Annotated in this window: 105 protein-coding genes, 3 tRNA genes and 1 pseudogene (2 of these 109 only partly in view); 65 read left to right on the top strand and 44 right to left on the bottom strand. The window is 33.0% G+C overall.

Going from position 1 to position 115,343, the window contains the following annotated elements; translation table 11 throughout:
* Together BM053_RS06185 and BM053_RS06190 are read left to right on the top strand one after the other, a co-directional pair.
* Nucleotides 1–291: the 3' end of a PhnA domain-containing protein gene (locus BM053_RS06185; protein WP_091475222.1), read on the top strand. It extends 291 nt beyond the left edge of the window; 291 of the gene's 582 nt are visible here — the last part of the coding sequence; its start codon lies off the left edge, out of view; it ends in the stop codon at nucleotides 289–291.
* An 8-nt stretch (nucleotides 292–299) separates the two neighbouring features.
* A complete protein-coding gene (locus BM053_RS06190) occupies nucleotides 300–1,100 on the top strand; it encodes an energy transducer TonB (RefSeq protein WP_091475224.1) in 801 nt (266 codons plus the stop codon).
* Nucleotides 1,101–1,177: 77 nt separating this feature from the next.
* Here BM053_RS06190 and amaB read toward each other — a convergent pair whose 3' ends face one another.
* The 7 genes from amaB to BM053_RS06225 all read right to left on the bottom strand — a co-directional run bounded on the left by amaB (nucleotide 1,178) and on the right by BM053_RS06225 (nucleotide 7,964).
* On the bottom strand, nucleotides 1,178–2,731 hold the full coding sequence (amaB, locus tag BM053_RS06195) for an L-piperidine-6-carboxylate dehydrogenase (protein ID WP_091475225.1): 1,554 nt from the start codon (nucleotides 2,729–2,731) through the stop codon (nucleotides 1,178–1,180).
* A 149-nt stretch (nucleotides 2,732–2,880) separates the two neighbouring features.
* A complete protein-coding gene (locus tag BM053_RS06200; RefSeq protein WP_091475228.1) occupies nucleotides 2,881–3,354 on the bottom strand; it encodes a hypothetical protein in 474 nt (157 codons plus the stop codon).
* A gap of 127 nt (nucleotides 3,355–3,481) precedes the next feature.
* Nucleotides 3,482–3,566: transfer RNA gene (locus tag BM053_RS06205), tRNA-Ser, on the bottom strand.
* A 55-nt stretch (nucleotides 3,567–3,621) separates the two neighbouring features.
* Complete coding sequence (locus tag BM053_RS06210) at nucleotides 3,622–4,650, bottom strand: asparaginase (RefSeq protein ID WP_091475609.1); 1,029 nt, start codon at nucleotides 4,648–4,650, stop codon at nucleotides 3,622–3,624.
* Complete coding sequence (locus BM053_RS06215; protein ID WP_091475230.1) at nucleotides 4,640–5,773, bottom strand: 1-acyl-sn-glycerol-3-phosphate acyltransferase; 1,134 nt, start codon at nucleotides 5,771–5,773, stop codon at nucleotides 4,640–4,642. Before BM053_RS06215 ends, BM053_RS06210 begins: the two co-directional genes overlap by 11 nt.
* 51 nt (nucleotides 5,774–5,824) lie before the next feature.
* On the bottom strand, nucleotides 5,825–6,595 hold the full coding sequence (locus tag BM053_RS06220; protein WP_091475611.1) for a TatD family hydrolase: 771 nt from the start codon (nucleotides 6,593–6,595) through the stop codon (nucleotides 5,825–5,827).
* Nucleotides 6,596–6,704: 109 nt separating this feature from the next.
* On the bottom strand, nucleotides 6,705–7,964 hold the full coding sequence (locus BM053_RS06225) for an NAD(P)/FAD-dependent oxidoreductase (protein WP_091475232.1): 1,260 nt from the start codon (nucleotides 7,962–7,964) through the stop codon (nucleotides 6,705–6,707).
* A gap of 99 nt (nucleotides 7,965–8,063) precedes the next feature.
* On the opposite strand from BM053_RS06225, the gene BM053_RS06230 reads away from it, so the two are divergent.
* From BM053_RS06230 to BM053_RS06410, 37 genes are all read left to right on the top strand, one after another.
* Nucleotides 8,064–9,584 carry a flexirubin biosynthesis tyrosine ammonia-lyase FlxA gene (locus BM053_RS06230; RefSeq protein WP_091475235.1) on the top strand — a complete coding sequence of 507 codons (1,521 nt, stop codon included), beginning with the start codon at nucleotides 8,064–8,066 and terminating at the stop codon, nucleotides 9,582–9,584.
* A 38-nt stretch (nucleotides 9,585–9,622) separates the two neighbouring features.
* Entirely contained in the window at nucleotides 9,623–10,732 is a 1,110-nt protein-coding gene (locus BM053_RS06235) for a WG repeat-containing protein (protein ID WP_091475237.1), read from the top strand.
* Between the two features lie 11 nt (nucleotides 10,733–10,743).
* Nucleotides 10,744–11,475, top strand: a complete 732-nt coding sequence (fabG, locus tag BM053_RS06240) for a flexirubin biosynthesis SDR family reductase FlxB (RefSeq protein WP_091475240.1) — start codon at nucleotides 10,744–10,746, stop codon at nucleotides 11,473–11,475.
* A 10-nt stretch (nucleotides 11,476–11,485) separates the two neighbouring features.
* Nucleotides 11,486–12,721, top strand: a complete 1,236-nt coding sequence (locus BM053_RS06245) for a beta-ketoacyl-[acyl-carrier-protein] synthase family protein (RefSeq protein WP_091475613.1) — start codon at nucleotides 11,486–11,488, stop codon at nucleotides 12,719–12,721.
* Nucleotides 12,714–12,965, top strand: a complete 252-nt coding sequence (locus BM053_RS06250) for an acyl carrier protein (protein WP_091475242.1) — start codon at nucleotides 12,714–12,716, stop codon at nucleotides 12,963–12,965. Before BM053_RS06245 ends, BM053_RS06250 begins: the two co-directional genes overlap by 8 nt.
* Before the next feature lie 111 nt (nucleotides 12,966–13,076).
* Nucleotides 13,077–13,970 carry an LpxL/LpxP family acyltransferase gene (locus BM053_RS06255; RefSeq protein WP_091475244.1) on the top strand — a complete coding sequence of 298 codons (894 nt, stop codon included), beginning with the start codon at nucleotides 13,077–13,079 and terminating at the stop codon, nucleotides 13,968–13,970.
* On the top strand, nucleotides 13,937–15,658 hold the full coding sequence (locus BM053_RS06260; protein ID WP_244148508.1) for a phytoene desaturase family protein: 1,722 nt from the start codon (nucleotides 13,937–13,939) through the stop codon (nucleotides 15,656–15,658). The genes BM053_RS06255 and BM053_RS06260 overlap by 34 nt, the downstream gene beginning before the upstream one ends.
* A gap of 10 nt (nucleotides 15,659–15,668) precedes the next feature.
* Complete coding sequence (locus BM053_RS06265) at nucleotides 15,669–16,571, top strand: hypothetical protein (protein WP_091475246.1); 903 nt, start codon at nucleotides 15,669–15,671, stop codon at nucleotides 16,569–16,571.
* Nucleotides 16,572–16,588: 17 nt separating this feature from the next.
* A complete protein-coding gene (locus BM053_RS06270) occupies nucleotides 16,589–17,722 on the top strand; it encodes a dialkylresorcinol biosynthesis protein DarB (protein WP_091475248.1) in 1,134 nt (377 codons plus the stop codon).
* A 6-nt stretch (nucleotides 17,723–17,728) separates the two neighbouring features.
* Nucleotides 17,729–18,163, top strand: a complete 435-nt coding sequence (locus BM053_RS06275) for a hotdog family protein (RefSeq protein ID WP_091475250.1) — start codon at nucleotides 17,729–17,731, stop codon at nucleotides 18,161–18,163.
* Between the two features lie 11 nt (nucleotides 18,164–18,174).
* Nucleotides 18,175–18,636: a hotdog family protein gene (locus tag BM053_RS06280; protein WP_091475252.1), complete on the top strand. Its 462-nt coding sequence runs from the start codon at nucleotides 18,175–18,177 to the stop codon at nucleotides 18,634–18,636.
* A gap of 3 nt (nucleotides 18,637–18,639) precedes the next feature.
* Nucleotides 18,640–19,044, top strand: a complete 405-nt coding sequence (locus BM053_RS06285; RefSeq protein WP_091475254.1) for a flexirubin biosynthesis protein DarG — start codon at nucleotides 18,640–18,642, stop codon at nucleotides 19,042–19,044.
* Entirely contained in the window at nucleotides 19,044–20,042 is a 999-nt protein-coding gene (locus tag BM053_RS06290; RefSeq protein ID WP_091475257.1) for a BtrH-related acyltransferase DarH, read from the top strand. The genes BM053_RS06285 and BM053_RS06290 overlap by 1 nt, the downstream gene beginning before the upstream one ends.
* 61 nt (nucleotides 20,043–20,103) lie before the next feature.
* The gene (locus BM053_RS06295; protein ID WP_167357317.1) at nucleotides 20,104–20,802 is read left to right on the top strand and encodes an ABC transporter ATP-binding protein; all 699 of its coding nucleotides are present in this window, start codon (nucleotides 20,104–20,106) and stop codon (nucleotides 20,800–20,802) included.
* A complete protein-coding gene (locus tag BM053_RS06300) occupies nucleotides 20,792–22,075 on the top strand; it encodes an ABC transporter permease (RefSeq protein ID WP_167357309.1) in 1,284 nt (427 codons plus the stop codon). Before BM053_RS06295 ends, BM053_RS06300 begins: the two co-directional genes overlap by 11 nt.
* Nucleotides 22,050–22,499 carry an acyl-CoA thioesterase gene (locus BM053_RS06305; RefSeq protein ID WP_091475261.1) on the top strand — a complete coding sequence of 150 codons (450 nt, stop codon included), beginning with the start codon at nucleotides 22,050–22,052 and terminating at the stop codon, nucleotides 22,497–22,499. The genes BM053_RS06300 and BM053_RS06305 overlap by 26 nt, the downstream gene beginning before the upstream one ends.
* A 2-nt stretch (nucleotides 22,500–22,501) precedes the next feature.
* Nucleotides 22,502–23,638 carry a beta-ketoacyl-[acyl-carrier-protein] synthase family protein gene (locus tag BM053_RS06310; RefSeq protein WP_091475263.1) on the top strand — a complete coding sequence of 379 codons (1,137 nt, stop codon included), beginning with the start codon at nucleotides 22,502–22,504 and terminating at the stop codon, nucleotides 23,636–23,638.
* Nucleotides 23,638–24,255 carry a 3-oxoacyl-ACP synthase gene (locus BM053_RS06315; protein WP_091475265.1) on the top strand — a complete coding sequence of 206 codons (618 nt, stop codon included), beginning with the start codon at nucleotides 23,638–23,640 and terminating at the stop codon, nucleotides 24,253–24,255. The genes BM053_RS06310 and BM053_RS06315 overlap by 1 nt, the downstream gene beginning before the upstream one ends.
* 1 nt (nucleotide 24,256) lies before the next feature.
* Nucleotides 24,257–24,514 (top strand): phosphopantetheine-binding protein, encoded by a 258-nt coding sequence (locus tag BM053_RS06320; RefSeq protein ID WP_091475267.1) that lies wholly within the window; start codon nucleotides 24,257–24,259, stop codon nucleotides 24,512–24,514.
* Between the two features lie 148 nt (nucleotides 24,515–24,662).
* A complete protein-coding gene (locus BM053_RS06325; RefSeq protein ID WP_091475269.1) occupies nucleotides 24,663–25,862 on the top strand; it encodes a beta-ketoacyl-[acyl-carrier-protein] synthase family protein in 1,200 nt (399 codons plus the stop codon).
* Nucleotides 25,859–26,923, top strand: a complete 1,065-nt coding sequence (locus tag BM053_RS06330; RefSeq protein WP_091475271.1) for a beta-ketoacyl synthase N-terminal-like domain-containing protein — start codon at nucleotides 25,859–25,861, stop codon at nucleotides 26,921–26,923. The genes BM053_RS06325 and BM053_RS06330 overlap by 4 nt, the downstream gene beginning before the upstream one ends.
* Nucleotides 26,917–27,693, top strand: a complete 777-nt coding sequence (locus BM053_RS06335; protein WP_091475273.1) for a polysaccharide deacetylase family protein — start codon at nucleotides 26,917–26,919, stop codon at nucleotides 27,691–27,693. The genes BM053_RS06330 and BM053_RS06335 overlap by 7 nt, the downstream gene beginning before the upstream one ends.
* On the top strand, nucleotides 27,683–28,315 hold the full coding sequence (locus tag BM053_RS06340; RefSeq protein WP_091475276.1) for a flexirubin biosynthesis/transport protein LolA2: 633 nt from the start codon (nucleotides 27,683–27,685) through the stop codon (nucleotides 28,313–28,315). The genes BM053_RS06335 and BM053_RS06340 overlap by 11 nt, the downstream gene beginning before the upstream one ends.
* Nucleotides 28,284–28,916 carry a flexirubin biosynthesis protein LolB2 gene (locus BM053_RS06345; protein WP_167357310.1) on the top strand — a complete coding sequence of 211 codons (633 nt, stop codon included), beginning with the start codon at nucleotides 28,284–28,286 and terminating at the stop codon, nucleotides 28,914–28,916. The genes BM053_RS06340 and BM053_RS06345 overlap by 32 nt, the downstream gene beginning before the upstream one ends.
* Nucleotides 28,917–28,918: 2 nt before the next feature.
* Nucleotides 28,919–29,575 carry a porin family protein gene (locus tag BM053_RS06350; RefSeq protein ID WP_091475278.1) on the top strand — a complete coding sequence of 219 codons (657 nt, stop codon included), beginning with the start codon at nucleotides 28,919–28,921 and terminating at the stop codon, nucleotides 29,573–29,575.
* Nucleotides 29,576–29,581: 6 nt separating this feature from the next.
* On the top strand, nucleotides 29,582–29,953 hold the full coding sequence (locus BM053_RS06355) for an ApeI family dehydratase (RefSeq protein ID WP_091475280.1): 372 nt from the start codon (nucleotides 29,582–29,584) through the stop codon (nucleotides 29,951–29,953).
* A 3-nt stretch (nucleotides 29,954–29,956) separates the two neighbouring features.
* A complete protein-coding gene (locus tag BM053_RS06360; RefSeq protein ID WP_091475282.1) occupies nucleotides 29,957–30,442 on the top strand; it encodes a hypothetical protein in 486 nt (161 codons plus the stop codon).
* Nucleotides 30,443–30,454: 12 nt separating this feature from the next.
* Entirely contained in the window at nucleotides 30,455–31,636 is a 1,182-nt protein-coding gene (locus BM053_RS06365) for a DUF2062 domain-containing protein (RefSeq protein WP_091475285.1), read from the top strand.
* Nucleotides 31,637–31,639: 3 nt separating this feature from the next.
* Complete coding sequence (locus BM053_RS06370; protein ID WP_091475287.1) at nucleotides 31,640–35,320, top strand: 1-acyl-sn-glycerol-3-phosphate acyltransferase; 3,681 nt, start codon at nucleotides 31,640–31,642, stop codon at nucleotides 35,318–35,320.
* Entirely contained in the window at nucleotides 35,320–36,837 is a 1,518-nt protein-coding gene (locus BM053_RS06375) for a phytoene desaturase family protein (protein ID WP_091475289.1), read from the top strand. Before BM053_RS06370 ends, BM053_RS06375 begins: the two co-directional genes overlap by 1 nt.
* A gap of 6 nt (nucleotides 36,838–36,843) precedes the next feature.
* The gene (locus BM053_RS06380) at nucleotides 36,844–38,514 is read left to right on the top strand and encodes a C45 family autoproteolytic acyltransferase/hydrolase (RefSeq protein WP_091475626.1); all 1,671 of its coding nucleotides are present in this window, start codon (nucleotides 36,844–36,846) and stop codon (nucleotides 38,512–38,514) included.
* Nucleotides 38,511–39,809: a flexirubin biosynthesis putative acyl-CoA ligase FlxY gene (locus tag BM053_RS06385; protein WP_091475292.1), complete on the top strand. Its 1,299-nt coding sequence runs from the start codon at nucleotides 38,511–38,513 to the stop codon at nucleotides 39,807–39,809. The genes BM053_RS06380 and BM053_RS06385 overlap by 4 nt, the downstream gene beginning before the upstream one ends.
* A 74-nt stretch (nucleotides 39,810–39,883) precedes the next feature.
* Complete coding sequence (gene dusB / locus BM053_RS06390; RefSeq protein WP_091475294.1) at nucleotides 39,884–40,876, top strand: tRNA dihydrouridine synthase DusB; 993 nt, start codon at nucleotides 39,884–39,886, stop codon at nucleotides 40,874–40,876.
* A gap of 27 nt (nucleotides 40,877–40,903) precedes the next feature.
* Complete coding sequence (locus tag BM053_RS06395) at nucleotides 40,904–41,338, top strand: hypothetical protein (protein ID WP_091475296.1); 435 nt, start codon at nucleotides 40,904–40,906, stop codon at nucleotides 41,336–41,338.
* Between the two features lie 33 nt (nucleotides 41,339–41,371).
* Nucleotides 41,372–41,554: a hypothetical protein gene (locus tag BM053_RS06400; RefSeq protein WP_091475298.1), complete on the top strand. Its 183-nt coding sequence runs from the start codon at nucleotides 41,372–41,374 to the stop codon at nucleotides 41,552–41,554.
* Nucleotides 41,547–41,756, top strand: coding sequence for a hypothetical protein (locus BM053_RS12155; RefSeq protein WP_091475301.1), 210 nt, complete (start codon nucleotides 41,547–41,549; stop codon nucleotides 41,754–41,756). Before BM053_RS06400 ends, BM053_RS12155 begins: the two co-directional genes overlap by 8 nt.
* A gap of 100 nt (nucleotides 41,757–41,856) precedes the next feature.
* Nucleotides 41,857–42,270: a hypothetical protein gene (locus tag BM053_RS06410; protein ID WP_143076468.1), complete on the top strand. Its 414-nt coding sequence runs from the start codon at nucleotides 41,857–41,859 to the stop codon at nucleotides 42,268–42,270.
* A 14-nt stretch (nucleotides 42,271–42,284) separates the two neighbouring features.
* Here the strand turns inward: BM053_RS06410 and BM053_RS06415 are convergent, their stop codons facing one another.
* Together BM053_RS06415 and rbfA are read right to left on the bottom strand one after the other, a co-directional pair.
* Nucleotides 42,285–43,484 (bottom strand): ABC transporter permease, encoded by a 1,200-nt coding sequence (locus BM053_RS06415; protein ID WP_091475305.1) that lies wholly within the window; start codon nucleotides 43,482–43,484, stop codon nucleotides 42,285–42,287.
* 1 nt (nucleotide 43,485) lies between these two features.
* Nucleotides 43,486–43,878 (bottom strand): 30S ribosome-binding factor RbfA, encoded by a 393-nt coding sequence (gene rbfA, locus BM053_RS06420; RefSeq protein WP_091475307.1) that lies wholly within the window; start codon nucleotides 43,876–43,878, stop codon nucleotides 43,486–43,488.
* A gap of 224 nt (nucleotides 43,879–44,102) precedes the next feature.
* Between rbfA and mce the strand changes: the two genes are divergently transcribed.
* The 3 genes from mce to BM053_RS06435 all read left to right on the top strand — a co-directional run bounded on the left by mce (nucleotide 44,103) and on the right by BM053_RS06435 (nucleotide 45,032).
* Entirely contained in the window at nucleotides 44,103–44,507 is a 405-nt protein-coding gene (gene mce / locus BM053_RS06425) for a methylmalonyl-CoA epimerase (RefSeq protein ID WP_091475309.1), read from the top strand.
* Nucleotides 44,508–44,552: 45 nt separating this feature from the next.
* Nucleotides 44,553–44,626: transfer RNA gene (locus BM053_RS06430), tRNA-Ile, on the top strand.
* A gap of 193 nt (nucleotides 44,627–44,819) precedes the next feature.
* Entirely contained in the window at nucleotides 44,820–45,032 is a 213-nt protein-coding gene (locus BM053_RS06435; RefSeq protein ID WP_091475311.1) for a PID-CTERM protein-sorting domain-containing protein, read from the top strand.
* A gap of 48 nt (nucleotides 45,033–45,080) precedes the next feature.
* On the opposite strand, the gene bioB is transcribed toward BM053_RS06435, so the two are convergent.
* The 4 genes from bioB to BM053_RS06455 all read right to left on the bottom strand — a co-directional run bounded on the left by bioB (nucleotide 45,081) and on the right by BM053_RS06455 (nucleotide 49,892).
* Nucleotides 45,081–46,169 carry a biotin synthase BioB gene (bioB, locus tag BM053_RS06440; protein WP_091475313.1) on the bottom strand — a complete coding sequence of 363 codons (1,089 nt, stop codon included), beginning with the start codon at nucleotides 46,167–46,169 and terminating at the stop codon, nucleotides 45,081–45,083.
* 138 nt (nucleotides 46,170–46,307) lie between these two features.
* Nucleotides 46,308–46,751, bottom strand: coding sequence for a hypothetical protein (locus tag BM053_RS06445; protein WP_091475315.1), 444 nt, complete (start codon nucleotides 46,749–46,751; stop codon nucleotides 46,308–46,310).
* A 105-nt stretch (nucleotides 46,752–46,856) separates the two neighbouring features.
* Nucleotides 46,857–47,777, bottom strand: coding sequence for a bifunctional riboflavin kinase/FAD synthetase (locus BM053_RS06450; RefSeq protein ID WP_091475317.1), 921 nt, complete (start codon nucleotides 47,775–47,777; stop codon nucleotides 46,857–46,859).
* 75 nt (nucleotides 47,778–47,852) lie between these two features.
* Nucleotides 47,853–49,892, bottom strand: coding sequence for a T9SS type A sorting domain-containing protein (locus tag BM053_RS06455; RefSeq protein WP_091475319.1), 2,040 nt, complete (start codon nucleotides 49,890–49,892; stop codon nucleotides 47,853–47,855).
* 487 nt (nucleotides 49,893–50,379) lie between these two features.
* On the opposite strand from BM053_RS06455, the gene BM053_RS12210 reads away from it, so the two are divergent.
* Complete coding sequence (locus BM053_RS12210) at nucleotides 50,380–52,725, top strand: zinc-dependent metalloprotease (RefSeq protein ID WP_091475321.1); 2,346 nt, start codon at nucleotides 50,380–50,382, stop codon at nucleotides 52,723–52,725.
* Nucleotides 52,726–52,773: 48 nt separating this feature from the next.
* Here BM053_RS12210 and pth read toward each other — a convergent pair whose 3' ends face one another.
* From pth to uvrC, 9 genes are all read right to left on the bottom strand, one after another.
* Complete coding sequence (gene pth, locus BM053_RS06465; protein ID WP_167357320.1) at nucleotides 52,774–53,340, bottom strand: aminoacyl-tRNA hydrolase; 567 nt, start codon at nucleotides 53,338–53,340, stop codon at nucleotides 52,774–52,776.
* Nucleotides 53,341–53,417: 77 nt separating this feature from the next.
* Nucleotides 53,418–54,650, bottom strand: coding sequence for a M23 family metallopeptidase (locus BM053_RS06470; RefSeq protein WP_091475325.1), 1,233 nt, complete (start codon nucleotides 54,648–54,650; stop codon nucleotides 53,418–53,420).
* Nucleotides 54,651–54,663: 13 nt separating this feature from the next.
* Complete coding sequence (locus tag BM053_RS06475) at nucleotides 54,664–55,590, bottom strand: tryptophan 2,3-dioxygenase family protein (RefSeq protein ID WP_091475326.1); 927 nt, start codon at nucleotides 55,588–55,590, stop codon at nucleotides 54,664–54,666.
* A gap of 5 nt (nucleotides 55,591–55,595) precedes the next feature.
* Nucleotides 55,596–56,366, bottom strand: coding sequence for a DUF3108 domain-containing protein (locus tag BM053_RS06480; protein WP_091475329.1), 771 nt, complete (start codon nucleotides 56,364–56,366; stop codon nucleotides 55,596–55,598).
* Nucleotides 56,367–56,662: 296 nt separating this feature from the next.
* Nucleotides 56,663–57,823 carry a 4-hydroxyphenylpyruvate dioxygenase gene (hppD, locus tag BM053_RS06485; RefSeq protein ID WP_091475332.1) on the bottom strand — a complete coding sequence of 387 codons (1,161 nt, stop codon included), beginning with the start codon at nucleotides 57,821–57,823 and terminating at the stop codon, nucleotides 56,663–56,665.
* Between the two features lie 65 nt (nucleotides 57,824–57,888).
* Nucleotides 57,889–59,046 (bottom strand): homogentisate 1,2-dioxygenase, encoded by a 1,158-nt coding sequence (locus BM053_RS06490; RefSeq protein WP_091475334.1) that lies wholly within the window; start codon nucleotides 59,044–59,046, stop codon nucleotides 57,889–57,891.
* Between the two features lie 296 nt (nucleotides 59,047–59,342).
* Nucleotides 59,343–60,980, bottom strand: a complete 1,638-nt coding sequence (locus BM053_RS06495) for an amino acid permease (protein WP_091475336.1) — start codon at nucleotides 60,978–60,980, stop codon at nucleotides 59,343–59,345.
* Between the two features lie 100 nt (nucleotides 60,981–61,080).
* Nucleotides 61,081–63,384, bottom strand: a complete 2,304-nt coding sequence (locus BM053_RS06500) for a patatin-like phospholipase family protein (protein ID WP_091475338.1) — start codon at nucleotides 63,382–63,384, stop codon at nucleotides 61,081–61,083.
* A 12-nt stretch (nucleotides 63,385–63,396) separates the two neighbouring features.
* Nucleotides 63,397–65,196, bottom strand: a complete 1,800-nt coding sequence (gene uvrC / locus BM053_RS06505; RefSeq protein WP_091475628.1) for an excinuclease ABC subunit UvrC — start codon at nucleotides 65,194–65,196, stop codon at nucleotides 63,397–63,399.
* Nucleotides 65,197–65,283: 87 nt separating this feature from the next.
* On the opposite strand from uvrC, the gene BM053_RS06510 reads away from it, so the two are divergent.
* The 3 genes from BM053_RS06510 to BM053_RS12215 all read left to right on the top strand — a co-directional run bounded on the left by BM053_RS06510 (nucleotide 65,284) and on the right by BM053_RS12215 (nucleotide 67,089).
* Complete coding sequence (locus tag BM053_RS06510) at nucleotides 65,284–66,261, top strand: succinylglutamate desuccinylase/aspartoacylase family protein (RefSeq protein ID WP_091475340.1); 978 nt, start codon at nucleotides 65,284–65,286, stop codon at nucleotides 66,259–66,261.
* 17 nt (nucleotides 66,262–66,278) lie between these two features.
* A complete protein-coding gene (locus BM053_RS06515; protein WP_091475631.1) occupies nucleotides 66,279–66,842 on the top strand; it encodes a 5-formyltetrahydrofolate cyclo-ligase in 564 nt (187 codons plus the stop codon).
* Between the two features lie 79 nt (nucleotides 66,843–66,921).
* Nucleotides 66,922–67,089: a quinol oxidase subunit 4 gene (locus BM053_RS12215; protein WP_244148513.1), complete on the top strand. Its 168-nt coding sequence runs from the start codon at nucleotides 66,922–66,924 to the stop codon at nucleotides 67,087–67,089.
* Nucleotides 67,090–67,146: 57 nt separating this feature from the next.
* Here the strand turns inward: BM053_RS12215 and BM053_RS06525 are convergent, their stop codons facing one another.
* From BM053_RS06525 to gdhA, 6 genes are all read right to left on the bottom strand, one after another.
* Nucleotides 67,147–67,740, bottom strand: coding sequence for a lipoprotein signal peptidase (locus BM053_RS06525; protein ID WP_091475342.1), 594 nt, complete (start codon nucleotides 67,738–67,740; stop codon nucleotides 67,147–67,149).
* A gap of 86 nt (nucleotides 67,741–67,826) precedes the next feature.
* Nucleotides 67,827–68,207 (bottom strand): TraR/DksA family transcriptional regulator, encoded by a 381-nt coding sequence (locus BM053_RS06530; RefSeq protein WP_091475345.1) that lies wholly within the window; start codon nucleotides 68,205–68,207, stop codon nucleotides 67,827–67,829.
* Nucleotides 68,208–68,214: 7 nt separating this feature from the next.
* A complete protein-coding gene (gene ileS, locus BM053_RS06535; protein WP_091475348.1) occupies nucleotides 68,215–71,673 on the bottom strand; it encodes an isoleucine--tRNA ligase in 3,459 nt (1,152 codons plus the stop codon).
* A gap of 190 nt (nucleotides 71,674–71,863) precedes the next feature.
* Nucleotides 71,864–72,577 carry a DNA repair protein RecO gene (gene recO / locus BM053_RS06540; protein WP_091475350.1) on the bottom strand — a complete coding sequence of 238 codons (714 nt, stop codon included), beginning with the start codon at nucleotides 72,575–72,577 and terminating at the stop codon, nucleotides 71,864–71,866.
* A 5-nt stretch (nucleotides 72,578–72,582) separates the two neighbouring features.
* Complete coding sequence (porZ, locus tag BM053_RS06545) at nucleotides 72,583–74,859, bottom strand: type IX secretion system anionic LPS delivery protein PorZ (protein WP_091475352.1); 2,277 nt, start codon at nucleotides 74,857–74,859, stop codon at nucleotides 72,583–72,585.
* A 125-nt stretch (nucleotides 74,860–74,984) separates the two neighbouring features.
* The gene (gdhA, locus tag BM053_RS06550) at nucleotides 74,985–76,328 is read right to left on the bottom strand and encodes an NADP-specific glutamate dehydrogenase (RefSeq protein ID WP_091475355.1); all 1,344 of its coding nucleotides are present in this window, start codon (nucleotides 76,326–76,328) and stop codon (nucleotides 74,985–74,987) included.
* A gap of 191 nt (nucleotides 76,329–76,519) precedes the next feature.
* Between gdhA and BM053_RS06555 the strand changes: the two genes are divergently transcribed.
* Nucleotides 76,520–77,335, top strand: coding sequence for a THC0290_0291 family protein (locus BM053_RS06555; RefSeq protein ID WP_091475633.1), 816 nt, complete (start codon nucleotides 76,520–76,522; stop codon nucleotides 77,333–77,335).
* Nucleotides 77,336–77,399: 64 nt separating this feature from the next.
* On the opposite strand, the gene BM053_RS06560 is transcribed toward BM053_RS06555, so the two are convergent.
* Both BM053_RS06560 and BM053_RS06565 read right to left on the bottom strand, forming a co-directional pair.
* Nucleotides 77,400–78,185: a DUF3050 domain-containing protein gene (locus BM053_RS06560; protein ID WP_091475357.1), complete on the bottom strand. Its 786-nt coding sequence runs from the start codon at nucleotides 78,183–78,185 to the stop codon at nucleotides 77,400–77,402.
* Nucleotides 78,186–78,286: 101 nt separating this feature from the next.
* Nucleotides 78,287–78,697, bottom strand: a pseudogene (locus BM053_RS06565) (TlpA family protein disulfide reductase); the annotation flags it as partial.
* 199 nt (nucleotides 78,698–78,896) lie between these two features.
* On the opposite strand from BM053_RS06565, the gene aspS reads away from it, so the two are divergent.
* Together aspS and BM053_RS06575 are read left to right on the top strand one after the other, a co-directional pair.
* On the top strand, nucleotides 78,897–80,648 hold the full coding sequence (gene aspS, locus BM053_RS06570; RefSeq protein ID WP_091475359.1) for an aspartate--tRNA ligase: 1,752 nt from the start codon (nucleotides 78,897–78,899) through the stop codon (nucleotides 80,646–80,648).
* 104 nt (nucleotides 80,649–80,752) lie between these two features.
* Nucleotides 80,753–80,953 carry a cold-shock protein gene (locus BM053_RS06575; RefSeq protein ID WP_011962450.1) on the top strand — a complete coding sequence of 67 codons (201 nt, stop codon included), beginning with the start codon at nucleotides 80,753–80,755 and terminating at the stop codon, nucleotides 80,951–80,953.
* A 363-nt stretch (nucleotides 80,954–81,316) separates the two neighbouring features.
* Here BM053_RS06575 and BM053_RS06580 read toward each other — a convergent pair whose 3' ends face one another.
* Nucleotides 81,317–81,757 carry a nucleoside deaminase gene (locus BM053_RS06580; protein ID WP_091475636.1) on the bottom strand — a complete coding sequence of 147 codons (441 nt, stop codon included), beginning with the start codon at nucleotides 81,755–81,757 and terminating at the stop codon, nucleotides 81,317–81,319.
* Nucleotides 81,758–81,794: 37 nt separating this feature from the next.
* Here BM053_RS06580 and BM053_RS06585 point away from each other — a divergent pair, with 37 nt between their 5' ends.
* Entirely contained in the window at nucleotides 81,795–83,567 is a 1,773-nt protein-coding gene (locus BM053_RS06585) for a 1-deoxy-D-xylulose-5-phosphate synthase (protein WP_091475361.1), read from the top strand.
* A 49-nt stretch (nucleotides 83,568–83,616) separates the two neighbouring features.
* Here the strand turns inward: BM053_RS06585 and BM053_RS12270 are convergent, their stop codons facing one another.
* From BM053_RS12270 to BM053_RS06610, 5 genes are all read right to left on the bottom strand, one after another.
* Nucleotides 83,617–86,991, bottom strand: coding sequence for a PA domain-containing protein (locus BM053_RS12270; RefSeq protein ID WP_143076470.1), 3,375 nt, complete (start codon nucleotides 86,989–86,991; stop codon nucleotides 83,617–83,619).
* 86 nt (nucleotides 86,992–87,077) lie between these two features.
* Nucleotides 87,078–88,409 (bottom strand): deoxyguanosinetriphosphate triphosphohydrolase, encoded by a 1,332-nt coding sequence (locus BM053_RS06595; RefSeq protein WP_091475365.1) that lies wholly within the window; start codon nucleotides 88,407–88,409, stop codon nucleotides 87,078–87,080.
* 12 nt (nucleotides 88,410–88,421) lie between these two features.
* Entirely contained in the window at nucleotides 88,422–89,732 is a 1,311-nt protein-coding gene (locus tag BM053_RS06600) for a serine hydrolase domain-containing protein (RefSeq protein WP_091475368.1), read from the bottom strand.
* Nucleotides 89,733–89,798: 66 nt separating this feature from the next.
* A complete protein-coding gene (gene polA / locus BM053_RS06605) occupies nucleotides 89,799–92,657 on the bottom strand; it encodes a DNA polymerase I (protein WP_091475370.1) in 2,859 nt (952 codons plus the stop codon).
* A gap of 8 nt (nucleotides 92,658–92,665) precedes the next feature.
* A complete protein-coding gene (locus BM053_RS06610) occupies nucleotides 92,666–93,154 on the bottom strand; it encodes a hypothetical protein (RefSeq protein WP_091475372.1) in 489 nt (162 codons plus the stop codon).
* A 130-nt stretch (nucleotides 93,155–93,284) separates the two neighbouring features.
* On the opposite strand from BM053_RS06610, the gene BM053_RS06615 reads away from it, so the two are divergent.
* Nucleotides 93,285–94,520, top strand: a complete 1,236-nt coding sequence (locus tag BM053_RS06615; protein ID WP_091475374.1) for a metallophosphoesterase — start codon at nucleotides 93,285–93,287, stop codon at nucleotides 94,518–94,520.
* Nucleotides 94,521–94,569: 49 nt separating this feature from the next.
* On the top strand, nucleotides 94,570–94,866 hold the full coding sequence (locus BM053_RS06620; protein WP_091475376.1) for a thioredoxin family protein: 297 nt from the start codon (nucleotides 94,570–94,572) through the stop codon (nucleotides 94,864–94,866).
* 10 nt (nucleotides 94,867–94,876) lie between these two features.
* Here the strand turns inward: BM053_RS06620 and BM053_RS06625 are convergent, their stop codons facing one another.
* The 6 genes from BM053_RS06625 to BM053_RS06645 form a co-directional block, all read right to left on the bottom strand.
* On the bottom strand, nucleotides 94,877–95,530 hold the full coding sequence (locus BM053_RS06625; protein ID WP_091475378.1) for a polysaccharide deacetylase family protein: 654 nt from the start codon (nucleotides 95,528–95,530) through the stop codon (nucleotides 94,877–94,879).
* Between the two features lie 6 nt (nucleotides 95,531–95,536).
* Nucleotides 95,537–95,830, bottom strand: coding sequence for a type II toxin-antitoxin system RelE/ParE family toxin (locus BM053_RS06630; RefSeq protein WP_091475380.1), 294 nt, complete (start codon nucleotides 95,828–95,830; stop codon nucleotides 95,537–95,539).
* On the bottom strand, nucleotides 95,831–96,076 hold the full coding sequence (locus BM053_RS06635) for a type II toxin-antitoxin system ParD family antitoxin (protein WP_091475382.1): 246 nt from the start codon (nucleotides 96,074–96,076) through the stop codon (nucleotides 95,831–95,833).
* Nucleotides 96,077–96,132: 56 nt separating this feature from the next.
* Nucleotides 96,133–96,279 carry a hypothetical protein gene (locus BM053_RS12115; protein WP_394332545.1) on the bottom strand — a complete coding sequence of 49 codons (147 nt, stop codon included), beginning with the start codon at nucleotides 96,277–96,279 and terminating at the stop codon, nucleotides 96,133–96,135.
* A gap of 136 nt (nucleotides 96,280–96,415) precedes the next feature.
* Complete coding sequence (locus tag BM053_RS06640; RefSeq protein ID WP_091475384.1) at nucleotides 96,416–97,177, bottom strand: hypothetical protein; 762 nt, start codon at nucleotides 97,175–97,177, stop codon at nucleotides 96,416–96,418.
* A gap of 160 nt (nucleotides 97,178–97,337) precedes the next feature.
* Nucleotides 97,338–100,538 carry a glycosyltransferase family 117 protein gene (locus BM053_RS06645; RefSeq protein ID WP_091475386.1) on the bottom strand — a complete coding sequence of 1,067 codons (3,201 nt, stop codon included), beginning with the start codon at nucleotides 100,536–100,538 and terminating at the stop codon, nucleotides 97,338–97,340.
* A gap of 156 nt (nucleotides 100,539–100,694) precedes the next feature.
* Here BM053_RS06645 and BM053_RS06650 point away from each other — a divergent pair.
* Nucleotides 100,695–100,765, top strand: a tRNA-Gln gene (locus BM053_RS06650).
* Nucleotides 100,766–100,818: 53 nt separating this feature from the next.
* Here BM053_RS06650 and fbp read toward each other — a convergent pair.
* On the bottom strand, nucleotides 100,819–101,826 hold the full coding sequence (gene fbp / locus BM053_RS06655; RefSeq protein ID WP_091475388.1) for a class 1 fructose-bisphosphatase: 1,008 nt from the start codon (nucleotides 101,824–101,826) through the stop codon (nucleotides 100,819–100,821).
* A 122-nt stretch (nucleotides 101,827–101,948) separates the two neighbouring features.
* On the opposite strand from fbp, the gene BM053_RS06660 reads away from it, so the two are divergent.
* The 8 genes from BM053_RS06660 (at nucleotide 101,949) to BM053_RS06695 (ending at nucleotide 112,268) form a co-directional block, all read left to right on the top strand.
* Nucleotides 101,949–102,782 carry a M48 family metalloprotease gene (locus BM053_RS06660; protein ID WP_091475389.1) on the top strand — a complete coding sequence of 278 codons (834 nt, stop codon included), beginning with the start codon at nucleotides 101,949–101,951 and terminating at the stop codon, nucleotides 102,780–102,782.
* A 3-nt stretch (nucleotides 102,783–102,785) separates the two neighbouring features.
* Entirely contained in the window at nucleotides 102,786–103,259 is a 474-nt protein-coding gene (locus BM053_RS06665; protein WP_091475391.1) for a GNAT family N-acetyltransferase, read from the top strand.
* 231 nt (nucleotides 103,260–103,490) lie between these two features.
* Nucleotides 103,491–104,744: an aspartate kinase gene (locus BM053_RS06670; RefSeq protein WP_091475393.1), complete on the top strand. Its 1,254-nt coding sequence runs from the start codon at nucleotides 103,491–103,493 to the stop codon at nucleotides 104,742–104,744.
* A 45-nt stretch (nucleotides 104,745–104,789) separates the two neighbouring features.
* On the top strand, nucleotides 104,790–108,197 hold the full coding sequence (locus BM053_RS06675; protein WP_091475395.1) for a hypothetical protein: 3,408 nt from the start codon (nucleotides 104,790–104,792) through the stop codon (nucleotides 108,195–108,197).
* Between the two features lie 68 nt (nucleotides 108,198–108,265).
* Nucleotides 108,266–108,847 (top strand): hypothetical protein, encoded by a 582-nt coding sequence (locus tag BM053_RS06680; RefSeq protein ID WP_091475638.1) that lies wholly within the window; start codon nucleotides 108,266–108,268, stop codon nucleotides 108,845–108,847.
* Between the two features lie 133 nt (nucleotides 108,848–108,980).
* Entirely contained in the window at nucleotides 108,981–110,387 is a 1,407-nt protein-coding gene (locus BM053_RS06685) for an alpha-amylase family glycosyl hydrolase (RefSeq protein ID WP_167357311.1), read from the top strand.
* Between the two features lie 4 nt (nucleotides 110,388–110,391).
* Nucleotides 110,392–111,051, top strand: a complete 660-nt coding sequence (locus tag BM053_RS06690; protein WP_091475397.1) for a glycerophosphodiester phosphodiesterase — start codon at nucleotides 110,392–110,394, stop codon at nucleotides 111,049–111,051.
* On the top strand, nucleotides 111,051–112,268 hold the full coding sequence (locus tag BM053_RS06695; protein ID WP_091475399.1) for a BaiN/RdsA family NAD(P)/FAD-dependent oxidoreductase: 1,218 nt from the start codon (nucleotides 111,051–111,053) through the stop codon (nucleotides 112,266–112,268). The genes BM053_RS06690 and BM053_RS06695 overlap by 1 nt, the downstream gene beginning before the upstream one ends.
* Here BM053_RS06695 and BM053_RS06700 read toward each other — a convergent pair.
* A complete protein-coding gene (locus tag BM053_RS06700; protein ID WP_091475642.1) occupies nucleotides 112,265–112,756 on the bottom strand; it encodes a TspO/MBR family protein in 492 nt (163 codons plus the stop codon). The genes BM053_RS06695 and BM053_RS06700 overlap by 4 nt on opposite strands.
* A gap of 97 nt (nucleotides 112,757–112,853) precedes the next feature.
* On the opposite strand from BM053_RS06700, the gene BM053_RS06705 reads away from it, so the two are divergent.
* The 4 genes in view from BM053_RS06705 to BM053_RS06720 are tightly spaced (at most 35 nt apart) and all read left to right on the top strand, a layout consistent with a single transcriptional unit that may run on beyond the window.
* On the top strand, nucleotides 112,854–113,945 hold the full coding sequence (locus BM053_RS06705; protein WP_091475401.1) for a diphosphomevalonate decarboxylase: 1,092 nt from the start codon (nucleotides 112,854–112,856) through the stop codon (nucleotides 113,943–113,945).
* A gap of 15 nt (nucleotides 113,946–113,960) precedes the next feature.
* Nucleotides 113,961–114,311: a four helix bundle protein gene (locus BM053_RS06710; protein WP_208600944.1), complete on the top strand. Its 351-nt coding sequence runs from the start codon at nucleotides 113,961–113,963 to the stop codon at nucleotides 114,309–114,311.
* Between the two features lie 35 nt (nucleotides 114,312–114,346).
* A complete protein-coding gene (locus BM053_RS06715; RefSeq protein ID WP_091475405.1) occupies nucleotides 114,347–115,285 on the top strand; it encodes a mevalonate kinase family protein in 939 nt (312 codons plus the stop codon).
* Nucleotides 115,286–115,308: 23 nt separating this feature from the next.
* On the top strand, nucleotides 115,309–115,343 hold the 5' portion of the coding sequence (locus BM053_RS06720) for a geranylgeranylglycerol-phosphate geranylgeranyltransferase (protein WP_091475407.1). It continues 883 nt past the right edge of the window; only the first 35 of its 918 coding nucleotides appear in the window; it begins with the start codon at nucleotides 115,309–115,311; the stop codon falls past the right edge of the window.

A 115,343-nucleotide genomic window follows, 5' to 3' on the forward strand; every position in this document is an offset into this window, starting at 1 on the left:
GACATGATGTATCTTGACGAAGAAACCTTAGTTTGGGCAGCAGCTACTGGCGAGGGAGAAGACGAAGAAGGTAAAATAGTGCATAAAGATGGTAATGGAAATATCCTGAAAGACGGAGATTCTGTTGTTTTGATAAAAGATTTAGATGTAAAAGGAGCGACTTTTACAGCAAAACGTGGTGCAGCCGTACATAACATTAAATTGGTTTGGGACAATGCCGACCAAATAGAAGGTCGTGTAGAAGGACAACATATTGTGATTTTGACACAATACGTTAAGAAAACGAAGTAACTTACCTCATGAAGAATTTCTTTTTTATTGCTTTTTTCTTTTCAGGGACTATACTTTTCGCTCAAAACAGTGATTTTCAACAATCCAACAATGTTAAACTCAATGAGGCTTTTAAAATTCAAGAACATAATTGTTCCCTAATCGAACAATTATTAATCGCAAATCTTTCCAATTTAAAAAAAGCAGCTACAACAACAGAACCTGTAAAAAGTGCTTTTTATAAAGAATTGTGCGAATTGTATAAGAATTTTAAAACCGCAAACCATAATTTTAATATTAGTGGTTTAACTCCTAAGGATAACGAGTCAATTCAAAATTTTTATAATGTTAAACTAGCGAAAATAGATTCTTTATATAAACTAAGAGACTCCTCCATACCAATTAATGTTATAACAGAAAACACCGAGGACATTTTAAAAAACGGTCAAATCTCAAAAGAAATTTTGGATACTTACAAAGAACCAATGCATGATGATTGCAAAAACATGAATCCTACTTCTGGTGAAAGCTGTGTGTCTTATTTGTTTCGAAAATTCACTTCTAGGTCTTATCAAATTCCAGAATTTCGATTCACAGAACAAGGGGTTCAAATAAAACTTTTTATGAAATTAATAATCGATCGAAACGGAGAAATTAACCTTACTCATATTATAAAATCGTCAAACTATTTTGAATTTGACATGGAAGCCATATCAGTAGCCAACAGGTTTTCAGAAAAATACAAATTTACACCTGCAATATCAGGCAATAGAGTTGTAAGAGTGATGTATGCTTGTCCTGTTATAATTTCTGTGACAGGAATTAATTAAAACTATAGGTGTAAAAAGAATAAAAAAAAGCGTTCCTGATTGGGGAACGCTTTTTTTCTTTTTCTATTCACTAGAAACTACAAATCAAATTTAATTCCTTGTGCCAATGGCAATTCATCCGAATAGTTAACTGTATTTGTTTGTCTTCTCATGTATACTTTCCAAGCATCTGAACCAGATTCTCTTCCACCACCAGTTTCTTTTTCTCCACCAAATGCTCCGCCAATTTCCGCACCAGAAGTTCCGATGTTTACGTTTGCGATTCCACAATCTGAACCAGAAAAAGATAAGAATTTTTCTGCTTCTTTCATGCTATTTGTCATAATTGCCGAAGATAATCCTTGAGCAACTCCGTTTTGTACTTCGATTGCATTTTCAACTTCACCACTATATTTCATTAAATATAAAACTGGAGCAAAAGTTTCGTGTTGTACAATTTTATAAGTGTTTTCTGCTTCAATGATTGCAGGTTTTACATAACATCCAGATTCGTATCCTTCTCCAGTTAAAACGCCACCTTCAACTAATACTTTTCCACCTTCTGCTTTTGCAGATTCAATGGCAGCTAAATAAGTATTTACTGATTCTTTGTCAATTAATGGTCCGATATGATTTTTTTGATCTAAAGGATTTCCAATTGTTAATTGCCTGTAAGCACCAACAATAGCATCTCTTACTTTATCATAAACAGATTCGTGAATAATTAATCTTCTTGTTGAGGTACATCTTTGTCCTGCAGTTCCCACAGCACCAAATACAGCTCCTGGAACAACTACTTTTAAGTCAGCCGTTGGAGTAATGATAATGGCATTGTTTCCACCTAATTCCAATAAAGATTTACCAAAACGTTGTGCCACTGTCGAACCAACAATTCTTCCCATACGAGTTGAACCTGTTGCAGAAATTAATGGGATTCTCACATCAGTAGTCATCATTTCTCCTACTTTGTAATCTCCGTTAATAATACATGAAATACCTTCTGGTAAATTATTTTCTTTTAAGATGTCAGCAATAATATTTTGACAAGCAACGGAGCATAATGGTGCTTTTTCTGAAGCTTTCCAAACACATACATCACCACATATCCAAGCTAAAGCTGTATTCCAAGCCCAAACTGCAACTGGAAAGTTAAATGCTGATATAATTCCAACAACTCCAATTGAATGCCATTGCTCTCTCATGACGTGACCTGGACGCTCTGAAGGAATAGTTTGTCCGTTTAATTGACGTGAAAGACCTACTGCGAAATCACAGATATCAATCATTTCTTGAACTTCACCGTAACCTTCTTGCAAAGATTTACCCATTTCGTAAGAAACTAACTTACCAAGTGGTTCTTTTAATTCTCTTAATTTATTTCCAAACTGACGAACGATTTCTCCTCTTTGTGGAGCAGGCATAGCTCTAAAGCTTTTGAATGCTTCCGTTGCGCTTTGCATTACTTTTTCGTAATCTGCAGCAGTAGTCGCTCTTACTTTTCCTATTAATTGACCATCTACTGGTGAATAACTTTCTAATAATTCTCCGTTAGAAAACCATTCACTTCCTGTTGAAGTTCCTTCGTTGATGGCTTTTACACCCAATTGTGCTAATGCTTCGGTCATCCCGAATTGTTGTGCTATTGTTGACATTATATTGTTGTTTTTTTAAATTCTGGTGCAAAGTTATGATTTTTTGTTTAATCGCCCGATTGTTTATTATGAAAGTTGATTATAAACACTATCATGTTTATTGTCCAATTCAATATATTTATCTTTTTTCATTTGTTTCACCCAAGATTTTACATGTATTTAGCATCTGATTTTAATGCGTTTTTTATTTCTTTTTTAGATTTAATAATTTTATTGATTTTTTCAATAAAAATTTTCAAATTTTTATACTTCTCTTTATCTAATGGATTTTTTATAAAATCAGTTTTGACTGTAAATGTTTGTTTACTATCATCTGAAAAACTTATAATGTATTTCATATCAGAAGCAGGCATCATAATTGGTTCATCATCATTAGTTATTAAAAATTCGTTTTTGTAATTTTTAATATTTTGATCATCATACGTGTCTTTAATTTCAGTTATCTCGTCTTCAGTTATATAAAATTTATAGTTAGCGTCTTTTTTGTTCATAAAATGAACAGTATATTCACCCTTAAAAAGATTAACTTCAGATGATTGGTCATCTTGAATGATAATAGAAGTTATATCTTTCTTAATACATGACATAAAGAGTAAAGGAATTATAAAAAATATTTTTTTCATCGTAAGTCGGTTTTAATAAAGTGAGGTAGATTTTTTTTTTCGACAGCGCAGATTTTCAATCTGTGTTCATAATAAAAGTCAATTAATAAATCCAAAAAACCTAAACTTTCGTTTAGGTTTTCTTTAGCAGAGAGGAAGGGATTCGAACCCTCGATATGTTGCCATATACACGCTTTCCAAGCGTGCGCCTTCAGCCACTCGGCCACCTCTCTTTTTATGTTTTGCAAATAAAAGAATAAATTTCTTGGGAAGTCAATAATTACGGTATTAATTCATCTCGCCACGCAAAGAAGTTTCAAAAATGGTTTTGAATACATTTGGTGCCACTTTTTGCCCTAACAAATACATGAGTTTTGTAATTGCTGCTTCGGTGGTGATATCTTTTCCTGAAATAACGCCAATTTGCTTGAGTTGTGAGCTGGTTTCGTATTGACCCATATTGACACTTCCTCCAGAACATTGAGTAACATTTATAATATGTAATCCGTTTTTTATGGCGTTTTCGAGTAAATTGATAAACCATTTTTCGGTAGGAGCATTGCCAGAACCATAGGTTTCTAACACGATTCCTTTTAGATTGGGTATCGATAAAATAGTTTGGATTACTTTTTCATTAATACCTGGAAAAACTTTAATAATTACCACATTGTCATCAAAAGCAGTATTTACTTTTAGTTTTTTAGTAGCTGTATTTTTTAATAAAATAGTTTCATTAACGTTTAAATGAACGCCAGATTCCGCTAACGAAGGGAAATTTGGTGAAGCAAAAGCGCTAAAATGTTCGGCACTTATTTTTGTGGTTCTATTTCCGCGATACAATTTGTATTCGAAGTACAAACAAACTTCATTTATAATCGACTTGTTTTTATTTTTTAGCGAAGCTACTTGAATGGCTGTGATTAGATTTTCTTTAGCATCGGTTCTTAAATCTCCAATAGGCAACTGAGAACCTGTGAAAACCACTGGTTTGTTCAGGTTTTCTAACATAAAACTCAATGCTGAAGCGGAATACGACATGGTGTCCGATCCGTGCAAAACAACAAAACCATCATAATTATCGTAATTGTCTTTGATAATGATAGCTATTTTTTTCCATTCTTCGATATTCATATTCGAAGAATCGATAGGTTTTTCGAACGAAACCGTTGCGATGTTGCAGTCTAGTAATTTAAGTTCGGGAATATTTTTTAATAATTTTTTAAAATTGAATGCTTTGAGAACGCCAGTTTCAAAATCCTTGACCATTCCTATGGTTCCACCGGTATATATGAGAAGTATATTGGCTTTAGATGGCATCATTATATTTCATTTTATTTACAACGGGATTGGCATACATGGCAAGGAAACCTTCTACCATTTGTGCATTTTTAGCATCTATTTTTAACTCTAAACGACGTTCAAATAGCGATTTTTCATTTTCGGTATAATGACTAGAAAACTTGTCTGTTTTATACAATATATCGTAAGCTATAAAATTTGTTGTCCACAATTTATAAGATTTCAAAATCGATTCATCGACAACTTCTGCTAAAGCTTGAATTTGTTTGTTTGTGTTTGAAAACTCATCTTTAATTACATCTAATTCAGAATCTAAAACATCTCCAATATGTATGTGAATTCGTTTTTTCTGACCCAGAACGCCACTCAAAATATTTTGAAAATCTTCATTGCCACTTTTAACGTAGGTTTCCTGATTGGCTTCTGCCATAAGTTGTGGCATTTTTAGCGCATCGGTCGGATCGTACTCGTAAGAAATAGAAACTGGAACAATTTTTAATTCTTTGCAATAATCCATTGCATCTTTATTAGAGGCCATCGTTAGCATTTTTAGTACGCCCGAATTGGTCGCGTCGTTACCATCTTTCGTTCTTCCTTCACGTTGTGCAATCCAAACAGAACGGTTTTCGTGCAACAATAATTGTTCAATATATTCCGACATTAAACGAGAACTTTGTAATAATTCTCTTGGCGACAATCCTCTTTGAACAATGAAATTTCGGTTTAATTTGGAAAGTAATTTCAGGAAATCTTTCTTCACTAAATTGTCACCAATTGCCGATGCTGTCATGACTAATTCATGTTCGAAAAGCGCAGCATTTAGTAAAGATGTATCAAGAATTATATCGCGATGGTTTGATATAAAAAGGTAAGCTGTGTTTTTTTCTAATTTTTCGAAACCTGACGTAGACAAGCCTTCAGAGCTTTTTTCGAGTACTTTTTGAATGGTTTCATATATAAAATTACATTGAAAATCTCGAATAGAATGCGTTTTGCGAAGTTGATTTTTCCAAACTTCATCATCAACTCCTGGAAAAGCAAAATTCATCATCGCTTTAAGCATCGGATGTTTTAAAGATGCTTGTAAAGCTTGGTTTACTTCGGCATCATAATAAGGACGAATGGTATCAAATTTTGACATGTTGTAACTTAAATTAGTCCTACAAAGAACGGATTTTTTTTTGAAATATAATTAACAGTTTTTAAAAATGGACAAAGCATTTTTAGTTGTAATTCTAGCAATTTCTTCTACTGGAAGATTGTAAATTCCCGAGAGTTTCTCAGCCACTAAAGTTACATAAGAACTTTCGTTTCGTTTTCCTCGAAAAGGTGCTGGAGCCAGATAAGGCGAATCTGTTTCTAGAACGATGTTTTCAATGTCTATTTGATGTAAAAATTGATCTATTTTTCCGTTTTTGAAAGTTACAACGCCACCAATTCCGAGTTTCATATTATAAGAAATGGCTTGTAAAGCTTGTTCGTAATCTCCTGAAAAACAATGAAAAATTCCGAACAAATCATCGCTTTTTTCGAGCTCTAGGACTTCAAAAATTTCATCAAAAGCGTCACGACAATGAATATTTATAGGTAATTTATATTTTTTCGCTAATTGTATTTGATGTTGGAAAGCTTTTTTCTGAATGTCTAAAGTGGTTTTGTCCCAATATAAATCGATTCCAATTTCGCCAATAGCGGCAAATTTTCTTTTGGCTAATTCGGTTTCTACGTGTTGTAATTCTTCGAGATAATTTTCTTTCACATAACATGGATGCAAACCCATCATTAGAAACATATTTTCAGGATATTGTGTTTCTAAATCATACATTTTTTGAGTATAACTAGCATCTATAGATGGAATAAAAAATCGAGAAACGCCTTTAGAAATGGCATTTTGAATCATTTCGTCTCGATCGGAATCGAATTCTGAAGAATATAAATGAGTATGAGTATCTATTAATGACATTGGATTATTTTGCATCAAAATTAAAAAAAAATGTCACAAAAAAAGAGATTCACCACGTTTTTGAATAACGCTGTGAATCTCTGTGTTTTTTTTAGGACTTTTTAAAACCTTAATCCAATTTTTTTTCTGCTAATTCTTTTTCGCTATTTATTAGATGAGCCATATTCTTAACCAAATTATCGTGCTTTTTTACAAAAGGATTGGTTTCGTCCCAAACATAGCCAGCAAGAACCGCACAAATTTTACGTTTTACATCTGGATTTTCTGGTTGATGGAAAAATAAAGTTTGTAAATTTCCGGTGTACCATTCTTTTACATAAGTAGTAAAAACACCAATGCCACGACGCATATATCCTGTAAATTCGGTTTCCCAGTTTACAGTAATTCCTTGTGATTCTTTGATAAATAATTTAGCGGCAAGCATTCCAGATTCTGTAGCAAAAGCTACGCCTGAAGAAAAAACAGGATCTAAAAATTCAGAACTGTTTCCGGTTAATGCAAAACCATCTCCGTACATACTTTTTACAGAACGAGAATAGTTTTCTAATTTAACTGGTTCGAAAGCAAACTCGACACCACCAAAACGTTTGATATAGTAATCAGACATATTAATAGCATTGTTTAAAGCTTCCACTTTATTATTGTCTTTAGATAATGCGTTGATGAAATCTGTTGGACCAACGACTCCTAAACTTGTATTTCCGTTAGAAAAAGGAATAACCCACAACCAAACTTCGGTTTCTAAAATATCGAAAGAGATTAAAGTTCCTTCTTCTCCTTCGGGTCTATTTACATCTACGACATGAGTGAAAATTGCTGAGTGAGGATCTAATTTTGATGGTGTGTCTAAATCCAATAATCTTGGCAAAACTCTTCCGTATCCACTAGAATCTATGATGAATTTAGCATGAATTTCTTTTTCAATTCCATCTTTGTCTTTCACAACAGTGATAGAATTTTTTCCTTCAAAAGCTACTGATATTACTTCGCTTTCAAACTCTAAATCGATTCCTTTGCGTATTACTTCTTGCGCCATCGTGTTATCGAAATCAGCTCTTGGTACTTGCCAAGTCCAATCCCAACCTTTACCATATTTGTCACTAAAATCAAATACACAAATCTCATTTCCTCGAATAAAACGGGCGCCTAATTTTTTCTCAAAATTCATTGCGTCTAGAGATTCGAACAATCCCGCTTCTGCAAAATGATCCATAACACGAGGTATCAAGCTTTCTCCAACTACAATTCTTGGAAATTTTGTTTTTTCAACAACTTTTACCTTAATGCCATTATTATGAAGGTGAGATGCCGAAACACATCCTGACGGACCAGCGCCAATTACCAAAACATCGACAAACTCCTTTAACATATTCAAAATATTACTGATTATTACACTATATTTGCAGCTTCAAAGTTAATAACATTAATTTCAATAAAAAATTAATTTACTAAAATAAAAAGGGGTTAAATGAATACGATTAATGAGTTTTTAAGTCTAAAAGAATTTGAAGCGATAGTTTTTGATAATAATAAAGTCGAGATAAGTGATGTTGTTTTAGATAGGGTAAATAAAAGTTTCGAATTTCTTAAAGAATTTTCAGGAAATAAAGTAATTTATGGTGTGAATACAGGTTTCGGACCTATGGCGCAATACCGTATAAAAGACGAAGACAGACTTCAATTACAATATAATTTAATTAGAAGTCACTCATCTGGAACTGGAAAACCGTTGAATCCTCTTTGTGTAAAAGCTGCAATTTTAGCAAGATTAAACACACTTTCTCTTGGGAATTCAGGTGTTCATCCATCATTAATCCATTTGATGAAGGAATTAATAAATAAAGATATTACGCCTTTAATTTTTGAACACGGTGGCGTTGGTGCCAGCGGAGATTTAGTACAATTAGCGCATTTAGCATTGGTGCTTATTGGAGAAGGAGAAGTTTTTTATAAAGGAGAAAGAAGACCAACTCAAGAAGTTTTCGAATTAGAAAATTTAAAACCTATTCAAGTAGAAATTAGAGAAGGTTTGGCATTAATGAACGGAACTTCTGTAATGACAGGAATTGGTGTTGTAAACGTGCATAATGCTAATAAATTATTAGATTGGTCGCTTAAATTCTCTTGTGCAATAAATGAAATTGTACAAGCTTATGATGATCATTATTCGGCAGAATTAAACAACACAAAACGTCATAAAGGACAACGTGAAGTGGCTGAAAGAATGAGAACAAACTTAGCTGATAGCACCTTAATCAGAAAAAGAGAAGACCATTTATATACTGGAGAAAATACGGAAGATGTATTTAAAGAAAAAGTACAAGAATACTATTCTTTGCGTTGCGTGCCACAAATTTTAGGGCCAGTTTTAGAAACTATAAACAATGTAGCATCAATTCTGGAAGACGAATTTAATTCTGCAAATGACAATCCGATTATTGATGTAAAAAACCAACATGTTTATCATGGGGGTAATTTCCACGGGGATTATATTTCTCTCGAAATGGATAAACTAAAAGTTGTTATTACAAAATTGACAATGCTTGCAGAACGACAATTAAATTATTTATTGAATTCGAAAATTAACGAAATCCTTCCCCCATTTGTAAACTTAGGAACTTTAGGTTTTAATTTCGGAATGCAAGGAGTTCAGTTTACGGCAACATCAACAACTGCCGAAAACCAAATGCTGTCTAATCCAATGTATATTCACAGTATTCCTAACAACAATGACAATCAAGATATTGTAAGTATGGGAACAAATGCTGCCGTTATTACAAGTAAAGTTATCGAAAATTCATTCGAAGTTTTAGCAATCGAACTCATTACCATCGTACAAGCGATAGATTATTTAGAGCAAAAAGACGCTATTTCGTCAGTAACGAGAAAAATGTACGACGATGTTCGCAAAATAATTCCAACGTTTAGTCAAGACCAAGTAATGTATCCTTTCGTGCAAAACGTCAAAGACTACTTGATAAATAATTAATACCTTAGTATTTAAGTTTCATCTAAAATTATAAAAATATGAAAAAAATAATGTTTTTTTTGGTTTTAATGGTTCAGTTTGCCAATGCTCAAGAATTGGCATTAGTAAGGAAAGAAGGTAAGTTTGGTTATATTTCTAAAACAGGAGAATTTGCCATTCAACCAAAATTTAAAGTAGCAAAAAACTTCTCAGAAGGATTGGCTGCTGCCGAAGATAATAAGAAATGGGGTTTTATAAATACCAAAGGCGAATGGGTAATTCCTGCTACTTTTGATGATGCAAAATACTTCAACAATGGGTATTGTGTTGTTGCCAAAGACAAAAAATGGTTTTATATCAACAAAAAAGGAGAAGAACAAAAATCTCCAACTTCTGATAAAGTTTATGATTTTGAAGAAGGTGTTGCATTTATAAAACAAGGCGATAAAACAGGATTGATTAATGCAAAAATGGCAGTAATCCTCGAGCCAAAATATGATGTTATAAAATCTTTTCAAAATGGATTTGCAAGAGTAAGAGACAATGATCGTTGGGGAATTATAGACAAAACAGGTAAAGTTGTTGTCGAAATAATATATGACGAAATAGGAGATTATTACAAAAATACAACTTGGGCAAAAAATGGCACATCATTTGGGTTAATTATTGCAGGAAAATTTAAAGCTATTGAAGGTGTCGATAAAATTTGGGATTTCTTAGTACAAGATATAACTTATGCCAAGAAAAACGAAAAAATAGGATTCATAGACCTAAAAGGAAACTGGGTTATCGAACCTAAATTTGACAAAGCGAGAGCATTTGTAAAAAATTTAGCACCAGTTCAAATTGGTAAAAAATGGGGTTATATAAACACAAAAGGAGCTTTTGTGGTAGAACCAGTATATAATGATGCCGAAATTTTTAGTACCGATGGTTTTGCGCCAGTAAAAGACAAAGAATGGGGTTTTATAAATGAAACAGGAAAACTAGTTGTTCCTTGTCAATACGGCATTACGGCAGGTCTTTTCGCTATGTTTAAAGACGACGAAAAAGGATTTGTAAACGGATTAGCAAGAGTAATCAACAAAAAGAAATTCGGCTTTATTAAGCCAGACGGGAAAGTATTAGGAGATCAATGGTTTGATAGTGCAGAACCTTTTAAAAAATAAAACAATTTAGTATGAAATGTGCTTTAGTAACAGGAGGTTCAAGAGGAATAGGAAACGAAATTTGCAAAAAATTAGCTACGGATTCTGATTATCATATTCTTATCAATTACCAATCGAATAAGGCCGCTGCCGAAAAAACTTTGGAAGAAGTAAAACAATTGGGAGCAACAGGTGAGATAATTCAATTTAATGTTGCCGATTTTGAAGAGGTAAAAAATGTATTAACACAATGGCAAGATGCAAATCCAAACGCAATTGTTGAAGCGATTGTTAACAATGCAGGAATTGCAAAAGATGGACTATTCATGTGGATGACTCCTGAAGATTGGACCAGTGTTGTAAATACAAGTTTGAACGGATTTTTTAATGTAACCAACTTTTTCATCCAAAAAATGTTGCGTAACAAATACGGACGAATAGTAAATATGGTATCAGTTTCGGGTGTAAAAGGAACGCCAGGACAAACCAATTATTCTGCTGCAAAAGGAGCAGTTGTCGCTGCTACAAAAGCATTAGCACAAGAAGTAGCAAAGAGAAATATTACTGTAAATGCCGTAGCGCCGGGATTTATAAGAACAGATATGACCAGTGATTTGGACGAAAAAGAACTCATAAAAATGGTTCCTGCAAATCGTTTCGGCGAAGCCGAAGAAGTAGCAGATTTAGTAAGTTTCTTGGTTTCAAGAAAATCAAGTTATATTACAGGAGAAGTTATTAATATAAATGGAGGAATTTATTCCTAAAAAATTACAAATGAATAAAAGAGTTGTCATTACTGGAATGGGAATTTACTCCTGTATAGGAACTTCATTAGATGAGGTTAAAAATTCATTATACGAAGGTAAATCAGGAATTGTTATCGATCCAGAACGTGAAGAATTTGGTTTCCAATCTTCATTAACAGGAATGGTTCCCAAACCAGAATTAAAAAATTTACTTTCTCGAAGACAAAGAATAAGTCTTGGGGAAGAAACAGAATATGCCTATATGGCAACTATAGAAGCTCTTAAAAATGCAAATATAGACGATGCTTTTTTCGATGACAATGAAGTAGGAATTATGTACGGAAACGACAGTGTTTCTAAAGCAATAATTGAAGCTACCGATGTAATTCGTGAGAAAAAAGACACCTCACTTATAGGTTCTGGTGCGATTTTCAAATCGATGAATTCGACCGTAACCATGAATCTTTCTACTATTTTCAAATTAAGAGGGATAAACTTAACCATTAGCGCAGCTTGTGCAAGTGGATCACATTCAATAGGGTTGGCTTATTTTTTAATAAAAAGCGGATTTCAAGACATGATAATTTGTGGCGGAGCACAGGAAATTAACAAATATGCGATGAGCAGTTTCGATGGTTTGGGTGTTTTCTCACCAAGACAAGACGAACCAGCTAAAGCATCAAGACCTTTCGATGCTTCTCGCGACGGATTAGTGCCAAGCGGTGGCGGAGCAACTTTAATTTTAGAAAGCTACGAATCGGCAATAAAAAGAGGTGCAAATATTATTGCAGAAGTAATAGGTTACGGATTTTCATCAAACGGAGGACATATTTCTACACCAAATGTTGAAGGACCAGCTACAGCCATGCAAAGAGCGCTCGATGAAGCCAATGTAAAAGCTAGCGAGATAGATTATATCAATGCGCATGCAACATCAACACCAGTTGGAGATGGAAACGAAGCCAAAGCAATATTAGAAGTTTTTGGCGAAAGCAATCCTTATGTAAGCTCAACAAAATCGATGACAGGTCACGAATGTTGGATGGCAGGAGCAAGCGAAGTCATTTATTCTATACTAATGATGCAAAACGATTTTATTGCGCCAAACATCAATTTAGAAAATCCAGATGAAGATGCAAAAAAATTAAATTTAGTGAAAACCACATTAAATAAAAAAATTGATATATTTTTGTCGAATTCTTTCGGTTTCGGAGGAACAAATTCTGCATTAGTTATAAAAAAGTTTAAAAAGGGTGATGAATAAAGAAGAAATAATAAAAAAGATAAATGATTTTTTGGTCGATGAGTTCGAAGTAGATCAAGATGACATTCAGCCAGAAGCCAATCTAAAAGATACTTTAGGGTTAGATAGTTTAGATTATGTAGATTTGGTAGTTTCTGTCGAATCTAATTTTGGTGTAAAATTAGTTGAAGTAGACTTTGTAGGAATAGCTTCTTTTCAAAGTTTTTATGACTTAATCGAAAACAAAATTAAGCTTAAAGCATAATTTAGATTTCTTAAATTGTTAGACTTCTTAGATTAGTTAGATGTAAAAGTCTAAAAATCTAAGAAGTCTAACTGTCTAAAAGGTCTAACAATCTAAAATTTACAATTTATAATGGCTCAATGGGACGGAAAATCTAGAGGAACAGTCTTAGGCTATAAGATTTTTGTTTTTTTTATAAAAAAAGCAGGAATCAAGTCTGCCTATTTTATTCTTTATTTTGTTGCGGCCTATTATTTTTTCTTTCTAAAGAAAAGTAATCGCTCCATTTTTTATTACTTCAAAGAAAGGTTAGGTTACTCTTATTTCAAATCAAAAAAAATGGTTTTCATGAGTTATTATACTTTTGGACAAACTATTCTCGATAAAGTTTCTATTTCGGCAGGAATGCAAAACAGGTTCACTTATGAGTTTGATGGAGTAGAAATATTAAAAAAACTATTAGAAGAAAAAAAAGGGGGTGTTCTTATTAGCGCCCACATTGGAAATTTCGAAATAGCAGAACATTTTTTTAGCGAAATAGATGTCGATTTTCAAATAAACCTTGTCACTACCGATTTAGAACATTCTGCAATAAAAAATTATCTTGAAAAAATCTCGAAAAAATCAAGTATTAAATTAATTCTGATAAAAGATGATTTGTCTCATATTTTCGAAATAAATGCCGCTTTGGCAAGAAACGAATTAGTATGTTTTACGGGCGACAGATATTTTGAAGGCGTAAAATCATTAACAGAAGAATTATTAGGACAGGAAGCAAAATTTCCCGCAGGACCATTTCTTATCGCTTCAAGACTAAAAGTTCCAGTGGTTTTTGTTTATGTAATGAAAGAAGCTAATTTGCACTATCATTTATACACTAGAGAAGCGCAGGTAAATCATCGCAACGAAAAAGCATTACTAAAAGAATATACGCAAAGCCTCGAATCGATGCTAAAAGAATACCCGTTACAATGGTTTAATTATTTCGATTTTTGGGTTCAATCGAAGGAATCGAAATCAAAATAAATCTTGCATTAAAAAAAACTTCAAAACACATTATGGAAGAATTTGATACAATTATAATAGGTTCTGGAGCGGGAGGATTAGCAACAGCACTTTGTTTAGCAAGAGCAGGACAAAAAGTTTTGGTGCTAGAACAGCATTATGTACCAGGAGGTTGGAGCCATAGTTTTACAATAAACGGGCAACGATTTAGTCCAGGAGTTCATTATATGGGTCTGGTCGAAGAAGGTCACACAACAAATGATTTGTACAAAGGATTAGGAATTGCAAATGACCTTGTTTTTTTTAGAATGAATAAAAACGGTTACGATCATTGTATTATTAATGATAAAAAATTCGATCTTCCAGCAGGAACAAAAAACCTAGAAGCAAGTCTGATTAAACAATTTCCAAAAGAAGAAAAAAACATAAAAGAATACCTTCATTTGATTGTAAAAGTTAATGAAGAACTACAATTAATACCAACATTAAAAGGGTTTTGGCAAAACATAACAGTGCCTTTCAGAACAAAACATTTTGGAAAATTCGCCCTATTTACCCTAAAAAGAGTTATCGATTGGCATATAAAAGATCCTATGCTAAAAGCGGTGTTAAATTCACAATGTGGTGATCATGGTTTGCCACCCAATAGAGCCAGTTTTCCTGTACATTGCTCGGCGATGAACCATTATCTAGAAGGCGGTTTCTATCCTATGGGCGGCGGCGGCGGGATTGTAAAAGCCATGACAAGCAAAATAAAAAGTCACGGAGGTTTAGTAAGAACACAACAATCAGTTTCTAAAATTTTAGTAAAAAATAATAAAGCTTTCGGAGTTGAATTAGCAGATGGAACACAAATTTTTGCTAAAAATGTAGTGTCAAATGCTGATCCATCAACAACCTATCTTAATTTAATTGGAGAAGAAAATATCAGTAAAAAATTAAATAAAAAACTGAGCAAAACTAAATATTCAGTTACTTCATTAATCCTTTTTCTGACTTTAGACATGGACGTGACTAAAGCAGGCATCGATTCTGGGAATATCTGGAGATTTCAAGACGAAAATATAGACCAACATTTTGAAACATTAACCAAAGGAGATATTCTTTCGGGCGACGAATTTCCTGCACTTTTCTTTAGTTGTTCTACCTTAAAAGATCCTACAAGTTTCAATGGGCGATATTATAATTTCGAAGCAGTTACTTATGTAGATTACGACAGCTTTAAACAATTTGAAGGTATGGATGATTATCATTGTCCAGAATACTTAAAATTCAAAGAAAGAATCATCGAAAAATTCATGAATAGCATCGAAAAAATGATTCCAAATGCAAAACAACACATTGCACAGGTCGAGTTGGGAACACCTAAAACCAATCAATTTTATATCAATGCAACACGAGGAAACGTGTACGGAACCGAAAAAACGTTAAACCAAGTTGGACCTTTTGTTTATAAATTTAAAACCGAAATAGATAATTTATACCTTTGCGGATCAAGTACATTGTCTCACGGCGTGACTGGCGCAACCTATTCAGGAGTAGAAACTGCGGCAAGAATTTTGGGTTGTACCAAAAATGATTTGCTCATAGAAGACGCAAACCAAAAATTGCGAATTTATGATGCCGAAGACGAAACCACTTGGCCAGAATGGATAAACGTAAAACGTTCGGATAAAGTGAGAACGTTCAAGGAAATTGTGAATACTTAAAAAATAGAAAATGAAAAATGTTCTCGTCATATATTATTCTCAATCCGGGCAATTAGAATCTATTGCAAGAAATATTGCAAAACCGTTATTAAATTCTGATGAAATTAATGTATTGTTTCACGAAATTCAATTAGAAAAACCTTTTCCATTTCCATGGAATAAAGAGGCGTTTTTCGATGCTTTTCCAGAATCTTTCCTACAAATCCCAACAGAGCTAAAACCCGTTCCTTTCGAAATATTAAACCAAAAATTTGATTTAATCCTTTTGCATTATCAAGTTTGGTATTTGTCGCCATCTATTCCCATTAATTCATTTCTAAAAAGCCCAGAAGCCAAATCACTTTTCAATAATACACCAGTTGTAACCATTAGCGGTTCTCGAAATATGTGGGTTATGGCACAAGAAAAAATTAAAGTTTTATTAAAAAATAATAATGCACAACTCAAAGGAAATGTAGCTTTAGTAGATAGAGTAGGCAATTTAATAAGCGTTATTACTATTGTAGAATGGATGTTTTCTGGCGTAAAAAAGAAATATTTAGGAATTTTTCCTTTGCCAGGAGTTTCTGAAAAAGACATCGTTGAATCATCAAAATTTGGAGAAATAATTCACAAAAACATTCAAAACAGCAATTTCGATCAACTTCAAACCCAATTATTAGAAAATAATGCTGTAAAAATAAGTTCCTATTTAGTTAAAGTTGACAAAACGGCTAACAAAATCTTTAATAAATGGTCTAATATTATCAATAATAAAAAACAATCAAGAAAAACATTGCTGAAAATATTTAATATCTATTTATGGCTTGCAATCTGGTTAATCTCACCAATTGTGTATATCTTGCACATTTTTTCATATCCTTTTTTCATAAAGAAAATTAGAAGAGAAAAAGCTTATTATCAAGGCGTTTAAAATACAATTACAATATTATGTTTGATGTTTACATAACAAAAACCGGAAAATATTTACCAAATCAAGCTATCTCAAACGATGAGATGGAAAATTATTTGGGACTTATAAATGAAGCAACATCTAAAGCAAGAAGAATTATTTTACGCAACAACAAAATTGTGAGTCGTTATTATGCTATTGATGAAAATGGAAATAGCACACACAGTAATGCCGAATTAACAAAAAACGCCATAAATGAATTGTTTGACCAAGGTTTTACAGCTCAAGATATGGAATTGTTGTCATGCGGAACTTCTACACCAGATGTATTCTTACCTTCTCACGCCGCAATGGTTCACGGATTGCTGAAAAATAAATCGGTCGAGCTAAATTCTTCAACTGGAGTTTGTTGTGCGGGAATGAATTCATTAAAATTCGGTTACCTTTCGGTAAAATCAGGAAACACAAAAAATGCAGTTTGTACAGGTTCAGAAAAAGTTTCCACTTGGATGAAATCTGAAAAATACGAACAAGAAGTTGTCAATTTAAAACACTTAGAAGAACAACCAATAGTGGCATTCAAAAAAGATTTTTTACGTTGGATGTTATCCGACGGAGCAGCAGCTTTCTTGTTAGAAAACGAACCAAAAGGCGAAATTTCACTCAAGATAGAGTGGATGGAAGCCTTCTCTTACGCCCACGAGCTCGAAGCGTGTATGTATGCCGGTGGAGATAAATTAGAAAACGGAGAATTAAAATCTTGGAGCGATTACCAACCAGACGAATGGCTCAACGAATCTATATTTTCTATCAAACAAGATGTGAAATTATTAGACAAAAATATTTTAATAAAAGGAGCACAAAGCATGAAAGAAGCGTTGGATAAAAACAATGTTTCAGCAGACCAAATAGACTATTTCTTGCCTCATGTTTCTTCACATTACTTTGTTGAAGGACTAAAAAAATCTTTCGAAGAAAACGGAATGATTATCCCAAACGAAAAATGGTTTATGAATCTTGCGCAAGTAGGAAATGTAGGCTCGGCGTCAATATATTTAGCATTAAACGAATTAATGAATTCTGGAAAACTTAAAAAAGGAGATAAAGTTCTTTTATCGGTGCCGGAAAGCGGTCGTTTTTCGTATGCGTATGCTTATTTAACTGTTTGCTAGAAAAATATGGAAACATCAAATGCTATTTTTGAAAAAGATTTTGTAGAAAATTTGTTGCCACAAAAATTCCCTTTTGTCATGGTCGATAAACTGTATTCTTATACCGAAATTTCTTTGGTTTCAGGACTAAAAATACAAAGCGACAACATTTTTTTTCATAACAAAAATTTTGTAGAAGCCGGATTAGTAGAGCACATGGCACAATCTGTCGCATTACACACAGGTTATCAATTTTATTTGAAAAAAGAACCTGCGCCAACGGGTTACATAGGTTCGATTAAAGATATTGAGATAAAAAAATTACCAAAATTAGATGACGAAATTCAAACTACAGTTTCTATTCTTCAAGAATTTGGAGGAATAACTTTAGTTGATATCGTAACAAAATTAAACGGAATCGAAATCGCTACGGGTCAAATGAAAACAGTTTTAGCCAAATAATTTCAAGAGAAATGGATACAACTATAGACATAAAAAACTATTTGCCTCATCGTAAACCTTTTTTAATGGTTGACATGATTCTAATCATGGATGACGAAAAAGTTGAAACCATTTTTGAAATAAAAAGCGATAATATATTCATTCAAAATAATACTTTTATAGAAGCTGGACTAATTGAAAATGCAGCTCAAACTTGTTCATCAATAGTTGCAAAAGATTATTTTGTAGATGAGAATAACGAAGACAAATCAGGTGTTGATGTGGTTGGATTTATAAGTGCAATAAAATCATTAAAAATTCATAAACTTCCAGAAGTTGGAAATACAATCAAAACAATTTCAACTTTAGTATCAAAATTCGTAACAGACGATTATAGCTTGTGTACGATGAGTTGTCAAACTTTCAATAACGAAGAATTACTTTTAGAAGGAGAGATTAATCTTTTCATTCAAGAAAATCATTCAAAACAATAGAAGATGAAAGAAAACGAAGTTCCACAAGACAAAGGCAATCTTTCTAAAAGCAATATGAAAGAATTGGTTTATGCAACCGATGAAAAAGGCAATTATACAACCGCTTTAAGCACTGGTTGGGAACCAAAAACGATAGCGCTTTCTAATTCTATTGATGAAATAAACGAACGAATTGCTACTGCAAAAGAACAAGTAAAAAATGGAGAAGTAAGTCCAATTGTTTATTTTATGGAGTTTTCTAAAATGGATATTGCTGTGCTGTCTAGTTATGTTGGTATGTGGCAATGGCGCGTAAAAAGACATTTTAAACCTACAGTTTTTGCCAAATTAAGTAATACCATTTTACAGAAATATGCCGAAACTTTCAATATTTCGGTTGAAGAATTAAGAAATTTTAAAACAGATTAATGGAAATCAATTTTACACATCATCAATCTGCGCATTGCGAAAACGGAGTAGCTTCCAATTTGCTAAAAAACAATGGTTTAAACATCAGTGAACCTATGGTTTTTGGTATTGGATCAGGACTTTTCTTTGTTTATTTACCATTTATAAAAGTAAATTACGCACCAGCAATTAGTTACAGACCAATGCCTGGCGCTATTTTTAATAAATTGGCAAAACGATTAGGATTAAAAATAAAAAGACAAAAATTTTCTAGCGAAGCTAATGCTACAAAAGCTTTAGACGAAAATCTAAAAAACAATATTCCTACAGGATTGCAAGTGGGTGTTTATAATTTAACGTATTTTCCAGACGAATACCGTTTTCATTTCAACGCTCATAATTTAGTCGTTTATGGCAAAACTGAAACCGATTATCTCATCAGCGATCCAGTAATGGAAACCGTGACGACACTCACACACCAAGAACTAAATAAAGTACGTTTTGCCAAAGGAGCTTTTGCGCCAAGAGGACAAATGTATTACCCAATTCATATTCCTGCTACTATCGATTTAAAAAGCGCTATTGTCAAAGGAATCAAGAATACTTGCCGCGATATGTTAGCTCCTGCGCCGATTATTGGCGTTAGAGGAATAAAATTTGTAGCCAGCCGAATTAGAAAATGGCCATTGAAACACGGAACCAAAAAAGCCAATCATTATCTAGCTCAAATGGTTAGAATGCAAGAAGAAATAGGAACTGGTGGCGGTGGTTTCCGATTTATTTATGCGGCTTTTCTTCAAGAATCAGCAGTAATTTTAGAAAACGAAAAACTAAAAGAATTGTCTCAAGAAATGACAGCAATAGGTGATTTATGGCGAGATTTTGCTGTAAATGCTTCTAGAGTTTACAAAAATCGAAGCACACAAGCCGATGTTTACAATACCATTGCGGACCAACTTTTAGACATTGCCAATAAAGAAGAAGTTTTTTTTAAAAAATTAAAAGCAGCCATTAGCTAATACTATTTTGAAACCCATCATCCAAATAACCCAACTCTCCAAAAAGTACAAAGATGCCGAAATGTATTCTTTGAGCGACTTTTCACTTTCTATATACGAAGGTCAGATTTTTGGTTTGTTAGGACCAAATGGAGCTGGGAAAACAACCCTAATTTCCATGCTTTGCGGATTAGTAAAACCAACATCAGGAAGTTTTTCGATTGATGATTTGTCGTATGCAAAAAATTCCAGCGAGATAAAAAAAATCATTGGAGTAGTTCCTCAAGAATATGCATTATATCCAACATTAACCGCAAGGGAAAACTTACTATATTTTGGAAGTATGTATGGTTTAAAAGGGAATGATTTAAAAGAAAAAGTAATCGAAAGTCTTGATTTTTTAGGATTATTAAAATTTGCCGACAAACGAATTGAAACTTTTTCTGGCGGAATGAAACGCCGAATCAATTTGATAGCAGGAATTTTGCACAATCCAAAAGTGCTTTTTCTAGACGAACCAACGGTGGGTGTCGATGTGCAATCTAAAAATGCAATTATTGATTATCTAAAAAAACTCAACAAAAACGGGACGACTATAATATATACTTCACATCATTTATCCGAAGCGCAGGATTTTTGTACCGATATTGCTATTGTCGATAGAGGAAAAATTTATGCAGAAGGAACACCAAATAACTTGATTGCTTCCACTGCAAACGCTCGAAATTTGGAAGACGTTTTTATTGCATTAACCGGAAAAGAATTGCGAGATGATATATAAATTGTTCATGTCGGTTTACAAAGAATTCCTGCTCTTAAAAAGAGATATAGGAGGCGTTGTTATTCTGTTTATTATGCCATTGGTACTCATAATTACAGTGACTTTAATTCAAGATAGCACTTTCAAAACAGTTAGCGATGCCAAAATCCCGATTCTTTTGGTTGATAACGACAACGGGAATGTGTCTAAAACGGTTTTCGATAATTTACAAAAAAGCAATATTTTTACGGTTGTTACCAAAATAAATGACGAACAACTAACCGAATCATCGGCTAAAGAAGCTGTTTTTAAAGGAAAATATCAATTAGCCATCATTATTCCAGAAAAACTAAGCGCCGATTTGCAATCTAAAATCGATCAAAATGTCGAAAAAATAACGGCCAGTTTAGGAATGACCGATACTTTGGCGAAAGCTGAAAAGACTACAGTTGTTAATCAAAAAGAAGTGAAATTGTATTTTGATCCTGCGGTGCAAATGAGTTTCAAAAATGCTGTCATGAGTTCTATTGACAAAATGATTTCTCAAATAGAAACTAAATCGATTTATGCTACTTTCCAAGCGCAATTAGGAGAAGAAACAACCAGTTTCGAACAGAAAAGTTTTATCACATTCAAAGAAATTGTTCCAAAAGTGAATAATGAAGAAATTATTCCAAATTCGGTACAACACAATGTACCAGCTTGGACTTTGTTTGCCATTTTTTTTATTGTAATTCCTTTGTCTATCAATATTGTAAAAGAAAAATCACAAGGAACTTTTGTTCGGCTAAGAACTAATCCAGTTCCTAATGTGATTGTTATTGCTGGAAAAACGATTACGTATTTAATTATTTGTATGATTCAGTTTTACATGATGATTTTAGTGGCAATTTTCTTATTTCCACACATTGGCTTGCCGTCATTAAATGTAGAAGGAAACTTGTTTTTGATGAGTATAGTAGCACTATTTTCAGGATTTGGAGCTATTGGCTTCGGAATATTATTAGGAACAATCGCTAAAACACAAGAACAATCTGCACCTTTTGGCGCCACTTCTGTCATTATATTGGCAGCAATAGGAGGTATTTGGGTTCCTGTTTTTGCTATGCCAAAAATGATGCAACTCATAGCGCAATCTTCTCCTATGAATTGGGGATTGAATGCCTTTTATGATGTGCTTTTGCGTCATGGTTCTATCGTAGATATTCTACCAGAAATAAGTTTGTTATTTTTATTTTTCATAATTACCACAACCATTGCCTTGCAGTATGATAAAAAGAAAAGAGCAGTTTAACGAAGCCTCTCAATTAACAATTTCACATGAAATTAGAGTGAGATTTAATGAAACAGATCCATTAGGAATCGTGTGGCATGGTTATTATATCACTTATTTTGAAGATGGTCGTGAAGCATTTGGTCGTCAACACGGACTTTCATATCTCGATATTTTCGATAGTGGATTTACAACACCCATAGTCAAATCAACTTGTGAGCACAAGTTGTCTTTACGTTATGGCGATGTGGGTCGAATAGAAACTACAATTGTAGATACGCCTGCTGCCAAAATGATTTACAGATATACAATTTATGATGCCAATAACGAAATTGCTTGTACTGGCGAAACAGTTCAGGTTTTTTTAGATAAAAATGGAGATTTAATGCTAACCAATCCACCTTTTTATGAGGAATGGAAACGTAAAGTTGGTTTAATAAAATAAAAATGGTCAAAGAAGTATTTATTACCGAAACAAACTGCATCACACCAATCGGGTTTGATGTTGCCACCAATATTCAAAATATTGAAAGTGGCATTTCTGGTATTCAATTACATCAAAATGCCATGTTGAACAAACCATTTTATGCATCAACAATCAATAATGAGGAATTAAATTTGGCTTTCGCTAAAATTTCTCCATCAGAGAATTTCACAAGATTAGAAAAAATGATGATTTTGGCTTTGCAACCCATAGTTGAAAACTCAAAATTAGATTTGAATAATAAAGTTGGTTTCCTACTTTCTACAACCAAAGGAAATATTACAGCATTAGCAAATCCTTCAGAAGAAAGTTTTCAAAGTGCACATTTACATCAATTAGCAAAAAATATAGCCAATTTTTTCGAATTCAAAACTGAACCAATTGTCGTTTCAAACGCTTGTGTTTCTGGAATTTTAGCAGTTTCAGTTGCCAAAAGATTAATACAATCCGAAATGTTCGACAGTATATTTGTAGTAGCTGGCGATGAAGTTTCTGAGTTTGTTTTGTCTGGATTCAACTCCTTTCAAGCCATGAGTGATTTGCCATGTAAACCGTATTCAAAAAATAGAACAGGTGTTTCTCTTGGCGAAGCAACAGCAGCAGTTTTAGTTTCTTCTAGCAAAGAAAATGCTAAAATAAAAATTATTGGCGATGGTGCTATAAACGATGCCAATCATATTTCTGGACCATCAAGAACGGGCGAAGGACTTTTTAGAAGCATCGAAAGTGCTTTGGCGGAAGCCAAAATAAACGCCAATCAAATCGATTATATTTCTGCTCACGGAACCGCAACGCCATTTAATGACGAAATGGAAGCTATTGCTTTCAATAGATTGGAATTAGAAAATGTACCAGTAAATAGTCTAAAAGGCTATTACGGACACACTTTAGGAGCATCAGGATTGTTGGAAACCGTTATCGGAATCCAATCCGTTTTAGAAAGTAAATTATTTGTTTCTTTAGGTTTTGATGAAATAGGAGTGAGTCAACCTATTAATATTATCAAGGAAAATCAAGATAAAAACAGCAACTATTTTCTAAAAACCGCTTCTGGTTTTGGCGGTTGCAACACAGCGGTTTTATTCGAAAAAGTAAAGTAATGTTAGAAAATAAAACTTATATAGAAACTTTTTGCACCATTCAGAATAACGAAATTACTCTGAATGGAGAAACTATTTTCAAATCAGATTCTGATTTGTTTGCTGACTTTTCTAAGAAAGCATATCAGAATTTCGATATCAATTATCCAAAGTTTTTTAAAATGGATAATTTGAGCAAACTAGCTTTTCTAGCTGCCGAATTACTTCTGAAAAACGAAATTGACGAATCTAAAGAAAACGACATCGCTTTGGTTTTTGCCAACAAATCATCAAGTTTAGATACCGATGTAAAGTATCAGAACTCGATTTCCGACAAAGAAAATTATTTTCCAAGTCCAGCGGTTTTCGTTTACACATTACCAAACATTTGCATCGGAGAAATTAGTATCAAGCACCAATTGAAAAGTGAAAATTCTTTTTTTATCTTTGACGCGTTCAATTCGGAATTCATGACAAATTATGCTGAGGTGCTTTTGCATACAAAAAAAGCAGAAAAAGTCCTTTGCGGATGGGTCGAATATTATAACGAAGAATACAAAGCATTCCTTTATTTGGTTGCCAACGAAGGAAAAACAGAACATAATAAACAAATAATAGAAAATTTATACAATAAATAATATGGAAGCATTAAAACAAGAATTAAAAGCAAAAATCATTGAAGTCCTAAACTTAGAAGACATAAATGTAGCAGATGTAAAAGATGATGATGCCTTATTTGGCGACGGATTAGGATTAGATTCTATCGATGCACTTGAGCTTATTGTTATGCTTGACAAAGATTACGGAATCAAATTAGTAGATCCAAAAGAAGGGAAAAATATCTTCCAATCTATCGAAACGATGGCTGCTTATATTACAGCAAACAGAACGAAGTAATTTTTTGATTATGGCGTTACCACAAGGGTCGGGCTTTTCGTTGCAATCTTTTTTTCTCTCGTTAAAAAAAACGAGATCAAAAAAGGATTTCCACTGCAATCCCTAACGCAAAACGTAGAATTTTATAAAATCAGAAATCTAAAATGGAATGAAAGGAGTTGCAATCACAGGAATGGGAATAATTTCGGCAATCGGGAATTCGGTTGAAGAAAACTATGCTTCATTACTAAATAACAAAACGGCAATTACAACCATCGAAAATATTTCGACGGTGCATTCTGATTTGAGAAAAGTGGGCGAAATCAAAAAAACCAATCAAGAATTAGCTGACGAACTTCAACTTTCTGCGGATAATAATTTCTCAAGAACAGCTATGATTGGCGCCATTGCAGCCAAACAAGCAGTTCAAGACGCAGGAATTACTTCGATAAACGAATACAAAACGGGATTAATTTCGGCAACCAGTGTTGGCGGAATGGACATGACCGAAAGATATTATTACGATTATTTCGAAAAGCCAGAAACCATCAAATACATTAGTTGTCATGATGGTGGAGATGTGGCTCAAAAAATAGCCGATGAATTGGGTTTAAAAGGAATGGTAACCACCATAAGCACCGCGTGTTCATCAGCAGCAAATGCAATTATGTTAGGCGCACGATTGATAAAGTCAGGAAAACTAGATCGAGTTATTGTGGGAGGAACCGATGCTTTAGCAAAATTTACCATCAACGGATTTAAAACCTTAATGATTTTATCGGACGGATATAATATGCCATTCGATAACGACCGAAAAGGATTAAATTTAGGTGAAGCCGCCGCTTTTTTAGTCTTAGAATCGGACGAAATGGTAGCAAAAGAAAACAAAAAAGTATTGGCAAGAGTTTCTGGTTACGGAAACGCAAACGATGCTTTTCATCAGACCGCTTCTTCGGAAAATGGTGATGGTGCATTTCTAGCAATGGAAAAAGCATTTCAAGTTTCGGGATTAAAACCAGAAGAAATTGATTATATCAATGTGCACGGAACCGCAACTCCAAATAATGATTTGTCTGAAGGAAGAGCAATAGTCAGAGTTTTTGGCGAGAAAAATATTCCGGATTTTAGTTCAACAAAACCATTTACAGGTCACACATTAGCAGCAGCAGCAGCGATTGAAGCCGTTTATAGCGTTTTGGCAATTCAAAATAATGTGGTTTTTCCTAATATGAATTTCAAAACACCAATGGAAGAATTTAATATGATTCCGCAAACTACTTTAAAACAAAAAAATATCGAACACGTTTTGTCTAATTCATTCGGATTTGGCGGAAATTGTTCGACCGTAATTTTTTCAAAAAGCGAATGAGAAAGACATATATAAATGGTGTAGGTTGTATTTCTGCTCAAAAAACGTTCGACACAATTTTTTTGGAAGAAGCAATAATAAATGAAACAGCTAATGTTTTACCATTAGAAATCCCTGTTTACAAAGATTTTATTTCACCAACGGCAATTCGGAGAATGGCAAAAGGTGTAAAAAACGGAATTGTAGCTTCGGCATTAGCCATGAAAGAAGCAAATACCGAAACTTTCGATGCTATTATTACAGGAACAGGAATGGGTTGTATAGACGATTCCGATAAGTTTCTAAGAGCATTAATCGATAATAATGAAGAGTTTTTAACACCTACTTCTTTTATTCAATCTACTCATAATACAGTGGGTTCTCAAATTGCTTTAGGATTGCAATGCAAAGCCTATAATTTTACGTATGTAAATGGTTCCGTTTCTTTTGAATCGGCGCTTTTAGATGCTAAATTACAGTTTGATGAAAACGAAGCTTCCTCAATTTTAATTGGCGGAATAGACGAAATGAATGATTATACAGCATCACTTTTCAAGTTGGCTGGATTTATAAAACAAGACAACGAAAGTCCATATAAAGTCCTAAATTCAACTACAAAAGGGGTTGTATATAGCGAAGGCGCTACTTTTTTTGTTTTAGAAGATAAAAAACAAGACCATTCGTACGCTGAAGTTTTAGATATTGAAATTATAAATAAACTTCAAGTCAATGAAGTTGAAGCAAAAATAATTGACTTTTTAAAATCAAATTCATTGCAAATTTCTGATATTGATGCGGTAATTTTGGGTTTCAACGGCGATGTAGAAACTGACGTTTTTTATAGAAAGATTGCTGAAAATTGCTTCAAAAACACACAGCAAGTTTATTACAAACATTTGTCTGGCGAATACAATACAGCTTCTGCTTTTGGATTATGGGTTGGTGCAAAGATTATAAAAACACAACAAATTCCTGAAATTCTAAAAGTGAATTCAGTTGAAAAACCAGACTATAAAACCATACTTTTATACAATCAATACAAAGGAATCGACCATAGTTTCACTTTAATTTCGAAATGCTAAATTACAGAAATACAAATATTGTTTTTTTTGTACTTCTTGCCTTACTATTACTTCTTAGTTTTTTTGTAAAGGTAAATTGGTGGTTATTTCTGTTGCTTTTTGTTGCTAGATTTATTGTTATAATTACAGGTTCTACTCAAATTCCTTTAAATTTTTTTTTAAAAGCGTATTGCAATAATCCGTTAGAAAAAGAAAAAAAGGTTGCATTAACATTCGATGACGGACCACACGAAATGACCTTATTGGTTTTAGATGTTCTAAAAAAATACAATGCAAAAGCTACTTTTTTTTGTATTGGTAAAAATGTAGAAAAACACCCAGAAATTCTAAAAAAAGTTATTTCCGAAGGACATATTGTTGGAAACCATTCGTATGATCATTCTCGTCTATTCGATTTTTATAGAAAAGACAGATTGGTGGAAGAAATTGCAAAAACAGATGCATTAATCGAAAAAATTTCAGGCAAAAAAACTAATTTATTTCGTCCGCCTTTTGGCGTTACAAATCCTTCCATAAAAAGAGCTTTAGAAGTAACAAAACACCACGTTATTGGTTGGAATATTCGTTCGTTAGACGGAATAATTAAAAACGAAAAACTGGTTTTTAACAGAATAAAAAAACTAATTTCTCCCGGCGGAATCGTACTTTTGCACGATACTTCCTTACAATCTGTGAATGCATTGGAACAGTTATTGCAGTTTATCGAAGAAAATAAATACAAAGTTGTTTCGTTAGAAGAACTTTTAGATATCAAAGCTTATGAAGATTAAAATAGCTATAATCGCATTAATTCTGTGTTTTTGCAACCTTTCATTACTCGCTCAAGAGCAAAAAATGACTGAAACAGAAATAGTTTCTTTCAAAAAAACAGTCAAAGAAGTGGCTACAAAAATAAAATCCTTAAGCACCGATTTTGTGCAATACAAACACTTAGATTTTTTGTCGAAAGACATTGAAACTTCAGGAAAAATGGCATTCAAAGAACCAAATATGTTGCAATGGCAATACAAAAAACCATATAATTATAGTATTGTTTTCAAAAATGGAAAGATTTTGATAAACGACGAAGGCAAGAAAAGCGCGATGGATGTGAGTAGCAGCAAAATTTTCGCAAAAATAAATAAACTCATTGTGGGAAGCGTAAGCGGAAATATGTTTGATGATAAGGAATTTGTAATTTCTTATTTTAAAAACAAAACCAACAATATCACAAAGTTTATCCCAAAAGATGCAGCGCTGAAAAAATACATCAAACAAATTGAATTAACTTTCGATAAAGATGACGCTACAGTAATTCAGGTAAAATTGTTAGAATCATCGGAAGATTACACACGTATTGTGCTGAAAAATAAAATTATAAATGCAAAAGTCGACAATTCTATTTTTAATTAGTTTTCTGTTTTTAGTTACCTCTTGTGCTACAAATAATCTTGAAAAAGAGTTGAAGCCAGTAACTTTAGAAAACACAGTTTACAACGTTCCGTATTTTGCGAATCCAGAAATAGATTATGCTTATAAAGCAAACATTTCGGTTTACGGTAATGATATGTCAGGAATTTTTATTGCAAAAAAAATAAATCCAACCACGCACAGAGTAGTTTTTACGACCGAATTTGGTAATAAATTATTGGATTTTGAAATTTCTGAAACCGATTTTAAAGTAAACTCGATTGTTGATGAATTGAATAGAAAAATATTAATTAATACTTTAAAAACCGATTTTAAGTTGTTGTTAAAAAATAAATTTTTAATAAAAGAACAATTGGAAGATACGGAAAACAAAGTTTATAAATCCGAAGATGGAAGTGAGTTTAATTATCTTTTTGTATCAAAAACAGAAGATAAACTCTTTAAAATTGTGCATTCAACCAAAAGAAAAGACCAAATAAACATCAATTTCACATCAGAAAATAATACTTTTGCTGAAAATATTATTATTCAACATTATAATATAAAACTAAGAATAGAATTAAATTATTTAGAGACAAATTAGAGATGAAAAAATTATTTATTGTTGCCATTATTGCATTATTTGGAATCACTCAAACGGAAGCACAAGTTACATTTAAGCCAGGATTGCGCGGAGGAGTAAACTTTGCTCACTTTACCCAAGGAGATCCTTATATGAGTTATACTTATGATATTGATGGAAATTATGTATCTACATCTAATGACAATGACGATTTTAAAGCAAAAACAGACTTTTACGCAGGTTTTTACGGTGCTTTACATCTTACAAAATACTACACATTACAACCTGAGATTAATTATTCTAGACAAGGTTCGTATGTTGAATCAAGAGACGGTAATGTAGTAACTAGAACGAAATTTGACGTGTCTTATCTTTCGATTGGAATACTTAACAAATTTACTTTTACAGAGAAGTTTAACTTTCATGTTGGTCCAACTGTAGATTTTGTTGTAGAAAAAACAAAGTTTGTAAATGAAAATTCAGATGATTTTTTCCTTTTTCCAGACGATAATGATGTTGATTTGACATTAACAGCAGGATTTGGATATGATTTCACTAAAAACTTTGGTTTAGAAGCAAGAGTTAAAAAAGGATTTATTTCGGTTTATGATTTTAATAATGCTAGTCCGAAAAATGTGGTTTTCCAAGTAGGAGCAACTTATACATTTGATATAAAATAAAAAAATATGCTTTTAAAAGATTTTTATAAAGTAATTTCATTAGAAAAAAATGATAGTCAAAAATATTTGGCTATCATTTTTATTAATGAAAAACATGAAGTTTTCAAAGGACATTTTCCAGGTAATCCTATTATGCCAGGAGTTTGTATGATGCAAATTATTAAAGAACTTACAGAGCAAATCACAGAAAGTTCTCTAATTATGCAAAGTTTAACTAACGTTAAATTTATGGCATTAATAAATCCAGAAGTAACGCCAGAATTGCGTTTAGAACTAGATATTGCAACAACTGAAGAAGGTTTGATTAAAGTAAAAAATACAACTTATTTTAACGAAACTGTAGCTCTAAAGTTGAGTAGCGTATATAAAAAAGTATAAAAAATGAAATTGCTGCTTTCTATTTTCTGCGTTCTATTTTCTTTCAGTAATCCGGATATTTCTGAGATTAGAAAGTTATATCCGAATGCATCAAATTCAGAAGTTACATCAAAAGAATTTGCTTCAAAATTTTCCGATATTACAAGCGAAAGTAATAAAACATTAGTTGCTTACAAAGGCGCTTCAGTTACAATTTCTTCAAAATTTATAAAGAAAGTTTCGGACAAAATTAAAGTTTTTAAAGAAGGAGTAAAATTAGTTGAACTTGCTGCTGGAAGCGAACCAAACAATATCGAAATCCGATTAATCCGATTAAGTATTCAGGAAAATGTTCCTAAAATAGTAAAATACAACAAAAACAAAAAAGAAGATGCTGCGTTTATTTTAGCGCATTATAACGAGCAATCTACTGCTTTGAGAGCTTATTTGAAAATTTTTATATTGCAATCTAAAAGTTTTTCTCCAGATGAAAAACAAACTATCAAATAGTTAAATTACATAATGGAAATTTTTATTCCCGAAATAAATCAAACAAAATCACTAAATTTTTGTGTTATTGTACCCACGTATAATAATTACAAAACATTAGCACGCGTTTTAGATTCTGTTTTAGAATATACCAAAAATGTGATTGTTGTCAATGATGGTTCGACCGATTCGACAGCTGAAATTTTAAAAAACTATTCAAATCTTACCCAAATTCATCATCCAAAAAATGCTGGAAAAGGAATTGCTTTACAAAACGGTTTCAAAAAAGCTTTAGAACTTAACTATGAATTTGCGATAACTATCGATTCCGATGGACAACATTTTGCTTCCGATATTCTTTCGTTTATTAATGAAATTAATGCAAATGGAGAAGCTTTACTCATAGGAAGCCGAAATATGACACAAGAAAATGTGCCCAAAAAAAGTAGTTTTGGAAACAAATTTTCTAATTTTTGGTTTTGGTTCGAAACAGGCATCAAACTAGAAGACACACAATCTGGTTATCGATTATATCCAATTAAAAGGATTCCTAAAAATTATTTTACAAACAAATTCGAGTTCGAAATCGAAGTTATTGTGCGCGCCGCTTGGAAAGGAATTGCTGTAAAAAACATTCCAATTCAGGTTTTATACGATCCAACCGAAAGAGTTTCTCATTTTCGACCATTCAAGGATTTTACCCGAATTAGTATTTTGAATACGATTTTAGTCGCGATTGCCATTTTTTATATCAAACCAAGAGATTTTTTTTTGCGATTAAAAAATAAAGGAATTAAGAATTTTTTGCTAGAAAATGTGCTTCATAACGAAGATAGTAATTTAAAAAAATCTTTGTCAATCGCATTAGGGACGTTTATAGGAATTGCTCCTTTTTGGGGATTTCAGACCATTATTGTATTGTTTCTAGCTGTTCTTTTTAGGCTGAATAAAGTAATTTCGTTCGCTTTTTCTAATGTTAGCTTTCCGATTTTTATTCCTTTTATAATTTATGGCTCTCTAAAAATGGGTAGTTATTTTGTACGAACAGGAAAACCGTTATTGTTGGATACTTCGATGACTCTTGCTGATGTTCAAAACAATATTACTCAATATCTCATTGGAAGTTTTGTTTTGGCAACCATAATGTCAGTCATTTTTGGTCTTTTTGGCTATTTTTTGTTGACGATTTTCAGTACTTTTAAAAATAAAAAATAAAGCATGCAAAATTTCTTTTTTAACCTTAATACATTCGCCAATAAAAATAAATTACTGTTTTCAGGAATCGTATTTGCGTTGCTTTTGTTTTTTGGTTTTTGTGCTTCAAGAATTTCTTTTCAAGAAAATATTACACAACTAATTCCGTCAAATGACCAATCTGGAGTTACATCAAAAGTATTGGAACAAGTTAATTTTGCTGATAAAATAACGATTATTATTAAAAGCAAAAACAATGGTTCTCCTGATGATTTAACTCAATATGCAAATGAATTTATTTCTGAATTAGATAGTAAATGCAAGCCTTATGTTGGGAAAATTCAAGGGAAAATAGACGAAGAAAACATACAGGAAACCTTCGATTTTGTGTATGCTCATTTGCCTCTTTTTTTAGATAAAAATGATTATGCAACCATTCAAAATAAAATAAATAACGATAGTATTTCAAAAATTGTCGAAGCCGATTACAAATCGTTAGTTTCTCCAACAGGAATGGTGACCAAAGATTTTATACTTCAAGATCCGTTGGGAATATCGTTTATGGCGCTAAAAAAATTACAACAATTAAGTATTGGCGACGATTTCGAATTGCAAAATGGATTCGTTTTAACCAAAGACAAGAAGAATTTAATGTTGTTTATCACAACAAAACTTCCTGCCAATGAAACCGATAAAAACACTTTATTTATTGCCGAATTAGACAAGATAAAAACTGGTTTAAGTACTAAATTCGGAAATAAAGTAAGTATGAGTTATTTTGGAGCTACGCCAGTTGCAGTTGCAAATGCTACACAAATAAAATCCGATGTGCAAAAAACGTCCATTTTTGCAACAGTAACTTTGATTTTGATTTTAGCCTTTTTTTACAGAAATATTTCAACACCAATACTCATTTTTATACCATCTGTTTTTGGAGCTATTTTTGCATTGGCCGTTTTATACTTTTTCAAAGGAACCATTTCGGCAATTTCACTCGGAATTAGTTCGATTTTATTAGGAGAAACAACCGATTATTCTATTTATGTTTTGACACATTTGCGAAACAAAAAAGATGTTAAACTGCTGTATAAAGACATTTCAAAACCATTGATGCTTTGCGGAATTACAACTGGAATTACCTTTTTGTGCTTGTTTTTTATCAAATCCGAAGCATTGCAGGATTTGGCAATTTTCGCTGCTTTAAGCGTTGTTGCTACTTCGTTTTTCTCGCTGGTTTTAATTCCACTTTTGTATAAATCAAAAAATGAAATTGTAGTTCCAAAGCTAAATATCATCGATAAATTAGGTTCTTATTCTTATCATAAAAATAAATTCTTAATAGTTTCAGTTTTTGTTTTATTGATTATTTCCCTTTTCACTTATTCGAAAGTTACCTTCAATAATGATTTGTCGTCACTTAATTTTATGACGCCAGAACTAAAAAAGACAGAGAAATATTTAGAAAATATTGCCAATATTTCTTCAAAATCTATTTATCTAGTTACACACGGAAAAAATTATGAGGAAGTTTTAAAGAACAACAATAAGTTATTTTCGGTATTAGAAAAAGACAAAAAAGCAGCAAAAATTTTAAACTTTAGTTCTATTGGTGGAATTGTTTTTTCTGAAGAAATTCAGAAACAAAAAATTCAAGATTGGAATGCATTTTGGGATTCAGAAAAAAAGACAAATCTTAAAAATAATTTAATTTCTAATGGGAATAAATATGGTTTTAAAGACAGTACTTTTTCTGTTTTTTATGAAACTTTAAACCAAAACTTTAATGCAATTTCATTTCAAGAATATGCAAAAGTAAAGTCATTCTTTCTGGAAGAATTTGTGGTCAATAAAAATGATTTTTATACCATTTCTACTTTGGTAAAAGTGCCAAACGACAAAAGAGATTCGTTTGTAAATGATATAAAAAAACAACCCAACACAGTTGTAATTGACAGACAGGAAACAAATGAAGTGTTTTTAAATTCATTAAAAGCTAATTTCGAAAACCTCGAAAATTATTCTTTTATGATCATATTCTTAGTTCTTTTCATCGCTTTCAGAAGATTAGAATTAGCGATTGTAAGTATTATTCCAATATTGATAAGTTGGATTTTCACCACTGGAATTATGGGAATGTTCGGGATTCAGTTTAATGTGATTAATATTATCGTTTGTACGCTAATCTTCGGAATTGGCGTCGATTATAGTATTTTTATGACAATGGCTTTGCAAAAAGAACACACTTTTGGGAAAGAGGAATTGCCAACTTATAAAACTTCTATTTTATTATCAGTTGCCACAACGATTTTAGGAATTGGAGTTTTAATTTTTGCCAAGCATCCTGCGCTAAAATCTATCGCATTAATCGGAATTATTGGAATATTTTCGTCTTTGATAATTACGTTTGTCATTCAACCTTTGGTTTTTGCTTTTTTTGTAACCAATAGAACCAAAAAAGGAAAACAACCGTTCGAATTGCGTTCGTTTATTCACGGTATTCTTTCTTTCATTTATTATGGTTTTGGTGGTTTTCTAATGTCTATTTTTAGTGTTACGATTTTAAAAATATTGCCATTTAAGACTGAAACTAAAATGAAATATTACCGAAAGGTGATGTCAAAATTCATGAAATCGGTTTTGTATACTAATCCTTTCGTAGTAAAAAAAATCATTAACAATGGGAATGAAAAATTTGATAAACCTGCGGTAATTATTGCTAATCACACTTCGTTTTTAGACATTTTATCTGTTGGATTACTCAGTCCAAAAATTATTTATTTAGTGAGTGATTGGGTTTATAATTCGCCTGTTTTTGGTGGAGCAGTAAAAGCATCTGGTTTTTACCCAGTTTCCGAAGGTGTCGATGGAAGTTTAGAGCATTTGCGTCCTAAAATTGAAGAAGGTTATTCGATAATGGTTTTCCCAGAAGGTACAAGGTCTGAGAGCAATGTGATCAAACGTTTTCATAAAGGTGCTTTTTATATTGCTGAGCATTTTAATTTAGATATCATTCCGATTCTTATTCACGGAAATTCTGAAGCGCTTCCAAAAAATGATTTTATTATTTATGACGGTTCTATTACCATCAAAATTTTAGAAAGAATTACTCCAGACAACAATGCTTTTGGGAATGATTACGCAGAAAGAACAAAAAAAATCGGAGCTTTTTTCAAACAAGAATTTCAAAAAATACGTTACGAGATTGAAGATGAAAATTATTTCAAAAAAATTATTTTACTCAGTTTTGCTTACAAAGAAACTGAAATTGTAAATGCTGTTAAAGCAGATTTGAAAAATAACTTACTTTGTTATTTTAACCTAAATAAATACATTGGGACAAAAGCGAAAGTATTGCATTTAGCCAACGATTTCGGACAACTAAATGTGTTGTTAACTTTGCAGGAAGCCCAAAGAAAAGTTGATAGTTATCTTGTAAATGATTTAAATAGAGATATCGCTAAACAAAATCTTTGGACAAAAAAACGAGATATAAATTATTTGACATCGGAAGATGAAATTGAACAAAATTATGATGTTGTTTTAATTTCAGAGGCGACAAACAACATCAATATTCAAAAAATAGCCGACATTGCCAGTAGTGTTTTGTTGATTAATAATTTTAAGTCACTAAATTCGTTCCTTGATTTTGGTTTTGAAATCGAATTACAAGACGACCAATTGATACTTTTAAAGAAAAAATGGTAATGAAAGAGCATTACGACATAGTAATTATAGGAAGTGGTTTGGGCGGGTTGGTTTCTGCAATTATATTAGCCAAAGAAGGTTACAGCGTTTGCGTGCTCGAAAAAAACAATCAGTTTGGTGGGAATTTGCAAACTTTTGTAAGAGATAAAACCATTTTCGATACAGGAATTCATTATATTGGAGGATTAAGTGAAGGTCAGAATTTGTATAAATATTTTAAATATTTAGGCATTATGGATGATTTGAAACTTAAAAAAATGGACGAAGACGGATTTGATATCGTTTCTTTTGAAGATACTAATAAAGAATTTCCTCATGCGCAAGGCTATGAAAATTTCACCAATCAATTAGTAAAATTTTTTCCAGAAGAAAAAGAGAATATCCAAAAATATTGCAAAGAAGTTATTACAACTTGCGACTCGTTTCCTTTGTATAATTTGCAACACGAAGGCGAATATGATAGCGAAATTTTATCTGTAAATGCCAAGCAATTTATAGATGGTGTAACCGAAAATAAAGAATTGCGAGCAGTTCTTGGCGGAACCAATTTTTTATATGCAGGAATTGCCGATAAATCTCCTTTTTATGTTCACGCCTTGTCTGTAAACTCTTATATTCAGAGCTCTTATCGTTGTGTAAATGGTGGAAGTCAAATTACAAAACAGTTAATAAAGCAACTCAAAAAACATGGCGGAGAAGTGTATAAATATAAAGAAGTTATACAATTCGAATCGGAAGAAAATGATGTCAAACGAGCTGTGATGAAAGACGGAACTTCAGTTTCTGGAAATATTTTTATATCTAATGTAGATCCAAAAGCAACCCTAAAAATGGTTGGAGAAGACAAATTTAGAAAGTCATATGTCAAAAGAATCGAAAGTTTAGAAGGTGTTTTTTCGCCCTTTAGTTTGTATATTGTTTTTAAGCCAGAATCGTTCAAATATAGAAATCATAATTATTACCATTTTAAAAATAGCGAAGAAGTTTGGACAGCACACGAATACGACGAACAATCGTGGCCAAAAGCATTTATGGCTTCGATGAATGCTGGAAAAGAAGATGTTTGGGCAGACGGAATGACTTTTCTAACGTATATGAAATTCGATGAGCTAAAAAGATGGGAACATACTTATAATACAACTGCCGAAAAAGAAGATCGTGGCGAAACTTACGACGAATTTAAAGCCAGAAAAGCAGAAAAATTCCTTCAAGAAATAGAACTTAAATTCCCAGGAATTAGAGATTGTATCAAATCTGTTCATACATCAACACCACTTTCTTACCGTGATTATATAGGCGGTTACAAAGGAAATATGTATGGTTACGAAAAAGATTCAAATAATCCGATGAAAACATTTATAGCATCAAAAACCAAACTAAACAACCTATATCTTACAGGTCAAAGCATCAATATGCACGGAGTTTTGGGTGTAACTATTGGCGCTGTTGTAACTTGTTCGGAAATTGTTGGGAAAGAATATTTGGTTGATAAAATCAATCAATTTACAGAAGAATAGATGAATATGAAAAAACTTTTTCAATATTCAATTTTATCAGTATTTTTCTTGATGGTTTTCTCCTGCGGAACATCAAAATCATTGCATCACAAACCGCAATTAGAAGGTTATAACAATACAATTCCAGTTGTAAAAAAACAGTCGAACACACTTTTTTCAACAGGAAACAATTTTTTTCTTAAGAACAAACAAAACCTTTGGGAGCTCTATGTTGAAGGCGATGCGCTCGAAAGAGGATTAGCATTTGGGAGTTTGTCGGATAGTTTATTAAAGAAACAAGAAACCGTTTTTTTTTCAAAAATTAAAGACATAGTTCCTTCAAAATTCAAACAAAAATTACTTCGAAATTTCCTGAAATGGTACAATCGAAAACTGTATTTGAATGTTACCGAAGAATACAAAACCGAAATTTATGGGATTTCTCAGTATTCATCGCACGATTTCGACAATATTGCACCGTCATATTTACGAAGTTTGTATTTGCACGGCGCTCACGACATTGGTCACGCATTGCAGGATTTGGCGTTGGTTGGTTGCTCCTCATTTGCGGCTTGGGGAAATAAATCCGAAGATGGGAGTTTAATTTTAGGAAGGAATTTCGATTTTTATGCAGGCGATGATTTTGCCAAAGATAAAATCGTAGCATTTGTAAATCCAAAACAAGGCTATCCGTTTATGATGGTCACTTGGGCAGGAATGATTGGTGCTTGTTCTGGCATGAATAACGAAGGTTTGACTATTACTATAAATGCAGGAAAATCGAAAATTCCGCTCATAGCAAAAACACCAATTTCTATTCTTACTCGTGAAATTTTACAATATGCCAAGAATATTGATGAAGTCATTGCGATTGCAAAAAAGCGACAAGTTTTCGTTTCCGAATCGATAATGATTGGAAGCGCAAATGATAAAAAAGCGATTTTAATTGAAGTTTCTCCAAATAATTTTGGTGTTTTTGATGTTGAAAATAACAATCAATTACTTTGTTCGAATCATTTTCAAAGTGAAAATTTAAAAGATAACGACAGAAATGTATATCAAATAACTAACAGTCATTCTAAATATCGTTACGATAGAATGGTCGAATTATTTGATAAAAACCCGAAAATAAACCCAAAAATTGCTTCCGAAATATTACGAAATAAAGAAGGATTAAATAATTTACCTTTGGGTTATGGGAATGAAAAAGCTTTAAATCAATTATTAGCACACCACGGAATTATTTTCAAACCCGAGCAACGATTGGTTTGGGTTTCTGCAAATCCGTATCAATTGGGAGAATTTGTTTGTTATGATTTGAATAAAATTTTTAATGAAAAGAATTCTAAAGACGAGATGGTTTCGTTGCAACAAGAAAATTTAAACATTCCAAAAGATTCATTTCTAGAAACATCGGAATATAAAAATTATGAATTGTTTAGAATTGAAGATAGAAAAGTAGATGCGTTTTTAGAAGCCAAAAAAGAATTACCTTCGGATTTTGTTAAACAGTATCAATCTTTGAATCCTGATTATTGGGTTGTTTATTACAAAGTTGGATTGAGTTTTTATCAAAAAAAACAATATCAATTTGCAAAAGAACAATTCGAAAAAGCGCTGACAAAAGAAATTACAACACTTCCCGAGAAATTAGAAATAGAGAAGTATTTAAAGAAAATAGAAAGAAAACTACAATGATTCCAAAAATAGAAACCGCAACAACCGAAGAAATTAAATCTTTTCAGGAGCAAAAACTTTTGGAATTATTGGTTTACGTAAATCAGAATTCACCTTATTACAAAAGACTTTTTGCAAAAGAGAATATCGATATTAATAAAATAAAAACGTTAGAAGATTTACAACTTTTGCCAGTAACTTCAAAAGAAGATTTGCAAAAATACAACGATGATTTTTTGTGCGTTCCTATTACTAAAATTATCGATTATGCTACAACTTCAGGGACATTAGGCGAACCCGTAACTTTTGGTTTGACTGATAATGATTTAGAAAGATTGGCTTATAACGAAGCCATTTCTTTTGATTGTGCAGGCGTAAAAGAAGGCGATGTCGTGCAAATGATGACCACAATCGACCGAAGATTTATGGCTGGATTGGCTTACTTTTTAGGTTTGAGAAAAATGAAAGTTGGCGTAATTCGTGTTGGTGCAGGAATTCCGGAATTGCAATGGGATTCGATTTTAAAATACAAACCAACGCATCTTATAACGGTTCCATCATTTTTATTAAAACTGATAGAATATGCCGAAAACAATAATATCGATTATAACAAATCAAGTATAAAAGGTGCAATTTGCATCGGAGAATCGCTTCGCAATCAGGATTTCTCGATGAGTATTTTATCAAAAAAAATAACTGATAAATGGAATATCAAGTTATTTTCGACTTATGCATCGACCGAAATGAGCACCGCATTTACCGAATGCGAACATTCAATTGGCGGTCACCATCACCCGGAATTAATTATTATTGAAGTTTTAGACGAACATAATAAACCGGTGAAAAACGGAGAAGCAGGCGAACTTACTTTTACCACAATTGGTGTAGAAGCCATGCCGTTAGTCCGTTTCAAAACTGGAGATATCGTACAATTACATTCAGAATCTTGTGCTTGCGGGCGAAATACGTTGCGAGTTGGGCCAGTAATTGGGCGAAAACAACAAATGATAAAATACAAAGGAACTACTTTGTATCCGCCAGCGATGAATGATGTTTTAACTCATTTTGAAAACATCGAAAGTCATATTATCGAAATTTCTACGAATGATTTAGGAACGGATGAGATTTTGATAAAAATTGCTGTCAAAAATAAATCGGAAGCATTTTTACAAGAACTGAAAGATCATTTTAGAGCTAAATTACGAGTGACTCCAAAGATTGAATTTACTACAAAAGAGATTCTAAATCCACTTATTTTTAATCCGATGAGTAGAAAACCAATCACTTTTTTCGATAAAAGAAAGAATGATTATTAGTTAAAAAATCTGAAATCAAAAAACATTGCTCTTCATTCAAAAATCTTGTTCTATCTTTGCAAAAAAAATAGACAATGCCTAAAATAGGTAACATCATATTGCCAGATTTCCCATTACTTCTCGCGCCTATGGAAGACGTGAGCGATCCGCCGTTTCGTAGATTGTGCAAATTGCATGGTGCTGATTTAATGTATTCGGAATTTATTTCTTCCGAAGGATTAATTCGTGATGCCATAAAAAGTCGACAAAAATTAGATATTTTCGATTACGAACGACCAGTTGGAATTCAAATTTTTGGTGGTGATGAAGAAGCTATGGCCATGTCTGCAAAAATTGTCGATGCCGTTCATCCAGATTTGGTAGATATAAATTATGGTTGTCCTGTAAAAAAAGTAGTTTGCAAAGGAGCAGGAGCAGGCGTTCTAAAAGATGTAGATTTGATGGTTCGGTTAACCAAAGCCGTTATTAGAAGTACCAATTTGCCAGTTACTGTAAAAACTCGTTTGGGTTGGGACGATAACTCTATTAATATTGATGAAGTTGCCGAGCGTTTGCAAGACATTGGTGTTCAAGCACTAACTGTTCACGCCCGAACAAGAGCGCAAATGTATAAAGGTCATTCGGACTGGACACATATAGAAAGAGTAAAGAATAATCCAAGAATTACGATGCCTATTTTTGGGAATGGCGATATCGATTCTCCCGAAAAAGCATTAGAATACAAAAACAAATTTGGTCTCGATGGTATGATGATAGGTCGTGCTGCGATAGGTTATCCTTGGATTTTTAACGAAATAAAACATTATTTTGCCACAGGAGAACATTTGCCAGCACCAACAGTTATCGATAGAGTAGAAGCAGCCAGAAATCACCTTACTTGGTCTATGGATTGGAAAGGCGAACGTGTAGGAATTGTCGAGATGCGTCGTCATTACACCAATTATTTTAAAGGAATTCATTCGTTTAAGGAATACAAACAAAGATTAGTTACACTCGATGATCCTGAGGAATTATTTAAAGTCCTTAGAGAAGTTGAAGAAGTTTATGCGGGTTATCAGTTTGTGTAGTTTTATGTTTACTAGTCTTGATAAAATATGAAAATATACAATAGTATCAGTTATCGCAGGTTTATTTTTTTTGTTATTTTCTCATTATACTTAATATTTTTTTTTAAATATAACTTTAAATATACCGGGTATGTTTTTATTGGTTGGGTATTTTCGCTTATAGGTATTTTTTCATTGTATTTTGAAAAAGAGCTTTCGATGATTATGTTGGATACGGAAAAAGAGAAAATATTTATCGTATATACTTCAAGATTTGGACGTGAAAAAGAAATTTCTGAATTTCTGATTGATGATGTTGATTGTTTAATCACCAAAGAACCAGGAGGAAGAGGAGGTTTAAAATTCGTATTTGAAATCAAGGTTAACGATGAAAAATTGACTAAATTTTTTATATCTGGATCTGGTTTTAGTCTTGATGAGTTAAGAGATTTAATTAAAGAAATTAGTAAATTAAAAGAATAATATATTTTTTATAACACATAAAATTTTATGAAGATGAATCCAGGATTGAAAAAATTAATACCATATGCGATAGGTGGTTTATTATTAACAGGTTATCAACTATATAGCGCCTCTGGTAAATTTGGAGTGTCCGAAATGATAGTAGTTGCATTAACTGCAGTTGTAGCGATTGGAGTAATATTGTTAATTAATAAAATATTTGTAAAAAATGACTAATTGGTTTTATTGTATATATGGTATTTCCTATTTAGTATCAGGAGTTTACTTGCTTGTTACTGTATTTGGATGGTATAAACCCAAACACAAAACGGAAGAGAAAGCAAAAAGCTATGAGCATTTTTATAAAAAATATAATACCTTCATTAAGATTGGTTCAGTATTTTTAATTTTAAGAGGAGTTTTTGTGCTAATAAATTAACTGTGATTTTTGTATTGTACAGCTTGCGTTAGCGGAGTGATGTATCCGAAACAGCGGGTGTCATATTCACAACAATATCCATTATATTAATATCCAAAAAATGAGGCGTTTAATTTCACTTTTAATAATTACGATGTCTATGTCTTCTTGTTTCCTTTCTGATTGGGACGTTAGGCTTGTTTTAATGAATAAAACAAATCACAAAATCAGATATATTGAACAATTAAAAAATAAAAAAGATTTTATCCCTAATTCGATAAATTGTGAGATTGATGAATTGAATTATATTAATTCTAATGATAAAAAAATTATTCGCTTTCATAATAAATGGGATGTTTATTTTAAAAATCATCCAAATGAATTATTAAGAATATATATAATAGATGAAGATTCTTTAATGAAATATGGAACATGTAAAATCTTAAAACAACAAATTTTCTTGAATCGTTATGATTTGACTTATGAAGATTTAGTAAAATTAAATTGGAGAGTAGTTTGCAATGAAAAGGATTAGGTAACCCCCAACTCTTATTCCAACAATTTTTTGCTCACACGACTTCCGGCAATAAAGGAAGCCATAACACCTAATATTGTAATCGTTGCCATAACAATGGCTACGTTTTGCAAATTGAAAATTACGGGATACGCTAAGGATTCGGTAATCATAACCACCTTAAAATATTGCTGAATTAGCACGATTATTATTCCTAAAAATAAGCCTAAAAATCCACCAAAAACCGTTAGCAAAGTGCCTTGCAGTAAAAATATTTTTCGCAAATCAAGAATGGGTGTTCCTACGTTATATAAGGTTTTCAGGTTGTCTTTTTTGTCAAGAATCATCATAATAATGGCGCCTGCCAGCGTAAATAAAATAAGGATAATGACTAAGGTGCAAATGAGGTAAAGGATAGTGTTTTCGGTATTTAGCATCTTATACAAACTATCGTTTTGTTGCGCTCTATTTTTTATAATCACCTTATTGCCAAAAATAGTATTCAAATCGGCAACAACATTTTCGCTGTTTGCATTTGGAGCTAATTTTATCTCGATTCCAGAAATCTGATTGGGTTTAAATTCTAGGAGTTCTTGGGTAAGTTCTAAATCGGCAAAAACGTATTTAGAATCCAGTTCGTCATTTATAGCATAAATCCCAATAGGAACTAAGTTCGATTTATTGAAAGCATTTTCGGGACTAGAAATAGCGCCTTTTCCAGGTTTTGGCACAAAAATCTCGAAAGCATTATCTAAATCAAACAACCCCAAAGATAATTTCTGAGCAATCATATTCCCTATAACGACTTGAGGCGTTTTTGGTGCGAGCCATTGGCCTTGGTACATTGCTTTAGTTACGTTGTTTACGAGGTTGTACTGACCATCGACACCTTTTATGTAAGCAACTTGTTCTTTGTTTTTGTACAAAAAAAGAACTTTTTCTTCGATAGTTTTACTGTAAAAAGCAATGTCTTTATTGGCTTTAATTTTTCGTTTCTGGTCTTCCGAAATAAGAAATGATTTACCGTATTTTGGAATAACTTTTAAATCTGGATCAAAATCATTGCTAAACGACAAACTAAATTCTTTCAGTCCACTAAAGATGGACATAAAAACGAAAAGTACCATAGCCCCAATTACAATTCCACCCAAGGCAATTTTAGAAATAATATTAATCGCATTATTACTACTTCGGCTAAAAACGTAACGTTTGGCTATGTAAAAAGGAAAATTCAAATTATATTTTCTTTCTTTTTTCTAACAAATCACGGTTCTCGATAGGATTTTCTTTTCCGGTAAGAGCATTGTCTATTTTTTCGATATAATCTAAACTATCATCAATATAAAAAGCCAAATTAGGAACCTTACGCAACTGCAAACGAACACGTTGCGACAAATCGTGCTTAATCAAGTACATGTTAGATTTTATAGATTCCAAAATTTCAGGCGCTTTTTCTTGCGGAAAAACACTCAAATACACTCTCGCCACACCTAAGTCTGTAGTTACAGTCACTTTAGAAACCGAAATAACAAGGTTCGAAATCCCATTCTTGCGAATCTCACCCTGCAAAATATCTACTAAATCTTTCTGAATAACGCCACCTATTTTTTTTTGTCTATTTGTTTCCATACTGCAAAAATACGATATTTTAGTTAAATACATTCTTAAAATTAGGAGCGAATTGCTCGGGCATTTTCAGGAAATTGCGTTCCTGCTATTCGTTACAATCTTTTTTCTATACCTGACAGGTTTTAAAAACCTGTCAGGTATAGAAAAAAGGATTTCCACTGCTATCAGGGCTATTTTAGGAAATGAATTGTATTTTTGCGAACTTTGCAACAAACAAAACAACAATGAGAAAAATAGAACACATAGGAATTGCGGTAAAAAATTTAGAAGTTTCCAACCTAATTTTCGAAAAATTATTTGGCGCTCCATCATATAAGCAAGAAGAAGTCGCGAGCGAAGGTGTAAAAACCTCATTTTTTATGAATGGACCAAATAAAATCGAATTATTAGAAGCCACAAATCCAGAAAGTCCCATTGCAAAATTCCTAGAAAAAAAAGGAGAAGGAATACACCACATCGCTTTCGATGTTGAAGATATTGTTTCGGAAATTGCTCGTTTACAGTCAGAAGGCTTTGTTGTCCTAAACGAAATCCCCAAAAAAGGAGCCGATAATAAGCTGGTTGCCTTCTTACACCCAAAATCTACAAACGGAGTTTTAATAGAATTGTGTCAAGAAATTAAAGATTAATTTTGGGAATCCCAAAAAATGTAGTAATATTGCACTCTCAAAACAGGTCCTATAGCTCATTCGGTTAGAGCAACTGACTCATAATCAGTAGGTGCTTGGTTCGATTCCAAGTGGGACCACTTTAGTTTTGCAAAGCCTTTCAAGAAATTGGAAGGTTTTTTTTATTTTTTGATATTTTATTGTAAATTAATTGGTTGAATCAAATATTTGCCCTATTATTGTGCTGAAAATAATTTTAGATTAAAAATTTATTTATTTAAAATAAACTCTAAAATGTTTTGTTAAAAAGTTTTTTTTTATATTTTTACAACTATGAATATTGCTCCGAAAAACCTAATTCTAAGTTTGTTAGCTGTTCTAACAACTTTTTTTACATACGCTGCTCCTCCAGGAGGTGGACCACCACCACCTACACCGCCACCGCCACCAGGATTACCTATTGATGGTAGTGTTTTCTTGCTTGTAGCTGTAGCAATGGTATATGGTTTTTATACACTCAGAAAATTTAAATTACAATCTAAATAAAAAAAGGTACGCAATTTGCGTACCTTTTTTGTTATGTATAATTCTTTGTTAGTTTTTCCCTTTTCCAGACAATTCAAGGTTTTTCTCTATCGTGTGGCCTGGTCTTGACCATTTTGGTTTTTCTCCTAATGATTCATATTGAGAATCTTTCGCTTCAACCGTTGTTGGTTGTGATACTTTAGTAAATGGTTTTTGAGGATTTAGTCCCAACATCTCAAACATTTTCATGTCTTCATTTACATCTGGGTTTGGTGTTGTAAGTAATTTATCTCCAGCAAAAATCGAATTTGCTCCAGCAAAAAAGCACATCGCCTGACCTTCTCTAGTCATATTCATTCTTCCTGCCGAAAGTCTTACTTGTGTTTCTGGCATAATAATACGAGTTGTGGCAACCATACGAATCATTTCCCATATTTCTACCGGCTTTTCTTCTTCCATCGGAGTTCCTTCTACGGCAACTAATGCGTTTATTGGTACCGATTCTGGTTGAGGGCTCAAAGTCGATAGTGCTACTAGCATTCCGGCTCTGTCTTCTACACTTTCTCCCATTCCAATAATTCCGCCACTGCAAACAGTAACGTTTGTTTTTCTAACATTTTCGATAGTTTGAATTCTGTCTTCAAAACCTCTTGTAGAAATTACTTCTTTATAGTATTCTTCGGAAGTATCTAAGTTGTGGTTGTAAGCATACAATCCTGCTTCTGCTAATCGGTGTGCTTGGTTTTCGGTAATCATACCTAATGTGCAACAAACTTCCATGTCTAGTTTATTGATGGTTCTTACCATTTCTAAAACTTGATCAAACTCTGGTCCGTCTTTTACGTTTCTCCAAGCGGCTCCCATACAAACTCTAGAAGAACCTGATGATTTTGCTCGTAATGCTTGTGCTTTTACTTGTTGCACACTCATTAAGTCGTTTCCTTCAATATCTGTATGATATCTTGCGGCTTGCGGGCAATAACCACAATCTTCTGGGCAACCACCTGTTTTTATAGAAAGTAAAGTTGAAACCTGAACCACATTTGGGTCATGATGTTCTCTGTGAATTGAGGCTGCTTCGTAAAGCAAATCCATCAGGGGTTTGTTGTATATGGCAATTATTTCTTCTTTTGTCCAATTATTTCTCATTACACTCATAATAGTATCTTATAAATAGGTGTCAAAAATAAGGATTTCGATTTAAAGTTTTACGTTCCTATTCATTTAAACTAAAAAATGTTTTTAGGAAATGGGTTTCCTAAAAACATTTTTGTTAAAAAACGTAATAAACTAACTCTAAAAATGCTTTACAGGGCGGTCTTTCCAGTATTGCATCAATGTAAATGTGATAATTATTGATGATGCAATTCCTTCGAAAAATAAACCTATACAGTATTCATTCACTGATGGTGTTCCTCCTCCAAATAAAAAATTCTGAGACAGTTTTGCTAAATAAGCATCGCCACCTTTCATAGAAATATAAGTTAACAAACCAGCAACACTTAAAGCAACACCGATTAATGCGGTTAATGTTCCTGAGATTAGATTTTCTAAATATTCTGTTTTGCCTTCGTTGTAATTAGATTTTATGGTCTTGTTTAAGAAATAGATGACTATAAAAATATTTAATATTCTAAGTAAAAAAACGTCTGATAATCCCAATAATTCCATAGTAAGGAAATAGAGACCAATTCCTATAAAAATTAAAATACCATTATTAAGTTCTTTCGGGATACTCATAAGTAATAAGATTTAATTAAACAATTGGTTAAAAAAATATAAATATTACATCAAATATAATTAATTATTATTATACTTACAAATATTTAACAATTTTCTATTGTTTTAAAAATAATCTAAGGAAGTGGTTTTGTCTTGCTGAAGTTGGCTTTTTAATTCATCAATTGAATTAAATTTCACCTCTTCTCTAATGAATTCATGAACAGAAATTGTAAGATTTAAATTGTACAAATCTTCATTTACATCAAAAAAATGAATTTCAATAGTTGTATTTTTTCCATCAACGGTAGGTTTTGTACCAATATTCATCATGCCTTGGTGGGTTTTTCCTTGCCAAGAACCTTCAACGATATAAACGCCATTTTTAGGAATAATTTTTTGAGTATTTTCGATACTAATATTGGCTGTAGGAAAACCAATTGTTCTTCCTAATTGTTTGCCTTTTTCGACTTTTCCTGTAAAAGTGTAATGGTATCCTAAATATTGATTCGCTAATTTTATATTCCCATCCTGAATTGCTTTTCTGGTTTTAGTCGAACTTATTGAGATTTCGTCTATCTCTTTGGCAGAAATTTGCTCGACATCAAAATGATATTTTTTCCCAAAATAAATTAAATCATGTATGTCTGACGCTCTGTTTTTTCCGAAACGATGGTCGTAACCAATGATTATTTTTTGAATATTTAATTTATCAACCAATACGTTTTTTACAAATTCTTCTCCTGTTAATTCCGAAAAAAGGGTGTCGAAAGGGTGTATGATTAAGTTATTGATTCCTTTTTTTTCTAAGAGAATGATTTTTTCTTCGTTGGTATTCAATAATTTGATATTGCTTTCTGCTTGCAAAACACTACGAGGATGTTGCGAAAAAGTGAGTACAACACTTTCTAAATCATTATTTTGAGTACTGTTTAATAACCTATTTATGATTCTCTGATGCCCCAAGTGAACACCATCGAAAGTACCAAGAGTTACAATGGTTCTTTTCTCACATTTAAAATCTGAAATAGAATGAAATACTTTCAAAGGGAATTAATATTTGTACAAAAATAAAAAGGATTGGCGTAAACCAATCCTTTTTTAAGAAAATATTTAAAAAAATTATTCTTTTATGAAATGTAATGTCTTTGTAGCGCCACCTAAATTTAAATTTAAGAAATAAACGCCACTAGTAAGACTTGAAACATTAACAGTTAAATCGGCATCAGATGAAACGACTTTAGTTACAACTCTTTGTCCTAAGTTATTGTATATTTCTATTTTACCATTTCTTACAATACCTTGAGAAACATCAATTGTAAAGAAATCTTTAGATGGGTTTGGATACAAAACAGTATCTTCTAATAAAGTAAAAGCATCAGTACTTAATACAGCATTGTTCGTAAAGTAGCTTATTTTCTGAGCGGAAGTAAAATCAGTAACATTTACTACTGTTGTAGCTCCAGCAGTTACAGTATAGTAACCTTGTGTTCCGCCATCATTTAATCCATCTCCAAATGAATCATTCATAGTTAGATAAAAACAAAGATTTGGATTTAAATTCCAAGTTTGATTATTTACTAATGTTTGAGGTCCTGCTACATCCGTATATGGACCACCAGCATATATATTAGGACCACCGCCACTTCTTTTTAAAAACCAAGAAATTTCGCTACCGTAAGTATCACCAACAAGATTAAATGTAAATGTAGTTGCGTTTGCATACGCTAAATTAGAGCCAAAAGTTTTAGAAGCAGTATTATTCGTTGCTCTAGCATCAGCACCGCCATTAACTGCTGTAATAGAAGTGTTAAGTGTTCCGTTTACAGCTGTGTTAGCTAACGTAATTGTTGCATATTTATTTGGAGCAAGAGAACCGGACCAGTTATTAACATAGTTTGTTCCTCCATTTATATTATAACTTATAGCAGCAGAAGTCATAGTAGCAGTTCCTCTGTTGTATAGTAATATTATTTTTGCAGGAGAAGCTGGATTTGGCGTAGTGCAATTAGGCTCAGCTTGGCAACCATTTTCAATTATTACTTGGGCATCATTTGCGAATAAAGCTATTGCAGCATCTTTATTAGACGCTCCATAAGCTCTTCTTGGGGAGTTATTTAAAACCGTTGTAATTCTTGTTTTTTGGTCTGCTGTAAATATATTCATACATGTATCGTCTGTATAATCCATGTAGTTCTCAATCATGTCATTACCTGGTGCTGCGCAAGAATTTGTGCCTGCAGGGCATCCACCATTTGCAGCAGCAGCAGCAGGAGTGTCTGCGCAAAAATCTTCATTAGTTGCAACATTTGTAGCTGGTGTTGGACAAGCGTCATCACCCCAAATATGTCTTAACCCTAGAAAGTGACCAACTTCGTGAGTCATTGTTCTACCTCTATCGAAAGGTGGAGAAAAACTTCCAGATGCCAATGCAGAACTACCAAAAGTAGCATAATTTGCAACTACTCCATCAGAATTTGCGTTTTGAGGAGCTGGACTCATGCCTGCTAAACTTGTTTCTGGAAATTGAGCATAACCAAGTAATTGGGTGTCGGTAAAATTAACAGACCACATGTTCATGTACAATGTAGGATCCCATATTGTTTTCGGCTTTACAGAAGAATCTATTTCACCTGTTGACCAAGTAGCTTGACATAAATTAACTCTATTTATACCATTTGTTGGGTTTCCGTTTGGATCAGCTTTAGCTAAAACAAATTCAACTTGAATATCTGCACCAACTGGGTTAGAATTAAAACCAGGAGTACCAGCCATTCTTCTGAAATCTTGATTCATAACCGTAATTTGCGATTGTACTTGCTCATCTGAAATATTTTCATTTGTTCCGTACGCATCACCATTATGAATAACGTGAACAACTACAGGAATATAGATAATCCCTCCTGATTGAGACATCGTTTGTTGTTGTTGAATTTTTTGAGCCATCCAGTTTTCAAAACGTTCTTTAGATTCCATTTTCGGATTTTTGGCTCTTAAAAAATCCTCGTATTCTGTAGAAGCACATCTAATATACCCTGAAGGAGTAATGTTTTCTGGATTTACTATTTTTCCGAAAACCGTTCTGTCACTAGATTTATTTTGTGCGAAAACTACGCTACCAAAACAAAAGAATAATGACATGATTAAAGTAATTTTTTTCATTTTTTTGTAAAAATTGGTTAATTAACAACAAATATAATAAAAAAACAATAATTTCATAACGCTGCAAAAACATTAACAATTTTTTTAAAAAATTAATAAATCACTTCCTGTTAAACAAATTTATAGTATTTTTCTAATCCTGCTAAAGTAAACGATTTTATTATTTTTTAAGACACACTTAATCGTTCTGATAGTTTTGTTTTTTCAGTTTTATCCAATTCGTTAAGGACATTGCCTTTTCCCTTATTTATCAAATACTGAACTATTTTTCTGTTCAAATTCATATAACTGTTAGGTGTTTATTTAGGACTTATTTTTGATGAAACTAAAAAAACGTAAAACGTATTTGTTGTAGATTAAGCTAAATTTTTATGAATTTATTAAAAAAAACAACCTACTGGCTTGCGTTTTTTAATTAAATAGGTTGTATTTTTAAATTATTTGTATAATTTAGCCCCAAATAACATTAACCTAAAATCTATTTAAAATGAAAAAACAATTACTATTGGTTTTTACATCTTTATTTATGCTTACTCAAGCGCAGGCTCAGACGACAAATGTTTGGTCTGAACATGAAGGTGCAAATAATAAAATCGTTACAGACAAAGCAGTCGCTAGACAGTCTTTTCCAAAAGTATTCAAACTATATGATTTGAATACTGAATCAATGAGAGAAACTTTATTCTCAACAAGAAACAATGCTTCAAAAGGAAAAACTATCATTTCTTTGCCAAATGCTGATGGTCAAATAGAAGATTTCGAAATGTACGAAGCTTCTAATTTTGATGATGAATTGCAAGCAAGATTTCCAGAAATTAGAGCGTATTCTGGAAAAGGAATTACAGATAAATACGCGACATTAAAGTTAAGTATTTCTCCACAAGGAATTCAGACAATGGTTTTTAGAACAGATAAGGAAAACGAATTTATCGAGCCATACTCTCAAGACCATACTGTTTATTCTGTTTATAAATCGCAAAGAGACAAGAGTAAATTAAATTGGACTTGTGGTACAATTGATGAGCCTATTGTTAAAGGGTTAAATAAAGCTGTTGAAAATATTCAAAAAGTAAATGATGGTAAATTAAGAGTAATGCGTTTAGCACAATCTTGTAATGCTGAATACTCTAATTATTTTGGGGCAACAAGTCCAGCTCAAGTAGGATTAGTATTAGCTGCTTTCAATGCTACGTTAACTCGTTGTAATGGTGTTTACGAAAAAGATTTAGCACTGCATCTTAATTTAGTTGCAAGTTCAACTAATGTTATTTATTATTTACCAGCAAATTCTGATCCATATTCGACATTAGGGAATTGGAATACGGAATTGCAAGTGGCATTAAACACTACTTTAACTGGTGTTGGTACTCCATTAGCGACTAATAATGCAGCTTATGATATCGGGCATATGTTTGGAGCTTCTGGTGGTGGTGGAAACGCAGGTTGTATTGGTTGTCCGTGTGTGGATGGTGTTGCAGGTGGTGGTGGTAGCACTAAAGGAAGAGGGATAACTTCTCCAGGCGATGGTATTCCTCAAGGAGATAATTTCGATATAGATTATGTAGTGCACGAAATAGGTCACCAATTAGGAGCAAATCATACTTTCACATTTGCAAATCATGGAACAGGTTATGAAGTAGGTTCAGGAATAACTATTATGGGGTATGCTGGTATAACTAGTGTTGACGTTATTCCTCATTCTATTGATGCATATCATGCTGGATCAATAGTAGATATTCAGGCGGTTCTAGCTGCCGCTGCTTGTCCAGTAGTTACAAATATAACAGCAAATAATGCAACACCAACAGTAACACTTACTGGTACAACAATTACAATTCCTATAAGCACTCCATTTGCTCTTGATTGCACAGGTGCTGATGCTAATGCAGGTGATGCTCTTACTTACAGTTGGGAACAATTTAACAAGCCAACTACATACAATAATGCTTTTAGTAATGCTACAGTAACAAAAACAAGTGGTCCTAACTTTCTTTCATGGGCACCAACTGCTTTAACTACACGATACTTTCCTAAAATGACTTCTGTGATGGCAAACTCATTAATTACTGCACAAGTAGGTGGTGATGCAGGGATGCAATCTGAAGCTATTCCTTCTGTAGCAAAAACTATGACTTTCAGAGTCACGGTTAGAGATAATGCTCCTTATGTTTCATCTGGTTCTATAAAAGTGGGTCAAACAAATTTTGTTAATATGAGTGTAGTTACTAATACTACAGGAGGTGCATTTAGCGTTTCTTCTCAAGCTGCAGCTGGTATTAGTTATCAAGGAGGGTCGTCTCAAACTATTACTTGGGTTAAAGGTTCTACTGATCTTGCTCCTTTTAATGCTACAAATGTAGATATTTTAATTTCTTACAATAGTGGCGTAACTTGGACAATAGTACTTGCCAGTACAGCAAATGACGGTACTCAGTCTGTAACGTTGCCTAACCCAGCTACGACTCAAACAAATTGTAGAGTTATGGTAAGATCGGCTGTTACAGCAACTCAAAAATCATACTTTTTTGATGTAAATAATACGGCATTTACTATTACAAACTTTTTAGGAACTGATAGTTTTGAATTTCAAGATTTCGGATTATTCCCAAATCCAAATAAAGGAAACTTTAATGTAAGATTTACTTCAGTATCTACAAATGATATTAAAGTAAATGTACATGATACGAGAGGTCGTCAAGTATATGAAAAATCATTTTCTAATACAGGAGCTTTCAATCAAAACATTAATTTAAATAAAGTAGAAGCAGGAATTTATTTAGTTACTATCGCAGATGGTGCTAAGAAAACTGTAAAACGTATTATTGTAGAATAATATAAATTTATATAATAAAAAAAGGGAAGCCAATTGGCTTCCCTTTTTTTATTTCCCGTTATAAGTAGTCATAGTGTTTTCTAAGCCAGCTAGTGCAAAAGCTTTAACCGCTTCTGTAGCTATTTCTAATCGTTCTGGGAGTTTTGTTTTTTCACTTTCGTCCCATTCGCCAAGTACATAATCTACTTGTTTGCCTTTCTTAAATTCATCACTAATGCCAAATCGGAATCTAGGATATTCCGAAGTATTTAATGTTTGTTGAACGCTTTTTAACCCGTTGTGACCACCGTCGCTTCCTTTTGGTTTTATACGAATAGTTCCGAATGATAAATTCAAATCATCTGTAATTATAAGAACATTGTCTTTTTCTATTTTTTCTTTTTCCATCCAATATTGAACTGCTTTTCCGCTCAAATTCATATATGTATTTGGTTTTAATAATAAAAGTGTTCTTCCTTTAATTTTGTATTCGGCAAGTGAGCCAAGTTTTACCGTTTGAAAATCTAAAGATTCTTGTCGAGCCAAAAAATCTACTACTTTAAAACCTATATTGTGACGTGTGTTTACGTATTCTGCACCAATGTTGCCTAGGCCAACTATCAAAAATTTCTTCATATTATCATTATTGCTTTCTTCGTTTTTGGTTGTCGAAAAAAGGTTTGAAATCCATCGTATCATTACAAAAAAGGATTTTAATTTTTATTATTTAACAACGCAACACTATCTAATTCTCTCTTCAGCGGTGTCATAAATTCAATAAATCTTGGTTTATTCTTACTATCCATTGGGGTTGAATTGGGTAACTTAAGTTTTAGCGCATCTACTTGTTTGCCATTTTTCCAGAAACGATAGCAAACATGTGGTCCAGTTGCTAGTCCCGTGCTTCCTACTTTTCCAATAGTCTGACCTTGTGTTACATGTTGCCCACGACGAACTAAAATCCTAGACATGTGCAAATATTGTGTAGCATAGGTTTTGTCGTGTTTTACCTTTACATAATTTCCGTTTCCTATAGAATATCCGGCTTTTTCGACCACACCACTTGCAGTTGTCATAATTGGTGTGCCTGACGGTGCAGCATAATCGGTTCCGTTGTGTGCTTTGAATCGCATTTGAACTGGATGAAACCTGCTTTTAGAAAATTTTGAAGTAATATTTATCGATTTTAATGGTGCTTTCAAAAAGAAATTCTTCAATGCTTTTCCTTCATCATCATAATAATCTGTTTTTTTGTCTGATGCATTCTGTTTGAAAGGGAATGCGTATATATTCTTGCCTTTGTATTCAAAAAAAGCACATTCTAAAGAATCGATTCCGTCATAAATAGAGTCATTTATAAATCTTTCGGTAAATGTTACAGCAAATTTGTCACCTTTTTTAGATTTAAAAAAATCGATAGACCATTTGTAAATACCAATTAATTCGCTTGATAGTGCTGCTGATGCTCCTTCATTGTGCAATGTTTCGGACAAAGAACCGTTTAGTTCTCCTGCAATGGTCCTTCTTTTGAGAGTGACTGGTTTTGTTTTTTTGCTTGCCAATACAATCGAATCTCTAAAATTGACAACATAGTAGTTTAACTGGTCTGGCTGGTAAATAAAATATTCTAATTTTTTAGTTTTATCTTTGGAAAGAAGCATGGTGTAAGGTTTCCCAATTCTTACTATTCTTACATCAAAAGTATCTTTAACTTTAGCGACAATATCATATACTTGTTTGCCATTTAGGTTCTGCTTTTCGATAATACTTCCAAAAGTATCTCCAGATTTTATGGTGTCATTTATAACTAAAAAATCGTTGAGGCGAAACCCAAAATCATAGCGAATTGGTTCTGCCTTTTTTGTTGGCAAAACTATGTTTTCACTGTCTTTTTTACATGAAATAATTAGTAGCGCAATGACTAATAGCGTTATAATTTTTTTCAAATGGAATGGTTTTTTAAAGGTTTTCTCCCCAAGTTTTTAATTCTTCGACTGACCAAAGTTCGGGAAAAAATATTCTTCTTTGGTATTTTGGATGCATATATTTTTTCCAATCGCTTCCGCCAGTGGCTTCTCCGTCACCTTTTCCGTTGTCTATATATTTTCTGGCAGCGTTCAGGTGTCCCATAACCCAAGTAATATTTACGGTATAGTCGTAATGACGCATAGCAGCGATTAGTTCGGGATTTTTCTGGTCAGTTTCAGGAATTTCTTTAAATTTTTGCCAAAGATTGATGGTGTTGTATTCTTCCATACAATCCAAGAATTCCTTTTTGTATTTTTTTTCAAATTCCTTCAAGAAATATGATTTTTGGCCCGTGGTATAATCTTTTCCTGCAGCTTGCCAATACAAATGTTCGAAAGCATGTTCGAAAGGGGTGTTTCTATCTATAGTTGCTCTAAAACGGTGGTCGATTAGGTTTATCAGATCGGTCGAACAAAACTCAATCATGCGATATTGTGCACTCTGAAAACCACTTGCAGGTGTTAGTGTGTGGCGAAATTTCATGTATTGCTCAACTTCCATTCCGTCGCCCATAATATCGAAAGAAGTGGTTAGCATATCAAAATAACGACTTATTCTCATTAATCTTTCGGTAAAAAAAGCCGTTGATGGTTTTGTAGTATGTGACAACTGATTTATTTCCCACAAAATCATTTTAAACAATAATTCATTTACTTGATGATACATAATAAATACGTTTTCATCAGGCAAAGTTGTTCTTTGTACTTGAAGGTTTAACAACGCATCTGTTTGTATATAATCCCAGTATGTAATTGGTTTCGACCAAAGTAATCCTTCTAGATGCGCTTCGGTTTTTTGATTTATTGCTTTGTATTTTTCGTCAATTTCTTGAACTATATTTTCGAATTTGTTTGTCATATTGTTTAGTTAATTACCATAAATGGATTTTTTAGTCCTTTAAAAGTTTCTAAATCGGCTTTTAGGGAGCCTACTGCTAGGCTAGCTTTAATTCGTAAAGGTATCTTATTTTCGTCATCCGAGATCCAAACAGTTACACTTTCTTCTTCTTTAAAAACACGTCCAGACTGTACAAGCGGCCTGAAAACCATTGTTTTTACTTTGCCAAAGTTTGTTCTTATTGTTTCTCGTCCCACAAATTTTAATTTAAATTTAGTGATTTCATCATCAAAAAACATATCAATCATGATAGATTCTCCAACATTGAGTTTGTCTATGTTTGGGTGATTTCTTAAGTAATAAAATGCAGAAACAATGTCTTGTACGTTTTCACTTACGTTAAATGTTTTTTCGGTATTGTTCTTATAGTCCTTAATCAAAACAGTGTTTTTATCTTGATTGAAAAAACCTTCTTGATTTTTTGTATAACCACCTTCGTCTATTTTTCGAAGAAACTGATAGGGTTTACTCGTTGTTTTATCTATAAAACTTTGGTAATGGTCTTCCACTTTAAAAAATGTTTTCGCCATTCCCGCAGTGTAACCATGACCAACGGTGTAAAAAACTTTTTTGTTATTTATGACAGCTTCTTTTACTTCAAGAGTTGCATAGCCAGCGGTTATCATTCCGTAGTGAATTCGGAACTTAAACCATTCGCCAACATCGAATGCGCTTTGGTTTTGTGCAAAAGTATTTAATGAAATAATTAGCGATAATAGTAGTAATTTCTTTTTCATTTCTAAGTCGATTTATATTCGTTTTAGTTGTGAATACAAAAGTCATTCCAAATGTACTAAAAAACAAAAAACCCAGTCAAATAAATGACTGAGTTTTTATGCTTTAACCAACCAAAAAACTATAAATTATGAAAATTTATCAATAAAAAGGGAACCACCCCTTTCGTATTGCGAGTGCAAAAGTAGTATATAAATTCATTATATTTAGTTAAAAATTAACTTTAACATTTATTTGTCAAAATCAATAACGGTATAATGTAATTCACTAACAATTATGCAATAAAAATTCAATTTTATTATAAAGTTCCTCTTTTGGCTTGTTCTCTTTCTATCGATTCGAATAAGGCTTTGAAGTTTCCAGCACCAAAACCTTTGGCTCCCATTCTTTGAATGATTTCAAAAAATAAAGTTGGTCTGTCTTCTACTGGTTTTGTAAATATTTGAAGTAAGTAACCATCTTCATCTGCATCGACCATAATGGCAAGATTTTCGATTTTGGTTAGATCTTCTTTCATCATGTCCATATGAACACCCAATCTTTCTGGAATGGCTTTGTAATATTCGTGTGGTGGTGCCGATAAGAATTCGACTCCACGTGCTTTTAGTTGGGTTACGGTTTCAATAATGTCATCTGTTGCAATGGCAACATGCTGTACCCCAGAGCCTTCATAAAAATCTAAATATTCTTCTATTTGTGAGCGTTTGTTTCCTTTTGCTGGTTCGTTTATAGGAAATTTGATTCTTCCATTTCCGTTACTCATTACTTTAGACATCAAAGCTGAATATTCGGTGTGAATTTGTTTGTCATCAAAAGAAAGGAAATTTACAAATCCCATAACATCTTCATAGAATTTTACCCAAGTATTCATTTGGTTCCAACCTACGTTACCCACCATATGGTCGATATATTTTAAACCTACTGGTGTTGGGTTATAATCTGATTTGTGCTCGACAAATCCTGGTAAAAATGCTCCTTTGTAGTTTTTTCTTTCTACAAACATATGTACAGTTTCTCCGTAAGTGTATATTCCGGCACGAACTACTTCTCCGAATTCGTCGGTTTCGACAGTTGGTTCCATATATACTTTTGCGCCACGAGAAGTTGTTTCTTCGAATGATTTTCTGGCATCTTCTACCCAAAGGGCAATGATTTTTACACCATCTCCGTGTTTTTTTACGTGTTCTCCAATTGGAGATTCACTATTTAGGGCTGTTGTAAGTACTAAACGGATTTTATCTTGTTTTAAAACATACGAAACTTTATCTCGTGATCCTGTTTCTAATCCGCAATAGGCGTATGATTGAAAACCGAATGCTGTTTTGTAAAAATGCGCTGCTTGTTTTGCGTTTCCTACATAGAATTCGACATAATCGGTTCCTAAAAGTGGAAGGAAATCTTGTGCTCCTTCAAATATTTTTTCTAAGCCGTATTCGACTGATTTTACTTCTTTACTCATTTTATTTTTTATTTTTTAACCCTATCAGGGTTTTAAACCCTGATAGGGTTGTTATCGTTATTTAATTAATCCACCCAAGATTTATAGTATTTTCCATCATCTAATCCCATAGCAGCTTCGGTTACCATAAGTGGGCGGAATGTATCGACCATTACGGCTAGTTCCTGAGTTTCGGTGTGACCAATACTACGTTCCATAGCACCTGGTGCTGGGCCGTGAGGAATTCCTTTTGGGTGTAATGTAATATGTCCTTGTTCGATATTGTTTCGGCTCATGAAATCGCCATCTACGTAATACAATACTTCATCGCTGTCTATGTTGCTGTGATTGTATGGTGCAGGAATCGATTTTGGGTGATAGTCATACAATCTCGGAACGAACGAGCAAACGACGAAAGTGGCTGTTTCGAAAGTTTGATGAATTGGCGGTGGTAAATGTACACGTCCAGTAATAGGTTCGAAATCATGTATGCTAAATGCGTACGGGAAATTGTAACCATCCCAACCTACAACGTCAAATGGGTGAGTGGCGTATACAATTTCGTGCATCATGCCTTCCTTTTTTGTTTTAATAAGAAAATCTCCTTTTTCGTCATGCGTTTCTAATTCTGAAGGCAATTTGAAATCTCGTTCGCAAAATGGAGAATGTTCTAAATGCTGACCCGATTCGTTTTTGTAACGTTTTGGTGTATAAAAAGGAGCGTAAGATTCTACGTAGAACAATCTGTTTTCTGATGTCTCAAATTCTATTTGATAAATCATGCCACGAGGGATGATAAGATAATCTCCGTATTCGAAAGGGATATTACCTAACATAGTACGAAGTTTTCCTTTTCCTTTGTGAATGAAAATCATTTCATCGGCATCGGCATTTTTATAAAAATATTCGGTAAGTGATTTTCTAGGTGCAGCGAGTCCTATAATGCAGTCTTTGTTGACTAACATATCTTTTCGGCTGTCTAGGAAATCATCTTCGGGTTTTAGTTCGAAACCTTTTAGTAATAGTGATTTTATGTTTTTACCAATGGCGATTTTTGGCTCGACCGAATATGATTTTATTATTTCTTTGACTTGTGTTGGACGATGAACATGGTACAGCAACGAAGAATGTCCGTGAAAACCTTCGGTGCCAAAAAGTTGTTCGTAATACAATCCGCCGTTTGGTTTTTCGAATTGTGTGTGGCGTTTTTGTGGAAAATCACCTAGTTTATGATATATTGGCATGTTTTTTTAATTAGAAAATTAGAAAATGTAGCAATTAGAAAATGATTGTTTTGTCAATTTTATTGACGGACTTTCCTAATTGAGTTAATTATCAATTTAATTGCTCACTCTGGATTTCTTTTAATAAGAAATTTCAGAAAACCTAATAAACCTGACCATGTAGATTTCATATTACAAATATCGGAAAAATATTTTTTTGTGAGTTCTTTATTTTGAAATATTTACAAAAGAGAAAAGGCATTAAAAAATGACGAATCAATTTTTTAATGCCTTTTTTATAAAAATAAATAAGTTAACTATCTAGATTTTTTAAAACTATAAGCATAAATCAAAGCATGAATTGCCGCAAATGCTAAAGAGAAATAAAATAAGAATGAATCGTCGAGTTCTGGATCTGCATGGTGAACAAATGCAATAACAACTAAAGCTACAACCATTCCTAAGCCTGATAAAGCAACTGTTTTATAACTGCTCTTATCGAAGCCTTCACTGTTTAAAACACTATTTTTCATTCCGTAGAAAATATATAAATCGAAGCCTATCATCATCCAAACAATAAGACGAATCCAAGTGTCTAATGGTAAAAACACCATCATAAATAAACATACTAATACACCTGCAATTGGCACAAAAGGAACTAATGGTGTTCTAAAAGCTCTTGGCGCATCTGGCATTTTATTACGCATAATCAAAACACCTATACAAACTAAAATAAAAGCAAATAAAGTACCTATGCTTGTCATTTCACCTACAACTCTCGCTGGAACAAATGCAGCAAAAAGACTGACAATAACCATGAATAATAAGTTGTTTTTTGCTGGGGTTCTAAATTTTGAATGTACTTCTGAAAATACTTTTGGCATCAAACCATCTTTACTCATAGAGAAAAACACTCTACTTTGTCCCATAAGCATTACTAAAATAACGGAAGCGTATCCTCCTAAAATCGCTAATAAAATCGCATTGTTTAACCAAGGATAAGCTGGAGTAATCATTCCGCCTGCTCCCATAGGACCCATCGCTTCAACTGCAATAGCAACTGGTGCAATTCCATCTTTTCCTGCGAATGCTTGGTAATTAACTACTCCTGTCATAACATGAGCAAAAAGTATATAAAGAATTGTACAAATTCCTAATGATAATAATATACCAATTGGCATATCTCTTTTTGGATTTTTAGCCTCTTGTGCTGCTGTTGAAACAGCATCAAAACCAATGTATGCAAAAAAGACAATTGCTGCCGCTCTAATAATTCCTGAAAATCCAAATTCACCAAATTTACCAGTGTTTTCTGGAATATATGGTGTGTAATTTTCTGGTCTGATATACTGCCATCCCACTGCGATAAATACCAATACAACAGTAACTTTCAATAAAACTATGATTCCATTAATAAATGCTGATTCTCTAGTTCCACGAATTAAGATTAATGACATTATCATAACTATAAAAACTGCTGGAGCATTTATAATTCCACCTTCAAACGGCGAAAGCATGTAAGAATCATCGATATGAATTCCATAACCTCCTAAAAATTTTCCTAAATATCTGGACCAACTAATAGAAACTGTTGCTGCTCCTACGGCATATTCCAAAACCAAATCCCAGCCAATAATCCAGGCAACAAATTCTCCCATAGTTGCGAAAGAATAAGTATAAGCACTTCCTGCAACTGGAATCATTGAAGAAAATTCAGCATAACACAAACCTGCAAAAATACAGCCAAAAGCAGCTACAAGAAATGAAATTGTGATTGCTGGACCAGCATTCACTGATGCTGCCAGACCTGTTATTGAGAATAATCCTGCACCAATAATCGCGCCTATTCCAAGGGCTACTAATCCGGGTGCTGTTAATGTTTTTTTAAGTCCTTTATCAGACTCTGTTGCTTCGTTTAATAATTGCGATAGCGGTTTTCTTTTCCAAATAGACATAAAATAAAATTTTGTGTTTTAGTTGCCCAAAAATAGACTTTTTTGAAAACAATTCAATAAAAAATAATGATTTCTGAGGTTTATTTAAAAAATATTTTTTTTAAAACAAGAAACCAACAGTAAACCAAGTGAAACTTTTGCCTGTTTCTGGCGACCAACTTTGTTTTAATTCGATTGGTCCAATTAGTGTTTCCATACCGTAACCTAAAGCGTAACCAGAGTATTTAGGACTAGAAATCCATTCTTTACTATCAAAAATGTTATTGCCTATATTGGCAATGTTTGCAGAAACATTCAGGTGGTTTTTTTTGATAAACTCATAATCAAAAGACAAACTAGCTTTTACATAACTATTTCCAGAAAGATCTAAATAATTGTACCCGTAAAAGGATTTTAGATTATTAATTTTAGGATAACCATAGCCTCCAAGAACGTAATCGAAAACAGAATTGGTTTTTGTGCCTATTAAAAATCCACCTTCTGTTTGAAGTTTTATTGCAATTTTATTGAAAACGGTTTGAACAATTGCCGCATCGGCTTTAATGGTTGTAAATCGAGTAAAATTATTATTGTGGTTTGATGATGATAAAAATGACTGAGCATCACCCATAAAATACCAGCCTTTTTTGGGAAAATATTTGTTTGAAAACGAATCGTATTTTAAGAATCCTACTAATGATAGATAGTTGTTGTTATCTAAATATTTTTTTGTATTCTGGACTAAATTTGTGGTTACATTAACATATTTATATTCTAATCCTACGCCAAATAAGAACCTTTGAGCAAATATTGTTTGAAAATAAGCTTGGTTAGAAAAGTCTAAATAATCGATATTTATACTTTCTAATCCTGCTTTACTTAATGTTTGTCCTCCGTTAAAATCGGTTTTACTTGTTCGTTTAAATCGATTTAGTTTCGATTTGAATCCGAAACTTAAATGAAAACCGTTGTCTATATAATAATCTAAATTATAACGAATATTATCGCCTAAAATAAAATCAAAAGAAGCCACGTCATTCTTAAAAAACATATTGCGTTGCGTAACATTTATCAAAGCACTAGATTTGAATAAATCGTCATAATGAACTCCTAATTTGAAATAAGTTTTTATCGGATTTTCTTTAAGATCAATCAGCAAAACATCTTGATTTCCTTCTTTTGCTAATTTATAATTTATAGAGCTAAAATTTTGTGTGGCGTTCAGATTGTTTATACCACTATGCAGATCGGTGTAACTAATTTTGCTTCCAGGTTTAAAACGGAGTTTTCCAATAACATACGAACGGGTATAGTTTTCGTTTCCTTCTATTCCAATACCTTGAATATATAAACTGTCTATTTGGCGTGTGTTTTCCGGTATTTTTTTATAATTGGTTCCTAAATTCTTTAATTTTTCTTGAAATAAAATGGCCGCTTCGACACCTTTATTTACAATTTGCTCTCCTTGATCGAAAGAAACAACAGAAAAGCCTTCGATATTTGGTTTTATATATATGTCTGTTTGAAATTTTTTGTCTTTCATTTTTTCAATCATCTGAAAATTTGAAATTTGTGTCAAAATCCCTAAAACGCCACTTAACTTATCTCGATCTTTTAAATCGTCTTGCACATCGACACCTATTATAATATCGGCGCCCATTTTTCTTACTTCTTCTACGGGATAGTTATTAGCAACGCCTCCGTCTATATACAAATCACCGTCAATTTCTACTGGAGAAAATAAGGAAGGAAAAGCACCACTTGCAGATAAAATTAATGGTAAAGAACCATTTTTAAAAACCTTTTCTTCTCCAGTTTCCAAGTTTGTGGCAATACATAAAAAAGGAATTTTTAGCTTGTTAAAATCCTGAATATGACGAACATTATGAGTTAATTTACTCATTAAGTTATAATTATACATTCCTTTAGACAATCCTCTTGGAATGCTAATTTTGAATTTTTGGAATGGTAATGAAACGGCGTACAGCTCGTCATTGCCTTTTTCGTAGAAGGTTTTGTTTTTTCGAGGTACAAAGTCCTGTACTAATTCGTCGAAATTGGTTTCTTTGAATATCGAATCTAATTGATTTGCAGTATATCCGCTGGCATATAATCCGCCAATGATGGCACCCATACTGGTTCCGCCTATATAATCTATTTTTATTCCAGCTCGTTCTATTTCTTTTAGAACGCCTATGTGAGCAAATCCTTTTGCACCACCGCCACTAAGCACTAATCCTATTTTTGGTTTTTTGATCGTGTCTTGCGAAAAAGAGAAAATAGATAATAGACAAAAAGAGAATAGATACAAAAGACGCATGCTTTTTAGCCCCGATAGCAACGAAAATCCTTTTTCTTTCTTTTTCGGAAAGAAAAAGATTGGAGTGAATAGCGGGAAAATGGATTGCAAGTATGCTTTGTACATTCGCTACAAATATTAAGTATCTAATTTATTGTAAAAGTCGGTAATTTTTTTGGCTTTTGAAAGACCTATAACGTCAGAAATTTCTTTTTCTGATGCTAATTTCAATCTTTTAACACTTTTGAAATGTTTTATTAATGTCAGCATCGTTTTTTCGCCAATTCCCGGAATGGTTTCTACCGATGAATTGAGTGCCGCTTTGCTTCGTTTGTCTCTGTGAAAGGTTATCCCGAAACGGTGCGCTTCGTTCCGCAATTGCTGAATTATTTTTAGTGTTTCCGATTTTTTATCTAAATATAAAGGAACGGAATCTCCAGGATAAAATAATTCTTCCAGTCGTTTTGCAATTCCGATAATGGCTATTTTTCCTCGCAAATCGAGTTCGTCCATGATTTTGAGCGCCGATGATAATTGTCCTTTTCCACCATCGATAATAATTAGATTTGGTAACGGCTGGTTTTCGTCGAGTAGTCTTTTGTATCTGCGATAAACAACCTCTTCCATCGAAGCAAAATCGTTTGGTCCTTCGACTGTTTTAATATTAAAATGGCGGTAGTCTTTTTTAGAAGGTTTTCCGTCTTTAAAAACCACACAAGCCGCAACAGGATTGGTTCCTTGGATGTTCGAATTATCGAAACATTCGATATGGCGTGGCTCGACTGATAGTCGTAAATCTTTTTGCATTTGCGCCATAATTCTATTTACATGGCGCTCAGGATCTACAATTTGTAGTTGTTTGAGTTGTTCTATTCTGTAAAATTTGGCGTTGCGAATAGATAATTCTAGAATTTGTTTTTTGTCACCCAATTGCGGAACGGTTACTTTTATATTTTCGCCGACTTCAACTTCAAACGGAACTATAATTTCACGAGAAAGCAATTCAAAACGCTCCCGAAGTTCGATAATTGCTAATTCTAACAATTCTTGATCGGTTTCGTCTAGTTTCTTTTTTATTTCTAAAGTATGAGAACGAATAATCGAACCATGCGAAATTTGGAGGAAATTGATAAACGCCGCAGCTTCGTCCGAAACGATAGAAAACACATCGATATTCGTAATTTTTGGATTGATAATTGTAGATCGCGACTGATAATTTTCTAGAATTTCTATTTTTTCTTTTATTTTCTGAGCTTCTTCAAAGTGCATATTCTGAGCCAAATTGGTCATCACTTTTTTGAAATCTTTCATCGATTCTTTAAAATTTCCTTTCAAAATTTCACGAATCGCATTTATTTGATTTTGATAATTTTCTAGCGTTTCTAAGCCTTCGCAAGGTCCTTTACAATTGCCAATATGATATTCTAAACAAACTTTAAACTTATGATTTTCGATATTTTTTTCGCTCAAATCGAAATTACAAGTTCGAAGCGGATACAATTCTTTGATTAAATCTAAAATTGTGTGAACAGTTTTGAAACTGGTATAAGGGCCAAAATATTCGGAACCATCTTTTATCATTTTTCGGGTAGGAAATAATCTAGAAAAAGGTTCCTTTTTAATACAAATCCAAGGATAAGTTTTGTCATCACGAAGCAAAATATTGTATCGTGGTTGCAGAGTTTTTATGAGGTTGTTCTCCAATAATAATGCATCGGTTTCTGTAGGAACAACAATGTGTTTTATGGTTACAATTTTCTTGACCAGGACATTGGTTTTTGCCGTGTCATGCACTTTGTTAAAATAAGAAGAAACTCTTTTTTTGATATTTTTCGCTTTTCCAACATACAGTATTTTGCCTTCTTTGTCGTAATACTGATATACTCCAGGATTATCTGGAAGCGTTTGTATTTGTAACTCTAAAGATGGAATTGACATTTTTTGGTATTGCAATTGATTTTTTAAAACAGTCAAATTTACGATTTCCAAAATATTATTTCTACATTTAAACTTTAAATTTATAAAATGAAAAAAACTAAGGCAATTACCATTCTTGGCGAAAGTATTAAAGCCGGCGAAAGCAAAACCATCGATATGGAAATTGCTCGTTTGCATACTACAACAAAGCTAAAGATTCCAGTAATTGTTGAACGTTCTGCTATTGATGGTCCAGTTGTTTTATTTTCTGCAGGAATTCATGGCGACGAAATAAACGGTGTTGAGGTTATTCGCCAACTAATAATTCAGAAAATAAACAAGCCAAAAACGGGAACTATAATTTGTATTCCTATTGTAAATATGTTTGGTTTTGTAAACAAATCACGCGAATTTCCTGACGGAAGAGATTTAAACCGCGTTTTTCCGGGAAGTAAAAAAGGTTCTTTAGCAAGCCGTTTTGCACATCATATTCTAGAAGAAATTATGCCAGTTGTCGATTATGCTATCGATTTTCATGCCGGTGGAGCCAGCCGATTTAATGCGCCGCAAATTAGACTTACACCAAATAATTTAGAATTAAAAAAACTGGCCGATGTTTTTGATGCGCCTTTTACCTTATATTCTAAAAACATTTCAGGTTCTTTTAGAAGTTCCGCAGATAAAATGAATGTGAAAATGTTGCTTTTTGAAGGCGGAAAATCGCTCGATATAAATAAATCAATCGCTGCTGAAGGTGTAAATGGGACGAAACGTATTTTGTCACATTTAGATATGTTAAATAACAATCATACTGCCGAAAAACAAAAAAACAAAACCATTTATATCGAAAAATCAGGTTGGTTGCGTGCCAAATGCTCGGGATTGTTTCACGATAATAATTTGATTGGTTGTTTTGTAGAAAAAGGAACTATTTTAGGTTTAATTACCGATCCTTTTGGGAAATTTGAACAAAAAGTAAAAGCGCCAGCAAATGGTTATGTGATAAACGCCAATCATTCTCCAATAGTTTACGAAGGTGATGCGATTTATCATATTTCCAATATTGTGGGTGATGGTGCGGAATAGTTTTAGTAAAATAGATGATGAATAAAAAAGAACTTCGATTAAAGTATAAAAAATTAAGACAAAATTTATCCGAAAACGATATTGAAATAATGTCGTTAGAAATTGCCAATACTATTCTGAAATTGAATATTTGGGATAAAACTTATTTTCATGTTTTTCTCCCTATCGAAGAGCAAAAAGAAGTAAATACCGAGTTTATTTTACATCTTTTACAAGGAAAAGATAAAGAAATTGTGGTTTCTAAAGCGGATTTTCAAACTCGAGAAATGACTCATTTTCTTCTGACGGATAATACTAAAATTAAAAAAAACGAATACAATATTCCAGAACCTGTAGATGGTATCGAAGTTCCAACTCATAAAATAGATGTGGTTTTTGTGCCGCTTTTAGCTTATGATAAAGTAGGAAATCGGGTAGGTTATGGCAAAGGTTTTTATGATAAGTTCCTCTCAGAATGCAATCCTGAAACCATCAAAATTGGACTTTCTTTTTTTGAGCCCGAAGAATTTATTTCTGATGTTTTTGAAAATGATGTTAGATTAGATTTTTGTGTGACGGCTGAATCGATTTATAAATTTTAATTATATATTAGCAAAAAAATAATTTACTATGAAAAGTTTAAGACCCAAATTTATCCTTTCTCTTCTGTTTTTTGTTTTGATGTCGACCTGTTTTACAAGTTGCATTGTGCATCATCCAAGAACCAGAACCGTTGTTGTAAAACAAAAACGTTTGCCTCCAGGCCAGGCCAAAAAGATTTATGGAGGAAGTGCAAAGGATTACGCTCCTGGCCAACGTAAAAAACACAAAGGACATGATCATAATTAATAAAAAAAACACGCTTAAAAAAGCGTGTTTTTTTTATAGTATCAGATAAAATATAAGTTATTTTCCAAAAGCTTTTTTATTAAAAACTATCAAAATTCCAACTCCGGTAGAAATTGCCATGTCGGCCACATTGAAAATAGCATTAAAGAAGGTGAAATGTTTTCCGCCCCAAATAGGCAACCATGTTGGTAAATCGCCGTTCCAAATGGGGAAATATAGCATATCGACAACTTTTCCGTAAAACCAGTCTCCGTAAGGTTTGTCGCTAAACAATGTTGCTAAATTGTAAGAGCTATCATCGAATATTTTTCCGTAAAAAACAGAATCTATAATATTTCCGAAAGCACCTGCCATAATTAGAGAAATAGCCACGACTAATACTGTTGGACTTTGTTTTTTTACAGCGTCCCAAAGCCAATAACCTATTCCGCCTACGGCAAGGATTCTAAATGAGGTTAGGGCTAATTTCCCGTAAATACCAGGAATTTCTACACCCCAAGCCATACCTTCGTTTTCTATAAATAGTATTTTAAACCATGATAAAACTTCGACTTCTTGGTGCAAAACAAAATGTGTTTTTACATATATTTTAGAAATTTGGTCAATCAATAAAACCAAAAAAACGATAAAATAGGCTTTCTTTAAATTCATTTTAAAATTTATTACAGGACAAAAATAAACAATATTATATAAAAAACGCTCCAAAAAGGAGCGTTTAGTAATTTATTGTCGATATATTATTTTTGTAAATTTTTTGCTTCAATACTCATTGTAGCATGAGGTACAATTTTTAAACGTTCTTTGTTTATTAATTTCCCTGTTACTTTACAAACACCGTAAGTCTTGCTTTCTATACGAACTAGCGCATTTCTCAAGTCACGAATAAATTTCTCTTGACGAATAGCCAACTGTGAGTTTGCCTCTTTAGACATCGTTTCGCTTCCTTCTTCAAATGCTTTAAACGTTGGCGATGTATCATCGGTTCCGTTATTTAAGTCATTCATGTAAGCGCTTCGTATTAAATCTAAATCTATTTTAGCTTTGTCTAATTTTCCCAAGATTAATTCTTTGAATTCTGCTAATTCTGCATCAGAAAATCTTATTTGTTCATCTACCATAATTTCTTTATTTTGAAATTAAAATCATTGTTTTTATATCATCAAACTCAATAATCGTACCGTTTTCGATACTTTCTAAAAGAATTAGTTCTTTTGTAAGTGTTTCAGATTTTATATAATCTTGGTTGTCTAAAATGGCTTGATTAATTTTGTCATTTTTTTCGACCGAAACTGTAATCTTATCAGTCACATCGTAACCAGAATCTTTTCGCAAATTTTGAATTCGGTTTACTAACTCTCTGGCAATCCCTTCTTTTCTTAATTCATCAGAAATTGTAATGTCTAATGCTACGGTGATTCCGCCTGAATTTGCAACCAACCAACCTTCAATATCTTGCGATGAGATTTCTACATCTTCTATTGATAAAGTTATGTCTTTTCCTGAAATAACAATATCTAACGTTCCTTCTTTGTCTAATTGATTAATTTGTATCGCTGTAAAACCTTGTATCTCTTTGGCAATCAATCCCATATCTTTCCCAAAACGTGGTCCAAGAGCCTTGAAATTAGGCTTTATTTGCTTTACTAAAATCCCTGAAGCATCGTCTAAAAGTTCTATTTCTTTTACGTTTACTTCAGCCATAATCAAGTCTGAAACTGCTTCTATTTCTGTTCTAAAACCGTTGTCAAGCACTGGAATCATTACCTTTTGTAATGGTTGTCGTACTTTTATCATTTCCTTCTTTCGAAGTGACAAAACCAGAGACGAAATCGTTTGTGCTTTTTGCATTCTGCTTTCTAACGATTTATCAACAAAGTTTTCAACTGATTTTGGAAACTCGGCCAAATGTACACTGTCATAATTTTCTGACTGTGTTGTTAGTGTTAAATCTCTGTAAAGTTTATCCATAAAGAATGGTGCAATAGGCGCTCCAAGCTTAGAAACAGTGATAAGGCAAGTATATAATGTTTGGTAAGCGGCAATTTTATCGTGTGCATAATCGCCTTTCCAGAAACGTCTTCTGCACAATCTTACGTACCAATTACTTAGGTTTTCTTGCACGAAATCTGAAATGGCACGAGCCGCTTTTGTTGGTTCGTAGTCCGCATAAGCGTCGTCAACAACCTTTATAAGCGTATTTAGTTCAGATAGAATCCAACGATCTATCTCTGGTCTTTCGTTTAATGGGATTTCTGCTTCGGCATATTTAAACCCATCAATATTGGCATATAACGCAAAGAAAGAGTAAGTGTTGTACAAAGTTCCGAAGAATTTACGACGTACTTCTGCAATACCTTCCATGTCAAATTTCAAATTATCCCAAGGATTTGCGTTCGAAATCATGTACCAACGCGTCGCATCTGGACCATATTCTGCTAAAGTTTCGAAAGGATCTGCAGCATTTCCTAGACGTTTAGACATTTTTTGTCCGTTTTTGTCTAAAACTAATCCGTTAGAAACTACATTTTTGTAAGCAACTTTGTCAAATACTAAAGTTCCAATAGCGTGTAAAGTATAAAACCAACCACGAGTTTGATCGACACCCTCGGCAATAAAATCCGCAGGAAAATCTTTATTTCCGTCTATTTTTTCTTTGTTTTCAAAAGGATAATGCCATTGTGCATAAGGCATAGAACCTGAATCGAACCAAACATCTATCAAATCACTTTCACGTTTCATTGGTTTCCCTGAAGCCGAAACTAAAGTGATTTCATCAACCACATTTTTATGTAAATCGATTAAATCGTAATTTGATTCATTCATATTTCCAATCTCGAAACCTTTGAAAGGATTTTCTTTTTGGAAACCTGCAGTGATTGATTTTTCGATTTCGTTGTATAATTCTTCAACCGAACCAATTAGGATTTCTTCAGTTCCTTCTTCATTTCTCCAAATTGGTAAGGGAATTCCCCAAAAACGAGAACGAGAAAGATTCCAGTCATTGGCATTTTTTAGCCAATTCCCGAAACGTCCTTCGCCAGTTGCTTTAGGCTTCCAGTTGATGGTTTCGTTGAGGCCGAACATTCTGTCACGAACTTCTGTGATTTTGATAAACCAAGAATCTAGCGGATAATATAAAATTGGGGTGTCAGTTCTCCAACAATGTGGGTAACTGTGCACATATTTTTCTACTTTGAATGCTTTGTTTTCTTCTTTTAGTTGAATAGCGATTTCAACATCAATCGAACGTTCTGGTGCTACTTCATCAGTATAATATTCGTTTTTGACATATTTTCCAGAATAATCACCCAAACCATTGATGAATTTACCCTGTAAATTTACTAATGGCACAGGATTTCCGTTTTCGTCTAAAACTAACATTGGCGGAACTTCTGGCGTTGCTTCTTTGGCTACTTTTGCATCATCGGCACCAAAAGTTGGAGCGGTATGTACAATTCCAGTTCCGTCTTCGGTGGTAACAAAATCGCCTGAAATTACTCTAAAAGCATTTTCTGGATTTTGGTATGGCAAAGCCAAAGGCATTAATTGCTCGTAACGAATTCCTACTAAATCAGCACCTTTACATTCGGCTATGACTTGATATGGAATTTTTTTGTCACCTTCTTTAAAATTCTCAAAATCGGAAACTTCATTTGATTCAAAAAAACCTTTTCCGAATTGTTTTCCAACTAAATTTTTAGCTAAAATTACATTTATATGTTTGAAAGTATATTGGTTGAATGTTTTTACTAAAACATAATCAATTTTTGGACCAACTGTTAATGCTGTATTTGAAGGCAAAGTCCAAGGAGTTGTTGTCCAAGCTAAAAACTGAAAAAGTCCTCTCATTGAACCTTCTCCGAAGAAAAGAGGATAATGTAATTTGAATGCTTTTTCAACTGTGTTTTCAGGTGTTTCTCCATTAACATATAGCTTTGCTCTAAACTGAGCTACTATAGTAGTGTCTGTAACATCACGATAAGAACCGGGTTGGTTTACTTCGTGCGATGATAATCCTGTTCCTGCTTTAGGCGAATAGGGTTGTATGGTGTAGCCTTTGTACATCAAATCTTTGTTATAGATTTGTTTCAGAATCCACCAAACGGATTCCATGTATTTGGGTTTGTAGGTTACGTACGGATCTTGCATATCGACCCAATAACCCATTTTTTCTGTCAAATCATTCCATACGTCAGTGTAACGCATGACTGTTTTTTTACAGGCTTCGTTATATTCTTCGATAGAAATTGTTTTTCCTATGTCTTCTTTGGTAATTCCTAATTCTTTTTCGGTACCTAATTCTACAGGTAAACCGTGTGTATCCCAACCTGCTTTACGTTTTACTTGAAAGCCTTTTTGGGTTTTATAACGACAAAAAATATCTTTAATAGCACGTGCCATCACGTGGTGAATTCCTGGTAATCCGTTGGCAGATGGTGGCCCTTCGAAAAACACGAATGGCGTGTTGCCTTCGCGAGTGGTTACACTCTTTTCGAAGATGTTTTCTTTTTTCCAAAAATCAAGGATTTCTGATGCTACCGTTGGTAGATTAAGTCCTTTGTATTCAGTGAATTTAGTGCTCATTTTGTCCTTTTCTTAAATCGTGGTGCGAAAGTAAGAAATTAAGTCGAAAGGCGAAAGTCGAAAGCTGAAAGTTTGTGCTTTGCGTGAGGGATTGAAATGAAAAGCCCACAGCCTGACGAAGGAAGTGCGAGGACTTGTAATGGAAAGCCCGACCCTTTTCGGGTCACGCTCAAAGTTTGATAATAATAATTTAAGAAAAAACTTCTTTGAGAACGTCTAATGATTTTGGTTTTTTGAAACCGTCGAGATGGAAACTGTAATAATCGATGAGGACTTTTAGCAGAATCTGGCGTTCGATAATATGGAAGTTTTTTTGGTCGTTATCAAACTTTAAATCGAGTAGTTTTTTAAATAAATTAGTCTCGTGTTCTGTGAGCGAACTTATGGCATGAAAAGGCGAAAAAACACCTTCAGTCATTTCGAAAAATTTGTATTCTGTATTTGAAGTATCGGGATAAAACCCTAAATATTTCGTGGTTTCTAAGAGTAAAATGAGATGAAAATTAGCGATCTCGTCATGATTATCTAACCAATGTAAAGCGGTTTCGAGAAAGGTAAAAAAGGCTTCGTTTTTTTCTTCTTCGTGAATGGAATGGTGTAAAATTTCGGAAATAAACATCACGATAGTGCTTTTTACAACATCGGAATGTATGGAATGAAATGGGGTTGCAATTTTTATTTCTTTAAAATTTTCTAAAGTGCCTTTGTTCTTGTGAACAGCTTCGATTTCTAGAATTGTTAATGGCTGAAAATAAGCAATTTTTTGATTGGATTTTCTAGAAGAAAAGGCATCACGAACAAAGTAAGATTTGAGCCCGTCGGAAAGAGTAAAACATTTGACTATCAAGCTTTTTTCTTGGTATTTGATCGAGGAAATTACGATGGCTTTGGTTTTAATTTGCATTCGTTTTACCTTACAATCATTACTTTTTTGACTTTGGTTTCTGCTCCATCATCGGAAGAGAGGAAAATCATATAAACGCCTGAGGCTACTTTGTATTTTCCGAATGCTTTGGTGTCCCAAATTATGGTTCCACCTTCAGAAATTTCTTCGTGAACTAGGTTTCCTTCAATGTCGGTAATTTTTACGTTGGCCTTGTCCATAAGCCCAGTTACAAATACACTTCCGCTGTATTCTGGTCTTACAGGATTTGGATAAACGATTACATTTTCGAAGTTTTCGGCACCATTTGTTGCTGTTCCTCTGAAGGATACCATTCCTGCTTCGGTGGCTATAAAAACTTCTCCAGTTAGGACATTAATATCAATATCCATTATTGTATTGCTTGGCAGTGGAGAGTTTTCTTTGGTAAAGATATTGAACGTTTTTTGCCCGTCGGAAGAAATGTAAAACAAACCAGCTCCTGCAGTACTAATCCATTTATTATTTGCGCCATCGACTACGATATCGGTAATAAATTGAGCATATAAAAGTTCTTGAGCCAAATCGTCTTCGAGAATAATAATTGAGTTTGTAGTTAACTCGTTTTGGGTAAGAAATGAATCTACATTTTGTAGTATTCTTAATCCAGAGGTTGTTCCAATCCAGAGTTTGTTCTTGTTGTCTACCGCAACAGCTCTTACATCATATGTTGGAAGATTTCCTTCGTCTTGACCTTCTCTTATAGTAAGACATTTGTTGCCATATTTTTCGTTAAATCCAACCAATCCTTCATAAAAAGCACACACCCATTTCGTTCCGTTTTTATCAATAGCTAATCTTCCGTAAGCTGTGGAAAGTGGGTCTACAAGGCTTGTTAGTGGAAATCCTTGCCATTGCCCGTCAGTTTTTAGAACATGCAGTCCTTTGTTTACTAATGAATTTGTCACCCATAAGTTTCCATCCTTGTCGAAAGCAGAGCCATTTATTCTAATGTCATCAGGGACTTGTCCTGCAATTGTTTGTAAACTACTGTTTGAGGTGTTAAATATTGTGGTAGGAATATTATTTTCAAATTTTAATAATCCAGAATAATAGGAGCTAAAGAAAACTTGATTTTCATTTTTTGGATTTACTATAACTCGACTAATTGATTTTGCGCCAAATAAATCTTGGTAAGGAGTTGATGTCCATGAATTATTAGAATCGTATTTACTTACACCATAAGAATCTAAAGGATAAGGGTTGTAAGTAACATTGTAATCGCCATATACCGCCCATAGTCCGTTTGAAAAAGATTGCACTGCGAAAAGCTTGTTTCTATCAGGGCCATTTGGTGTGATGTTCTCGAAAACGGTAGGGTTGTTTAATAATGTCGTGAAAATACCATTTCCTTGCGTTCCTATATAAATCTTGTCACTTATAACTGTAGCACAATTAAAATTAGCTGTTATGTTGGGAATGTTTGTTATATGTAAAATTTCTGTTAATGACTCGTTGTATGCATAAATGTTATTTTGAGTGGTTACAATTAAATGATTACCATTGTGTCTCATGTCTAAAGGAACTTGAGGATAACTTGTAATAAGATTAGGGTTGTCGCTAATTAATTTATAAATAGATCCGCTTAAACTAACGGCGACTAATTCAGTATTAGTTGCCTGAATACTTAACCAACTTCCAGATGAAATATTTGTCCATTGGTTGAAATCTATTAGATTTGGATTTGTGACAACTGCTTTTAAAAGCCCGTAACCATTAGCAACGGCATAAATGAATCCGTTGTAAATAGTTGTTTGAAAAATTTCGACATTTGAACCCCCAGGTCCAATAAAATAAGTGTCGCCAAACTCTGAAAGATTTAAATCATAAACTGAAATACCAAAATCTGTGGAAATATAAATTTTACCATTATATTCCATGAAATGGTTGATTCTTTTTTTGTTGGGCGGAACCGATGGTTTGTTTAATATATCAACCACGTTTAACATGCTTCCATCAAGGTCATTTACAATAATAATTAATCCGTCAGCATGACCGATAAGTGTTTTTTTGTAAGTTTCGCTGTGGTAAATTTGAGTAATGTTTTGCCCAGATAATCCATCAATAGTTGAAATTTTAGAAATTTCATTTGTGGTTAAGTTTCTTTTGAAATAAGCATTTTCTGCTGCGGCATAAATTTGAGTTGTGCTTTCTGAAATATCTTTAATAGCATTATAGGAGAAATAACCTTTCCATAACTTACTGTCTTGAGCGTGTCCGAAAGTTGAAATTAATAAAAGGATATATAAAAAAACGTTTTTCATTTGTGGGAATTTAGCAATTACAAATATAGAATAAAAACGATTTTATTTTGGGTTTAATATACTTGTGTATAAAAAAAGTGTTCACCTAAGTGAACACTTTCATATTTATTATAAAGTTGAATGAATTAGACCACTCCTTGACCTAACATTGCATCGGCTACTTTTACGAAACCAGCAATATTTGCTCCTTTTACATAATCAACATATCCGTTTCCGTCAGAACCATATTCTACACATGCTTCGTGAATGTCTTTCATGATAACTTTTAATCTATCGTCAACTTCTTCTGAAGTCCAGCTTAATCTCAATGAGTTTTGAGACATTTCAAGACCTGAAGTTGCAACTCCACCAGCATTAGATGCTTTTCCTGGAGCGAATAATATTTTTGCATTTTGGAAAACAGTAACTGCTTCTGGTGTAGAAGGCATGTTTGCTCCTTCAGCCACACAGATACATCCGTTAGCTACAAGTGTTTTTGCTTCTTCTTCGTTCAATTCGTTTTGAGTTGCGCAAGGTAAAGCGATATCACATTTTACTTCCCAAGGACGTTTTCCTGCAATATATTTAGCACTTGGATATTTTGTTACATAATCAGAAATTCTTCCGTAGTTTACGTTTTTAATTTCCATTACGTAAGCTAGTTTTTCTTTGTCAATTCCATCGGCATCATAAATATAACCAGCTGAATCTGACATTGTAACTACTTTTCCGCCTAATTGAGTTGCTTTTTCTGTAGCATATTGTGCTACGTTTCCAGAACCTGAAACAACAACAGTCTTTCCGTCAAAACTTTGACCTTTTGTTTTTAACATACTGTAAGCGAAGTAAACATCACCATATCCAGTAGCTTCTGGGCGGATTAATGATCCTCCGAAAGAAATTCCTTTACCAGTTAAAACTCCTGTAAATTCGTTTCTAATTCTTTTGTATTGACCAAACATATAACCAACTTCTCTTCCTCCAACACCAATATCTCCAGCAGGAACGTCAGTGTTTCCACCAATGTGCTTGCACAATTCTGTCATAAATGCTTGACAAAATTTCATAATTTCGTTGTCAGATTTTCCTTTCGGATCAAAATCAGCTCCACCTTTTCCTCCACCCATTGGCAAAGTAGTTAAGCTGTTTTTGAAAGTTTGTTCGAAAGCTAAAAATTTAAGAATACTTAAATTTACTGAAGGGTGAAAACGAATTCCTCCTTTGTATGGTCCAATGGCAGAACTCATCTGAATACGGTAACCACGGTTTACTTGTGTGTTTCCTGCATCATCTAACCAAACCACTCTAAACATGATCACACGTTCTGCTTCGACCATTCTTTCCAAAAGCATTTTGCCTTGGTATTTTTTATTTTTTTCAATAAAAGGAATTACTGTTTCAGCAACTTCTTTAACTGCCTGCATAAATTCAGGCTCATTTGGGTTTCTTTTACCTACTGCTTCAATAAAAGCATCAATACTTTGTGACATGATTTATAGATTATTAACGTTTGAAAAAACGTTTTCGTTACGAATAGCAAATATACATTTTATAAAAATATAGCAAAGAAATATTTGTATTAAAGTCATATTTGAATTAATATATAAAAAATATCCTTTTTTTTTTTGAAATGTTTGATGTTTTTATATATTTGTCAGATAATGCATTAAAATTTTCAATCATGCCCAAATATTTTAGCTTAATCATTTTGTTTCTTCTTGCTTCAATTAATACGGTACAAGCACAGTTTGGTTTCTCTCATGAAGTGGGAGTAATTGCTGGACCTGTTGCTTTTCAGTCTGATTATGGAGTAAGGCACGATTTTAAAACAAATGCAGGAAACACAGGAATTGGAGTTGGACTCGTACATTATCTGAATTTTTCTTACAGGGCAGATTGTAACTGCTATACGCCAGAAACGTATTTTAACGATCACTTCAAATTGAGAAGCGAAATATCTTACAGTAAAACTAAGTTAAATCATTTTGGTGAATGGGTTACTCCTGAGAAACTTGCTAAATCTGAGGAGTCTAGAAAACTAAAAGCGATGGAAGGAAGTACAGCTGTTACCGATATTGGTATGCAGTTAGAATTTTTCCCTTTAAGTATTAGAGATTTTGCAGCTACTGATGGTTCATTTGCTCCTTTTATAAGTTTAGGAGGGCATTTTAGTTTTTATAATCCTGATGTTTCTACTAGTTATGGTAATGGAAAGCTAATAGAAGACAATGTTTTTTCTCCTAAATACTGGGTTCCATCAGACGGTGAAGCTCATGGTTTTACAAACAACGGTGGTAGTGTTTGGTCTGTAGTTGCAAGTGTTGGAACTAGGTATAAACTAACACCACTTTCTGATTTAATGTTAGATTTACGAGGACAATATTATTTTTCTAACTGGGTTGATGGTTTAAATCCTAATCCAGCAGTTTATAAAGAAAATAAAGCAAATGATTGGAATATTTGGTTAAATTTTGGATATATTTATTATTTAGATTAATTTATTCTAAACACATATTTACATAAAAAAACGAGTCTCTTCCAAAAAGAAGAAACTCGTTTTTTTATGAGGTTACCAATTGACTTTGGTTTATTTGTTCTTCAATCGCATCCCAAAGACCAATTCGTTTTTCTAATGCTTGAATCGAAATAGATTCAATTTCTTTCCATTTATTAGAATCGGTTCCGCAAAGTTCGGTTATCATTTGCATAGCCATTGGGCCGTGTTCGTCGGCGTCTAATTCAATATGTCTTTCAAAATAATAGATTAATTTACTCAAATCGGTTGCTGGGAAATTAATCTGAAAATTCTTCAGGATTTCGGTAAACATTAATGGAATTAAATCTTCTCTTCCAAAAGTAAAAGCAGCAGCAATATTGTGTGGTTTTCCTTCATTAATTACAGTGAAAGTAAAATCTAAAAAAGCTTTGATGTTGGGATGTAAATTACTTTGTTTAATAGCAATAAATACATTTTGTAACGAATGAACTTCCGATAAAAAACGTGTAATCTCACTTGTCTTTGCGCCACAGGCATCCATCGCTTCAATATACATCTCATAATGACTTTGGCGACGACCGTCAAGGGTTAAATCGGTTTCTTCGGCAAGGACAATTTCATTAATCAAATAACGAATTTCTGGATTGCTAGTTGCAAACCAAGGTGTTGTGGTGCAGGTTAGTTTAGATTGTAGTGCTTTTAGTAATGACATAAAATCCCAAACCGCATATACATGATTTTCAAGAAAATGATGTAAATCGCCAATGGTTTGTATTTTTTTGTATAATGAATGTTGTAATAAGATGTCTTTTTGAGGCTGTATCTTATCGTTTATGGTCTGAATGTTCATAGTCTAAATTTGTGACAAAAATATAAAAGCTTCCCGTTTCTAAGAGGCTTTTGTAATATATATTAGTTATTATTTAATCGATAAATCTTATTTGAAAAGGATTAATTTAACAATTTATCAAATAGCGCTCCTAATTTCGAATCAGAAGGTCTTTCAGTATCAGTATTTATGATTTTTCCTGTTGGATCAATTAAAATGAATCTAGGAATACTATTGATGTTAAGACTTTTTACAAAATCCGAATTCCAATCGTTATCGGCAAAAAGTTGTATTCCGCCTAATTGTTTGTCGCTTACAAATTTTTTCCATTTTTCAAAATCTTTTTGAACATCTATCGAAATACTAACAAATTCGATATTTTTTCCGTGATATTTTTCTTCTATTTTTTGTAAAAAAGGAATTTCTCTACGACAAGGACCGCACCAAGTTGCCCAAACATCGATATACGCATATTTGCCTTTTAGGTCTTCTAGTTTTGTGGTGCCTCCTTTGTGATTTACATAATTAAATGTTACTACGTTTTTAGATTGCCCAAAGCTGTAAATAGAAGAAAAAGTGATTAATGCAATTAGAAAGTATTTTTTCATCAGTGTTGTTTTAATTATAGGTAGTCAAACTTACAATCTATTTGAATTATTTTGAATATAATTTTCTTTTTTTTAACTTTTAACATCAAACAAAATAGTATTTTTGCAACCTAAAATTTAGGTAATGTACAGAAGTCATAATTGCGGCGAACTAAACGCTACACACATAAATACAGAAGTTACACTGTCAGGATGGGTTCAGAAATCTCGAGACAAAGGGTTTATGAATTGGGTCGATTTGCGTGACCGTTACGGAATTACACAACTAATGTTCGACGAAAGTCGTTCAGATAAAACAGTTTTTGAATTGGCTAAAACTCTTGGTCGTGAATTTGTTATTCAAGTAAAAGGGATGGTTATAGAGCGTGAAGCTAAAAATAAAAATATTCCAACGGGAGAAATAGAAATTTTAGTTACCGAAATGACTATTCTAAACGCTTCAATTACGCCACCATTTACAATTGAAGACGAAACCGATGGAGGAGAAGATATTCGAATGAAATATCGTTACCTTGACATTAGACGAAATCCTGTAAAAAACAGTTTGCTTTTTCGTCATAAAGTAGCGATGGAAGTTCGTAAATATTTATCGGATTTAGATTTTTGTGAAGTAGAAACACCTTATTTAATCAAGTCAACTCCAGAAGGAGCAAGGGATTTTGTGGTTCCATCTAGAATGAATGAAGGTCAGTTTTATGCTTTGCCACAATCGCCACAAACATTCAAACAATTATTGATGGTGGGCGGAATGGATAAATATTTTCAAATCGTAAAATGTTTCCGTGATGAAGATTTACGTGCCGATCGTCAGCCAGAATTTACACAAATAGATTGCGAAATGGCATTTGTAGAACAAGAAGATATTTTGAATGTTTTCGAAGGACTAACACGTCATTTATTAAAAGAAATAAAAGGAATTGAAGTAGAAAAGTTTCCTCGTATTACTTATGATTATGCGATGAGAACCTACGGAAATGACAAACCAGATATTCGTTTCGGAATGGAATTTGGCGAACTAAACGAATATGCAAAACACAAAGATTTTCCAGTTTTTAATGCTGCCGAATTAGTTGTAGCAATTGCAGTTCCGGGAGTTGGAGAATATTCTCGTAAAGAAATAGATGCACTTATCGAATGGGTAAAACGCCCACAAGTAGGCGCTTCGGGAATGGTTTATGTAAAATGTAACGAAGATGGAACTTATAAATCATCGGTAGATAAATTTTACGATCAAGGAGATTTAAGCAATTGGGCAAAAGTAACTGGAGCAAAAGCAGGAGATATGATTTTTGTACTTTCTGGTCCAGCCGATAAAACCAGAGCGCAACTTTCTGCACTTAGAATGGAGTTAGCAACACGTTTAGGTCTAAGAAACCCAGCAGAATTCGCGCCACTTTGGGTAATAGATTTCCCATTGTTAGAGTTCGATGAAGAATCTGGCCGTTACCACGCGATGCACCATCCATTTACTTCACCTAAGCCAGAAGACATGCATTTGTTAGAAACTGACCCAAAATCGGTTCGTGCCAATGCTTATGATATGGTTCTAAATGGAAATGAAATTGGCGGAGGTTCTATCAGAATTCATGACAAAGCCACACAAGCATTAATGTTTAAATATTTAGGATTTACCGAAGAAGAAGCAAGAAATCAGTTCGGATTTTTGATGGACGCTTTTCAGTTTGGAGCACCACCACACGGCGGATTGGCTTTCGGATTAGATAGATTAGTAGCCATTTTGGGCGGGCAGGAAACAATTCGTGATTTTATTGCCTTTCCGAAGAATAATTCAGGAAGAGATGTCATGATTGATGCACCTTCAAGTATCGACGAAAGTCAGCTAAAAGAGTTGCATATTCAATTAGATTTGAAATAGAAAGTGCTGATTATCAATATTTTTAAAAAATATTAACCCAAATATGCATTTGTATTATTTTAAAGATTACATTTGCTACATTATAAATTATTATTACAATTAAAATGCGCACAGGAACAGTAAAATTTTTCAATGAATCTAAAGGTTACGGATTTATTACAGACGACGAAACAGGAAAAGACATTTTCGTACACGCTTCAGGTATCAAAGCTGAAGAGTTAAGAGAAGGAGACAAAGTTTCTTACGAAGAAGAAGAAGGAAGAAAAGGTAGAGTAGCTGCTCAAGTAGTAGTTATCGAAGGATAATAAATTATTTTTTGGCATACCGAAAAACTAACCGTTTCATATGAAGCGGTTTTTTTATGCATTTAATTTAAATATTCAGGAGCTAATCCAGCTATACATTACAACTTTTTCTCAAAATGATTTGTTTTCATTACAAAAAAGGAGCTTCCTCTGGTCGCTCTTTTTTCCAAGAAAACAATATCATTTTTTCGAGCAAAGTTTCCATTTCTATCTGGGCTAAAATCATCAAGAATCAAAAATTACGAATTGTGTTAATAATAAATTTCAGATAGTCCCAACTTAAATGTCCTTATATGACTTATATGGTTTAAAAGTATTTTTCGCTGTTGCTTGATTCGTAATTTTTAATACGTAATTAATATTTCAGCGTTTTTTCTTAAAAAAATCCTTCATCAATTCCCCACATTCATCTTCTAAAACACCACTAACCACAACGGTTTTAGGATGCAATTGCGTTCCCATTTTAGTAAAACCACGTTGGGCATCACTAGCACCATATACAATTTTAGAAATCTGACTCCAATATAAAGCACCTGCACACATTTGGCAAGGCTCGAGCGTAACATATAATGTGCAGTTGGTTAAATATTTTCCACCCAAAAAATTTGCCGATGCAGTAATGGCTTGCATTTCGGCGTGAGCGGTAACGTCATTTAATAATTCGGTTAGATTGTGACTTTTAGCAATTACTCGATTGTTTATAACTACAATAGCGCCCACGGGAATTTCATCTTTATCAAAAGCTGTATAGGCTTCTTGCAAAGCCTTTTTCATAAAATATTCGTCGGTGAAAATGTTTTCCATAAAGCAAAAATAAGAATTCAATTTGTACATTTGCTTTATGTCTGATAATTTACTTCAAAATATAAACAATCCAAAAGATTTACGTCAGTTAGACATAAATCAATTACCACAAGTTGCCCAAGAATTACGTGATTTTATTATCGATGTAGTTTCAAAAAACGAAGGACATCTTGGCGCAAGTCTTGGAGTTGTTGAGTTAACAATAGCTTTGCATTATGTGTTTGATACACCTGATGATGTATTGGTTTGGGACGTTGGTCATCAAGCTTATGGGCATAAAATTTTAACAGGAAGACGAGAAAATTTTCATACAAATCGTAAGTTAGGAGGGATATCTGGTTTTCCTAAACGAAGCGAAAGTGTTTACGATACGTTTGGAGTTGGACATTCCTCAACTTCAATTTCTGCAGCGTTAGGAATGGCGATTGCTTCTTATATTAAAGGAGATTTTAATAAACAACACATTGCAGTTATTGGTGATGCGTCAATTGCTAGCGGAATGGCTTTTGAAGGGTTGAATCACGCCGGAGTAACTGATGCGAATTTATTGGTAATCCTAAATGATAATGCTATAGGAATCGATCCAAGTGTTGGAGCACTTAAAGATTATCTCACTGCTGTGAAAGAAGGAAAGAATCACAAGGATAACAATATGATTAAGTCTCTGAATTTCGATTATTCAGGGCCAATAGATGGTCATGATATTTTTGCGGTTATCAAAGAATTGAAGCGATTACAAAAGATAAAAGGACCAAAATTCCTTCATATCATTACAACCAAAGGCAAAGGATTGCAACTTGCGGAAGAAGATCAGGTAAAATACCATGCGCCAGGAAAATTTGATGCTTATACAGGAAAAATTCATTTAAAATCAGAAGAAAATCTGCCTCCAAAATTTCAAGATGTTTTTGGATTGACTTTAGTAGAATTAGCCAATAAAAATAAAAAAATAATAGGAATTACGCCTGCTATGCCATCTGGGTCTTCTATGAAATTTATGATGGAAGCTTTTCCTAATCGCGCTTTCGATGTGGGAATTGCCGAACAGCATGCAGTAACTTTATCAGCAGGAATGGCAACGCAAGGAATGGTTGTTTTTTGCAATATTTATTCAACATTTATGCAAAGAGCCTATGATCAGATTATTCATGATGTGGCTTTGCAAAACCTCCCAATTATTTTTTGTTTGGATAGAGCTGGTTTGGTTGGTGAAGATGGTGCAACGCATCATGGCGTTTTCGATATTTCTTATTTGAATTGTATTCCTAATATGATTATTTATGCACCAATAAATGAAATTGAATTGCGGAATATTATGTTCACAGCTCAATTAGGATTAAAGCATCCAATTGCGATTCGTTATCCTCGCGGTCGTGGCGTAATTCAAAATTGGCAATTACCATTTGAACAAGTTGAAATGGGTAAAGGAATTCAATTAAAAAATGGTTCTAAAGTTGCTGTATTATCTACAGGAACTATTGGCAATAATGTTGTTGAAGCACTTGCTAAAATTAAAAATCCAAACTTGTTTTCTCATTACCATTTTCCTTTTGTAAAGCCTCTAGATGAAGTTTTGCTTAAAGAAATATGTATGGAATATGATGAGATTATAACTCTCGAGGAGAATACAATAATTGGTGGTTTCGGAAGTATTGTTAATCAATTTTCGAGTAGTAATAAATGCGGTATTTTAATTAAAAATCTAGGAATTCCAGATCATTTTATCGAACATGGTTCTGTATTAGAACTTCAAAAATTATGTAAGATTGATGCTGTAAGTTTGATTGAATTATTTGATTCTATTGTATAAAAAAAACGTTCACAATTTGTGAACGCTTTTTAGTTTGGTTTTAATCGTATTATTCGATAATTAATTTCTTAGTTCCTTCGAAGTTTTCACCTGAAATTTTTAAGATATAATTTCCTGAACTCAAATTACCTAAGTTAATTTTTTGCTCAGAGCTATCTAAATCAATTGTATTTGAAAATACATTTTTACCTGAGATATCAAATACGTTTAACTTTGTTTGTCCAAAATATTTACCAGACAAGATAGTTATATTTCCATTACTTACAGTTGGGTAAACGTTAAACGTACTAGAAATAATATCATTCTCTTTTGTAGATAACGGAGCCGCTGTTAGAGGTCCAGAAAACACACCTCTACCATAAGTAGCAGCAAAAACATTATAGGCTGTTGGTGCCGTTGGTGAGTTTGGTTGTAAATCTAAATCAGTTACTTTAACACCACTCATTCCATTATATGCTTGTCTCCAGTTTAAGGCTTGAGTAGCAGATGTAGCTGGGTTAAATGTATTTGCATACCAAACGCCTAGTTCTGTACCAATCATTACTTCGTTAGCATTTAATGGGTTTTGTAAAATTGTATGTACTGGCATATCTGGTAAATCACCTTCAATACTATACCAGTTTGTACCACCGTTTAGTGTATACCAAACATTAGTTGTTCCATAGTTTTTTAAGGTTACAAATATTTGAAGATCTGTAGCTCCAAATTCTATATCAGAAATAGTCCCTACGAAACCTGAACCAACTGAAATATCACTCCATCCAGTTCCTGCCGTTGAGTTAGCTGCAGTTACCGTATTAGCATTAGTTAATTTTAATAATTTAGAGTTTGATGTCCCTACGTATAGGGTTGTGGCTGTTGCTTTACCAGGGCGTAAAGCGGTTGGGTAAGCAGTAAATAAAGTAGGATATGTTAAATCTACTCTTAATGGTGCAGGACCACCTGTATAAGCAGAATATCTTCTAACAGTATAAACACGGTTTGTACCATCTGTAAAATCTGAATATACAATGTCATTAGCTGAGTCTAGTGTCATCGCAGGATAGAATAATCCACGATTAGCTACACCGCTACTTAGCGTTTTTTGAGTTGCCCCATTTAAGCCTCTTTTTATCACTTGATCATTGTAAACGTAGTTTGTTACATAATAAGAAGTTGCAGAAGAAGTTGCGTTTTGTTTAAATAATGGTATACCACCATCTCCACCTTGAACCTCGGTACTACCACTTACAGTACCCGTAGGAACACCAGTTGTGGTACTTAATGAAGAAGGAAAATAATTTGAACCATTGTCTTGTGCGCCAGCTACAAAAAAGTCGTTAGTAAGACCAGTAACTCCAGTTGGAGATACGGCAACACCTACAAACTGAGTTACATTAAATCCAGAATTTCTACTCGTTGCTGTAGTTCCAGATAAACTTGCAGTATAATATACTCCTCCATCATTTCCGAAAATTCCAGCATTAGGGGTTCCGGGTTTAAATGCCATTGCGTGTTGATCAGAGTGAACATCAGCCATCCAGTTTGAAATACCTGTCCAAGAGGCTCCGCTATTTGCAGATCTGTATAAATCGATTCCTCCTACATATACAATAGCATCGTTTGTAGGATCGACTTCGATCATCATGTCATAAAATGCTTGCGCTCCTGTAAAACCATAAGTTGTTTCTCTGCCTTCATCACCTGCTGGTAAACTAAGAACGCTAGGTGCTGTAGTAAAACCATTAGTAGTTTTCAAAAGTTGTACTTCAATAGTTGGAGCAGCAGTATCTGCTTGGTTTAATTGTGAACATACATATATTACATCTGCTGTTGTATTAGAAGCCTCAATTTCAACTCTAGCTCCACCACCATTTCCTACTATAGTATGTTTTAGTGTCCAAGTTGCTCCATTGTTTGTAGAAGAAAATATTTTTCCTCCTCCGTCACCAAATGTGCTACTGTCTGTAGTTGAAACCCAAACGGTTCCACCTACGGCAACTTCTAAATCAAAAGGACAAGTTTTGTTACCACTAGCAGTAACTGGTAAACTTAATGGACCAGTCCAATTTGTTCCTCCATCTACAGATTTGAACAAACCATAATTAGATGAATTTATGTATCCTCCATTAAATGAATCTCCAACTGCTGCGTATATTTCAGATACACCACCATTGTTTTTAATAGCAATGTCATTAATATATTGAATTCCGCTTACCGCAGTACCTGTAAATGCTCCAGGTGCTGTTGCAGCAAAATTACCTGTTAGGTTAGTTAAATTGGCAACCAATAAATCACCATCTTCTTTTGAAATCATTACAGTTGGTACTGTAGCTCCTAAACTTGAGCTTGCCATTCCAACTGCTCCAGCTCCTGGGGCATTGTTCATAATGATTACACCCACAGCTCCTGCATTTTCTGCTTCAAGGGCTTTAGCTTCGAAAGTACAAGTACCTCTTCTTATAAGTGCAATTTTCCCTGTAAAATAACCAGCTGCTGAAGCAGCACATCCTTCCGTAGAAAGTGGATACCCAGTTGTTGCGTTATTTCCTGCAGTTCCGTCATTTACTAAAACGATTTGTCTGTTTGCGCCTAAACTAGCAACGGGTGCACCAAAACTAGCTAAAGCAGTGATGTATCCTCTTATTACTCCTGCGTTTGAAGGAGCAAAAATATTTAAATTGTAAGACGCGCTTTGTGTAGATGAAACAGTTCCTCCTCCAAATACTCTTGTCCATGAGGTACCAGCATTTGTAGTTTTCCAAATACCATTTCCGTTTGCATCTCCTGTATAAGATTCTCCAGTCCCTACATACCAAGTACTAGAGTTATTAGGGTCAACAGTAATATTCTGAACATTTAAATGCTCAGGTAGTGTTGCTATTCTAGTCCAAACAGTTGCTGCAGATGTGATGTTTGTATTTTTCCACAAACCTCCACTAACACCACCAGCTATAACTGTATTACCAGTTGCATCAGTGGGATCAAAAATCATAGCTTTAGTACGACCACCAACATTGTTTGGTCCTCTTTCTTGCCAAAGATTATCTACACCATCACCTACAATTCTACCAGATAATGCTTCATTTCTGGTTTTTTCTAATTCGGCTCTAATAAATCCTAAATTATCAGGAGTTGGTCTTCCTAATGCAGGATTCATAGTCATTAACCACTCTTGTTCTTGATATTTGTTAGGTGGTAAACCTGCAGCTTTTCTTTCAGATCTAGATAAAGCAAAAGTTTTATTAATCTTGTTGTTCGCTAAATAATAAGCGTGTTTTTTGCGTAATTCTTTAACTTGTTTTTTTGTTAAATTACCATTAGAAACCACAACATTTTCTTTCTTGTTGGTTGGTTTCTTGGTATTTTGTTCAAGTTTACTCTGAGAGAAACCAGTAACAAAAATAAGTAAAGCACAAATTGTTGAAAATAAATTTCTTTTCATAATTTTATGATTTAAATTTTGGATTAAGCAACGAATGTAGTATTTTTTTTTTAAAAACAAAATTCCCAAGAGTTAAAATTGAGTTTTTAAGATACAATCTTATTGTACAACAATGCATTTCCGTCTGTTAGCATCGATACAAAATGGCAAATATGTAATAATCGTTCGTATAAAGAGTCTTTTTCTAAATGGTATTTTTCAGGTAAAATTTTTAGTAATAATGCATCGAAATTTGTTGCTTTTCCCTCGTGTTTGTTGTTGTAAGCGGTAACGAACTTATCTAGTAGGCTATTGATAATTTGATAGCCAATTAATTCTTTTTCGATAACTTCACGGCTTTGGTATATACTTTTTACACTTAGCTTAATGATGTCATCCATTTGGGCTTTGTATTTGCTTTTATCCATTAATGAATAAGGAAAATTTCCAGCTAATATTAGTTCTTCGTTTTCTATAAATATTTTTACAGCATCATTTATTAAACTTCCAATAGCCAAGGCACGCAAATAACTAATACGATCTTCTTTTGTGGTTAAAGTGTTGTATTTGTTAGAATCGATACTGTCTTTTACCAATTTTATCAAATATTCTAAAGCAAAATCTTCCGAAACCAAACCAAGATTCATTCCGTCCTCGAAATCGATAATAGTATAACAAATATCATCGGCAGCTTCGACAAGATAGGCGAGTGGATGGCGTTCGTAACCAATATCGTTTCCAGTTTTATTAGGAATCATTCCCAACTCTGAAGCAACCTCTTGGAAGAAATCTTTATCTGTTTGAAAAAATCCGTATTTTTTATCGGCAATATTTGAAGTTGGTTTTTTTGGCAAACTTTCTTTTGGATATTTCATAAAAGCCCCTAAAACCGCATAAGTGAGTCTTAAGCCTCCGGTTACTCCTGGGCGACTTGCTGTAAGTACCGAAAATCCGTTGGCATTGCCTTCAAAATCGATTAAATCTTGCCACTGTTTATCGGTCAATTTGTCTTTAAATTGTTGTCCTTTTCCTATCGAAAAATATTCGCCAATAGCTTTTTCGCCCGAATGTCCGAACGGCGGATTACCAATGTCATGTGCTAAACAAGCCGCAGCAACGATAGCGCCAAAATCGTTTGGTTGATAACCATGTATTTCTTGAAGATGTGGATATTTTTCGATAATTTTTTTACCGACCAAACGTCCGATAGATCTTCCCACAACCGAAACTTCTAAACTATGTGTTAATCGTGTGTGTACAAAATCAGTCTTAGAAAGCGGAATCACTTGCGTTTTGTCTTGCAAACTACGGAAAGCGGACGAAAATATAATTCGGTCATAATCGACCTCGAAACCCAAGCGGGTATCGTCTTGTTCTTTTCGCAATCGTTTGCTTGTGTCGCCTTGACGTTTTAGTGATAATAGTTGTTCCCAGTTCATTTGGTTTTATTTTTATTCTTTAGTAAAAAGATATTGTCCGCCGCCTTGTTTCAAAGTCATGTTTTTTCCGTCGAATGTAAGTTTTACACCTGCGGGATCAAATATAAATTCGGTTTCGCTAATTGGATTTAAAGCAAAAGAACCTTGTCCTGTAGCTTGTGCGGTTAACTCTCCTTTTTCGATTTTGATGGTGATTTTGATTGGTAATTGTGCCGATGCATAAACACCTTGATAACTTTCTAACTTGTCTTTAGAAACTTCAAACGTGGTTAAATTTGGGAATTGAAAAGGCATTTTGTAATAAATACTCAAAATTCCCATCATAATATCGTTACGGTTATAATTATCGCCATTTACAATAAGCGAAACACCAGTTTTTTCTATTGGATAATATCCTGCAACAGCTCGAAAACCTTCTATTCCTCCTGTGTGACCAAAGAATTTTCTTTCGCCAAAAGGAAATACAACCAATCCTTTTCCGTAAGATTGTTCTAGTTTTGTCATCTCATCTACTGAGGTTTTCTTTAGTAATTTACCATTAAAAACAGCATCTAGAAAAAAGGTCAAATCTCCAGTAGTCGAGGCAATATTTCCAGCGCCAAAAGCTTGCGACATATCCCATTCTTTGTTAATGGTCCATTTTTTATTAGTGTAATTATAGGAATAACTTTCGTTTTTAGTTGGATCTACATTGGTCGCAATCGATGTGTTTTGTAATTGAAGTTTATTTATAATTCTTTCATCAAGATTGGTTGCATAATCTTTTTTAGAAATATCTTCCAGAATTCGACCTAATATATAGTAATTAGAATTGCTGTATTCGAATTTAGAATTGGGTTCGAAAACCGATTTATAACCTGCGATTTTTGCAATCATTTCGTCTTTGGATACTTTTTGATAAACATTTACAGTAGAATCGCCGTTTATAAAGTCTAAAATTCCTGTGCGATGATGCAACAAATCGTGAATCGTAATTTTGTTAGCATTCGGAATTTGAGGATAAAACTTGTTTAATTTAGTGTCCAGTTTTAACTTTTTTTCTTCAATTAACTGCATTATCATCACTGCAGTAAAGGTTTTTGTAATCGAACCAATTTTGTATTTGGTGTTTTTGTCTGCTTTCAAACTATTTTCGACATTGGCAAAACCATACGCTTTTTCGAAAACCACATTTCCTGCTTCGCGAATGCAAACCTGTCCCATAAACTTGCTGCTTTGGTTTAGGTAAACAAGCAAACTATCTATTTTGTCGAAACGTGTTTTTTGTTGCGCTGAAAGTGAAAGCGAGAATATAAATGCTAATAATAAGATTGATTTTTTCATAATTTTTTTATTTAGAACTCTAGAACCCTTGCAGGGTTTAAAACCCTGCAAGGGATAGTGTTATTATCAATGCGCTTCCAACCAATTTTTACCAATTCCAATTTCAACATCTAACGGAACATCCATCTTAAATGCATTTTCCATTTCGTGTTTAATCATCGGTTGAATTTTCTCTAATTCAGAATTATGAACATCAAAAACAAGCTCATCGTGTACTTGAAGCAACATTTTCGATTTCCAGTTTTCTGAAGTTAATTTTTTATGAATGTTTATCATCGCAATTTTGATGATATCGGCTGCCGAACCTTGTATTGGTGCATTTACAGCATTTCGTTCGGCACCACCTTTTACCATATGGTTGGCCGAATTGATGTCTTTCAAGTAACGTCGTCTTCCTAAAACCGTTTGTACATAACCATGTTCTCTGGCAAAATCGACTTGTTCAGACATATATGACTTCAATTTTGGATAAGTCGCATAATAAGCATCGATTAATTCGGAAGCTTCTTTTCTCGACAAATCAGTTTGATTGCTCAATCCAAAAGCAGAAACACCATAGATAATTCCAAAATTTACTGTTTTGGCATTGCTACGTTGTTCTTTTGTGACTTCTTCTAATGGAACGTTGAATACTTTTGCGGCTGTACTTCTGTGAATATCTTCGTTATTTTGAAAAGCAGCAATCATATTTTCTTCCCCAGATAAAGCAGCAATAATTCGAAGTTCTATTTGAGAATAATCCGCAGAAACTAGTGTGTAATTTTCATCACGAGCGATGAATGCTTTTCTAATTAATCGTCCTCTTTCGGTACGAATCGGAATATTTTGCAAGTTTGGATTGTTAGAACTCAAACGTCCTGTAGCTGCAACAGTTTGCATATAATCGGTGTGAACGCGATTAGTTTTTTTGTCCACTTGGTTTGGTAAAGCATCGATATAAGTGCTTTGCAGTTTCACCATTTGTCGCCATTCGAGAATGTCTTTTACAATTGGATTGTCTTTTTCTAAATAGCTTAGAATTTCTTCGCCAGTGGCGTATTGACCTGTTTTGGTCTTCTTTTGTTTGGCTCCGCCGATTTTTAATTTATCAAATAAAATATCTCCGAGTTGTTTTGGTGAAGCCAAATTGAATTTCTCGCCAGCAGTTTCGTAGATTTTTTGTTCTAATTGAGAACTTTCTTTTGCCATTTCGACCGACATCGATTGTAAAAACGGAACATCAAGATTAATTCCTTCTAATTCCATTGCGGCCAAAACGGGAATTAACGGAATTTCGATTTCATCAAACAATTTTTTGGTTTCGGCTTTATCGAGAATTGGACTAAAATTTTGTTTTAATTGATAGGTAACATCAGCATCTTCGGTAGCATATTCTTTAATTTCTTCTAAAGAAACGTCACGCATCGATTTTTGGTTTTTGCCTTTTTTACCAATTAAATCTTCAATTGATTTCGGTGAATATTTCAAATAGGTTTCCGATAAAACATCCATATTATGACGCATATCAGGATTGATTAAGTAATGCGCAATCATCGTATCAAATAATTTCCCTTTGATGGAAACACCGTAATGAGACAGAATTTTTAAATCATATTTGATGTTTTGACCAATTTTTTCGATGCTTTCACTTTCAAAAAATGGTTTAAATTTATCTACTAAAATTTGGGCTTCTTCTTGGTTTTCTGGAAACGGAACGTAAAATCCTTTTCCTTTTTCGAAAGAAAATGACATTCCAACCAATTCGGCATTCAAAGCATCAATTCCTGTGGTTTCGGTATCAAAACATACTGAAGATTGATTCATTAAGTTTTGCAAAAGTAATTTTACAGCGAAATCACCTTCAATAGTTTGATAAAAATGCTCAGTGTCTTCTAATGTCGCATAATGAGAACTTGATTTTACTTCGCCACTTTCGTCGTCAGAAAAACCAAATAAATCGAATTGATCTTCGTTCGATTTTTTAGCTGGAGCTTTTTTAGTTGGTTGTGGCGTATCGTTTGAAGTTCCGTTACCATTTGTATCAATTTCGTCATATTCTTTTCCAGTTCCAAAATATTTATCAAACTGCGCTTTCATTTGACGAAATTCTAGTTCTTGAAACAATTCGTCTGTTTTTTCAACATCAGGTTTTGATAATTCGTAATCTTCCGCATTAAAAGTCACAGGACAATCGAGTAGAATAGTGGCTAATTTTTTAGAGAGAATTCCTTTGTCTTTATTGGCTTCGATTTTATCTTTTATTGCTCCTTTTAATTGATGTGTATTGGCCAAAAGATTTTCCATCGAACCATATTCTGCCAAGAATTTCTTTGCGGTTTTTTCGCCAACACCAGGTAATCCTGGAATGTTATCGGCTGCATCGCCCATCATTCCTAGAAAATCGATAACCTGTAATGGATTAGTAATTTCAAATTTTGCCAAAACTTCTGGAATTCCCCAAATTTCGATGTCGTTGCCCATTCTTGCGGGTTTGTACATAAAAATATTTTCGGAAACCAATTGCGCAAAATCTTTATCTGGCGTAACCATATAGACTTTAAAATTTTCTTTTTCGGCTTGTTTTGCTAGAGTTCCAATTAAATCATCGGCTTCAAAACCAGGAACTTCGACAATGGGAATGTGCATGGCTTTCAATAATTCCTGAATGTACGGAACGGCAATTTTTATGGCTTCGGGCGTTTCGTCTCGATGGGCTTTGTATTCTTTATACATTTCGTAACGGTACGTACTTCCGCCTTTGTCGAATGCTACGGCTAAATGATCGGGTTTTTCACGTTTAATAACATCCATCAAGGCATTCATAAATCCCATAATGGCAGAAGTATCCATGCCTTTAGAGTTGATTCTTGGGTTTTTTATAAAAGCAAAATAACCACGAAATATTAAGGCATAAGCATCGAGAAGGTAAAGGTGTTTTTGTGACATTTTTATTTTTAAAAAGTTAGAGAAATTCCAATTCCGTTAGCATTTACCATTAAATCTGTTGACTCGATAGAAACTTTATCTGTTTTGGGATTGTATTCATTCATTATAGTAACTGATTTTCTAATTCTATTTTGAAAACCAATTTTGATAGGAATAGAAATTAATACTATTCCAGCTCCAACAAAATACATTGTATTACTTGTTGGTTTTCCAAACGTGCCATCTGATTGAACTCCAGCATTTTTAACTTTTGAAAGATGTGTGATAATTATTGTTGAAATCCCTCCGTATAAAAAAATATTTCCAAGTGTTTTTTTCGTTCGACCAGCTTTGTATAATTTAAGCGCTTCTTGATTAAAATTCTCTGCTACTTTAGTCGAATTTAGTCTTTCTCCTTTCGAATTGAATATTCTTCCGCCAGACTTCATAGTGTATGTTTCTTGGCAAAAAGTTATGCTTGTAATTAATAAAGTGAAAATTAAAAAAAGATTTTTCATGATTGTTTTAAATAAATAGATTTTTCAAAAATAATCATTCGAATACAAACAAAACATCTTTTAGTTAAAATTTGATTAACAAAACAACTTTGTTATAACTTTCTTCGTTATTTTGCTTAAAATTTTCAAAATGTTAACTAGATTTTTGCTTCTTATAGGATTGTTGTTGTTTGTAGAAATATATTCTTATCAGGCATTTAGAACCGTTATTAAAACCAAATGGATTTTGCAAGCTTACCTTGTTATAAGCGCTTTGATTGTGGTTTATGTAACGTATTATATTTTTCAGTTTGACCGTAAAGTGGGACAAACGCCACAAAGTTTATTCACTTTAGGTTTATTGCTTGTTGTTTTACTTCCAAAATTAGTTATTACAATTTTTATGTTTGGCGAAGATGTTTACAGATTATTTTCTGGATCGATTAATTATTTTATCAAAAACGACAATCGAACGACTTTTCTTGCCTCAAGAAGAAAATTTGTATCACAAATAGGATTAGGATTGGCTGCAGTTCCTTTTTTATCGTTAATTTACGGAGTTACGATTGGGAAATATAATTTTAAAGTCATCAAACAAAATATATTTTTCCCGGATTTACCTGATGCTTTCGATGGTTTTACGATTACGCATATTTCGGATATTCACAGTGGAAGTTTTGATGATTCTGAAAAAATAAATTATGCTATGGATTTGATTAATGAACAAAAATCGGACATATTACTATTTACAGGAGATATTGTAAATGCCAAAGCAGATGAAATGCATCCGTGGATTGAAACTTTCAATCGATTAGAAAAACCAGCTTTTGGTAAGTTTTCTGTTCTGGGTAATCATGATTATGGTGCTTATTTAGATTGGGATTCGGAAGCAGAAAAAGCAGAAAATTTTGTCGCCATAAAAGATTTGCACCGTCAAATAGATTTCAAATTATTGTTGAATGAAAATATAAAAATTAAAAAAGACAATGATGAAATCGCTTTAATTGGTGTAGAAAATTGGGGCAAGCATTTTGGTTCTTTTGGTGATATCGATAAAGCTTCGGAAGGAGTTTCAAACTCAGATTTTAAAGTATTAATGAGTCACGACCCGAGTCATTGGGAAGAAATTGTAAAAAATCATGAAAAAAACATACAACTTACTTTATCAGGACACACACACGGAATGCAATTTGGTATCGAAATTCCGGGTTGGTTTAAGTGGAGTTTGGCGCAATATATGTACAAACAATGGGCTGGATTATACGAAAATGTAGGACGATATATTTATGTAAATCGTGGTTTTGGGTTTCATGCTTATCCTGGTCGAGTAGGAATTATGCCCGAAATAACAGTAATTCGTCTAAAAAAAGGACAAAACGTGGCTTAATGTGTTAAAAACACTATATTTGTATAACAAAGTTTAATAAAATTATACTATGTCAAAATTTGGAGAACTAATAAATGCACAAGTTCCTGTTCTAATCGATTTTTATACAGACTGGAATGAATCTTCACAATCGATGCATCCTGTTATCAAGGACGTAGCTGCAGCACTTGGCGATAAAGCCAAAGTTATAAAAATAGATGTAGACAAAAACCAAGAACTTGCCGAAGCGCTTCGTATAAAAGGTTTGCCTACACTGATGATTTATAAAGACGGACAAATGATGTGGAGACAATCGGGTGAGTTAGATGCAAATTCTATTATCACACTGGTTCAGGAGCAGTTATAGATTTATGTAATTATTGTATTACATCAAACACAAATCCTTTTTCTTTTAAGATTTGAATGGTTTTGGGCAAAGCATATTCTAAATTTTTAAATGCTTTTACACTGTCGTGAAAGACAATAACGCTACCGGAAGTTACTTTTTTGGTCGCATTTTCCAAACACTTTTCTTTAGATGTTTTTTCATCAAAATCGGCAGTTAGAATATCCCACATAATTATTTTGTAACCCAAATTTCGTAATTTTTTAGATTGCGAAGGCTTTATTTTTCCGTAAGGCGGACGGAAAAGATTGCGGATTTTAGTCCCGAAAGCTTTCGGGAGTTGATTTTTGATTGCAGATTCGCATAATTCAACATTTTGCAAATAATCTGCTGTTGTGGTTTTCCAACCATTTTTGTGATTGAAAGTGTGGTTTCCTACGCCATGTCCATCATTAATAATTTTATTAAAAATTTCTGGGTGTTTTTCTATGTTATTACCAATGCAAAAAAAAGTCGCATTGATGCTGTTTTCTTTTAGAATTTCTAAAACCCATTCTGTTATTTCCGGTGTTGGACCATCATCGAAAGTGAGATAGATTTTGTTTTCGGTATTAGGAATATCCCAAACCTGATTACTAAATAATCGTTTGATGATTTGAGGTGTTTTTATCCAATAGAAATTCATGGGTTATTAGAGTTTTGATTTCAAATCCATTCTCTCATGAAGTATTCTTATGATTTCAATTTCTTTTGACAAAATAATTCTAAAGAAAATAATATGGTGATTGCTTTTGAATCCCAACAAATCCTTATGTACTTCTTCATACTGCTTGCCAAACTTAGGATGGTTTGCAACTTCCTGACATGATTCCAATAAGAATTTGTAATATTTGTTAGCTTGTTTTTCTGACCATTCATTATAAGTATAATCCCAAATTTCGGATAAATCTTCGACAGCCTTGTTGGTCAAATGATATTTAGCCATTTACTTTCTTTTGCTTGTTTGCAACATTTCTAAATGCTTCTTTGGGTCGAAATCTGTAGCAATTCCGCTTTTGATACCTTCTTGAATCTCATTTCTTAAAGCAAGAATTTTGTTTTCCTCTTCTTCAAGCATTCTTAGTCCAGCGCGAATAACTTCACTTGCATTTTGAAAACGACCTTTTGAAATACTTTTTTCGACAAAAGTTTCGAAATGATTACCTAAAGATATAGATGTATTCTTTCCCATGATAAGTGATTAAATTTTTGCTAATGTACCAAAATTTGGTAATTTATACAAATTTTTCACAAAAATCTCACATGACATTTAGCTTGGTGTTGGCCATCATCGAAAGTGAGATAAATTTTGTTTTCGGTATTAGGAATATCCCAAACCTGATTACTAAATAATCGTTTGATGATTTGAGGTGTTTTTATCCAATAGAAATTCATGGGTTTAGGGTTTGGACGTTGTAGGAGCTGTTGCCAGCAGGTTTAATTGTCTGTGTTTATTTTAAATGTTTTATGTTTTAATTTATTGATATAAATTCATATTTGTTATTATTTTTATTTGAAAACATTTTGACAATTATCTTTGACGAAACTTAAAATTATCAATTTTATCCGTTTTAAATATTAGAGTTTCATCTTTTTCTTTGTCAAATAAGAATAGGTTTTTTTTTGTTTCTCCTATGTATATTATTTTATTATTTGTTTCAATAACTTTTTCATCATATGTGAAAAATATTAATTTAGATTGCTCATTTTCATATCTTAATCTATATCCTTTCTCTATAGAATTTGATATTGTAGATAGATTAAATAAAATAAGTGAGATGAAACCTAAGTAAATAATAAAAGAAGAAAAAGTATTGTGATTTTTTACAAGTGTTTTTAAGATTGTTTTTTCTGATAATATATATATTAAGGCGCATATTATATAACCTATGGGATAAATCAATCCTATGTAATTTTTAAAAATTAGGTTAATAATTATATAAATAATAAGAATAAAAATTATAATCCATCCTAAATTATTATGTATAAAACTTTTAGGTTTTGAGATTTCATGTTTCAATCTTTCTAAATTATATCTTTCTATTTCATTTTCTTCTTTTGATATTTTGTCATCGACAAAATATGAAATGGTTATAATTACTAATATTAATAAAATAATTAGTATAGCCTTGTTAAAGAATAGTAATGGGATTTCAGATATTTCTAAATAATTAATTATCTCTATATCAAAAAAGTAATAATAAGATTGAAGGTGAATGTATCCAAGAGTAGTGAGGATAATAAAAATTAAAGGAAAAGATTTTATAATTGTATCGAGTTCAGCTTTTAGCATTTATTATTATCTGTTAATTAAATTATATTTTCTCGTCATGTTTCGATAGATACTTACCAGTAACATCTAGATTGTTATTATAACACACGAACATACAAAAAAAATGCAGTTATTTTTTACAATAACTGCATTTTTATAATAATCTAATAAGTTTAATGATCTATTCCATATCTCTGCCAAAACGGTCAAAACGTTTGTTGTAGCTATTGAATATTGCTTTTTGTTCGTTGTAAAAAGCAGTGTCTTTATTGTCTTTCATAATAAGTAACAAACCTCTGTATCTTTCTATATTGGTAATAATATCGATAGCATTTTCGTTTTGCTCGCTAGCTTTTGTTTGGCTAAAATATTTTAGTTCGTCTTGGTATTTTGCTTCTAATTGTTTGAGCAAAGTACGTGCTTTTTGTGTTTCGCCTAGTTTATAATAGCCATCGGCAAAAGGATCTACCATGCTATAATACGCATAATAATCTAACGGAAGTTTAGTAAGTGCTAATTCGATTATTTTTTTAGCTTTATCATTTTTTCCTTCGGCAATGAGCTGATTCATCAACCTTGTTAAATTAGTACGGTACGAAATACTGTTTTTTCTGGTTTCAGGATCGTGGTATATTTTTGTGCTTTCACCATTACCCCAATCTAATTTCATCATGATGTCGTACATTTTATCGGCATCGATGCTTCCCATATCAAAACCTGATGCTTCTTTGTCTATTGCTGTTTTTACAGGAACGAGTTTGTACACCATTCCGTTTAGTTGTAAGTATTCTTTCATCCAAATGTAATCTTCGTCAGCAAAAGCTCCTGGAGAAAAGTAAATAGGGCGTTTCCAATTGTTGTTTCTCACAATGTCTAACATGATGAGTCGGTTTTTGTATAAAGCGTCACCTTTTATATCAACATCAATATGAGGAACAATCGAATCGTTGTATTTTGGACTTACAACCTTGTTTGCTATGACGGTGTTTTTATCGACAGGAATTCTAATTTTATTACTTGGATAAAACTGAATCATCTGACCGTTTTTCATCTCGATTAATGTTCTTGGATCATCGCTAGAAACAAAATCGAAAAATTCTTTTACATCGAGTCTTGCATCCGTTTTTTGATCAAAAACTAAGTAATCACGTTTTCCATCAACATAATCTTTGTGTGAGAATGAAATAGGAACTGGTTCAGATTCGTAAGCTTTGGCTTTCATTTGGTCTATATACCAGTCAGTCATTAATAAACTAGTGTTTACAATACGAACATCGGTTCTGTAGCCTTCAATTTCTTGTAAATACCAGATTGGGAATGTATCGTTATCGCCAATGGTAAATAACAGCGCATTTTTGTCGCAAGAATCTAGATAGGCTCTTGCCGATGAAACTGCCGTATATTTTCCAGAACGGTCATGATCGTCCCAGTTTTGAGTTGCCATAAGTATTGGCGCAGCAAAAAGACACGCTGTAATAGCTACTGGAGCCGCAATTTTAGGCGTAATGTATGATTTTAGGAAGTCGAAAATAGCATATACGCCAATTCCTATCCAGATGGCAAATACATAAAAGGAACCTACAAGTGCATAATCTCGTTCACGAGGTTCGAAAGGGCGTTCGTTAAGGTAAACTTTAAGTGCTAAACCTGTAAATAAAAACAGTGCTAAAACAACATAAAAACTCTTAATATCTTTTTTTAGATGAAAGAAAAACCCGATAAGTCCGATGATAAATGGTAGGAAGAAATAAGTATTTCTGCCTTTGTTGTTTTTCCATTCTGCTGGAAGATTTTCCTGAGAACCCAATCTTATATTGTCTAGAAAATTAATTCCGCTTAGCCAATTTCCGTCTAAAGAAGTGTATTCTCCTTGTTTGTCGTTTTGTCTTCCAACGAAATTCCACATTAAATACCTCCAATACATATACCCAAATTGGTACTGAACCATAAATGTTAAATTGTCGACAGTTGTTGGTTTTTCTATATTAAGATACTGACCGTAAGCTTTTAGGAATTTTTCGTAATCTTCTATTTCTAGTTTTCCAGAAGCATAAGCGGCTCTAAATTCGGCCACAATATCGGTGAGTTCTTGTTCTTCCGAATACTCTTCTTTGATGCTAAAATTTAACACATTTGTAAACTTCATGTAGTTTTCTGCGTGATCGGTACTCCACATTCTTGGTAAAATAGCTTTCTGATTGTCGTCGCTATTTTGAACTCCGTTTTTATAATTATTTACAATAACATATTCACCTTTTTTGTAATCACGTTCGTAATTTGGTTTTTCGTCCGTGTACGGATTGTCTTCATCTAATCCTGCATAAGCATCGGAAAACTGAGGTCCGTAAAACAAAGGATTTACACCGTATTGTTCACGATTATAATAGGCTAAAACCTCACGCGCATCTGATGGTTTGTTTTCGTTAATAGGTGTATTTGCATTGGCACGAATAGGCAACATCATCCATGTAGAAAAACCTAACATGATAAATAATACACAAAGGAGTAAGGTATTGTAAAGCACTTTTCCTTTTGCTCGAGTGTATTTTAATCCAAAATAGAAGAATGCAATAAGAAGTAAGGTGACAAATATTGTTCCCGAATCGAAAGGCAATCCTAAGCTATTTACCATAAAAACTTCGGCAGTACCAAAGAAAGTCATTGTCCAAGGCAATAATAATTTGAATATAAATAACAAAACGGCAACGACAACAATATTGGCGATGATGAAACTTTTTACAGTAATATTTTTGTAATTTTTAAAATAATATAAGAATCCAATTGAAGGAATGGTTAGTAATGCCATGAAGTGAACACCAAAAGACAATCCGACTACTAATGAGATTATGAGCAACCATTTGTTGCCACGTTCGGTATGCATTTCTTCTTCCCAACGTAATCCGAGCCAAAAAAGGAGTGCAATAAGTACCGTTGCCATGGCGTAAACTTCGGCTTCGACCGCATTATACCAGAAACTATCGGAGAAAGTAAAAGCTAAAGAACCTACAAACGAGCTTCCTAAAATAACAATCGAATTGGCTTTATTGATTTCTGCAAATCCAGAAACTACTTTTCTTAAAATAATTGAGGTTGACCAAAATAAAAACAAAATGGTAAAAGCGCTCGAAAATACCGACATCATATTGACCATTAATGCAATATGCTGATTGTCGATAGCAAACATGGCGAAAAATGCGCCAATCATTTGAAACAAAGGTGCTCCTGGCGGATGACCAACTTCTAGCTTTGCTGCTGTTGCAATATATTCGCCACAATCCCAAAAACTCATTGTAGGTTCTACAGTAAGTGAATAAACGATAAGTGAGATAAAAAAAGTAAGCCAACCAAGGGCTGTATTCCATTTATTGAAATTGAAAGACATAAATTTTTTGGTATAAATATTACCTTACAAAGAAACTATTTTTTTATCTAAAGAAAAGGTTAAAAATAAAAATTTAATTTTTTTTGACTAAAACCTTGCAGAAAATAAATATTGTAGTAAATTTGCACTCGCAATAAGGAATTATTGTAAGGTTACTGGCCCATGGTGTAATGGTAACACAACTGTTTTTGGTGCAGTCGTTCAAGGTTCGAGTCCTTGTGGGCCAACAAAAAACCCTTCAGAAATGAAGGGTTTTTTTTATATAAATAACTGAGATTTTTTATTTGGCATTTGCCATAAATTCTTCTGCTTTTTCGACCATGTTGTAGCTTCCACAGAAAAAGGGAACACGTTGGTGCAATTCTGTAGGCTGAATCTCCATGATGCGGTTGTAACCATCAGAAGCTTTTCCTCCTGCTTGTTCTGCAATAAATGCCATCGGGCTACATTCGTAAAGCAAACGCAATTTTCCTTTTGGTGCTTTCGAACTTGTAGGATAAATATAAATTCCACCTTTAATCATATTTCTATGAAAATCGGAAACCAAACTTCCAATATATCTAGAAGTATACGGACGATCACCTTCTTCCGATTGGCAATATTTAATGTAATTTTTCACTCCTTGCGGAAAATGAACATAATTCCCTTCATTCATCGAATAGATATTCCCGTCTTTCGAATATTTCATGTTTGGGTGCGAAAGATAAAAAGTTCCAATAGCTGGGTTTAATGTAAATCCGTTTACGCCATCGCCAGTTGTGTAAACTAACATGGTCGAAGTACCGTAAATAACATAACCTGCAGCAACTTGGTTTATACCTGGTTGTAAGAAATCTTCAAGTGTAACTGGAGTTCCTACTGGAGTAATTCTTCTAAAAACAGAGAAAATGGTTCCTACCGAAACATTAACATCAATATTTGAAGAACCATCAAGTGGATCCATCAAAACCACATATTTATTATTATGACTGTTATCTGAACCAGCAACTGTAATAAAATCGTCGTTTTCTTCGGAAGCAATTCCGCAAACGATTTCACGATTTATTAAGGTTTGAATGAAAACTTCATTAGCATAAACATCTAATTTTTGTTGGTCTTCACCTTGTATGTTTTGCTCACCTGCAGCGCCAACAATATCTACTAATCCTGCTTTATTTACTTTATAGTTTACCACTTTTGCGGCTAGTCTAATCGAATTGATTATTCGAGATAATTCTCCCGATGAATACTGAAATGACTGTTGATTTTCGATAATAAACTCACCTAATGTTTTGTTGCGTTCTTCCATTTCTAGATTAATGTAGTTGTTTATGCAAATATCGATTATAATTTTTGAAAATAGTATTTAGATAGAAAGAAAATTGTGCTAAAGTTATTTTATATTTGTTGTAAATAAAATCAATAAAAATCATGAATATGAAATCAATATTTTTAGCACTATTCGTAGCTATTTTCGGATTATCTGATGCAAATGCACAAATAAATTTAGGAGAAAAAGCGTTAGGAGCTTTGCAAAAAGGATACGCCGGATTTACTTTTAGCGATGAAGATGCTGCAAAATTATCGAAAGAAGCAGTAGATAAAATGGACAAAGAAAATCCAGTTGCAGGACCAAAAGACGCTTATACAATAAGGTTAAATAAATTATTTGGTAAACACAAAGCCGAAAACGGATTAGCGCTTAACTACAAAGTATATAAGCTAAAAGATGTAAATGCATTTGCCACGGCTGACGGAAGTGTTCGTGTATTTTCTGGACTTATGGATATCATGGACGACAACGAAATCCTTGCTGTAATAGGTCACGAAATAGGTCACGTTGCCAATCACGATTCTAGAGATGCAATAAAAGCGGCTTATAAAAAAGAAGCTTTGCTAGATGCTGCTGGTTCTCAATCAGATAAAGTTGCGGCTGTAACTGAAGGTCAAATAGGAAATATTGGAAAAGCCTTGATGAATAATAGTCACAGCAGACAACAAGAAACGGATGCCGATACTTATTCGTATGATTTCATGAAACGTAATAAGTATAATGTAAATGCAGTTGAATCTGCTTTTTCTATTTTAGCAAAAATGGGGGAAGGAACAGATTCGTCATTCATCACAAGAATGATGAGTTCTCATCCTGACCCAAAACAAAGAGCTGAAAATGCAAAAGCAAGAGCTCAAGCTGACGGATTATACAAACCGTATGTAAAACAAGTCAAAGCAAAAGCAAAAACAGTTGCTAAGAAGAAAAAGTAAGGTATGATTATTAGAAAAGGAGAAAAAAATGACATGCCAGCTGTTTTAGATTTAATAAAAGAGCTGGCTATTTTTGAAAAAGAACCCGATGCTGTTGTTGTAACTGTTGCCGATTTAGTTCGAGATGGTTTTAGTGAAAATCCACTTTTTTATACTTTTATTGCAGAAGTTGAAAACGAAATCATTGGCATGGCTTTGTATTATTACCGATATTCGACTTGGAAAGGAAAAACCATTCATCTAGAAGATTTAATCGTTAAAGAAAAGAGTCGAGGAACAGGTGCTGGATACGCTTTGTATGCTGAAATTATGGCACAAGGGAAAAAAGACAACGTGCGCCGAATAGAATGGAACGTACTCGATTGGAATACGCCAGCTATAGATTTTTATAACAAATCTGGTGCAAAATTACTCGAAGATTGGCGCGTTGTCAATATGGACGAAGCAGGAATAAATGCTTTTTTAGCAAAAAAATAAATAATAAATTTGGGCGTTACCACAAGGGTCGGGCTATACGTTACAATCTTTTTTTCTTGTTCTCGATACTCCTCGCAAAAAAGCGAGGAACTCGAACTGACGAAAAAAAGGATTTTCACTACTATCCCTAACGCAAAATGAAACCCTAAATAAATAGATTAAAACAAACAATAGCTTTTAGTATTTCAGACTAAAAATCTAAAATCTAAAATCTAAAATCTAAAATCTGAAATGAGAATATTCAAATTTGGTGGAGCATCAGTAAAAGATGCCGATGGTATAAAAAATGTTTTCGACGTTTTACAAAAAGTAGGTTACGAAGAAGTTTTACTCGTGGTTTCGGCAATGGGAAAAACAACCAACGCTTTAGAAGTCGTTATTAAAAATTATTTCGATAAATCTCCAGATTTGAATGCTTCTGTTCAAGAAGTAAAAAAATACCACAATCAAATTCTTTTAGATTTATTTGATGACGAAGAAAGCGAAGTTTTTCTAGATGTAAATGATCATTTTGCAGATTTAGAATATTTTTTACGCAGTAACAAATCGCCAAATTATAATTTTGTGTACGATCAAATCGTAAGTTTTGGAGAAATAATTTCGACCACAATCTTGAGCCATTACATGAATTTTAGAAACATTAACACACAATGGTTAGATGTTCGTTCGTATATAAAAACCGACAATACCTATCGTGATGCTGAGGTAAATTGGGAAATTACTCAAAAAAATATTTCAAAAATTGCCAAAAAGAAGTCGCTTTTTATCACACAAGGATTCATTGGTGCCGACGAAAACGGATTTACCACAACATTAGGACGCGAAGGTTCGGATTATACCGCAGCCATTTTTGCCTATTGCCTTAATGCCGACAGTGTTACTATTTGGAAAGATGTTCCAGGCGTGATGAATGCCGATCCTCGTTATTTCGAAAACGCAACTTTGCTTAATCAAATTTCGTATCGCGAAGCCATCGAATTGGCTTTTTATGGTGCCAGTGTCATTCATCCAAAAACATTACAACCTTTACAGAAAAAAGAAATTCCATTGTATGTAAAATCGTTTATAAATCCTTTGCTGGCTGGAACTTCAGTTTCTAAAGGGGAAGATTTAGAACCGAAATTACCTTGTTTTATTGTCAAAAAAAACCAATTATTATTGTCGCTTTCTTCGATAGATTTTTCATTTATCATGGAAGAAAATATCAGCGAAATTTTTGCTTTATTGCATCAGCACAAGATAAAAGTGAGTTTAATACAAAACTCAGCCATTAGTTTTTCGATTTGTTTAGAAGATAAATTTGGTAATTTTAATGAATTGAAAAAAACATTATCTAAAAAGTTCAAATTGTCATACAACGAAAATGTATCACTTTATACGATAAGACATTTCGACGAAAAAGCATTTCAAATGGTCGAAAAAAACAAGACTGTTTTGCTAAAACAAATGAGTAGAGAAACGATGCAAATTGTGACCAAAGAATAGTTTTTAAATAATACACTACTTTTGTAATGTTGTCATTATATAAGTATGTTTAAAAAGCTGATTTTTTTGATTGTATTTTTTGGTTTTTCTGGGCTTTACGCTCAAGAAATCAAAACCCCATACAAATCAAAGAAAATACTTGTTTCTCGAGATTCAATTCAAATTGATAGCACAAGTATAAATGCTAGTTTTTTTAAATTGCTCGATGCCAAAGGCGAAGCTATTGACACTAGTTTTTATAAAGTAAATTTTTCAAAAGGAATTTTAACTTTCAAAAATAATTACAAAACTACCGATACACTAACCGTCCGTTATTTAAAATTTCCAGAATATTTAACCAAAGAATACACCATTTACGACAAAAGCCGAGTGGTAAATAACGATAACGGTCAGGGGAATTTATATAGAGTTTCTAATGATGGTTTCAAGAAATTTACACCATTAGAAGGACTTACAACTACAGGAAGTATTTCGCGAGGAATAACTGTTGGAAACAACCAAAACACATCAGTAAACTCAAATTTAGACCTTCAAATTACAGGTAAATTATCGGATAAAATAAGCTTGCGAGCTTCTATTCAAGACAGTAATATTCCTTTGCAAGAAGGCGGGTATTCTCAAAAATTAGACGAATTTGATCAAATTTTTATTGAACTTTTTTCAGACAAATGGAGCATCCGTGCAGGAGATTTATTTTTAGAAAACAGGAGATCCAGATTTCTAAATTTTAACAAAAAAGTACAAGGTTTGTCAACCCAATTTACCTTGGGAACACCCGAAAAGAAAACCGAAATTTATGCCTCTGGAGCGATTGTTCGTGGACAATATGCAAAAAGTAATTTTGTAGGACAAGAAGGAAATCAAGGGCCATACAAACTAAAAGGGCCAAATGGAGAATTGTATATTTTGGTCATTTCAGGTTCAGAACGAGTTTATGTAAACGGAATTTTACTAAAACGAGGCGAAAACAATCAATATACAATCGATTATAATGCCGGAGAAATTATTTTTACTTCACTTTTTCCGATTACTTCCGAAATGAGAATTACTATTGAATACCAGTTTTCCGACAGAAATTATACAAGATTTGTAACTTATGTTGGCGCAAATCACGAACAAGAAAAATGGAGTTTGGGCGGTTACTTGTATTCTGAAAACGATGTGAAAAATCAGTCATTACAACAAAATTTATCGCCAGAACAAGCGCAAATATTAGCCGCAGCTGGTGATAATCAAAATGCGATGAATGCATCGTCAGCAATACTTGACACGTATTCCGATAACAAAATTTTGTACAAAAAAGTAATGGTAGGTTTAGAAGAAACTTTCGAATATTCTACTAATTCGCTCGATGTTTTATATAGCGTAAAGTTTAGTTTTGTAGGCAATAACCAAGGAAATTATATTGTTTCGAACACCATTACAAACGGAAGAGTTTTCAAATATGTTGCGCCAATTGCTGGGATTCCGCAAGGAAATTATGAACCAATAATTAGACTAATTGCGCCAACAAAAATTCAAATTGCTACTGTTTTAGGAAAATACAATCCTAGCGAAAAAACAACTGTCGATTTTGAAGTCGGAATTAGCAACAATGATAAAAACCTTTTTTCAGGAATTGATGATAATGAGAATCAAGGTTTAGCAGGAAAATTAAATTTCAAACAACGATTATTGTCTAAAAAATGGCAAGTCGATCTCTTTGGGAATTATCAACTGATTCAAAAAAATTTCAAAACCATCGAAAGATTATTTACTATCGAATTTGATCGAGATTGGAACTTGTCAAATCCGTTAGGAAACCAAAGTTTGGTTACATCAGGACTATTGTTTTCTTTGGCAGGAAAATCTAATTGGAAATATCAGTTCGAAAAATTAGATTTCTCAGAAAGTTTTTCAGGAAATAGACAGGTAATTTCGGGTTATTACAAACATAAAAATTGGCTATTTTCTAACGATGGAAGTTTTCTAAATAGTGATGGAAACATTTCAACTTCTAAGTTTATTAGAAACCAAACTCAAACAAAATACCATTTTAATAAAAACTGGGTTGGCGGAAGTTTCAGGTTTGAAAATAACCAAGAAAAAGTAAAATTGACCAATCAGTTTTCTAATCTCAGTCAACGTTTTTCTGAATATGGTGCATTTATAGGAAGAGGCGATTCTACCAAAGTTTTTGTCGAATTAGGTTATCTAAATCGTGTAAATGATAGTTTGCAATTGGGCTTATTAAAACGTGTAAATTCTTCGCAATCCTATTATTTAAAATCGAAACTAATACAAACGGAGAAAAGTGATTTATCGGTTTTTATCAATTATAGAAACCTAAAATTTGAAGATATTGTTCGTGGAAATGAACCTTCGTTAAACTCAAGATTATTGTACAACGACAAGTTTTTTAATCAATTAATACAAACGACAACAGCATACGAAACGACTTCAGGAACGATTCCGCAACAAGAATTTAGTTTTCTCGAAGTAGATCCTGGAAAAGGAATTTATGCTTGGAATGATTATAACGGTAACGGAATTCAGGAAATTCAAGAGTTTGAAATTGCGGCTTTTCAGGATCAAGCGAAGTACGTGAAAATATTTTTACCGAATCAGATTTTTATCAAAACACATCAAAATAAATTCTCGCAATCGCTCACTTTAAGTCCAATGCAATGGCAAAATTCGACAGGATTTAAGAAATTGTTGTCTTATTTTTATAATCAATCATCGTATTTGATAGAAAGAAAAATAAAACGAGAAAATGACAATTTCGATTTGAATCCGTTTTCAACAAATAACGAAAATTTATTGGGATTAAATTCGAGTATTCGCAACAGTTTGTTTTACAATCGAGGTAAACAAAACCACTCGGTAACTTATACTTTTATTACAAATAAGTTGAAAAATTTGCAATCTTCGGGAGAACAAGAAGCGAAAAATGCATCGCATCAGTTGCAATACGACCATTTGTTAAAAAAATATTGGTTGTTTACGTTGTCGGGAAAAATATCTGAAACCAGCAACAATTCCGAGAATTATGCTAGTAGAAATTTCGAAATAAAAGGCAATCAGTTAGAACCTAAAATTTCGTATTTGTTTTCTAAAAATGCCAGTTTGGATATTTTTTACGAAAGACAAAACAAAGAGAATAAATTAGGTGATAACGAATCATTAAGGCAAAACAAATTTGGTACTTCATTTAGTTTTTCAAGCGAAAAGAAATTAACGATGAACGGCGAGTTCTCATGGTTTGATAATAAATTTATTGGAGACGAATTTTCGCCAGTCGCTTTCCAAATGTTAGAAGGATTACAACCCGGAAAAAATATGACTTGGCGCTTGTTGTTACAAAAAAATCTTACGGAATATTTAGATATTAACATTAATTATTTGGGAAGAAAAAGTGAAACAACAAATACAATTCACACGGGAAATATCCAATTAAGAGCTTATTTTTAAGTTTAGGCATGCTTTTTGTAAAAAAAATACTAATTTTAAATAATCAAACTATAAAAATTTATCAAATCATGAAAAAAATCTTATTGTTATGTATGGTTTTTGTTTTTTCAAACAGCTTTTTTGCTCAAGAAACAGAAACAGCGGCTCAAAAAGCAAAAACTGAAAAAGCAGCAAAGGCTAAAGAAAAGGCAGCTGCTAAAAAAGAAGCGCTTAAAAAAGAAAAAGCAGAAGCTAAAAAAGCTGCAACAAAAGAAAAAGCCGATGCTAAAAAAGAAGCTGCTAAAGCAAAAAAAGCAGAAGATGTTAAAGCTAAAAAGGAAACCCCAATAAAAGCTACAAAAGGCAAAGCAAAAGCCGAAGTAAATAAAGTTGATGCCAAAGTAAAAGACGAATCTAATAAGGCAAAAACCAAAACTAAAAAAGCTACTGAAGAAAAAGTAGCTAAACCTGCAAAAGAAGTTAAAGCGAAAACAACAAAAACCGTTGCTAAAAAAGAAAGAGTTTCAACTGAAAAAGCAAATCCTAATACAACAGACAAAGTAACAGGTGAGTATAATGGAAAGAAAGTTTTTACTGGACCACGCGGTGGAAGATACTATATCAATAAAAACGGAAACAAAACTTATATTGATGACGAGCAAGGAAACTAATCTTTATCTATAAAATTAAAGAATGGTCGCGTTTTTCGTGGCCATTTTTGTTTTTAAGATATTCAGAAATTTTTTTGTTATGATTAAATTGTATTTTTGACATTCTTATTCAAAAGACAAAATCAAGGTTAGCATGAAAAAAATATTTATAGCGATATTCCTTTTTTCTTTTTTTATCAATTGTAAAAAAGAAGAATCAAAAATCACAGCAGAAAAAAAAATAGAAATAACTCCAATATCATCAGAAATGGCTGAAAATGGAGTTATTTACGAAGCAAATATTCGTCAATATTCGCCCGAAGGAACTTTTAATGCGTTTACCAAAGACATTCCTAAACTTAAAAAGTTAGGCATAAAAATCCTTTGGCTTATGCCAATTAACGAAATTGGAATTAAGAATCGAAAAGCAAAAATAGATTTATCTGTCGATGATATTACCGATTCGATAGAAAAGCAAAAATATCTCGGAAATCCTTATTCCGTAAAAAATTACAGAAGTATAAATCCTGATTTTGGTACAAAAGCTGACTTACTAAAACTTATAAAAACAGCCCACAAAAACGGAATTTACATCATTTTAGACTGGGTTGCCAACCGTACTGCTTGGGATCACGCTTGGATCACGCAACATCCAGAATATTACACGCATGACAAAGAAGGAAATATAATGTCGCCTTATGGATGGAAAGACGTTGCGGAGTTAGATTACAATAATCCAAATCTTCGCAAGGCTATGTTTGATGAAATGAAATATTGGCTCACAACCTATAATATTGATGGTTTCCGTTGTGATTTAGCTGCCGAAATTCCAACAGATTTTTGGGAAAATACAAGAGCCGAATTAAATAAAATCAAACCCATATTCATGTTAATGCAAGCGCAAAAACCTAAGCTGATGGTAAACGCTTTTGATATGCAATATGGTTGGGAATCTCATTATATTTTTAATGAAATTGTAAAAGGTGAAAAGACCGCAAAAGATTTTGATAATTTGATGAAAAAGAATGATTCGTTGTATCAAAAAGATGATATAAATATGAATTTTACGTCCAATCATGATGAAAATTTCTGGAACGGAACCGAATATGAAAGATTAGGAAATGCCACCGAAACCTTTGCTGCGCTTACTTATGTAATGCCAGGAATGCCATTAATTTATAGTGGACAAGAATACGATTCGAACAAAAGATTACCCTTGTACGAAAAAGATACGATTCCTTATACGGTTGGAAATATGATGTCTATTTATGAGAAATTAGGCAAGCTAAAAACCGAAAATGAAGCTTTAAATGGCGGAAAAAATCCAGCTTCTTACAATCGTTTGTTAACTTCAAATGATGTTGACATTCTTGCTTTCGAAAGAGAGAAAAACGACAAAAAAGTTATTTTTATAGGTAATCTATCAAAAACAAACAAATCATTTATAGTTCCAATCGAAGGAGTTTTTACCGATTATATGTTAGGTACAAAAAATGAATTTGTAAAGAATCAGAAAATGAATTTCAATCCTTGGGAATATAAAATTCTAATTGCAGAATAAACTTATGCTAAAAATAGGACATCGCGGAGCAAAAGGATATGTTGCCGAAAACACTTTGGCTTCTTTTCAAAAAGCAATAGAACTAAAAGTTGACGGAATCGAACTCGACGTACATTTAAGTTCCGACGGAGAAATTATGGTTATTCACGACGAAACTATCGATAGAACTACAAGCGGAAATGGTTTGGTAAAAAACTTCACTTCCTTAGAATTAAAGCAATTCGGAATTCCAACATTAACCGAAGTTTTAGATTTGATGAATCATCATTTTTTCGTGAATATCGAACTAAAAAGTAATGATTCAGTCGGAAAAGTAATAACTTTAATAGAAAAACAGGTTTCTGAAAAGAATTGGAATTACAATAGTTTTATGATTTCTAGTTTTCTTTGGACTGATTTAGAAGTTGTTTCACAAACAAATAATCAAATTAAAATAGGCGTTTTAACCGAAGACTCAATCGAAAAAGCATTAACTTTTGCTAGAGAAATTAAAGCATTTAGCATAAATCCATATTTTAAATTACTGAATTCTGAAAATGTAAAATTGATGCATAATGAAGGATTTCAAATTCATACTTGGACAGTAAATTCGCCAGAAGATATTACCTTTGCCAAATCATTGCATGTCGATGCAATAATTTCCGATTTTCCAGATAAAATATAATGAATTCAAAATACGATATAATTATAGTAGGCGGTGGTGCTGCAGGATTTTTTGCAGCCATAAATATTGTCGAAAATAACCCAAAAACTAAAGTTTGCATTCTCGAACGTGGACAAGAAGTGCTAACCAAAGTCAGGATTTCTGGTGGTGGTCGTTGTAATGTGACGCACGCTTGTTTTGTGCCAAATGATTTAGTCAAATTTTATCCTCGTGGTGAAAAAGAACTTCGTGGACCTTTTCATCAGTTTTGCTCTGGAGATACGATTGATTGGTTCGAAAAACACGGAGTCGAACTCAAAATTGAAGACGATGGACGCATGTTTCCTGTATCAAATTCATCACAAACCATAATCGATTGTTTTCTTGCAGCTACAAAAAAGCTAGGAATAGACGTATTGACGGGTCAAAGTGTACAATCTATTTTCAAAAGCGAAGATTATTGGAAAGTAGAAACCAATCACGAAACATTTGCTTGCAAAAAAATAATAATGACCACAGGAAGCAATCCTAAAATATGGGAAATGCTTCAAAACTTAGGACATTCAGTTGTCGAGCCCGTTCCGTCCTTATTTACTTTTAATATTAAAGATGCGAGAATTAAAGATTTAATGGGACTTTCGGCAGTAGCTTCAGTGAAAGTTAAAAATTCAAAGCTCGAAGCTTCCGGACCATTACTTATTACGCATTGGGGAATGTCTGGGCCAGGAATTTTAAGGCTTTCTGCTTGGGGAGCCAGAGAATTGGCTGACAAAAAATACCAGTTCGCCATTGTAGTTAATTGGTTAAATGATAAAACATTCGAAGAAACAGCAACAATTTTAAGAGAATTAAAACTCGAGCATTCCAAAAAAGCAGTTTCTAAAAAATCACCATTTGATTTGCCAAATAGATTGTGGGAAAGTATTGTTTTAGCTTCACAAATAGATGCAGAATCAAAATGGGCGGATTTGACGAAAAATCAACTTACTAATTTGACTAATCAACTCACAAATGCTGATTTTCAAGTGAATGGGAAAAGTACTTTCAAAGAAGAATTTGTAACGGCTGGTGGAATAGATTTAAAAGAAATAAATTTTAAAACTATGGAAAGTAAAGTCTTGCCAAGTCTCTATTTTGCTGGCGAAATTGTAAATATCGATGCAATTACTGGTGGATTCAATTTTCAAAATGCTTGGACAAGCGGGTTTATTGTAGCAAATTCAGTTCTTGAAAATTAAGAGTTTAAATACCAAATACTTCCGTTTAAAACAGTAGCAAAACTCACCCAAACTAAATAAGGTAAAAGTAATTTTGAAGCAAAATTATCTATTTTATTAAAAGCTTTTATGGTTTCAAAAATCATTAACCAAAGCAATGAAATTTCTATTAAAGCTAGGAAAGGATTGCATAATTTGAAGAATAAAATAGACCATAAAGCATTTAATAATAGTTGAATACCAAAAATGAACATTGCTTTTTTAATGATTTCTCTACTTCTTCTACTTTGACTTTTATTACTCCAAATAATAGCAAAACTATAACCCATTAGAATGTATAAAACTATCCAAACAGGAGCGAAAATCCAACTTGGTGGATGAAAAAAAGGTTTTTCTAAAGTCAAAAACCAACTGTCTACAGATGATTGCGTTGCTAAGCTAGACAAGAATCCAACTAATACGCAAACTGAAATTGAAATAATTATTTTGGTTAAATCTGCTTTTTTCAAGGGAGTTTGTTGATAAATTTTCATTACAAATTAATAATAAACTATTTTAAAAAACAAAGAATTGTTAAAAAAAGTATCTTTGCTTAAATTTTAAAATATGATTTTAGAAAAGAATTTTTTAATACAAAATCAACCGATTACGATAGATAATGGAAGCTTTCAATGGAGTGCACCCAGTAATATTGCCTTGGTAAAATATTGGGGAAAGAAAGAAAACCAGATTCCGGCGAATCCATCAATAAGTTTCACGTTGAATAATTGCAAAACAATTACAAAATTAGCTTTTGTTAAAAGGAATAATGATAGTGGTTTCTCATTCGATTTACTATTTGAAGGAAAACCAAAAGAAGATTTTAAACCTAAAATTCAAAAGTTTTTTGAAAGAATTGAAGTGTATTGTCCGTTTCTAAAAGAATTTCATTTCACGATTGATACTCAAAATACTTTTCCGCACAGCTCAGGAATCGCTTCGTCTGCATCAGGAATGGCGGCTTTGGCGATGAATATTATGAGTTTAGAAAAGGCTTTGAATCCTTCAATTACCGAAGAATATTTTTACCAGAAAGCCTCATTTTTGGCGCGTTTAGGTTCAGGAAGTGCGTGCCGAAGCGTAAAAGGCAGCGTTGTAGCTTGGGGAAATCATGTAGAAATTGCTGGAAGTTCAGATTTGTTTGGCGTTGAATTTCCATCAACAATTCATCAAGATTTCAAGAATTACCAAGATACAATTTTGTTGGTAGACAAAGGAGAAAAGCAAGTTTCGAGTACCGTTGGGCATGATTTGATGCACAATCACCCTTACGCTAACAGAAGATTTGAGCAAGCGCACGAAAACTTATCTAAAATAAAAACAGTTTTAGAAAACGGAAATCTAGATGAATTTATCAAAATTGTTGAAAGCGAAGCCTTGACTTTACACGCAATGATGATGACTTCGATGCCATATTTTATTCTGATGAAACCAAATACATTAGAAATCATTAATAAAATCTGGAAATTTAGAAACGAAAACAACATTCCGGTTTGTTTCACGTTAGACGCTGGAGCCAATGTTCATGTTTTGTATCCTGAAAATGTAAAAGAAAAAGTATTGCAATTTATTAAGGACGAATTAGTTGGCTATTGTCAAAATGGTCAGTACATTTGTGACGAAATTGGATTAGGGAGTCAATTGATAATGGATAATTAACAATTGATAATGAATATGGAGAAGAAAAATGTGATTAAAGAAAAATCTTTTGAATTTGCAGTAGAAATCGTTTATCTTTATAAAGTTTTGGTTGAAAAGAAAGAGTTTGTTTTGTCAAAACAAATACTCCGTTCAGGAACATCAATAGGAGCGAATATTAGAGAAGCTGAGCACGCTCAAAGTAAAGCAGATTTTATTCACAAATTATCAATCTCGTTGAAAGAAGCAAATGAAACAGAATATTGGTTAGATTTGTTGTTTGAAACTAAATATTTATCTGAAATTGAATTTCAAAATATAAAACATAAAATTGTTGAAATATTGAAAATACTAACAAGTATTATCAATACGTCAAAAAATAAATAATTATCAATTATTCATTGTCAATTATCAATTAATTTATGAAAGGACCATTATTTTACTCAAAAATATTACTTTTCGGAGAGTACGGAATTATTCGTGACTCGAAAGGATTGTCTATTCCTTATAATTTTTATAATGGCGCGCTAAAATCCGACGGAAATTCTTCGGTTGAAGCTGTAAAATCTAACGAAAATCTAAAAAGATTGGCTTCGCATTTAGCAACTTTACAAGAAGAACAACCAGAATTAGTAACCTTCAATTTAGACGGTTTAAATAGCGATATTCAAAATGGAATGTACTTTGATTCTAGTATTCCGCAAGGATACGGAGTAGGAAGTAGTGGCGCTTTAGTTGCAGCAATTTATGATAAATATGCTAATAATAAAATCACAGTTTTAGAAAATCTGACACGTGAAAAATTATTAATGCTTAAAAATATTTTTTCTCAAATGGAGAACTTTTTCCACGGAAAAAGCTCGGGTTTAGATCCTTTAAACAGCTATTTGAGTATTCCAATTCTAATAAATTCTAAAGATAATATTGAAGCAACAGGAATTCCTACCCAAAGTTTAGATGGAAAAGGAGCCGTTTTCTTGTTAGATTCAGGAATTGTTGGAGAAACAGCACCAATGGTAAATATTTTTATGGAAAGCTTAAAAGAAGAAGGCTTCCGAAAAATGCTAAAATCACAGTTTATAAAACATACCGATGCTTGTGTAGAAAATTTCTTAGGTGGTGACATCAAATCATTGTTTGCCAATACTAAAAAATTATCAAAAGTAGTTTTAAATAATTTTAAACCCATGATTCCAGAGCAGTTTCACGGACTTTGGCAACGCGGTATCGATTCTAATGATTACTACTTAAAACTTTGTGGTTCTGGCGGTGGTGGTTATATTTTAGGATTTACCCAAGACTTAGAAAAAGCAAAAGCATCACTAAAAGATTATAAATTGGAAGTAGTTTATCAGTTTTAAGACTTTACAACTTTCGACTTACAATGCTAACACGCAAATCAAAATTACTCTTAATCAA

It is taken from the genome of Flavobacterium swingsii (genome assembly GCF_900111965.1).
GTDB lineage: Bacteria > Bacteroidota > Bacteroidia > Flavobacteriales > Flavobacteriaceae > Flavobacterium > Flavobacterium swingsii.

Coding starts and splice junctions, on each gene's coding strand:
- BM053_RS06585 (WP_091475361.1), top strand. CDS start 81,795: ATGTCTGATAATTTACTTCAAAATATAAACAATCCAAAAGATTTACGT.
- BM053_RS06295 (WP_167357317.1), top strand. CDS start 20,104: ATGTATTCTTTGAGCGACTTTTCACTTTCTATATACGAAGGTCAGATT.
- BM053_RS06385 (WP_091475292.1), top strand. CDS start 38,511: ATGATTCCAAAAATAGAAACCGCAACAACCGAAGAAATTAAATCTTTT.
- BM053_RS06320 (WP_091475267.1), top strand. CDS start 24,257: ATGGAAGCATTAAAACAAGAATTAAAAGCAAAAATCATTGAAGTCCTA.
- BM053_RS06285 (WP_091475254.1), top strand. CDS start 18,640: ATGAAAGAAAACGAAGTTCCACAAGACAAAGGCAATCTTTCTAAAAGC.
- BM053_RS06245 (WP_091475613.1), top strand. CDS start 11,486: ATGAATAAAAGAGTTGTCATTACTGGAATGGGAATTTACTCCTGTATA.
- BM053_RS06190 (WP_091475224.1), top strand. CDS start 300: ATGAAGAATTTCTTTTTTATTGCTTTTTTCTTTTCAGGGACTATACTT.
- BM053_RS06340 (WP_091475276.1), top strand. CDS start 27,683: ATGAAGATTAAAATAGCTATAATCGCATTAATTCTGTGTTTTTGCAAC.
- BM053_RS06695 (WP_091475399.1), top strand. CDS start 111,051: ATGAATTCAAAATACGATATAATTATAGTAGGCGGTGGTGCTGCAGGA.
- gdhA (WP_091475355.1), bottom strand. CDS start 76,328: ATGTCACAAAGTATTGATGCTTTTATTGAAGCAGTAGGTAAAAGAAAC.
- BM053_RS06380 (WP_091475626.1), top strand. CDS start 36,844: ATGAAAAAACTTTTTCAATATTCAATTTTATCAGTATTTTTCTTGATG.
- polA (WP_091475370.1), bottom strand. CDS start 92,657: ATGTCACAAAAACACCTTTACCTTCTCGATGCTTATGCCTTAATATTT.
- BM053_RS06290 (WP_091475257.1), top strand. CDS start 19,044: ATGGAAATCAATTTTACACATCATCAATCTGCGCATTGCGAAAACGGA.
- pth (WP_167357320.1), bottom strand. CDS start 53,340: ATGAAGAAATTTTTGATAGTTGGCCTAGGCAACATTGGTGCAGAATAC.
- BM053_RS06640 (WP_091475384.1), bottom strand. CDS start 97,177: ATGCTAAAAGCTGAACTCGATACAATTATAAAATCTTTTCCTTTAATT.
- BM053_RS06645 (WP_091475386.1), bottom strand. CDS start 100,538: ATGTCTTTCAATTTCAATAAATGGAATACAGCCCTTGGTTGGCTTACT.
- amaB (WP_091475225.1), bottom strand. CDS start 2,731: ATGTCAACAATAGCACAACAATTCGGGATGACCGAAGCATTAGCACAA.
- BM053_RS06360 (WP_091475282.1), top strand. CDS start 29,957: ATGAAATTGCTGCTTTCTATTTTCTGCGTTCTATTTTCTTTCAGTAAT.
- BM053_RS06200 (WP_091475228.1), bottom strand. CDS start 3,354: ATGAAAAAAATATTTTTTATAATTCCTTTACTCTTTATGTCATGTATT.
- BM053_RS06365 (WP_091475285.1), top strand. CDS start 30,455: ATGGAAATTTTTATTCCCGAAATAAATCAAACAAAATCACTAAATTTT.
- BM053_RS06525 (WP_091475342.1), bottom strand. CDS start 67,740: ATGAATTTAAAGAAAGCCTATTTTATCGTTTTTTTGGTTTTATTGATT.
- BM053_RS06680 (WP_091475638.1), top strand. CDS start 108,266: ATGAAAAAAATCTTATTGTTATGTATGGTTTTTGTTTTTTCAAACAGC.
- BM053_RS06230 (WP_091475235.1), top strand. CDS start 8,064: ATGAATACGATTAATGAGTTTTTAAGTCTAAAAGAATTTGAAGCGATA.
- BM053_RS06490 (WP_091475334.1), bottom strand. CDS start 59,046: ATGCCAATATATCATAAACTAGGTGATTTTCCACAAAAACGCCACACA.
- dusB (WP_091475294.1), top strand. CDS start 39,884: ATGCCTAAAATAGGTAACATCATATTGCCAGATTTCCCATTACTTCTC.
- BM053_RS06515 (WP_091475631.1), top strand. CDS start 66,279: ATGAATAAAAAAGAACTTCGATTAAAGTATAAAAAATTAAGACAAAAT.
- BM053_RS06345 (WP_167357310.1), top strand. CDS start 28,284: ATGCAAAAGTCGACAATTCTATTTTTAATTAGTTTTCTGTTTTTAGTT.
- BM053_RS06560 (WP_091475357.1), bottom strand. CDS start 78,185: ATGAACATTCAGACCATAAACGATAAGATACAGCCTCAAAAAGACATC.
- BM053_RS06280 (WP_091475252.1), top strand. CDS start 18,175: ATGGATACAACTATAGACATAAAAAACTATTTGCCTCATCGTAAACCT.
- BM053_RS06395 (WP_091475296.1), top strand. CDS start 40,904: ATGAAAATATACAATAGTATCAGTTATCGCAGGTTTATTTTTTTTGTT.
- BM053_RS06370 (WP_091475287.1), top strand. CDS start 31,640: ATGCAAAATTTCTTTTTTAACCTTAATACATTCGCCAATAAAAATAAA.
- BM053_RS06225 (WP_091475232.1), bottom strand. CDS start 7,964: ATGTTAAAGGAGTTTGTCGATGTTTTGGTAATTGGCGCTGGTCCGTCA.
- BM053_RS06625 (WP_091475378.1), bottom strand. CDS start 95,530: ATGAATTTCTATTGGATAAAAACACCTCAAATCATCAAACGATTATTT.
- BM053_RS06220 (WP_091475611.1), bottom strand. CDS start 6,595: ATGTCATTAATAGATACTCATACTCATTTATATTCTTCAGAATTCGAT.
- BM053_RS06635 (WP_091475382.1), bottom strand. CDS start 96,076: ATGGGAAAGAATACATCTATATCTTTAGGTAATCATTTCGAAACTTTT.
- BM053_RS06610 (WP_091475372.1), bottom strand. CDS start 93,154: ATGAAAAATCTTTTTTTAATTTTCACTTTATTAATTACAAGCATAACT.
- BM053_RS06630 (WP_091475380.1), bottom strand. CDS start 95,830: ATGGCTAAATATCATTTGACCAACAAGGCTGTCGAAGATTTATCCGAA.
- BM053_RS12210 (WP_091475321.1), top strand. CDS start 50,380: ATGAAAAAACAATTACTATTGGTTTTTACATCTTTATTTATGCTTACT.
- rbfA (WP_091475307.1), bottom strand. CDS start 43,878: ATGGAAACAAATAGACAAAAAAAAATAGGTGGCGTTATTCAGAAAGAT.
- BM053_RS06710 (WP_208600944.1), top strand. CDS start 113,961: ATGGAGAAGAAAAATGTGATTAAAGAAAAATCTTTTGAATTTGCAGTA.
- BM053_RS06270 (WP_091475248.1), top strand. CDS start 16,589: ATGTTTGATGTTTACATAACAAAAACCGGAAAATATTTACCAAATCAA.
- BM053_RS12270 (WP_143076470.1), bottom strand. CDS start 86,991: ATGAAAAGAAATTTATTTTCAACAATTTGTGCTTTACTTATTTTTGTT.
- ileS (WP_091475348.1), bottom strand. CDS start 71,673: ATGAGCACTAAATTCACTGAATACAAAGGACTTAATCTACCAACGGTA.
- aspS (WP_091475359.1), top strand. CDS start 78,897: ATGTACAGAAGTCATAATTGCGGCGAACTAAACGCTACACACATAAAT.
- BM053_RS06250 (WP_091475242.1), top strand. CDS start 12,714: ATGAATAAAGAAGAAATAATAAAAAAGATAAATGATTTTTTGGTCGAT.
- porZ (WP_091475352.1), bottom strand. CDS start 74,859: ATGAAAAACGTTTTTTTATATATCCTTTTATTAATTTCAACTTTCGGA.
- BM053_RS06315 (WP_091475265.1), top strand. CDS start 23,638: ATGTTAGAAAATAAAACTTATATAGAAACTTTTTGCACCATTCAGAAT.
- BM053_RS12115 (WP_394332545.1), bottom strand. CDS start 96,279: ATGAATTTCTATTGGATAAAAACACCTCAAATCATCAAACGATTATTT.
- mce (WP_091475309.1), top strand. CDS start 44,103: ATGAGAAAAATAGAACACATAGGAATTGCGGTAAAAAATTTAGAAGTT.
- BM053_RS06410 (WP_143076468.1), top strand. CDS start 41,857: ATGAGGCGTTTAATTTCACTTTTAATAATTACGATGTCTATGTCTTCT.
- BM053_RS06435 (WP_091475311.1), top strand. CDS start 44,820: ATGAATATTGCTCCGAAAAACCTAATTCTAAGTTTGTTAGCTGTTCTA.
- BM053_RS06255 (WP_091475244.1), top strand. CDS start 13,077: ATGGCTCAATGGGACGGAAAATCTAGAGGAACAGTCTTAGGCTATAAG.
- BM053_RS06330 (WP_091475271.1), top strand. CDS start 25,859: ATGAGAAAGACATATATAAATGGTGTAGGTTGTATTTCTGCTCAAAAA.
- BM053_RS06310 (WP_091475263.1), top strand. CDS start 22,502: ATGGTCAAAGAAGTATTTATTACCGAAACAAACTGCATCACACCAATC.
- BM053_RS06215 (WP_091475230.1), bottom strand. CDS start 5,773: ATGTCAAAATTTGATACCATTCGTCCTTATTATGATGCCGAAGTAAAC.
- bioB (WP_091475313.1), bottom strand. CDS start 46,169: ATGAGTGTAATGAGAAATAATTGGACAAAAGAAGAAATAATTGCCATA.
- BM053_RS06690 (WP_091475397.1), top strand. CDS start 110,392: ATGCTAAAAATAGGACATCGCGGAGCAAAAGGATATGTTGCCGAAAAC.
- BM053_RS06670 (WP_091475393.1), top strand. CDS start 103,491: ATGAGAATATTCAAATTTGGTGGAGCATCAGTAAAAGATGCCGATGGT.
- BM053_RS06665 (WP_091475391.1), top strand. CDS start 102,786: ATGATTATTAGAAAAGGAGAAAAAAATGACATGCCAGCTGTTTTAGAT.
- BM053_RS06675 (WP_091475395.1), top strand. CDS start 104,790: ATGTTTAAAAAGCTGATTTTTTTGATTGTATTTTTTGGTTTTTCTGGG.
- BM053_RS06575 (WP_011962450.1), top strand. CDS start 80,753: ATGCGCACAGGAACAGTAAAATTTTTCAATGAATCTAAAGGTTACGGA.
- BM053_RS06305 (WP_091475261.1), top strand. CDS start 22,050: ATGATAAAAAGAAAAGAGCAGTTTAACGAAGCCTCTCAATTAACAATT.
- BM053_RS06325 (WP_091475269.1), top strand. CDS start 24,663: ATGAAAGGAGTTGCAATCACAGGAATGGGAATAATTTCGGCAATCGGG.
- BM053_RS06375 (WP_091475289.1), top strand. CDS start 35,320: ATGAAAGAGCATTACGACATAGTAATTATAGGAAGTGGTTTGGGCGGG.
- BM053_RS06355 (WP_091475280.1), top strand. CDS start 29,582: ATGCTTTTAAAAGATTTTTATAAAGTAATTTCATTAGAAAAAAATGAT.
- BM053_RS06530 (WP_091475345.1), bottom strand. CDS start 68,207: ATGGTAGATGAACAAATAAGATTTTCTGATGCAGAATTAGCAGAATTC.
- BM053_RS06300 (WP_167357309.1), top strand. CDS start 20,792: ATGATATATAAATTGTTCATGTCGGTTTACAAAGAATTCCTGCTCTTA.
- BM053_RS06350 (WP_091475278.1), top strand. CDS start 28,919: ATGAAAAAATTATTTATTGTTGCCATTATTGCATTATTTGGAATCACT.
- uvrC (WP_091475628.1), bottom strand. CDS start 65,196: ATGTCAATTCCATCTTTAGAGTTACAAATACAAACGCTTCCAGATAAT.
- BM053_RS06660 (WP_091475389.1), top strand. CDS start 101,949: ATGAATATGAAATCAATATTTTTAGCACTATTCGTAGCTATTTTCGGA.
- BM053_RS06500 (WP_091475338.1), bottom strand. CDS start 63,384: ATGTACAAAGCATACTTGCAATCCATTTTCCCGCTATTCACTCCAATC.
- BM053_RS06275 (WP_091475250.1), top strand. CDS start 17,729: ATGGAAACATCAAATGCTATTTTTGAAAAAGATTTTGTAGAAAATTTG.
- BM053_RS06705 (WP_091475401.1), top strand. CDS start 112,854: ATGATTTTAGAAAAGAATTTTTTAATACAAAATCAACCGATTACGATA.
- BM053_RS06475 (WP_091475326.1), bottom strand. CDS start 55,590: ATGACAAACAAATTCGAAAATATAGTTCAAGAAATTGACGAAAAATAC.
- BM053_RS06210 (WP_091475609.1), bottom strand. CDS start 4,650: ATGCCATCTAAAGCCAATATACTTCTCATATATACCGGTGGAACCATA.
- BM053_RS06495 (WP_091475336.1), bottom strand. CDS start 60,980: ATGTCTATTTGGAAAAGAAAACCGCTATCGCAATTATTAAACGAAGCA.
- BM053_RS06620 (WP_091475376.1), top strand. CDS start 94,570: ATGTCAAAATTTGGAGAACTAATAAATGCACAAGTTCCTGTTCTAATC.
- BM053_RS06685 (WP_167357311.1), top strand. CDS start 108,981: ATGAAAAAAATATTTATAGCGATATTCCTTTTTTCTTTTTTTATCAAT.
- BM053_RS06455 (WP_091475319.1), bottom strand. CDS start 49,892: ATGAAAAAAATTACTTTAATCATGTCATTATTCTTTTGTTTTGGTAGC.
- fbp (WP_091475388.1), bottom strand. CDS start 101,826: ATGGAAGAACGCAACAAAACATTAGGTGAGTTTATTATCGAAAATCAA.
- BM053_RS06595 (WP_091475365.1), bottom strand. CDS start 88,409: ATGAACTGGGAACAACTATTATCACTAAAACGTCAAGGCGACACAAGC.
- BM053_RS06235 (WP_091475237.1), top strand. CDS start 9,623: ATGAAAAAAATAATGTTTTTTTTGGTTTTAATGGTTCAGTTTGCCAAT.
- BM053_RS06445 (WP_091475315.1), bottom strand. CDS start 46,751: ATGAGTATCCCGAAAGAACTTAATAATGGTATTTTAATTTTTATAGGA.
- BM053_RS06555 (WP_091475633.1), top strand. CDS start 76,520: ATGCCCAAATATTTTAGCTTAATCATTTTGTTTCTTCTTGCTTCAATT.
- fabG (WP_091475240.1), top strand. CDS start 10,744: ATGAAATGTGCTTTAGTAACAGGAGGTTCAAGAGGAATAGGAAACGAA.
- hppD (WP_091475332.1), bottom strand. CDS start 57,823: ATGAGTAAAGAAGTAAAATCAGTCGAATACGGCTTAGAAAAAATATTT.
- BM053_RS06580 (WP_091475636.1), bottom strand. CDS start 81,757: ATGGAAAACATTTTCACCGACGAATATTTTATGAAAAAGGCTTTGCAA.
- BM053_RS12215 (WP_244148513.1), top strand. CDS start 66,922: ATGTCGACCTGTTTTACAAGTTGCATTGTGCATCATCCAAGAACCAGA.
- BM053_RS12155 (WP_091475301.1), top strand. CDS start 41,547: ATGACTAATTGGTTTTATTGTATATATGGTATTTCCTATTTAGTATCA.
- BM053_RS06510 (WP_091475340.1), top strand. CDS start 65,284: ATGAAAAAAACTAAGGCAATTACCATTCTTGGCGAAAGTATTAAAGCC.
- BM053_RS06480 (WP_091475329.1), bottom strand. CDS start 56,366: ATGAAAAAGAAATTACTACTATTATCGCTAATTATTTCATTAAATACT.
- BM053_RS06400 (WP_091475298.1), top strand. CDS start 41,372: ATGAATCCAGGATTGAAAAAATTAATACCATATGCGATAGGTGGTTTA.
- recO (WP_091475350.1), bottom strand. CDS start 72,577: ATGCAAATTAAAACCAAAGCCATCGTAATTTCCTCGATCAAATACCAA.
- BM053_RS06265 (WP_091475246.1), top strand. CDS start 15,669: ATGAAAAATGTTCTCGTCATATATTATTCTCAATCCGGGCAATTAGAA.
- BM053_RS06600 (WP_091475368.1), bottom strand. CDS start 89,732: ATGAAAAAATCAATCTTATTATTAGCATTTATATTCTCGCTTTCACTT.
- BM053_RS06615 (WP_091475374.1), top strand. CDS start 93,285: ATGTTAACTAGATTTTTGCTTCTTATAGGATTGTTGTTGTTTGTAGAA.
- BM053_RS06335 (WP_091475273.1), top strand. CDS start 26,917: ATGCTAAATTACAGAAATACAAATATTGTTTTTTTTGTACTTCTTGCC.
- BM053_RS06715 (WP_091475405.1), top strand. CDS start 114,347: ATGAAAGGACCATTATTTTACTCAAAAATATTACTTTTCGGAGAGTAC.